This is a genomic window from Herbaspirillum sp. SJZ106, assembly GCF_006715495.1.
GTDB lineage: Bacteria > Pseudomonadota > Gammaproteobacteria > Burkholderiales > Burkholderiaceae_D > Herbaspirillum.
Genome location: NZ_VFNI01000005.1, coordinates 1 through 115,343, shown reverse-complemented (window position 1 = coordinate 115,343; position 115,343 = coordinate 1). Strand labels below are relative to the sequence as shown.

The window sequence follows — 115,343 nt, the reverse complement described above, 5'->3', positions numbered from 1 at the left end:
CTACGACATGTTCGGCGACGTTTCCAAGGCGCGGCGTTTCGGCTTCCATGAGTATGTGGAGAGCGAACGGATGTTTTACCGGCTGTTCGAGGAGTTCAGGCGGAACAAGGTCATCCCTTGAGCGCGCCCTGTCGCCCCTGTATGTGTACACGCAAAAAAAAGAGCTTGCCGCGGCAAGCTCTTTTTTTTGCGACCAGGTGGATCGGCAAAACACCAACGGCTCAGGCGTCGCCCTTCTTGATCCAGGCCGCCAGCTGGTGCGGGCCCAGGCTGTCGTAGTCTTCGAAAGGCTGGTGGATCCAGGGATTGGTCGGCAGGTAGTCGATATGGTAATCGGGCTCCACCACCGAGCATCCCTTCCACCACAGGACCGCGGACTTGATCTCGGTGACGGCGGGATAGTGCTCCTTCAGGTGCACCAGCACCTTTTGCAGCGTCACGCCGGAATCGACCAGGTCGTCCACCAGCAGGATGCGGCCGCCCAGGGTGCCCTTGGTGATGGTGATGTACTTGGCGATGTCCAGCGAGCTGCGGATGGTGCCGGCCGCCTCGCGATAGGAGCTGGTCGAGAGGATAGCCAGCGGCACGTCGAAAATGCGCGACATCACGTCGCCCGGCCGCAGGCCGCCACGCGCCAGGCACAAGACCTGGTCGAATTGCCAGCCGGACTCGTAGACTTTCAACGCCAGCCGTTCGATCAGGCGGTTGTAGTCGTCCCAGGTGACCCACAGGTCTTTGTCGTCGGAGATCTTCATCTTGTTTATTGCTTGTTGCGAATTGCTTATTGCTGTTATGTGGCAGAGCCTGTGCTTACTTGAACGGATGGCGCAGGACGATGGTTTCTTCGCGGTCGGGACCGGTGGAGATCATGTCGATGGGCACGCCGACCAGTTCTTCGATGCGCTTGATGTAGGCGCGGGCGTTGGCCGGCAGCGCATCCAGCGACTTGGCGCCGACGGTGGACTCGCTCCAGCCCGGCATTTCTTCGTAGATCGGTTCGCAAGCCGCGGCCTCTTCAGCGCCGACCGGGAAAATGTCGACCTGCTTGCCGTTGAGCTTGTAGCCGGTGCACAGCTTGAGCGAGTCGATGCCGTCGAGCACGTCGAGCTTGGTCAGGCACATGCCGGACACGCCGTTGATCTGCACCGAGCGCTTGAGCAGCGCGGCGTCGAACCAGCCGCAACGGCGCGCACGGCCGGTGACGGTGCCGAACTCATGGCCGACGGAGGCCAGGTGCTTGCCGACGCCGGCATCGGTGGGCAGTTCGGCCGGGAACGGGCCGGAACCGACGCGGGTCGTGTAGGCCTTGGTGATGCCCATGATGTAGTGCAGCATGCCCGGGCCGACGCCGGTACCGGCGGCGGCATTGCCGGCCACGCAGTTGCTCGAGGTGACGAACGGGTAGGTGCCATGATCGACGTCCAGCAGGCTGCCCTGCGCGCCTTCGAACAGCAGCTTGCCGCCGGCGTTGTGCGCAGCGTACAGGTCGCTGGAGACGTCGGTGACCATGGGCCTGATGCGCGGCACGTTGGCCAGCGCGTCGTCCAGGGTCTTCTGGTAGTCGACCGGCTGGGTCTTGAGGTAATGGGTCAGGACGAAGTTGTGGTAGTCCAGGTTGGCCAGCAGCTTCTCGGCGAAACGCTTTTCGTTGAGCAGGTCGGCCACGCGGATGGCGCGGCGCGCCACCTTGTCTTCATAGGCCGGGCCGATGCCCTTGCCGGTGGTGCCGATCTTGTCGGCGCCGCGGGCGGTTTCGCGCGCCACGTCCAGGGCGACGTGGTAAGGCAGGATCAGCGGACAAGCTTCCGACACCTTCAGGCGCGAGCATACTTCCACGCCGGCTGCTTCCAGCTTGTCGATCTCGCGCAGCAGGTCGGGCACCGACAGCACCACGCCGTTGCCGATGTAGCATGCCACGCCGGGGCGCATGATGCCGGACGGAATCAGTTGCAGTGCAGTCTTCTGACCGCCGATGACCAGCGTATGGCCGGCATTGTGGCCGCCCTGGAAACGCACCACGCCTTGCGCGTGGTCGGTCAGCCAATCGACGATCTTGCCCTTACCTTCGTCGCCCCATTGCGTACCGATGACGACGACATTCTTTGCATTGCTATTCTGTAACATGACTCAGCCCAAGTTTTTGATAATCCAGTTTCCATTGCTGAATTCGACGACGCGGTCGCAGTCGAATTCGTCCTGATCGTTTTCGTGACCCGGCAGGCTCTGGATCACGATTTCCCCCGCCTGCCGCAATTGCGCTATTTTCTCACGCAGGCCAGCTTCAGTACCCCACGGCGCGCGAATTGCGCGCTTTCTTTCCGCGCCCGGCATCAGGCGCGCCAGTTCGCGCAAATCCATCGAAAAGCCGGTGGCCGGGCGGGCGCGGCCGAAGGCCTCGCCGACATGGTCGTAACGGCCGCCGCGCACCACCGCATTGGGCAGGCCCGGCACATAGGCGGCGAACATCACGCCGCTGTGGTAATGATACCCGCGCAGGTCGGCCAGATCGATGGTCACGACCGCGCCCTTGTGGCTGCCGGCCAGTTCGACCAGCGCCTGCAGCTCGTCGAGCGCTTGCGCGATGCCCGGCAAGGCCGGCAGCGTGATGCGCGCGCGCGCGATGACGGAGATGTCGCCGTACAAGCCCGGCAGCGCCAGCAGCGCCTGGCGGGTGCTGTCCTGGTAGGCGGCGGTGATTTCCTGCAGGCCCGGCACATCCTTGGCTTCCAGCAGGCCGAACAACTGGGCCTCCTGGCGTTTGGCGGCCGGGTCGTTGGCGATGATGGCGCGCAGCACGCCGACATGGCACAGGTCCAGGCGGATCTGCTGCATGCCGGCCAGCGCCAGCGAATTGAGCGCCAGTTCCTGGATTTCGGCGTCGGCTTCGATGCCGGCATGGCCGTAGATCTCGGCGCCGATCTGGATCGGCTCGCGCGTGGCGTGCAGGCCCGACGGACGGGTATGCAGCACGCTGCCGGCGTAGCACAGGCGGGTCACCGAGGCGCGGTTGAGCAGGTGGGCATCGATGCGCGCGACCTGGGTGGTCATGTCGGCGCGCACGCCCAGCGTACGGCCGGACAACTGATCGACCAGCTTGAAGGTGCGCAGGTCGGTGTCGGCGCCGGCGCCGGTCAGCAGCGACTCCAGGTATTCCAGCAGCGGCGGCATGACCATTTCGTAGCCGTACAGGCGGAAATTGTCGAGCAGGCGCCGACGCAACTCTTCGATCTTGCGCGCTTCGGACGGCAAGACGTCGGCAATGTTTTCAGGAAGAAGCCAGTTAGGCATAGACGAAAAATAACTCAGGAAAAAAAACAGGCGGGCGGCCCGGCGGTCTGCATCGGCAAACCATCAACGCTTCAAGTCTGGGGCGGGGCTGGGCTGGACGAAAAACCGGGGCGTTTCGGAATAGTAGAACATCCTGACGCCCCACTCCCGCCATCCGGGAAACTTGCCTGCCCGGAACAATCCGCCACAAAAAAGGAAAGATGCCCTCAACCAGCGGCATCCATCCTCTTGCCCGTTGCGCCCTTATGCAGCGCGGGCCTTGTCCACGTTGTCGGTTTATTTCTTGGAAACGCTGTTGCTGTTGCCGATACCCTTGAAATATTTAAAGAATTCCGAACTCGGATCCACCACCATCACGTCATGGCGGTTCTTGAAGCTCGCGCGATAGGCCTCGAGGCTGCGGTAGAACTTGTAGAAGTCGGGGTTCTGGCCGAATGCCTGTGCATAGATCTGCGAGGCCTTGGCATCGCCCGCGCCGCGGATCTTCTCGGAGGCGCGGTAGGCTTCTGCCAGGATCACCACACGCTGGCGGTCGGCATCGGCGCGGATCTTCTCGGACTCGGCGGCGCCGGTGGAACGCAGCTCATTGGCCACGCGCACCCGCTCGGACTTCATGCGCTCGAAAACGGAGTTGCTGATCTGGTCGACATAGTCCACGCGGCGCAGGCGCACATCGATGATTTCGACGCCGATCTGCTTGGCCTCGTTGGCCACGCGCGCCTGCAACGCATCCATGACGCTGTTGCGCTGGCTGGAAATGACTTCGCGCACGGTACGCTTGGTGATTTCGTCGTTCAGCGCCGCCTTGACGATCTGCGACAGGCGATCCTGGGTGCGGCGTTCGTCGGCGCCGAAGCTGACGAAGTACAGGCGCGGATCGACGATGCGCCACTTGACGTAGGCGTCAACCAGCACGTTCATCTTCTCCGCGGTGATGAAGCGGTCGGCATCTGGCGTATCCAGGGTCTGGATGCGCTTGTCCAGATACATCACGTTCTGGAACGGCGGCGGCAACTTGAAGTGCAGGCCCGGTTCGCTGATCACCTGCTTGACTTCGCCCAGCGCGAACACGATGGCCGAGGAACGCTGGTTCACCACGAAGATAGTGGAGGAAGCCAGCCAGATCGCCACCACGGCGACGATGACGGAGGTAATGAGGCGGCCCATCAGCGCACCTCCCTTTCGCGCGCTTCGCGCGGATCCCGGTTTCTTATGTCGCGCATCAGCTCGGACGAATACACTGTGTCATTTCCCGAAGTCGGATTGGAAGAAGCTGCCGCGCCGGCGGCCTGCCCCGCAGGCGCAGCCTGCGGCTTGCCCGATGCCGCGGCCGGCTGCTCGCCCGCGGTCTGCTGGATCAGCTTGTCCAGCGGCAGGTAGAGCAGGTTGCTGCCGCTCTTGGCGTCGACCATCACCTTGGTGGTGTTGGCGAAGATCTGCTGCATCGTTTCGAGATACATGCGCTCGCGCGTGACGGCCGGCGCCTTCTGGTACTCATCCAGCACCTGCTTGAAGCGCGAGGCATCGCCCTCGGAATTCGCAATGACGCGGGAGCGGTAGGCCTCGGCTTCTTCCAGCAGGCGCGAAGCGGCGCCGGAAGCGCGCGGAATCACGTCGTTGGCATAGGCCTGGCCTTCGTTTTTCAGGCGCTCGCGATCCTGGCCGGCCTTGACCGCATCATCGAAAGCCGCCTGCACCTGCTCCGGCGGCTGCACGCCCTGCATGGTCACGTTGGTAATCTGCACGCCGGTCTTGTAGCGATCGAGGATTTGCTGCATGCGCTGGCTCACATCCAAGGCGACTTTTTCCCGGCCTTCATAGAGCACGAAGTCCATCTTGCTGCGGCCGACGATCTCGCGCATCGCGGTCTCGGCCACCTGGCGCACGGAGTCGTCCTGGTCGCGGTTGTTGAACAGCCATTCGGCGGCATTCTTGAGCTTGTATTGCACCGCGAACTGGATGTCGATGATGTTCTCATCGTCGGTCAGCATCAGCGATTCTTTCAGTTGCTTGTTGCGCACATTGCCGCGGTAGCCGATCTCGGCGGTACGCACTTGCGACATGTTCACGATTTCGTGGCCCTGGATGGGATACGGCCAACGCCAGTTAAAGCCTGGCAAGGTGGTATGGCTGTAACGGCCGAAAGTGGTCACCACGGCGGTCTGGCCTTCCTGGACGATGAAGAAGCCGCTGGCCAGCCACAGGAACGCGACGATGATGGCGATCACGCCCGCGCCGATGCCGGCGCCCTTGACGTCGCCGCGGTTGAAGCCGCCGCCGCCCTCGGATGAACCGCCGCCACCGCCCTTGCGGCCGAACATGCCGGACAGGCGCTGGTTGAAATCGCGCCAGAGCTGGTCGAGATCCGGCGGCCCGCCGTTGCCGGATGGCTTCTCGGGTCGTTTTTCGCCGTTACTTCCGTTATTCTGATTGTCGCGGTTGTCGTCTTGCGAACCACGTCCCCATTGGGGATCGTTCAACGAAAACTTCACACCGATTTTCTTGAATAAAGACACAAGCATGCGTTTGCGATCCGGCTGTAGTTATTGATAAGTGAATCAAGGAGGAATGTGCGCTCAGAGTCACTGACAAAACGCCGCTGGCGGCGTCGCGCCTCCTTGCCGTACCTTCGTACTGCCTGCGTCGGCGCGCCTTGCCAACGACTTTTGTTAGTGACTCTCAGGGAATTGCTCAGACGTGCACACCTTCGGAATCGACAGGCTGTGATCGGCTGCGGCCCCTGGCCTCCAATGCGGCCTTCAGCGAAGCGGCCACCGCTTCGCGCAGCAGATCCAAGCCAGCACCAGACTTCGCACTGACGAAAACCCGCTGGATTTTACCATACTCGTCATACTCGACCGCCGGCTCCAGGCCGGCCGCATCGATCTTGTTCCAGACCAGGATCTGCGGCACATGGTCGGCGCCGATCTCCCTCAAGACCTCGTTGACCTGCTCGATCTGTTCCATGCGCACCGGGCTGGCGGCGTCCACCACATGCAGCAGCAGGTCGGCATGGATGGTCTCTTCCAGCGTCGCGCGGAAAGCCTCCACCAATTGGTGCGGCAATTCGCGGATGAAGCCGACGGTATCCGAAATGACGACATGCCCGACCTCGCCCAGATAAACGCGGCGGGAAGTCGTATCCAACGTGGCGAAAAGCTGGTTGGCGGCATAAACGCCGGCCTTGGCCAGCGCATTGAAAATGGTCGATTTGCCGGCGTTGGTATATCCCACCAGCGACACCGAAAAGGTCTCGTTGCGTCCCCGCGCCCGTCGTTGCGTCGCATGCTGCCGCCGCAACTTGGCCAGCACCGCGCGCAATGCCTTGACCCGCTCGCCCAGCAGCCGGCGGTCGGTTTCCAGCTGGGTTTCGCCGGGGCCGCGCAGGCCGATGCCGCCCTTTTGCCGTTCCAGGTGGGTCCAGCCGCGAATCAGGCGGGTCGCCAGATGCTGCAATTGCGCCAGCTCGACCTGAACCTTGCCTTCGTGGCTTTTGGCCCGTTGGGCAAAAATATCCAGGATCAGGCTGGTGCGGTCGAGCACACGCACCTTCAGCACGCGTTCAAGATTGCGCTGTTGGGCGGGTGACAATGCATGGTTGAAGATGACGAGCTCAAGTTCCAGATCGGCAACTGCGTCGGCGACTTCCTGCGCCTTGCCGGAACCGACGAAGAGAGCCGCATCCGGGCTGGCACGACGTCCGGTGATGGTAATCACCGGCTCCGCGCCGGCGGACTTCGCTAACAGGAACAACTCATCCAGACTTGCGGCGAAATCATTCTTGCCGAAATCCAGGCCGACTAACGCGGCACGCATATCAAGCTGCACACGGCGTTACGCCGGCTCGGTAGACCATTATTCGGCGTCGGACGAGTCGAGACTCAGGTTGACCGCGCGCGCAGGCACGACGGTGGAAATGGCGTGTTTGTAAACCATCTGCGTAACGGTGTTGCGCAGCAAGACCACGTATTGATCGAAAGACTCCACATGGCCTTGCAGCTTGATGCCGTTGACCAAATAGATAGAGACGGGAACGTGCTCTTTTCTCAATGCGTTCAGAAATGGGTCTTGTAACAATTGCCCTTTGTTGCTCATGGCAGCTCCACGGTGTTGTTGTGATTAGGACTTGGAGGCACTTTAGTGAAAAACAAGTGCTTTACCAATTTATGCTTCATCAATGTAAACGATTTTGCCTGCAACGCCAAAATCATTAACTAAATTACAGCATCTCTACGGATTATTTGTCCTGACGGACAAACGGATTCTTTCCGGAACGGAACTCGATACGCAGTGGAGTGCCAACCAGGGAGAAAGTTTCCCGGAAGTGCTTCTCCAGATAGCGTTTGTAGTTGTCGTCGATGGCTTCCAGCGCATTGCCATGGATAACGACCACCGGCGGATTCTGCCCCCCCTGGTGCGCATAGCGCAGCTTTGGGCGAATCGATCCCTTGCGGCGCGGCTGCTGGTGTTCCAGCGCCTCTTCCAGAGCCCGCGTGAGCCTGGGCGTGCTGAGCTTGGCCATCGCCGCGGCGTAGGCGGAATCGATGGATTTCATCAGGGGGCCGATGCCGGTCGACTTCAGGGCCGAGATGAAATGGAACTTGGCGAACGAGAGGAAATTGAGCTTGCGCTCCAGATCCATCTTGATCTGGTCGCGCTGGTCGCTTTGCATGCCGTCCCACTTGTTGACGCCGACCACCAGCGCCCGGCCGGACTCCAGCACGAAGCCGGCAATATGCGCGTCCTGCTCGGAAATATCTTGCTGGGCATCAAGCAGCAACAAGACCACGTTGGCGTCCGAAATCGACTTGAGCGTCTTGACCACCGAGAACTTCTCGATGGCTTCGAACACCTTGCCGCGGCGGCGGATGCCGGCCGTATCGATCAGGGTGTAATGACGGCCATCGCGTTCGAACGGGATCTCGATCGAGTCGCGGGTGGTGCCGGGCATATCGAAAGCGATCACCCGTTCCTCGCCCAGCAGCGTGTTGACCAGCGTCGACTTGCCCACGTTGGGACGGCCGACGATGGCGATCTTGATGCCGCGGATGGCAGCCTCTTCCAGCTCCGGTTCAGGCGTGCGCTGTGCCTCGGCGACGTTCAACGCCTCCTCCACCAGGTCCGCCACGCCGTCGCCGTGGGCGGCGGAAATCACATACGGATCGCCCATGCCCAGCTCGTAGAAGTCGGCCGTGACCGAGGTGTACTTCATGCCCTCGGATTTGTTGACCACCAGCAGCACCGGGCGGCCGCACTTGCGCAGGAAGTCGGTGATGGTCTTGTCATGCGGCGTCAGGCCCTGGCGGCCGTCGACGATGAACACCACCGCGTCGGCCTCGACCACCGCCTGCTTGGTCTGCTTGGCCATCTCGTGCATGATGCCGTCCTTGGCGACGGGCTCGAAACCACCGGTATCGATCACCAAAAACGGGCGTTCGCCGACCCGGCCTTCGCCGTAGTGACGATCGCGCGTGAGGCCGGGCAAATCCGCAACCAATGCATCACGGCTGCGGGTGAGCCTGTTGAACAACGTCGATTTGCCGACGTTGGGACGGCCTACTAGTGCAATTACCGGTTTCATTTCAATATTATTCGGTCACGACAGCGACCACAGTTCCTGATTTGGTTTGGAAAACGGCAGACTGGCCGGCATTGACCGGAGGAGCCTGGATGGGACTGCCATCACTGGGCAGACGGGCCACGAAGGAACCATCTTCGCGCGACAAGAAGTGAATATACCCCTGGTAATCGCCCACAGCCACGGCACGGCCGACGCTGATCGGCGTGGACAGTTGGCGGTTCTTCAACTTGTCGTTGCGCCATATGCCCGCGCCGGTGTCGCGCGCGAATTCGGTGACAGTACCGCCGACATCGGCGGCATAGACATAGTTATCGTCGAGCGACACGCCCACATCGCTGGAGAACTCCTTGATCCAGCGGACATTGCCGTTGATCAGGTCGAAGCAGCCAATGCGGCCCTGATAGGCCACCGCGCAGATGTCGCGTGCGCCCAGCGCGGGCACGCCGGACACGTCGGAGATACGCTCAAGCTCGGTGGTGCCGCGCGGGTCGCCGACCGGGATTTCCCAGCGCGGGCCGCCATTGTTCAATGCCAGCGCCGACAGGCGTCCGCCCGGCAGCGCCACGAAGGCGGTCTGCGAACCGATCACGATGCCCGGCGCATTGCGCAGGGTCAGCGACGGCACGGTGCGCTGCGCCATCCAGCGGCGATTGCCGTTGTCGGCATCATAGGCGGTCACACGGTTGTCGATGCTGCGCACCACGACCAGGCCCTCGCCCACCGCCGGGGCCGACAGCACCTCGCTGGAGGCTTGCGCCTTCCAGGTCGGCTTGCCGGAAGCGTCGAATGCCTGGATCCGGCCCTTTTCGCCCACCACGACCACCGTGCTGCCATCGGTGCCGACGCCCGCGGTCAGCGGCATATCGGCACGCACGCGCCAGAGGGTCTGGCCGTTCTCGGCATTGATGCGCACCACGGTGCCGTCAGCGGCTGCCGCGAACACGCTGCCGGCGGCATAGGCCGGCGTGAAGGTGAAGTTGCCGGCCTTGCCGACCGAAACCGACCAGGCCGTCTGCACGCGCAACTTCTGGGTGAATTCGACCAGCGGCGCCGGCGGGTTCGGGTCTTTCTTGCCGGAAAACCAGGCACAGCCCGAGAGGGCCACGACCGCCGCAGCGGCGGCCAGCCTCAACGCCAGCTTGCCGGCGGACTGGGATCGAGCAAAAGATGTTGCCTTGGCAGCAGTCGCTGTCGCACTACGCATATTGTTTTCCTCTGAGCGATGGATGGATTCGCGGTGGGATTGCGGTTGACTCTTCGGCCGGAGGCCCCGGCCATGGCTGGCTGCGCGCAGCCCCGCAACGGCCGGGCGCGCGCATGCCATATTCCGGTCAGGCCTTGGGCGCTTCGCCGCCGATGGCGTCCAGCTTGATCTGGATCAACTGGCGGCTGGGATCCTTGGCTTCGGTCTTTTCCAGCGCCAGCTTGTAGGCGGCGCGGGCATCGTCGCGCTTGCCCTGGGCCAGCAGCACATCGCCCTTGCGGTCGGCAATGGCGCCGGCGAACTGCGCCGGGAAGTCCCCCGACAATACCTTCAGGGCATCGTCATAGGCCTTGGCGTCGAGCATCACGCCGGCCAGGCGCACCGCTGCGATCGCCTTGTATTCAGGGCCGCGGCCATGGTCGAGCACCCACTGCAACTGCTTGCGGGCGGCGTCCGTATCATTGGCGTCAAAGGCCGACTTGGCGGCCACCAACGCGCTCATTTCGGCATAGGCGGTGCCGCTGAACTTATCCTGGATGTCGGCCGCGGTGCGCTGCACCTTGGCATTGTCCTTGGCCGCCAGCGACTTCTGCTGTTCTTCATACAGGACCGAGGCTTGCCCCGCCTGCCGGGACTGGTAGGTGTTCCAACCGGTCCAGGCGGCATAGGCCGCCAGCGCAACGATCACCAGCCAGGTAACCAGATTGCCGTATTTCGCCCACCATGCCTTGATGGAGTCGAGCTGTTCTTGTTCTTCGAGATCGTATGCCATGTAACTCTGCAAAAAGTCTTATCGATTAGGGATGGTAGTGCACGTGCTCGTGATCATGTCCATGATCGTGGCCATCGACGATCTGGTCGACGATGTAGTCGACCACCGCATCGAACGCCATGCTGTCCTGGTTGGCCCGGCCGTCGCCGGCGTCGCCCTCGCGCAGGTGCTTGACGGTCGCCGTGCCGGATTTCACTTCGTCTTCGCCGATGATCACGGCGAAGGCGGCGCCGCTGCCGTCGGCGCGCTTCATCTGCGCCTTGAAGCTGCCGCCGCCGTTCGACGATGCGCAATGTAGCACAACATCGAGGCCGGCAGTCCGCAAACGCTCGGCCAATACGAAAGATTGCATCTGCGCATCTTCGCCTTGATGCACCAGGTAGACATCGCACTGGTTGGGGGCGTATTGCTCGCCGCTGGCTTTCATCAGCTCCAGCAGGCGCTCAACGCCCATGGCGAAGCCGCAGGCCGGCGTCGGCTTGCCGCCGAACATCTCGACCAGCGGATCGTAGCGGCCGCCGCCGCAGACCGTGCCTTGCGAGCCGAGCTGGTCGGTGACCCATTCGAACACGGTGCGGTTGTAGTAGTCCATGCCGCGCACCAGGCGCGGGTTGATGGTGAACGGAATATTGTTGTGGCGCAGGATCTTCTGCACGCCCTCGAAGTGTGCCTTCGATTCCTCGCCCAGGTAATCCAGCAGTTGGGGCGCGCCATTGACCATTGCCTGCATGGCCGGATTCTTGGTGTCCAGGATGCGCAGCGGATTGGAATGCAGGCGACGCTGGGCGTCGGTATCCAGCAATTCCTTGTGCTGCTCGAAATAGGCGATCAGGTCGGCGCGGTGCTTGTTGCGCTCCTGCGCATCGCCGATGGAATTCAGCTCAAGGCGGATGTCGGACAGGCCCAGGTCGTCCCACAGGCGCTGGCACATCATGATCAGTTCGGCATCGATGTCCGGGCCGGTAAAGCCGACCGCTTCCGCGCCGACCTGGTGGAACTGGCGATAGCGGCCACGCTGCGGACGCTCATGGCGGAACATGGGGCCGACGTACCACAGGCGCTTGGGGCCGTCGTAGGTCAGGTTGTGCTCCAGCGCGGCGCGCACCACGCCGGCGGTGTTTTCCGGACGCAGGGTCAGGTTGTCGCCGTTCATGGAATCGGTGAAGGAATACATTTCCTTCTCGACGATGTCGGTCACCTCGCCCAGGCCGCGCGCGAACAGCGCGGTCGGCTCGACGATGGGCGTGCGGATCTGCTGGAAGCCGTAGCTCTTGAGCACCGAATGCACAGTGTTCTCGAACAGCTCCCACAACGGCGCGTCGGCGGGCAGGATGTCATTCATCCCTTTGACGCCAACGATCTTCTCGACTTTCTTTTGCTCTGACATACCGATACCGGATAGTGTTGTCTTCAATTCAAACTGGATTGCCTGCCATCGCCCGTGATGCACGGCGCATGGCAAGCGCAAGTGTACTGTATCGCTACGGCCGCGCTTTCCCTCCCGCGACCTAAAACGTGGTCAGGCCTGGCCGTTCTGGCCCGCCTGGCCATAGCGGGTCTGGACATACTCCAGCACCACGCTCTGGAATTCCTCGGCAATGCGTTCGCCGCGCAGCGTCATCCGCTTTTCGCCATCGATAAAGACCGGCGCGGCCGGCGACTCGCCGGTGCCGGGCAGGCTGATGCCGATGTTGGCATGCTTGGATTCGCCGGGGCCGTTGACGATGCATCCCATCACCGCCACGTTCATGCTCTCGACGCCGGGGTACTTGCCCTTCCACACCGGCATCTGGTCGCGCAGGTAGGTCTGGATCTTGTCGGCCAGGTCCTGGAACACGGTCGAGGTGGTGCGTCCGCAGCCGGGGCAGGCGATCACCATCGGGGTGAACTTGCGCAGGCCCATGGTCTGCAGGATTTCCTGGCCGACCACCACTTCCCTGGTGCGATCGCCGCCCGGCTCGGGCGTGAGCGAAATACGGATGGTGTCGCCGATGCCTTCTTGCAACAACACCGACAGCGCCGCCGTGGATGCGACGATGCCCTTGCTGCCCATGCCGGCCTCGGTCAGCCCCAAATGCAGCGGATAGTCGCAACGGCGCGCCAGTTCACGATATACCGCGATCAGGTCCTGCACGCCGGAGACCTTGCACGAGAGGATGATCTTGTCGCCCGCCAGCCCCAGCTCTTCGGCGCGCTGGGCATTCTCAATGGCGGAAGTCACCAGCGCCTCGTACATCACCGCCTGTGCCGGCCAAGGTTCGGCGCGGCCGGCGTTCTCGTCCATGATGCGCGCCAGCAGCGCCTGGTCCAGGCTGCCCCAGTTGACGCCGATGCGCACCGGCTTGTCATACTGGCAAGCTACTTCGATCATCTGGGCGAACTGGGTGTCGCGCTTGGCGCCCTTGCCGACGTTGCCGGGGTTGATGCGGTACTTCGACAAGGCCTTGGCGCAGTCCGGGTATTCGGTCAGCAGCGTATGGCCGTTGTAATGAAAATCCCCCACCAGCGGCACGTCCACGCCCATGCGGTCGAGCTGCTCGCGGATGGCCGGCACGGCGGCGGCGGCTTCCGGCGTATTGACCGTCAGGCGCACCACTTCCGAGCCGGCGCGCGCCAGATCCTTGATCTGGATCGCGGTCCCGATGGCGTCCGCGGTATCGGTATTGGTCATCGACTGCACCATCACCGGGGCGCCGCCGCCGACGGCGATCTGGCGCGCGCCGTGGCTGATCAGCACGCGGCGGCTCTGGCGGCGGGCCCAGGGCCCGGAAGCGATCGGGGAAGAAGACATGGCGTCAATTCAAATTCAAACGTGCGACATTGCTGCCGTTTGCAGGTTTCAGGTCCAGCGGCTGGCCGCGCAACGTGGCGTCGACACCGGCGGCGTTGCCGACCACCAGCATTGCAGCATCCGATATGTCGAATGCTTCAGTGGTTCCCGCCTTGAGCAGGCGCGAAATCAGCGTGGTCTTGTCCGCGCGGCGGATCTCCACCCACGAATCCTCGCGGAAGGTCAGCCGCAACAGATCCTTGCTGTTGACGATATGCAATCCAAGCGGCTCTGCTGCGGCAGTTGCCTGCGCCGACGCCGGCTGGCCAGTTGCCGCGGCTGCGGCTGCGGCTGCAGCCGCCGGCGCCCCCGTTCCAGGCGGCGTACTTGCCGGCACCGATGCCGAGGGCGTTGACGGCACGACCGGCGCAGCCTTGGCCGGCTCCACCGGCACCGCATTGGCCGTCTTGTCGGCGCTATCGCCGGACGCGGGCGCGATCGTTTCCACGCGGGCATTGACCGGGGTCTCCGAACCCGAGCCATCCGCGGCATTCGCATCCGGAGCGGATGCGGCCTCCGGCACGGCCGAGGAATCCGCCGGGTGCGCCTTGAGCCACGCCAATTGCGGCACATTGTCGGCCACATCGGTCCAGCGCACGGCGGCCGCGCCGGCCGCCACGGCCACCACCAGCGCGCCGATGATCACCGCCGCCGCGGAAGTGTTGCCCCGGCCGCCCATCATCGCCGGCAAAGGCGCCTCGGAAAACGGCGTCGACAGCGAATACTGCGGCACGATGTGGTCGCGCTGCGCCACCGGCGACTCCTGCGGCATGCCGGCGATCACTTCATTGGCATCCAGCCCCAATGCCTTGGCATAGCTGCGCACAAAACCGCGCGCCACGGCCAGGCCCGGCAAGACCGAATAGTTGTCCGCCTCGATCGCCTGGATCTGGCGCGGCGCCAGCTTGACCAGACTGGCGACCTGCTCCACCGACCACCCCTTCTTCTGCCGCTGCGCAGCCAGCACGGCGCCCGGCAAGGGCAACGCGGGAGCGGGCGAAGGCTGAACGCCTTCCTGCGGCAAAGGCACTTCGTTCATTTGTTGATCACTCATCAAATGCTCCACATGGAAAAACTTTTTTTAAACCGGCCCATGCCGGATTCTTCTGGAGCGTCCCGGCGCAATGCTCGCTGCGCCCCTCCCGGGAATTCGACAATTGCAGCGTGCGCCGCATGAAGCATGCGGCGCACGTAAAAACCTTGAACAACAAATACAAAAGGACGCCCGGCAACGGCCAAAAAGCGCGCCGCCGGCGTCCTTGCGGAGACAACGGCAAACCACATCCCCAAGCGCGTCGATGACACTGTCGCGCCTGTAGCGGCGGATCGGATGGGACGGCTGAGCGAAACATTCAGCAAACCTGCCGTCACCCGGTGATCTCCACGATGCGGCCGAAATCCTTGCCGAACTTGCCCTGGTACTCCGCCATCTTCTGCATGCGCTCCTGCACGCGGGTGCGATCCTTGACCTCGCCCGCCAGTTGCCCGCAGGCGGCATCGATATCGTCGCCGCGCGTCTTGCGGATGGTGGTGACGATGCCCGCATCCATCAGGATCTGCGCGAACGCCTTGATGCGCGGGTTGTGCGAACGCTTCAATCCCGACTCGGGGAAGGGATTGAAGGGAATCAGGTTGAATTTGCATGGGATGGCGGTATCGCCCTGCGTCACCAGCTCCACCAGCTCGCGGGCATTGGTATCGCTGTCGTTGACGCCGTCCAGCATGCAGTATTCGAAAGTAATGAAGTCGCGCGGGGCGAATTCGAGGTAGCGCTGGCACGCCGCCATCAGTTCGCGCAGCGGATGCTTGCGGTTCAGGGGAATGAGCCCATCGCGCAGCGCATCGTTGGAAGCGTGCAGCGACACCGCCAACGCCACCGGGCATTCCTGCGCCAGCTTGTCGATCATCGGCACCACGCCGGAAGTCGACAGCGTCACGCGGCGGCGCGACAAGCCGTAGGCATTGTCGTCCAGCATCAGCCGCAGCGCGGTGACGGTCGGTTCGAAGTTGAGCAGGGGCTCGCCCATGCCCATCATCACCACGTTGGTGATCTGGCGCTCGCCCTTGGGGCCGCCTTCGATGCCCTTGGTCTTGCGCAGCTCGAATTCCGCCATCCACAGCTGGCCGATGATTTCGGCCACGCTGAGATTGCGGTTGAAGCCCTGCTTGCCGGTCGAGCAGAACCGGCAATTGACTGCGCAGCCCGCCTGCGTGGAAATGCATAGCGTGCCGCGGTTTTCTTCGGGGATGAACACGGTTTCCACCGCATTGCCCTGGCCCACGTCCACCAGCCACTTGCGGGTGCCGTCGGTGGAAGTGTGGTCGCTGATGATGGCCGGCGCACGCACTTCGGCGCGGGTCTTCAGCTTGTCGCGCAACGATTTGGCCAGATCGGTCATCTGATCGAAATCAGCGACGCCGAACTGGTGTATCCATCGTTGCAATTGCTTGGCGCGAAACGGCTTCTCACCCAACTCGCCGCAATAAGCGACGAGTTGCGCGGGATCCATATCCAGCAGGTTGGTGAGAGCTGTAGTCATGATGCCTTCGGCTGGGAGCTGAACGGAAAGGCGCGGCAAGAACCGCTGCGCCGGTTTCCGCCCAAATCCGGAAAACCGATCAAAAACAGGAACAGATTAACGCGAATAGACGTTCAGTGCCGGGAAGAAATAAGCGATTTCGACCTTGGCGGTTTCTTCGGCGTCCGAACCGTGCACGGCGTTGGCGTCGATGGAGTCGGCGAAGTCGGCGCGGATGGTGCCCTTCTCGGCCTTCTTCGGATCGGTCGCGCCCATCAGGTCGCGGTTCTTCAGGATGGCGCCTTCGCCTTCCAGCACCTGGATCACGACCGGGCCGGACACCATGAAGTCCACCAGGTCCTTGAAGAAAGGACGCTCGCGGTGCACGGCGTAGAAGCCTTCGGCTTCAGCGCGCGACAGTTGGGCCATGCGCGCGGCGATGATCTTCAGGCCGGCGTTTTCGAAACGGGTGTAGATCTGGCCGATCACGTTCTTAGCCACAGCGTCCGGCTTGATGATCGACAGGGTGCGTTGAATTGCCATGAGAAAAAACTCCAATAAAAATAATGGCTTAAAGCCAATAATTGATAATCCAATGAACCTTGTATTTTAGCATGAAACCATCAACTGACATGGCAATTCGAGGCCTGCAGACGGCCTTTACGCTTGATTTTCTGCCATATATCCAGCGCCGGCTCGAACTTCAACGTCCGGCCGCCTGTCTTAAGCAGGACGCGCCGTGCTATGCTGTCACTCGCATTTCAACGCAATCGGAGGACAAATGAACCAACATCTGGATACGACTTTCGGCCATTCGACCGTGGGCCTGGCCACTCGCAACCGCGTGCTGCGCAACACCTACTGGCTGCTGGCGCTGTCGATGATCCCAACCGTGCTGGGCGCCTGGCTGGGCGTGCAGCTGCATTTCAGCCTGTTCGCCGGCAGCCCGATGATCGGCTTCGTGCTGTTTCTGGCAATCGCCTTCGGTTTCTTCTATGCCATTGAAAAGACCAAGAATTCCGGCCTGGGCGTAGTCGTGCTGCTGGGCTTCACCTTCTTCATGGGGCTGATGCTGTCGCGCCTGATCGAGTTCACGCTGGGCTTTTCCAACGGCGGCGCGCTGATCATGACGGCCTTCGGCGGCACCGCGGTCATCTTCGGCGGCATGGCGACCATCGCCACCGTTTCTAAGCGCGACTTCTCCGGCATGGGCAAATTCCTGTTCGCCGGCGTGCTGGTGATCCTGGTGGCGTCGGTGGCCAATATCTTCCTGCACATGCCCGCGCTGCAACTGGCCATTTCGGCCATTGCCATCGCCATCTTCTCGGCCTACATCCTGTTCGATGTGCAACGCGTGGTCAACGGCGGCGAGACCAACTACATCTCGGCGACGCTGGCGATTTACCTGGACGTCTACAACGTCTTCGTGAACTTGCTGTCGATCCTGGGCATCCTGGGCGGCAACCGCGACTGAAGCCCCTGCCCAATACGGAAAAGCCGGCGCAAGCCGGCTTTTTTTATTGGATCGACAACAACTTACGCCGGCAGATCGAATACCGCGATCGATTCGACGTGGGCCGTATGCGGGAACATGTTGACCACCCCGGCATACTTCAATGCATAGCCCCCCAGATGCACCAGCACCCCCGCGTCGCGCGCCAGCGTAGCCGGGTTGCACGAAACGTAGACGATGCGCCTGGGCTTGAGGTGCTGCTGCTCCGGCGGCAGCTCGACCAGCGCCTTGCACACCTCCATCGCGCCTTCCCGCGGCGGGTCGACCAGCATGCGGTCGAACTTGCCCAGCGCCACGAAATCCTCGGGCTTGGCCTCGAACAGGTTGCGGCAGTAGAACGTCGTCTTGCCATCCACGCCGTTGACCTTGGCGTTGTCCAGCGCGCGCTCGGTCAGCGCGGTGCTGCCTTCGATCCCTACCACCTCGCGCGCCTGCGTGGCCAGCGGCAGCGTGAAATTGCCCAGGCCGCAGAACAGGTCGGCCACGCGGTCTTGCGGCTGCACATCCAGCAGGCGCAATGCCCGCGCCACCAGGACGCGGTTGATCTGGTGATTGACCTGGGTGAAATCGGTCGGCTTGAACGGCATGCGGATGCCGAATTCCGGCAGCGTGTATTGCAGCTTCGATTGCGCCGGATAGTAAGGCGCGGCCGTATCCGGCCCCTTGGTCTGCAGCCACCATTCGATCTTATGCAGGTCGGCAAACGCCTTCAGGCTGACCTCATCGGCCGCACTCAGCGCCTCCATGATGCGCAACACCAGTACCGTGACCTTGGCGCCGTCATCGCCCTCGCCCACCGCCAGCTCGATTTGCGGCAAGCGGTCGCGGATCGACAGGCCGGCAATCAGTTCGCGCAGCGGCACCAGCAACGCCGAGACATTGGGCGGCAGGATCTCGCAAGTCTTCATGTCGGCGATGAAGGACGAACGCTTTTCATGGAAACCCACCAGCATGCCGCCTTTCTTGGCCACATGGCGCACCGAGATGCGGGCGCGGTAACGATAACCCCAGGTCGGCCCGTAGATCGGGCGCAGCATGGTTTCGGCCTTGGTCTTGCCAAGATGCCAAAGATTGTCTTCCAGTACCCGCTGCTTCATCGCCACCTGCGCAGACGGCTCCAGGTGCTGCATGGCGCAGCCGCCGCACGTGCCGAAATAATCGCAGCGCGGTTTGACCCGCAGCGAAGATTCGCGATGCAGCGCCGTCATGGTGGCTGCTTCCCACTTGGGTTTTCTGCGGAAGGATTCGAAGCTGACCAGTTCGCCGGGCAAGGCGCCCTCGACGAAGATCACCTTGCCTTGGGTGCCGTCCTCGTTTTGAAGATGGCCGACGCCGCGCCCATCCATATCGAGCGACTTGATTTCAATGATGATGTCTTGTTGCATGAAGGAAACCGCAGGGTGGGACCGGAGCGCCATGCGCCCCAATTGTCCGCTGCCAGAAAACAAAAGCGATATTGTCCGCGATCCGGCAGCCGGAGGGAAGCACGATGCGCGCCCGGCGCAAGGAATCAGGATGGCGCGCCGCCGGCGGGCGCATAGAGTGACCTGGAATGCGGCTCAGAACAAGGCGTCGCGGTTGACCCCGCGCGACGCCAGCAGCCGTTTCAGCTTGACCAGCGCCTCCTGCTGCACCTGACGCACCCGCTCGCGGGTGATGCCCATTTCGCCCGCAAGCTGCTCCAACGTGGAAGGATCGTCGTTATCCAGGCCGAAGCGGCGCGCCACGATCACGCGCTGTTTTTCTGACAGGCTCTTGAGCCACTCCCGGATCAGGATCGCCATTTCATGGCTCTCGGCGCGACTGTCGGGATGCTCCTCCACCGCGCTGGGCAGCAGGTCCATCAAGCTGGCTTGCGGATCGTTGTCCAACGGCGTATCCAGGGATGCCGCATGCTCGGACAAGGCCAGCACGTCCTGCACCTCCTCCACCGGCCGCTCGACCAGGTGGGCGATATCTTCGACGCTGGCGTCACGGCCGTTGTGCTGCTGGGCCTCCAGGTGGTACTTGGCGCGCAGGATTTGGTTCAGCTCGCGCACCATATGCACCGGCAGGCGCACGGTGCGCGCCTGGTTCATGATGGCGCGTTCGATGCTCTGGCGTATCCACCAGGTCGCATAGGTCGAAAAACGGAAGCCGCGCTCGGGTTCGAACTTGTCGATGGCGCGCATGAGACCGAGATTGCCCTCCTCGATCAGGTCCAGCAAGGCCACGCCACGGTTGATGTAATGCTTGGCGATGGATACCACCAGCCGCAGGTTGTGCTCGATCATCTTCTGCCGCGCGATGAACTCGCCCTGCTTGGCCAGGGTGGCGTAGTGCAGCTCCTCGGCCGCGCTCAGCAACGGCTTGGCGCCGATCTTGTTGAGGTAGTGCTGGGTGGTGTCAGTGGACAGTTCGGCGGCGAGCACCTTCTTGAGCTCGTCCACACCTTCGGCCACCGCCGGCTCCTGCTGCTGTTCCACGGCGGCAGCGGGGTCGCCATCGGTCACTTCCGGCTCATCGACCTCCTCGATGGGGTCGTCAATATCCTCGCTGGGAGGGTCCTGGTCTGGCAAGTGATCGCGGCGATTGCTTGTCATGTGCTAGAGCGTGTGATGAACCGTTTCAGTTCCCGCGCCGCCCCGGAACGGGGCCGCATGCAAGGCGCGGACGTACCGTGGCCGCGGGAGCAAGGCCACCGGCGCCCCGTCCCGGGACTGCCCTGAACGTTCCGGCGCGCCTTGTACTGCATCCATTCCGATCCGGATGCGGGAGCCGAGATCGTTCATGACACGCCCTAACGCGGCGGCAAATATTTCGCAGGATCGACAGGCTTGCCCTGTTGGCGGATTTCAAAGTGCAACTTCACGCTGTCGCTGTCGGAGTTGCCCATCTCGGCGATCCTCTGCCCCTTGGTGACGCTTTGTCCTTCCTTGACCAGGATGGCCTTGTTGTGCGCATAGGCCGACAACAGGTTGTTCGTATGCTTGATGATCACCAGGTTGCCATAGCCGCGGATGCCGCTGCCGGCATACATGACCTTGCCCGCGCCGGCAGCCAGCACCGGCTGGCCGGATTTGCCTGCAATGTCCAGGCCCTTCTTGCCACCGTCGAAAGTGCCGACCACCTTGCCTTCGGCCGGCCACATCCAGGACACTCCTTCGTCATCGGTCGCCACCGGCGCCGGCTTCTCCGCGGGGTGCGCAGGCTCGGCCTTGGCCGGCGCCGCAGGCGCCGTTGCGGCCGGCGCGGCCGCCGTGTCCGGCTTCTCCAGCTCCGCCAATGCGCTTTCCGAATAAGCCCGCTTGTCGCCGTGCGGGCCGGTCTTGTTCGACACCCCGGCCGCAGTCGCGGCCGGCGTCGCCGCACCGGGCGCGCCCAGCGGCTTGACTTCGATCCCCGAGGCCGGCACCGGCGCCACCGCCGCAGTCTGGGCCTGGCCGCCTGCGCCGTCGGGCGGCGCCACGCGCAGCACCTGGTCGACCTTGATGTCGTTCGGGTTGCTCAGGTTGTTCCAGGCGACGATGTCGCGATAGCTTTGGCCAGCCTCAAGCGCGATGCGATAAAGGGTGTCGCCCTTCTTCACCGTGTAGTAGCCGCGCCCGGCCGGCGCCGCTGCAGGCGCTGCTGCCGACGCGGCTTCAGCCGGTTTGCCGCTGCTGGTGCGCTCGACAACCGGCGCCTGCTGATTGGGCGTCGAGCTGCAAGCAGCCAAAATCCCGACGACACTCCCCAGCACAGCCAAACGAATTTTCTTCATGCTCTTACATTAAATTTTTGTACAACGCTGGTTGACCTACGGCCAGCGTGAGAAGTTCATCCAGGGGAAACGCAAGCCGCGACCGCCCGTTTGCCGGCCGCCTTGCCACTTCGCCATCATTGCCAGACTGCACCATGCCTTTGCTCCATGATACTTGCCGCCTCCTGCCTCATGCCTGTTTCGGCAATCCGTTGCAGATCTTGATACCGGCGCCAATCCATCCTATAACGAGCCAACAGGGGTGGCGATGCGCCTGCCCCGCCCTATACCGTTCCCGGCCGCAACGGCACGAAATGGCATTGCTCCATGGTCGTGCGGCGCCATTCGTAGCGGTCTACGCGTTCGATCAGCTCCAGCACTTGCTGGCGCGCGCCTACCGGCGCCACCAGGCGGCCGCCCACGGCCAGTTGTTCCAGCAAAGCTTGCGGCACCTCAAGGCCTGCGGCCGCCAGAATGATGCCGTCGAACGGCGCCACTTGAGGCAAGCCAAGCATACCATCTCCGTAATGCAAGCGGATATTTGCAATCCTCAGCGGCCGCAGGTTGTTCTTGGCCAGTTCATGCAGCGGCTTGATGCGTTCGATCGAATACACCTCCCCCGCCACCCGCGACAACACCGCCGCCTGGTAGCCGCAGCCGGTGCCGATTTCCAGCACGCGGTCAAGCCTGCCGCCGTGGCGGTTCTGGCGCATGATCTCTATCATGCGCGCCACGATGTAAGGCTGGGAAATGGTCTGGTGGTGGCCAATCGGCAAGGAGGCATCGATATATGCCTGGCTGGCCAGCCCCGGTTCGACGAACATATGGCGCGGCACCGCCTCCAGCGCCGCCAGCACCTTGGCGTCGGCCACGCCTTGCTTGGCCACGCGCGCCACCATCGCACGGCGCACGGCTTCCGACGCCAGCGGCGATGCATGGCTGGAATTGTTGGTCTGGGTGACCGTCATCACATTCCCGACCGCCGTCCTGGGCGCCGGAGCGGCGCTCAACAGCGGCTGTGCCGGCGTCTGCGGCCTGGAGGCTGCCGGCAGCGGCGACGGCTGTGAACGCAACGCCTGCGACAGCCCTTGCTGCACCGGATTGAGCGGCTTGGGCGCGCCACGTTCGGCCCGCTGCGAAGACAGCGCCGCATTCTTGGCTGCAGTCTGCGTGGTGGCTTGCGCGCGCGCGCCATTGGCCACCGTCTTGGCGGAAGCGGCGCCATTCTTTTTCTTGTCCACCACCGAAGACAGGCTCAGCGGAAAGCGGCTCTGCTTGTCGTTCATGCAAGCGCTTTCTTCAGGTTGTCCAGTTGGGCGCGGTGGGTCAGGTCGATCTGCAACGGGGTGATCGAGACATAGCCGTTCGATGTCGCATGGAAATCGGTGCCCTCGCCGGCATCCTTGGCCGCGCCCGCCGGACCGATCCAATACAGGTCGCGCCCATGCGGATCGACCAGCTTGTGCACCGGCTCGGACATGTGGCGCTTGCCCAGGCGCGTGGCCACGCAACCCTTCAATTCTTCATAGGGAAGATTGGGGATATTCACGTTCAGCAGGTAAGGCTTGGGCAACGCGTCGAACTGGCGCTCGACCACTTCGCGCGCAATGCGCGCGGCCGCCTTCAGCTCGGCCCACCCCTTGTGCAACTGCGAAAAGGCGATCGAAGGGATGCCGAACAGGAAACCCTCGGTCGCCGCAGCGACCGTTCCCGAGTACAACGTATCGTCACCCATGTTCTGGCCCTGGTTGATGCCGGAGACGATCAGGTCGGGCCGTTCCTTGAGCAATCCGGTCAGCGCCACATGGACGCAATCGGAGGGTGTGCCGTTGAGGTAGTAGAAACCGTTGGCGGCTTGTTCCACCCAGAGCGGGCGATCCAGGGTGAGCGAATTGGAGCTGCCGGAACGGTTGCTGTCCGGCGCCACGACAGTGATATCGGCGATGGGCGCAAGCACTTCGGCCAAGGCGTTGATGCCTGGCGCAAGGTAGCCATCGTCGTTGCTGATGAGGATTTTCATTGGCTGCATTTTAACCGAAGGCCGGAGATAAGAATCGGCGATACGGCAGACAACATCGCGCGTGCCGGCTCAAGCCAGGTCGGGCTCGGGCTGTGACGCCGCAGCCTGTTCCTCGGCGCGGGAAGCCGCCTGCTGGCGGAAGAATTCCTGCACGACAGCAGCCTCGCGGGTCCGCTTGAACGGGGGCAGGCTCTGCCAGATGCGGCGGCCGTAGTTTTTGCTGATGATGCGGGGATCGCAGATCATCAGCACGCCGCGATCGCCTTCATCGCGGATCAGGCGTCCCGCTCCCTGCTTGAGGTTGATGATGGCGGCCGGCAACTGGTGGTGCACGAAACCGTTCAAGCCCTGCTTTTCCATTTCGGCAATGCGCGCGGCCAGCACCGGATCGTCCGGCGGCGAGAATGGCAGCTTGTCGATGATCACCAGCGAAAGCGCATCGCCGCGCACGTCCACGCCCTCCCAGAAACTCTGGCTGCCGATCAGCACGCCATTACCGGCGGCCCGGAAACGATCCAGCAATTCGGTGCGCCCGGCCTCGCCCTGCACGAACAGCGGGTAAGGCAGCTGGCGCGCCTCGAACTCGGCCCGCAGGCGCTCGGCGGCGCGGTTGACCGCGCGCAGCGTGGTGCACAGGAAGAAACAGCGACCGCCGGCGGCTTCGATGATGGGCAAAGCGGCATCGATGACGGCGTCGGTGTACTCGAAAGAATTGGGCTGCGGCAGATGTTGCGGCACATACAAGATGCCCTGCTGCTCGTAGTCGAACGGGCTGGGCCAGGACTCGGCCGGCTCATTCCACAAGCCCATCTGGGAGGCATAGTGGTTGAAGTCGCGCTTCACCGCCAGCGTGGCTGACGTGAAAATCCAGGAACGCGGCGTGCTTTCGCGCTGCTTGTTGAAGATCGGCGCGATCGACAGCGGCGTACGATGCAACTGCAGCGAAGACGAATACGCCTCCACCCATTGCACATAGAACTGCTTCTCCTGAGGCGCCTCCGTCCCGGCCTCCTCCTTGCCCGGCTTGTCCGCTGCCGGCTTGGTCGGCGCCGCCCCCGGCAAGACGTTCCAGTTTTCCAGCTGGCGCAGGATCTCGTTGGCGCGGTCGCGGCATTGCTGGATGGTTTCGGCGCGTTCGGCCTGCTTTTCCAGCACGGCGATCATGTCGCCCATACAGTCCTTGAGCGTATCCAGGGCGGGGAAGAACACGCTGGATGCGGCGATCTGGTTGAGCGCCAGGCGCACCGAGTCTTCCGGGAAAGCCAGTCGCAGGTCGCGCGCGGCACGTTCCACCGCCGCCACCAGGCGCGCCCAGTCGGCGCCGTCCCGTGCGTGCGACAAGCCTTCGGCCAGCACGTCGCGGCACAGCTCCAGCACCTGCGAGGTCGACACGGTATCGCCGAAGAACAGCGTGGCCGTTTCGGGCAACTGGTGCGCCTCGTCGAAAATCACCGTATTGGCCGCCGGCAGCAGCTCGGCGATGCCGGTGTCCTTCAAGGCCACGTCGGCGAAGAACAAATGGTGGTTGACCACCACCACATCGGCCTGCTGGGCCTCCTTGCGCGCCTTCATCACGAAACAATCCTGGTAATACTGGCATTCGGAGCCGAAGCAGGTATCGCGGGTGGAGGTGACCAGGTTCCAGACCGACGCCGTCTCGGGCACCTTGGTCAGTTCGGCTTTGTCGCCTGAAGACGTGGTTTTCATGAAGCGCGAGATCTCGCGCAGATAGCCGACATCCTCGCGCGCGGTCAGGCGGCCGTTTTGCAGCGTGCGCTCAAGGTGGAAATGGCAGACGTAATTGGAGCGCCCCTTCAGCAGCGCGACCGAAACCGGCGCCTGCAGGGCTTTGCGCACGGTCGGGATGTCGCGCGTGTAGAGCTGGTCCTGCAGCGTCTTGGTGCCGGTGGAGACGATCACCTTGCCGCCCCATAGCAAGGCCGGAACCAGGTAGGCGAAGGTCTTGCCGGTGCCGGTGCCGGCCTCGGCGATCAAGGTTCCCCGGTTGGCAATGGCCGAGGCGATCGCCTTGGCCATTGCCGTTTGCGAATGGCGCGGCCGGTAGCTGCCGACGGCGCCGCCCAGCGCCCCTCCGGCGCCGAACAGCTGTTCGATCTCGGCATCATGGATACCTGGTGTTTCCGATACGGCGGTATCTTCTTGAGCGCTCACTGCAGCAAACCTGTAGGGATGAAAAAACGGAATCGCGGATTGGCCGGACCAAGGATGCCAAACAAGGCAAACCGCGATAAGCCACTATAACCCGCTATTTTACGCGGAGTCGGCGCGGCAAGCCGTATCGGTATGCCGGCCTGATGTCCGGATCAAAATATGGCGGAGCCGGCGCGCCGAAGGCAACGGGATTACGCCGGAATATCGGGAACCAGCTGCATCTTCAGCAGGGAAATATGATCCTTCAGTTGCAGCTTGCGCTTCTTCAGGCGGCGCAACTGGAGGTCTTCCGCACGCGGATCGCGCATGAGCAAGTCGATCACACTGTCGAGGTCGCGGTGTTCGACCTCGAGTTCGATGATACGGCGCTGGATGTCTTCGCGATGCGTGCTGGTCATAATGAATGGCTGAATGCGTATCTGGCTTCAGGCCGGAAGCGGCGGCCGATACGCTGTCAACGCGCGGCCCGACCTTGCTTCCGGGGAAATGAGTGCTGGGGCCTGTTAACAATGCCTGTAAATGCTGACAGGCCCTAGTGTAATCCAGCCCTGTCGCGCCAACAATCGCCCGTGGGGGCGCCGCCCTTACTTGGCAGCAGGCGGCGTCCCGGATTGCGCCTCGCGCTTTTTGCGTTCGGCGCGCTCGCGCTCGTTCTCGGCCTTCTTGCGCTCCACCTCCAGGCGATGGGCTTCCGCCTCCTTGATGCGCTGCTCGCGGGCGGCCGCATTGGCTGCGCGTTCGGGCGCGCGGGCCGCTTCTTCCGCCTGTTGCTGCCGCATCCTGGCCTCATGCTCCCGGATACGGTAGTCCGCCGGCTGCCCCTGGCTTTGGTCGATGCGCTGTTGCACCTGCTGGCGCTTGGCGTCGCTATCCTGCACCTTGCGCGCGGAATCCGCTTCTTTCTGCTTCTGTTCCTGCAGGCGGCGCGCGGAGTCCTCTTGGTCCTTCTTGCGCTGTTCGGCCAGGGCCTCGTCGCGCTCGTCCACATTCGCCTGGCGCTGGTAGGTGTTGGCTTCGATCTCCACCTGCTTGATGCGGCTTTCAGCCATCCGCTTGCGCTCCTTGGCATCTTCCAGGCAGGACGTCACCAGGAACTTTTGATAGCAGGCGCGCTGGTCGACGATGTAGCGCACGCCGAGCGCATCCCGGTCCTGAGCCGCCTCGGCCAATGCCTTTTCCGCGACCTCGCGGGATTTGATCGAGCCGGCCGGATAGCGCTCGGTAATCGGCGCGCGCGCCTCCAGCGCCTCCAATGCCGACCTGGACATGGGCGCCTGGCCCGCGGCAGGAGCCTGGCGATCCGTGGGCGCGGCAGTCTGCGCCGAACTCCATCCGGCGCCCAGCATCAGCGCCAGGCCGCAAAGAAAACGGGAAACGCCATTGGCATCAGCGAAGAAACCTTGCATGTAATTCTTGCCCATCTTGGTATGGTTCATGACAGCCGGTCGGCCACAATGCGGCGATCCGCCTCCAAATACTCTTTCGACTGCATCTCAATGATACGTGAAACGGTACGGTGAAACTCATTGGACAGGGTACCGACGGTGTAAAGCTCGTCCGGCTCCACCGCCGCCGACATGATCAGCTTGACCTTGTGGTCGTAGAACACGTCGATCAACCAGGTGAAACGGCGCGCCTCCGACGACATCGCCGCCGACATGCGCGGGATGCCGGACAGGATCACCGTCTGGAACTGGCTGGCCAGCTCCAGGTAGTCGTTCTGCGAGCGCGGGCCGCCGCACAAGGTCGCGAAATCGAACCAGATGGCGCTGCCGGCGCGGCGCAGCGCACGGATTTCGCGCGCCTCGATATGCACGCGCGGATCTTCGTCGGCGGTCTCGGCCACGGCGGCGAAGGCCTGGCGCAGCTCTTCATCGGTCTGCGCGCCGAGCGGCGTGTGATAGACCTTGACTTGCTCCAGCACGCGCTTGCGGTAGTCGATGCCGGCATCGATGTTCATGACATCCAGTTTTTCCTTGAGCAGCGCAATGGTCGGCAGCATGCGGTCGCGGTGCAAGCCGTCCGGGTACAGCGTTCCCGGCTCGTAGTTGGACGTCATCACGAAGGACACGCCGTTGTCGAACAGGCCCTTGAGCAGGTTGTAGAGGATCATCGCATCGGCGATGTCGGAGACGTGGAATTCGTCGAAGCAGATCAGGCGGTACTTCTTGGCGATGCGTTTGGCGACCTCATCCAGCGGATCGGCAATGCCCTTCAATTCGTCCAGCTGGCGGTGCACGTCGCGCATGAATTCATGGAAATGCAGGCGCGTCTTGCGCACCACCGGCACCACCGAATAGAAGCTGTCCATCAGGAACGACTTGCCGCGCCCCACCCCGCCCCACATGTACACGCCGCGCGGCACCGCCGGCCGGCTGATCAGGCGCTTGAAGGCCGACGCGCGCTGCGCCTTGTAGGCCACCCATTCCTCATACGCCTGCTGCAAGCGGGCGATCGCGCGCAATTGCGCTTCATCCGAGCCATAGCCGCGCTCGGCCAGCGAGTGTTCGTAGAATTGACGGACATCCATAGGAAATTCTCTTAAAACAAAAATGGGCGAGCCAGGCTCGCCCATTGCAGCAACAAATCAATGCTCAGCAATACGCGTGGGGCGTATTGTCGCATTGATCGCGCATCAGAAGTTCAGCGCGCGCTTGTCGACCGCCAGCGCCGCCTCCTTGGTCGCCTCGGACAGCGACGGGTGGGCGTGGCAGATACGGGCGATGTCTTCCGAAGAAGCGCGGAACTCCATGGCGACCACGGCTTCGGCAATCAGCTCCGACGCCATCGGGCCGACGATGTGCACGCCCAGGATTTCATCGGTCTTGGCATCGGCCAGGAACTTGACCATGCCCGAGGTATCGCCCAGCGCGCGTGCGCGGCCGTTGGCCAGGAACGGGAAGGTGCCTGCCTTGTACTGCACGCCTTCGGCCTTCAGTTGTTGCTCGGTCTTGCCGACCCAGGCGATTTCCGGCGAGGTGTAGATGACCCAGGGGATGGTGTTGAAGTTGACGTGGCCGTGCTGGCCGGCGATTCGCTCGGCCACCGCAACGCCTTCTTCCTCCGCCTTGTGCGCCAGCATCGGGCCGCGCACCACGTCGCCCACCGCCCACACGTTGGGCAGGTTGGTCTTGCAGTCGCCGTCGACGGCGATGAAGCCGCGTTCATCGAGCTTCAGGCCGACGCCTTCGGCGTTCAGGCCGATGGTGTTGGGGGTGCGGCCGATGGAGACGATCAGCTTGTCGAACTCGCCCTTTTGCGCGTCGCCCTTGCTGTCGGTGTACTCGACGGTGACGCCCTTCTTGCCCGCCTTGATCTCGCCGATCTTCACGCCCAGGCTCACGTTCAGGCCTTGCTTGGTCAGCAGCTTCTGTGCTTCCTTGGCGATCTGCTCATCGACTGCGCCCAGGAATGCCGGCAGCGCTTCCAGCACGGTCACTTCCGCGCCCAGGCGGCGCCATACCGAGCCCATTTCCAGGCCGATCACGCCGGCGCCGATCACGCCCAGTTTCTTCGGCACTTCGGTAATGGCCAGCGCGCCGGTGTTGGACAGGATCAGTTGTTCGTCGAACGGCACGCCCGGCAGTGCGCGGGCGTTGGAACCGGTAGCGACGATCACGTGCTTGGCGGTGACGGTTTCTTCGGCCGCGCCCGCAACCTTGATCTCATAGCCGTTGGCGTCGCCCTTGACGAAGGAGCCGCGGCCGTGGAAGAAGGCGACCTTGTTCTTCTTGAACAGGTACAGGATGCCGTCGTTGTTCTGCTTGACCACGGTGTTCTTGCGGCCCAGCATCTTATCCAGGTTCAGGCCCAGGCCCTTGACCTCGATGCCGTGCTCCGCGAAACCGTGGCTGGCATGCTCATAGTGCTCGGACGATTGCAGCAGCGCCTTGGACGGGATGCAACCGACGTTGGTGCAGGTGCCGCCCGGCGCCGGGCCGCCCTTGTCGTTCTTCCACTCGTCGATGCAAGCGGTGTTGAAACCCAGCTGGGCTGCGCGGATGGCGGCGATGTAACCGCCAGGGCCGCCACCGATGACGACCACGTCAAAATTCTTGCTCATGTTTTTTCCAATCTTGTCTATCGCGGACATGTATTCCGCGGATACAAAAAAGGCGCTGAAAAGAAAAGGTTTTCAGCGCCGATCCGGCTCTGTGGGCTGTCGGGCAGGCGTAGCGAGCGAGCCGAGGTCGTCGAGAGAAGCGCAGCCGTACTGAAGTACGGCGAGCATCGCATCGGCGAGATCGGTTCGCGCAGTAGCCTGCCCGGCAGTCATTAGAGATCGAGCAGGAGGCGTGCGGGATCTTCCAGCGCTTCCTTGATCGCCACCAGCGACAGGACGGCTTCACGGCCGTCGATGATGCGGTGGTCGTAGGACAGCGCGAAGTAGTTCATCGGACGGATCACGATCTGGCCGTTCTCAACCACGGCGCGATCCTTGGTGGCGTGGATGCCCAGGATCGCCGACTGCGGCGGGTTGATGATCGGGGTCGACAGCATCGAGCCGAAGGTGCCGCCGTTGGAGACGGTGAAGGTGCCGCCCGACAGTTCTTCGATCGACAGCTTGCCGTCCTTGGCCTTCTGGCCGAATTCGCCGATCTTCTTCTCGATGTCGGCGATCGACATCTGGTCGGCGTCGCGCAGGACAGGAACCACCAGGCCGCGCGGCGAGCCGACGGCCACGCCGATGTCGAAGTAGCCGTGGTAGACGATGTCGTTGCCGTCAACCGAAGCGTTGACGATCGGGTACTTCTTCAGCGCGTGCACCACCGCCTTGACGAAGAAGGACATGAAGCCCAGCTTGACGCCGTGTTCCTTCTCGAACTTGTCCTTGTACTTGTTGCGCAGGTCGATGACCGGCTGCATGTTGATTTCGTTGAAGGTGGTCAGGATGGCGTTGGTCGCTTGCGATTGCAGCAGGCGCTCGGCCACGCGAGCGCGCAGGCGGCTCATCGGCACGCGCTGTTCCGGACGGTTTTCCAGGCCGGCTGCCACCGGTGCGGCAACTGCTGCCAGCGCCGGTTTGGCGGCTGCGGCAGGCGCTGCCGACGGTGCGGACAGGGCGCCCAGCACATCGCCCTTGGTCACGCGGCCATCCTTGCCGGTGCCGGTGACTTGCGAAGTCGACAGGTTGTTGTCGGCCAGCAGCTTGGCGGCGGCCGGCATGGCGACGCTGCCCTTGTTGGCAGGTTCGGCGGCAGCGGCGGCGGGCGCTGCGGCTTGCGGCGCCACAGCGGCGGCGGCGGCAGGAGCGCCGGCTTGGGCCGACGCTTCGGTATCGAGGATGGCGATGACTTCGCCGGCGACGACGGTAGCGCCGTCAGCCTTGATGATCTGGGTGATCACGCCTGCGTCCGGGGCCGGCAGTTCCAGCACGACCTTGTCGGTTTCGATGTCGATCAGGTTTTCGTCGCGTGCAACTTGTTCGCCCACTTTCTTATGCCACTGCAGCAGGGTAGCTTCAGCGACGGATTCTGATAATTGCGGGACTTTTACTTCGATTTGAGCCATTTAGTTCTCCGATTCGGGTAATTCGTTTTAATGAAACGCAGGCGCGCTACCCTCGCAGCGCACCTGGTTTGCAACAATGATTATTTGGTCAGGACAAAGCCCTTGAGCTTCGAGAATGCAGTTTCGATCAGCGCCTTCTGCTGTGCGTAGTGCTTGTCGTAGTAACCCACGGCAGGCGACGCGCTGGCCGGACGGCCTGCATAAGCCAGCTTTTGACCTTCGGACAGGTTCTCGAAGATGTTGTGCTGGATCTGCAGCCATGCGCCCTGGTTCTGCGGCTCGTCCTGGGTCCACACCAGTTCGTTGAAGTTCGGGAACTGCTTGAGGGCAGCGGCGAACGCCTTGTGCGGGAACGGGTACAACTGCTCGACGCGGATGATGGCGGTGTCGGTCTGGCCGCGTTCCTTACGGGCGTTGACCAGGTCGTAGTAGACCTTGCCCGAGCAGGCGATCACGCGCTTGACCTTCTTGGCATCGATGGATTCGTCGACTTCCGGGATCACGGTCTGGAACGAACCCTTGGCCAGGTCGGACAGCGGCGAACCGGCATCCTTGTTACGCAGCAGCGACTTGGGCGTCATGATGATCAGCGGCTTGCGGAACAGGCGGATCATCTGGCGGCGCAGCAGGTGGAAGATCTGCGCGGCGGTGGTGGGCTGCACCACTTGCATGTTGTTGTCTGCGCACAGCTGCAGGTAACGCTCCAGGCGCGCCGAGGAGTGCTCGGGGCCCTGGCCTTCATAGCCGTGCGGCAGCATCTGCACCAGGCCCGAAGCGCGGCCCCACTTCACTTCGCCGGAGCTGATGAACTGGTCCATCACGACCTGGGCGCCGTTGGCGAAGTCGCCGAACTGGGCTTCCCAGATGGTCAGGGTGTTGGGTTCGGCGGTGGAATAACCGTATTCGAAGCCCAGCACCGCTTCTTCCGACAGCACGGAGTCGATGACGGTGAAGGTCGACTGGTTTTCGGCGACGTTTTGCAGCGGCACATAGGTGCCGGCATCCCAACGCTCGCGGTTCTGGTCGTGCAGCACGGCGTGGCGGTGCACGAAAGTGCCGCGGCCGGCATCCTGGCCGGTCAGGCGCACGGCATAGCCGGACGACACCAGCGACGCGTAGGCCAGGTGTTCGCCCATGCCCCAGTCCAGGTTCATTTCGCCGCGGGCCATGGCGGCGCGGTCGTTGATGACCTTCTCGACCAGCGAGTGGGCCTTGAAGCCTTCGGGGATGGTGGTGATCTTGGCGCCCAGGCGCTTCAGTTCAGCCAGCGGCACGGCGGTTTCGGCCGCGTCGGTCCACTTGCGGTTCAGGAACGGCAGCCAGTCGACCGCGTACTTGCTCTTGAAGTTGGTCAGCACCGGATCGATGGTGTGCTTGCCGGCGTCCATCGCGGCGCGGAAGGCCTTGACCAGCTCCTCGCCGCCGTTGGCGGCGATGGTGCCCTGGGCTGCCAGCTTGTCGGCGTACAGCTTGCGGGTACCCGGATGCTGGGCGATCTTCTTGTACATCAGCGGCTGGGTCAGCGCCGGGGTGTCTTGCTCGTTGTGGCCCAGTTTGCGGAAGCAGATGATGTCGACCACGATGTCCTTCTTGAACTTCATGCGGTAGTCGACGGCGATCTGGGTCGCGAACACGACGGCTTCCGGGTCGTCGCCGTTGACGTGCAGCACCGGGGCCTCGATCATCTTGACCACGTCCGAGCAGTACAGCGTCGAACGGGAGTCGCGCGGATCGGAGGTGGTGAAGCCGATCTGGTTGTTGATCACGATGTGCACGGTACCGCCGGTACCGTAGCCGCGGGTCTGCGCCAGGTTCAGGGTTTCCATCACGACGCCCTGGCCGGCGAAGGCGGCGTCGCCGTGCACCAGGATCGGCAGCACTTGCGAGCCGTCCTTGTCGCCGCGGCGATCCATGCGCGCCTTGACCGAGCCTTCCACCACCGGGTTGACGATTTCCAGGTGCGACGGGTTGAACGCCAGCGACAGGTGGACCGGGCCGCCAGGAGTCGAGACGTCGGACGAGAAGCCCTGGTGGTACTTGACGTCGCCGGCCGGCAGGTCATCAGCGTGATGGCCTTCGAATTCGGAGAACAGTTCCTGCGGGGTCTTGCCCAGGATGTTGACCAGCACGTTCAGGCGGCCGCGGTGGGCCATGCCGATCACGATTTCCTGCACGCCGTTTTCGCCGGCGCGCTGGATGGTCTCATCCAGGGAGGCGATGAAGCTTTCGCCGCCTTCCAGCGAGAAGCGCTTCTGGCCGACGTACTTGGTGTGGAGATAGCGCTCCAGGCCTTCGGCCGCGGTCAGGCGTTCCAGGATGTGCTTTTTCTTCTCGGCCGAGAAGCTGGGCGCGGCGCGGGTCGGCTCCAGGCGCTCTTCCAGCCAGCGCACTTCGGCCATGTCCGAGATGTAGGTGAATTCGGCGCCGATGGAGCGCGTGTAGGTGTCGCGCAGCATCTGCAGCAAGTCGCGCAGCGATGCGGTCTCAGGGCCGAAGTAGGTGTTGTTGATGTTGAACACGATATCCATGTCGGCATCGGTGAAGCCGTAGAAGGATGGATCGAGTTCGGGGATATTGGGGCGTTCCTGGCGCTGCAGCGGATCCAGGTTGGCGAAGCGGGAACCGAGGTCGCGGTAGCCGGCGATCAGCTGGGTGGCAGCGACGCGCTTGCGGCCCATGTCGGAGTCGGCGGAGGCGATGACGGTGCGGATCGGACCTTGCTTGGCGCGCTCGGCGAACGAGGCGATGACGGGTGCGTGGGCGACGTCGGGACGGTTCGAGCCATCGGTGGCGGGAACGTGCTGGACGGCGTCGAAGTAGGCGCGCCAGTTGTCGGGGACGGATCCGGGATTGTCGAGATAGGCTTCGTACAGTTCTTCCAGGTACGGAGCATTCCCACCGAAGAGGTAGGAGTTGATGTTGTATTGCTCGTAGAGCTTTGTCATTTGCTCACCTTTCTTCGCGTTTCGCGAGATTAGCGGGTTTCTACACCTTCCGCGACACGGCCTGACCGGTTAGCGGATTGCATCAAGTTGTGGGGAAGGACCTTGTTGCCTATATGAACTTCTGTATCAGAACCCATTGCATCGGCAGGCGCCAGCGCCTGCCGATGCAATGAGCTCTACTAGGGTCGTCCAGTCAGGGCTACGGAATTATATATCCTTCTCCCCAATAAAAAAGCGAATCCCTCAGGATTCGCTTTTTTATTTGCTGCGGCTTGCGCGGGGCGTTTCAAACCGCCAACAGCGGCCTGAAGCGCCGCGCCGGCCCCTACCGCCCCGATCGCGGGACAAACAGGAACCCGACGCACGCTCGTCCGTTGTTGCCAGCCGGCCAACTCCGCCCCGGCTAGCTCCCGGCGTTCGTTCAGCGCTTGTCGATCGGCGCCACATCGCGGCGCGGCGAACCGACGAACAACTGGCGCGGACGGCCGATCTTTTGCTCCGGATCCGAGATCATTTCGTTCCACTGCGCGATCCAGCCGACGGTACGGGCCATGGCGAAGATGCAGGTGAACATCGAAGTCGGGATGCCCAGCGCGCGTTGCACGATGCCCGAGTAGAAGTCGACGTTCGGGTACAGCTTGCGCGACACGAAGTAGTCGTCTTCCAGCGCGATCTTTTCCAGCTCCATGGCCAGCTTGAACAGCGGGTCGTCGTGCAGGCCCAGCTCGTTCAGGACTTCGTAGCAGGTTTCACGCATCAGCTTGGCGCGCGGATCGTAATTCTTGTAGACGCGGTGGCCGAAGCCCATCAGCTTGACGCCGGAGTTCTTGTCCTTGACCTGCTTGATGAACTCGGGGATCTTGTCGACCGAACCGATGCTCTCCAGCATGGTCAGCGCGGCTTCGTTGGCGCCGCCGTGCGCCGGGCCCCACAGGCAGGCGATGCCGGCGGCGATACATGCGAACGGGTTGGCGCCCGACGAGCCCGACAGGCGCACGGTCGAGGTCGATGCGTTCTGCTCGTGATCGGCGTGCAGGATCAGGATGCGGTCCAGCGCGCGCACCAGCACGTCGTTGACCTTGTATTCCTCGCACGGGTTGGCGAACATCATGCGCATGAAGTTGGCGCTATACGACAGGTCGTTGCGCGGATACACGAACGGCTGGCCGATGTTGTACTTGTATGCCATCGCCACCAGGGTCGGCAGCTTGGCGATCATGCGGATGGCCGACACGTCACGGTGGACCGGATTGCTGATGTCCAGCGAATCATGGTAGAAGGCCGACAGCGCGCCCACGGAGCCGGTCAGCACCGCCATCGGGTGCGCGTCGCGGCGGAAACCGCGGAAGAAGAAGTTCATCTGCTCGTGGACCATGGTGTGCTGGGTCACGGTATTGACGAATTCGGTCTTCTGGGCGGCATTGGGCAGCTCGCCGTGCAGCAGCAGGTAGCAGGTTTCCAGGAAATCGCAATTCACTGCCAGTTGTTCGATCGGATAACCGCGATACAGCAGCTCGCCCTTGTCGCCGTCGATGTAGGTGATCGAGGAGTTGCAGGCTGCGGTCGACATGAAACCCGGATCGTAGGTGAACTTGCCGGTGCCGGCGTACAGCTTGCGGATATCAATCACGTCAGGGCCGATGGTGCCCTTGTAGACAGGAAAATCTACGGATGGAGACCCGTCGGAGAACGACAGGGTAGCTTTGATATCGGTATTAGACATAGCTTTTCCTTTTGCTGGGATGGTGAAACCGTTAATCAAAACCGCGACCGCGTTGCCTGGCGGCATCCGTGATCCGATGCGCTGGGTGGCGTGAAAAAAGCAGGCCGCGTTCGAGCAAAATCCGTCTGGCTTGTGGCCAGGCGCAAAATCAGGCCGTACGCAGTTTTTGCAACAACGTGTGCACGTGCGGCAGGTCAACTGCCGCCTCCGGCTCCTTGCGAGCCAGCAGCAAGTCCATCAGGTCGTTGTCGGACAGGTCCATCAGCCGCGAAAACGCATCGACCTCTTCGTCGCTCATCCCGGCCTCGTTGGCATCGAGATAGCGCGTCAAGATCAGATCGTTCTCCAGCAAGCCTCGGCGTGCTCGCCAGCGCAGTCGTGCGCGCTTTGCCGGATCATCCTGGTGACGGGTAGTCATGAACTCGCTCACTTCTATACTTTTCATCTTTAATACTACCGAATCCCGGCGTTCCGTGTTCGGCAGCGGGAAGCCCCTGTACCCTGCTTCCCGTTTCGAACCGTCCGCGGCCCGGCTGGGCAGCGCCGCGGGCGGCTCGTACTGCTTCCTTGCCGCTTAAACCGCGCGGCGCACCATCAGTTCCTTGATCTTGCCGATGGCCGCGTTGGGGTTCAATCCCTTCGGGCAGACATCGACGCAGTTCATGATGGAACGGCAACGGAACAGGCGGTACGGGTCTTCCAGGTTGTCCAGGCGGGCGCCGGTGGCTTCGTCGCGGCTGTCGGCGATGAAGCGGTAGGCTTGCAGCAGGCCGGCCGGGCCGACGAACTTGTCCGGATTCCACCAGAACGACGGGCACGACGTCGAGCAGCAGGCGCACAGGATGCACTCGTACACGCCGTCGAGCTCCTCACGCTGCTCGGGCGACTGCAGGCGCTCCTTCTCGGGCGGGATGCTGTCGTTGATCAGGTAAGGCTTGATCGAATCGTACTGCTTGAAGAAGTTGGTCATGTCGACGATCAGGTCGCGGATGACCGGCAGGCCCGGCAACGGCTTGAGAACGATGGGTTCGGTCAGCTCGTTCAGGTTGGTGATGCAGGCCAGGCCGTTCTTGCCGTTGATGTTCATCGCGTCCGAACCGCACACGCCTTCGCGGCAGGAGCGGCGCAGCGCCAGCGAGTCGTCCACATCGGCCTTGATGCGCTGCAAGGCGTCGAGCAGCATCTTGTCGGTGGGCTTCAACTCGACCGTCAGGTCCTGCATGTACGGCTTCTCGTCCTTGTCCGGATCGTAACGGTAGATTTTGAATTTCAAAGTGCGAGTCATGTTGCGACCTCTTAGAAAGTACGTGCTTTAGGTTTAAATGTCTCGACGGTCAGCGGCTGCATGTTGACCGGCTTGTAGTCGAGACGATTCCCCTCGGAGAACCACAGCGTGTGCTTGAGCCAGTTCACGTCGTCGCGTTGCTCGTAGTCGCTGTGCGCATGGGCGCCGCGCGATTCCTTGCGGGCGGCGGCCGATGTGATGGTGGCCTTGGCGGTTTCGATCAGGTTGTCCAGCTCCAGCGCTTCCTGGCGGGCGGTGTTGAACACCTTGGACTTGTCCTTGAACGAGACATGCTTGCGGCGCTCGTCGAGCTCCATGATCTTCTTGACGCCTTCCTGCAGCAGCGCATCGGTACGGAACACGCCGCAATACTTCTGCATGGTGGCGCGGATGTCGTTGGCGACGTCCTGCACGCGCTCCGAACCGGTGCTGTTTTCCATGCGCGCGATGCGTTCGAGCGAACGGTCCAGCGCGCCGGCCGGGATCGGCTTGTGGCTCTGGTTTTGCAGATTGCTGCCGACGATGTGGTTGCCCGCTGCGCGGCCGAACACCACCAGGTCCAGCAGCGAGTTGGTGCCCAGGCGGTTGGCGCCGTGCACCGAGACGCAAGCGCATTCGCCGATGGCGTACATGCCCTGCACCACTTCCTTTTGCGAGCCGCCCTTGGGCACGACCACCTGGCCGTACACGTTGGTCGGGATACCGCCCATCTGGTAGTGGATGGTCGGCACGACAGGGATCGGTTCCTTGGTCGCGTCGACGTTGGCGAACTTGTGCGCGATTTCCAGGATCGACGGCAGGCGCTTCTTGATGGTGTCGGCGCCGATGTGGCGCAGATCCAGCAAGACGTGGTCCTTGTGCGGACCGACGCCGCGGCCTTCCTTGATTTCCTGGTCCATCGAGCGCGAGACGAAGTCGCGCGGCGCCAGGTCCTTCAAGGTCGGCGCATAGCGCTCCATGAAGCGTTCGCCGTTGCTGTTGATCAGGATGCCGCCTTCGCCGCGCACGCCTTCGGTGATCAGCACGCCGGCGCCGGCCACGCCGGTCGGGTGGAATTGCCAGAACTCCATGTCCTGCAGCGGCAGGCCGGCGCGTGCCGCCATGCCCATGCCGTCGCCGGTGTTGATGAAGGCGTTGGTCGATGCCGCCCAGATACGGCCGGCGCCGCCGGTGGCGAACAGGGTCGCCTTGGCGTGCAGCATCATGATTTCGCCGGTTTCCATTTCCAGCGCGACCACGCCGAGGACGTCACCCTCTTCGTTGCGGATGATGTCCAGCGCCATCCACTCGACGAAGAAGTGGGTCTTGGCGCGCACGTTACGCTGGTACAACGTGTGCAGCAGCGCGTGACCGGTACGGTCGGCGGCGGCACAGGCGCGCTGCACCGGCTTTTCGCCGAAGTTGGCGGTATGGCCGCCGAACGGACGCTGATAGATGGTGCCGTCGGGATTGCGGTCGAACGGCATGCCGAAGTGTTCCAGCTCGTACACCGCCTTGGGCGCTTCGCGGCACATGAATTCGATGGCGTCCTGGTCGCCCAGGTAGTCCGACCCCTTGACGGTGTCGAACATGTGCCAGTACCAGTTGTCTTCCGACATGTTGCCCAGCGAAGCGCCGATGCCGCCCTGGGCGGCCACGGTGTGCGAGCGGGTCGGGAAGACCTTGGACAGCACGGCCACGTTCAGGCCGGCCTCGGCCAGTTGCAGGGAGGCGCGCATGCCGGAACCGCCGGCGCCGACGATGACCGCGTCAAAGCGGCGGGTAGTGATTGTGGATTTGATAGCAGCCACGATTTACATTCTCCACAGAATCTGCGCGGCATAGCCGGCGCAACCGATCAGCCACAGGATCGTGGCAACTTGCAAGACCAGGCGCAGGGCGACCGGCTTGACGTAATCCATCCAGATATCGCGCACGCCGATCCAGGCGTGGAAGAACAGCGCCATGAGCGTGACGAAGGTGGCGATCTTGAACCATTGGTGCGAGAACAGCGCGCCCCAGCCTTCATAGCTGAAATGCACGGAGGTGAAGAAGCACACCAGCAAGATCACGGTGTAGACAGCCATCACGACTGCGGTGGCGCGCTGCGCGAGCCAGTCGCGCAGGCCATAGTGGGCGCCGACGACGAGGCGCTTGGAACCGATATTGTTATCCATGTTTAGAATGCTCCGAACAGTTTCAATGCAACCAGGATCATCAGCGCGATGCTGACGACCAGAACGCCGGCCGACGACTTGCGCGCGCTGTCCTTGTCCAGGCCGATATGGTTGTCCATGATCAGGTGGCGGATGCCGGCGCAGAAGTGGTGAAGATAAGCCCAGGACAGGGCGAGGATGACCAGCTTGACGCACCAGTTGGAGGCGATGCCCTTGAGATGCTCGAAAGTGCCCTCGGAGAGCAGGCTGTTATCCAGCAGATACAGGATAAAAGGCAGCATCAGGAACAGGAACAGCCCGCTGACGCGGTGCATGATCGACACCAGCGCAGCCAGCGGCATACGGTAACCAGCAATTTGGGTAAGGTGTATGTTACGAAATTGCGGCCGTTGTGGTTTAGCGGCTTCAGACATACAAGGTTCTCCTCAGATTAAAACAATCTTGCAATTTTCGCCTATTTTACAAATCGTCACCAACATTATTCCGCTTCGCAGCACAGCCAAATGGGGAGCCACTGCCCCCTTCCGCCCAGGGGACGCGCCCCGCAGGACGTCAGCTCAGTTCGCTCTGGTAATGATGATTTGTCGTCAAATACAGGCCGCGCCGCATTTCCACCGGCTTGTCGCCGTAGGTAAATGAAGCGCGCTCCACACTCAACAACGGCGTGTCGGGCGGAACCCCCAGGATTTCCGCAGATTCAGGATCCGCCGCCACGGCACGGATGCGCTCCTCGGCGCGGATCATGCGGGTCCCGAATTCCGACTCGAACAGGCCATACAACGGCCCTTTGTATTCCACCAGGCGTTCAGCCGTCAGCCCCTTGAAGATCACGCCAGGGAGCCAGATTTCTTCGAGGATGATGGGAACGCCATTGAAGTACTTGACCCGCCGGATAAAGATGACCGAGTCGCCGGATTTCACATCCAGCTGCCTCGCCACTTCGGCGGATGCGCGCACGCGCTTGACTTCGATAATCTTGTTTTCCGGACGCTGCGGCTCGTCGCTGTCGGCCATCAGGCGGAGGAAGCGGAATTGGGCCTGCGTTTCATGATGGGTGGCAACGAACGTCCCCTTGCCCTGGCGCCGCACCACGAGGTTTTCCGCCGCCAGCTCATCGATGGCCTTGCGCACCGTTCCCTGGCTGACCTTGAAACGGTTGCCCAGCTCGACTTCGCTGGGGATCAATTCGCCCGGCTTCCACTCGCCGGCCTCGAGGCGCTGCATGATGAGCGCCTTGATCTGCTGGTACAGCGGACTGAAGGTCGGCGCGGGGCCGGCAACACCCGATCCCACGCCTTGCGCGTCACCGTTGTTCGAATTGGGCAGGATCGAGCTCATAACCCCGAATTTCACCACAAAACCACATCCGGCGTCCAGCAAAAATGATGCAATAATATGTCTTATATAAGACATAAGATATTGATTGACACGCGTCCTCCGCAGGCCTACACTCGCGAGCAACCTGAAAAGCCGCAACGCAGACGCGACGCGCGCTTCCGGCCAATCAACGATAACGAGAATCGATTGCATTTAGACCCTCTGGATTCCGCATTTTTATGCGAGCCGGACATGAGTGCGACGGTTTTTTGCGTGGCCGGCGGCGCTGCCCGCGAAAGCGACTGACTGCCTTCGTTTTCGACGGTATCATGGCGGTCTAACAAGAATTTGAGGAACACGCGCAAGACATCTTGCGCAAACAAGAAGCAACCGCAGACGGCCCTGCCGCGCCTTACGCGACGCGACCGCAACGTGCGCTTCGATGCAGTCCGGAATGCTTTTTTTCATCACCTCTTTGGAGATTCAACATGGCTAAAGCCCCCAAGCGTGTTGCCGTCACCGGCGCCGCCGGTCAAATCGGTTACTCCCTGCTGTTCCGCATCGCCAACGGCGACCTGCTCGGCAAAGACCAGCCGGTCATCCTGCAATTGCTGGAAATCCCTGATGAAAAAGCGCAGAAGGCGCTCAAGGGCGTCATCATGGAAATCGACGACTGCGCCTTCCCGCTGCTGGCCGGCGTGACCGCCCACAGCGATCCGCTGACCGCGTTCAAGGATGCCGACATCGCCCTGCTGGTCGGCGCCCGTCCCCGCGGCCCCGGCATGGAGCGCAAGGACCTGCTGGAAGCCAACGCCCAGATCTTCACCGTGCAGGGCAAGGCGCTGGACGCCGTGGCTTCGCGCGACGTCAAGGTGCTGGTGGTCGGCAACCCGGCCAACACCAACGCCTACATCGCCATGAAGTCGGCTCCCAACCTGCCGGCCAAGAACTTCACCGCCATGCTGCGCCTGGACCACAACCGCGCGCTGTCGCAAGTGGCCGCCAAGATCGGCAAGCCGGTCTCCGCCATCGAAAAGCTGTGCGTGTGGGGTAACCACTCGCCGACCATGTACGCCGACTACCGCTTCGCCACCGCTGACGGCAAGTCCGTGAAGGACACCATCAACGACCAGGAATGGAACGCCAACGTGTTCCTGCCGACCGTCGGCAAGCGCGGCGCGGCCATTATCGAAGCGCGCGGCCTGTCCTCGGCGGCATCGGCTGCCAACGCGGCGATCGACCACGTGCGCGACTGGGTGCTGGGCACCAACGGCAAGTGGACCACCATGGGCATCCCGTCCGACGGTTCCTACGGCATCCCCGAAGGCACCATGTTCGGCTTCCCGGTGACCACCGAAAACGGCGAGTACAAGATCGTCCAGGGCCTGGAAATCGACGCATTCTCGCAAGAGCGCATCAACATCACTCTCAAAGAGTTGCTGGAAGAGCGCGAAGGCGTCAAGCACCTGGTCGGCTAATTAAGCGACTGCAGCGCGGCGTGCGGCTTGCCGCCGCCGCGCAGTTCTCACTGAATACACAACCATTCATTCCGCAGCAATGCATCCCTCCCAGGTCTTGTTCCCAGGTGCGCAGCAACCGGTTTCGCTTCCGGTTTGCGATCACTACGCCGGCTCCGAAAAGCTGATGCGCAAGTCGATCGCCCTGCAGCAGGAACTCGGCCCGGTATTCGACATCACGCTCGACTGCGAGGATGGCGCGGCCGCCGGCAACGAGGCCGCACATGCGCAACTGGTCGCCTCGCTGATCAAGGGTCCCGACAACCGCTACCGCCGCATCGGCGCGCGCGTGCATGACGTCGGCAGCCCGCACTTCGCGCAAGACGTTGCCATCATCTGCTCGGCCGCGGCGCACGAGCTGGCGTTCGTGATGCTGCCCAAGGCCGAGGGCGTCGACGATGTACTGCATGCGCTGGAAACCATCAACCACACCTGCCTTGCGGCCGGGCGCCATGCGCTGCCGCTGCATGTGCTGATCGAGACCCACGGCGCGCTGGCCGATGCATGGAAGATCGCGGCATTGCCGCAGGTCGAATCGCTCTCTTTTGGCGTGATGGATTTCGTCTCCGCACATTACGGCGCGATTCCCAGCGCCGCGATGCGCTCTCCCGGGCAGTTCGACCATCCGCTGGTGCGCCGCGTCAAGCTGGAAATCGCCGCCGCCTGCCATGCCCATGGCAAGACGCCGTCGCACAACGTGACGACCGACATCAGGAATCCCGCCGCCGTCGCCGACGATGCGCGACGCGCGGCGCAAGAGTTCGGCTATACCCGGATGTGGAGCATTCATCCGGACCAGATCAGGCCGATCGTGCATGCCATGTCGCCTTCCGTCGAGGAAGCCGATCAAGCGGCACAAATTTTGCTCAAGGCCCAGGCAGTGCAATGGGGGCCGATCCAGCACGATGGAAATCTGCACGACCGGGCAAGCTATCGTTATTTCTGGTGCATCCTGCAACGCGCCCATGCCGCCGGCGTGGCGCTGCCGCCGCAAGCGGCGCCCTGGTTTGCCGCTGGCAACGCCCCATCAACCTCTCAGCAACCGAATCACCGTCCATGAAAAAACAACTGACCGCAATCGCCCTGCTCGGCGCCCTGTTCGCCGCCGCCGGCCTGCCCGCCGCCCAGGCGCAAACCGCATCGACGCAAACCGCCGCCAAGAAGAAGGTCGTCAAGAAGGCGCCGGCCAAGAAAGCTGCCGCCGCCGCAGCAGCGGCTGTGCCCGCCGCCAAGATGCCGTTCTCGTCGGACGCCGAAGATGACGACAGCGAACCCGAACTGGGCGGCACCCTTTCCGCAGACTTCAACTGCGAGCTGGGCCACAAACTGACCATCTGGAAGAACGCCGACGACGACAAGCATATCGCCCTGCGCTGGAACAAGCGGATCCACCGCCTGACCCGCGTCGCCACCACCACCGGCGCCAACCGCTTCGAGAACCGCAAGGTCGGCCTGGTCTGGATCGGCATCCCCGCCAAGGGCCTGCTGCTTGACTCCAAGAAGGGGCAGCAGTTGGCCAACGAATGCAAGAACGTCGAGCAGCAGGCCGCCACGGCTGCCGCCCCCAACAGCTGACGCAAAACAGGAAGCATCAGGAACCTGGCATTCCTGCCGTAATACAGAGTCAACAGAATCAGGCAGCACCCAGCAGTTTGAACATTGCAGCGCAAACCGGATTCGACTAGCTAACATCACTAATTGCCATCTAAGGAGAAGAGGCCATGTCTCGCAACACATTGAACACCCTAAAGGAATTCAAGATTTCCGGTTCCAAGAAAGGCAAGTTCTACTCGCTGCCAGCGCTGGAAAAATCGCTGGGCGTGAAGATCTCCCGCCTGCCGGTTTCCATCCGCATCGTGCTGGAATCGGTCTTGCGTAACGTCGATGGCCAGAAGGTCACCGAACAGCACGTCAAGGAACTGGCCAATTGGGGCGCCAAGGCTGCGCGCGTGGACGAGATCCCGTTCGTGGTCGCCCGCGTGGTGCTGCAGGACTTCACCGGCGTGCCCCTGCTGGCCGACCTGGCCGCGATGCGCAACGTCGCCAGCAAGCTGGGCAAGAACCCCAAGAACATCGAGCCGCTGGTGCCGGTCGACCTGGTGGTCGACCACTCGGTGCAGATCGACCACTTCCGCGAGAAGAAGGCGCTGGACCTGAACATGAAACTGGAATTCCAGCGCAACAACGAGCGCTACCAGTTCATGAAGTGGGGCATGCAGGCATTCGACACCTTCGGCGTGGTGCCCCCGGGCTTCGGCATCGTGCACCAGGTCAACCTGGAATACCTGGCGCGCGGCGTGCACAACAAGTCCGGCGTGTACTACCCCGACACCCTGGTGGGCACTGACTCCCACACCACCATGATCAACGGCATCGGCGTGGTCGGCTGGGGCGTGGGCGGCATCGAGGCGGAAGCCGGCATGCTGGGCCAGCCGGTCTACTTCCTGACCCCGGACGTGGTCGGCGTGAACCTGACCGGCGCGCTGCGCGAAGGCGTCACCGCCACCGACCTGGTGCTGACCATCACCGAACTGCTGCGCAAGACCAAGGTCGTGGGCAAGTTCGTCGAATTCTTCGGCGAAGGCACCGAGTCGCTGTCGCTGACCGACCGCGCCACCATCGCCAACATGGCCCCGGAATACGGCGCCACCATGGGTTTCTTCCCGGTCGACGACGCCACCATCGAGTACTTCAAGGGCACCGGCCGCACCAAGGCCGAGATCGACGCCTTCGAAGCCTACTTCAAGGCGCAGGGCCTGTATGGCGTGCCCAAGGCAGGCCAGATCGACTACACCCAGGAAGTGTCGCTGGACCTGGGCACCGTCGCCCCGTCGCTGGCCGGCCCGAAGCGTCCGCAAGACCGCATCGAAATCGGCAACGTCAAGTCCACCTTCGCCGACCTGTTCACCAAGCCGGTGGCCGAGAACGGCTTCAACAAGAAGGCTGAAGACCTGGGCGCGACCTACAAGAACGCCGACGGCGTCGACCTGCACAACGGCGACGTGCTGATCGCCGCGATCACCTCCTGCACCAACACCTCCAACCCGAGCGTGCTGCTGGCAGCAGGCCTGTTGGCCAAGAAGGCCGTCGAAGCCGGCCTGAAGGTCGCACCGCACATCAAGACGTCGCTGGCGCCGGGATCGCGCGTGGTGACCAAGTACCTGGAAGCGGCAGGCCTGCTGCCCTACCTGGAAAAGCTGGGCTTCGGCGTGACCGCCTACGGTTGCACCACCTGCATCGGCAACGCCGGCGACCTGACCGCGGCCATGAACGAAGCGATCGTCAAGAACGACGTGGTGGCCGCGGCCGTGCTGTCGGGCAACCGCAACTTCGAAGCGCGCATCCACCCGAACATCCGCGCCAACTTCCTGGCATCGCCGCCGCTGGTGGTGGCCTACGCCATCGCCGGCAATGTCAACGTCGACCTGATGACGCAACCGGTCGGCAAGGGTAAGGGCGGCAAGGACATCTTCCTGGGCGACATCTGGCCGACTTCGCAAGAGATCGAGAAGCTGTTGAAGTTCGCGATGAACGCCAAGACCTTCAAGGACAACTACGCCGACGTCAAGGGCGCGCCGGGCAAGCTGTGGGAAGCCATCAAGGGCGTCGCCAAGGGCGAGGTCTACAACTGGCCGAAATCGACCTACATCGCCGAACCGCCGTTCTTCGAGGCCTTCACCGAAGCGCCCAAGGCCGCGGCAACCGGCATCACCGGCGCGCGCGCCCTGGGCGTGTTCGGCGATTCGATCACTACCGACCACATCTCCCCGGCCGGTTCGATCAAGGAAAGCAGCCCGGCCGGCAAGTGGCTGCAGGCCAACGGCGTGCTCAAGGCCGACTTCAACTCCTACGGCTCGCGCCGCGGCAACCATGAAATCATGATGCGCGGCACCTTCGCCAACGTGCGCATCAAGAACCTGATGGTGCCGGGCGTGGAAGGCGGCGTGACGGTCCACCAGCCGAGCGGCGAACAAATGGCGATCTACGATGCGGCCATGAAGTACATCAAGGACGGCGTGCCGACCATGGTGTTCGGCGGCGAAGAGTACGGTACCGGCTCCTCGCGCGACTGGGCCGCCAAGGGCACCCAGCTGCTGGGCGTGAAGGCGGTGATCACCCGTTCGTTCGAGCGTATCCACCGCTCCAACCTGGTCGGCATGGGCGTGCTGCCGCTGCAGTTCATCGGCAACGACAGCGTCCAGACCCTGGGCATCACCGGCGAGGAAACCTTCGACCTGAAGGGCCTGGACGGCGATATCAAGCCGCAACAGGAAGCCACCCTGGTGATCCACCGCAAGAACGGCGAAACCAAGGAAGTCAAACTGCTGCTGCGCATCGATACCCCGATCGAAGTGGACTACTACAAGCATGGCGGCATCCTGCCGTTCGTGCTGCGTCAACTGCTGGCAGCTTAAGCAAGCGGACGTCGCAAAGGGCCATGCCGCCTGCAGACGGGCGGCATGGCCAAACAAAAACGCCGGACACTCTTGTCCGGCGTTTTTTATTGCCCCCACGCATGAGATCTCGCGGCACCACGCCAAGGCCGGAATTCGAGCCCAAATCATCTACAATACAAAGTTTCCCCTACCTCCCCCAGAAACACACCCATGCGTCGTCCCGCCAAACGTTCTTCCTCCAAGCTTTCTTCCGACAGCCAGCACCTGGTGACCTTCGCGCAAGCCATTGCGCAAGCCTCCAGCCGGCTGGAGGAAAAGGCCTGGCTCAAACCGCTGGACGCCTTGCTGCACAAGCTCTTGCGTACCGGCCACCAGACGCTCATCGACGCCGCCCTGGATCATCTCTTCAAGGCCGACCTGGATGCCTACGACGTGCTGATCGAAGCCGTCGAGGCCGGCAGCGAATCGACTGCCATTGAATTCGAAGGGAAAGAATACGACGTGCAGCTGCTGGTGCTGCCGGTGCTGGCCTGGACGCGCTTTTCGATCGCCTCCGGCGCCATCTCCGCCGACATGCAAAATGCGCTGGCCGCCCACCTGCACGCCCATGTGCTGGCCAACGATGCCAAGCTGGCGCTGGCGCCCACGCTCTTTGCGATCGAGCAGTTGCCGCGCCATCACAGCGAGGTCTTCGCCCTCACCCAGCAGCTCGGCCAGGCCGCGCTCAAGCATGCGCCGGTACAGTTGCGCGGCGAGCAGCAGCCGTCGGCCGCCTTCCTGGCCGATACCCGTTACGTGATCGCCGCCGTCGCCGTGCCGAGCGGCAGCGCCCTGTTCCACTGGCAGGAAAGCGAGCAGCAAAGCCATTTCTCGGCCGGCAAGAGCGCCGCCATCGACGCCTGGAAGCAGCAAGTCACGCCCCTGCTTAACCGCATGCTGCCCGGCTGCAATGTCGAACTGCTGCTGCCGCAAGCCTATTACTTCGGTTGCCGCGAGGCCGACAAGCGCATCCGCCCGGCCTCGATCCGTGCCGCGGACTACTTCCTGACCCAGACCCTGGATATTTCCTCGGTCGAACTGCATGCCAGCATTGGCGGCTTTTCCGAAGACATCAACGGCCAGGTCGACGAATACCGCATCGGCTTTGCCATCGGCGGCGACCCGACCGTGGTCTACGGCACCGTATGGCCATTGTATGAACAGGAAAGCGGCGAAGACATGACGCCGCTGATGCCGGCCGGCGTCACCTTGCCGGAGCCGCTGGCCCCCAGCCCGTTGCAGGAGATCCTGACCGTGCTGCGCGAATGCGGCATCGTCCACATCAAGCACCATACGGAACGCTTCACGATGGAATTCTGCGATGACTGCGGCGCCCCGCTGTTCCCGGATCGCGAGGGGGAATTGGTGCATGCCGAGATGCCGGAAGACACGCCGCCGCCGGCCGAGCATTTCCACTGATCGCCGATCCGGACCGGCAATAAAAAAGGCATCTGCCGCATGACGGCAGATGCCTTTTCCTTTTCTCTATCGGGCTTTGCCGCCCGCTTTTTCCGAATGCGCGCGACGCGCCATCCGGCCTTGGTCTCCTCCGATTCCGGAGAACTGCGGCCGGGTTCCGTCAGGCGGCCAGCTTTTCGATCAGCCCCATTTCGGTGCTCGACATCAGCTTGTCGATGTCGACCAAAATCAGCATGCGCTGTTCCAGCGTGCCCAGGCCGATCAGGTAATCGGAGTCGAAGGTGGTGCCCATTTCCGGCGCCGGCTTGATCTGCTCCTGGGTCAGGGTGATCACGTCAGACACGCTGTCGACCACCATGCCGACCACGCGGCCGGAGATATTGAGGATGATCACGACCGTAAACTGGTCGTAAGTCGGCTCGCCCAGCTGGAACTTGATGCGCATGTCGACGATGGGCACGATGATGCCGCGCAGGTTCACCACGCCCTTGATGAAATCGGGCGAATTGGCGATGCGGGTCACGGCCTCGTAGCCGCGGATTTCCTGAACCTTCAGAATATCGATGCCGTATTCTTCCTTGCCCAAGGTAAAGGCAAGAAACTCATTTCCGTTGCTGTCGGTTTTTTCGCCGAAGCCGGAAAGATTCTTGGATGCAGTGTCAGACATATTGAGGCCCTTTAAAAATCAGGAAAATACAGATTCGTCATTCAGTTGGCGGCTGGATCGCAGCAACGCTGCCACATCGACAATCAGGGCGACGCCGCCGTCACCCAGAATGGTAGCACCGGAAATGCCCGCCACCTTTCGATAATTCGATTCGAGATTTTTTACGACAATTTGTTGCTGCCCGATCAAGTCGTCCACAAACAGCGCCGCTTTCTTGCCGTCGGACTCCAGGATCACCACCAGTCCTTGCGACGGATCGGTAAACGAAGGCGCAATGTTGAAAATCTGATAAAGCGGTATCAATGGCAGGTATTCGCCGCGAACGCGCAGCACTTTCCCTTGTCCGCTGATTTCCTTGATATCTTGCGCCATCGGCTGCAAAGATTCAACCACATACCCCAACGGCAAGATATACACCTCTTCGCCGATGCGAATCGACATGCCATCCAGGATCGCCAGCGTCAACGGCAGCGAGATCGAGATGGTGGTGCCGAAGCCCTTGCTGGAACGGATATCCACCGCGCCGCCCATGGCCAGGATGTTGCGCTTGACCACGTCCATGCCGACCCCGCGGCCGGACACGTCGGTCACCTGCTCGGCGGTCGAGAAACCCGGTTCGAAGATCAATTGCCAGACGTCGGCGTCGCTGATGTTGTCCGACACCGGCATGCCCTGCGACTTGGCCTTGGCCAGGATCTTGTCGCGGTTCAGGCCGCCGCCGTCGTCGGAGACTTCGATAATGATGTTGCCGCCCTGGTGCTCGGCCGACAGGGACAAGGTGCCGGCGTCGCTCTTGCCGGCTGCGCGGCGCGCGTCGGGCAACTCGATGCCGTGGTCGATGCTGTTGCGCACCAGGTGGGTCAGCGGGTCGACGATACGCTCGATCAAGCCCTTGTCCAGTTCGGTCGCCGCGCCGTGGGTGACGAACTCGACCCGCTTGCCCAACTTGGCCGCCAGGTCGCGCACCATGCGCGGGAAGCGCGAAAACACATAATCCATCGGCATCATGCGGATCGACATCACCGATTCCTGCAGGTCGCGCGTGTTGCGGCTCAACTGGCTGACGCTGTTGAGCAGATGCTCGTGCGTCATCGGGTCGAGCTTGCCGACGCGCTGTTCGATCATGGCCTGGGTGATCACCAGTTCGCCGACCAGGTTGATGAGCTGGTCGACCTTTTCCACGCTGACGCGAATCGACGACGATTCATGGCCTGCCGCCGCGCCGCCGGCCTTGGCGGCCTTCTTCTCGTGCGCGCCGCCTTCTGTGATCGACAACGGCGCCTCATCCGGGTGCTGGTGCGGTTCCGGCTCCGGCACGGCCTTCCTGGCGGAAAGATCCAATGGCACGAAGGGCGGGAAGAAGCCGTAGCCCTGCGTACGTTCCCGGTCTTCGATGGCAGTATGGTTGTCGAGGAAACCATAGCCCCGGATGCGCTCCCGGTCTTCCTGCGTTGTGAAGTTATCGAAGAAACCGTAGCCCTGTTCCTCTTCCTTGGCGCTGGCCGTGGCCGGGCCAAGCGCCTGTGAAATCTTCAGGTCCGCAACATTGACGATGAAGGCGCAGATGGCCACCACGTCATCGATGGGCTCGGCGGTATCCAGGATGAAAACCCAGCGTCCTTGCGGCGACTTCGATTTCGCGATCTTGCCCAGCATCGCCAGTTCGTCGGCCAATGCTTCTGCATCCTTGTCGACGATGTCCGGCATCTCGATGCGATAGCTGCGCATGCCGCCCGCCCCTGCCGGTGCGCCGGGGGCCGCGCCGGCCGGCGCGGAACGCTTGCCCTGCGACAGCGCCTCAAGCAGCATGCGCACGTCGCCGGCGGCATCCAGGTCGACCTCGGCGCCGTGCTTGTGGCCGTCCAGCATGGACTTGAGCACGTCCTTGGCAGCCAGGAAGGCATCCACATGCTCGCCGGTCAGGGCCATCTGGCCCTGGCGGATACGGTCCAGGAGCGACTCCAGCACATGCGTGACCTCGGCGATATCGGTCAGGCCGAAGGTCGATGAACCGCCTTTGATGGAATGGGCGGCACGAAAAATCGCGTTCAGATCCTCCGGATCCGGCGACGCGACATTGACGGCCAACAAAAGCTTTTCCATTTCGGCGAGACCTTCTTCGGCCTCGTCGAAAAACACCTGGAAAAACTGGCTCATATCAATGCTCATGCCTGGGCTCCGTCACGAATGCGGTACGTGTTGTTCTTCTTCTGAAAATTCAGCCGATCACTTTCTTGACGACCTCGGTCAAGCGCTGCGGGTCGAACGGCTTGACCAGCCAGCCGTTGGCGCCGGCCGCCTTGCCCTTGGACTTCATCTCATCGCTGAACTCGGTGGTCAGCATCAGGATGGGGACGCGCTGGTAGCTGGTCAGTTCGCGCAAGGAGCGAATCAGCGTCAAGCCATCCATGCGCGGCATGTTCTGGTCGGTCAGCACCAGGTCAAAGGTCTGCGCCTTGGCTTTTTCCAGCGCATCCACGCCATCGACCGCCTCGGTGACGCTGTAACCCGCAGCCTTCAGACTGAATACCACCATCTGGCGCAGAGATCCGGAATCGTCTACTGCGAGAATCGTTTTGGACATTGTTACTCCCTGTTTCTTCAATTACGGACATCGATCACGATATCGGATTATGCCGCACCATTGCTGCCAACCGTACTGCCGGCGGCGTCGCGCTTGCTCGCTTGCCTTCCCCCGCGCTATCCGCAACCCCGGCGCGCCTTGCCTGCCATCGGCACTCTGCCAGCGATCCTAGAACAACTCGATATCGCCGCTTTCCATGCGGGTCTGCCGCACCGCCTTCCACAGCCCGTGCTCCAGCATGGTCAACCGTTCTTCCATGGAGTTGACGGTATTGGCCAGCAAGTTCTCCAGCTCCTGGTCGGTCTGCCCCTGTTCGGGCAATATCTCGAAACTGTTGGCGCTCAATACGCCCAATGCTTCGCGCAGGCCGATCACACGCCGCACGATACGCTCCAGCAATTGGCTGGTCATATCCTGGAATTGCAGCCCCGTTACCGCGGCATTGACATGCTGGCTCACCGCATTCTGCGTTTCCTTGAGCTTCTCGATGCTCTCTGCGTCGAGCGCCTGGCCGCCATTCATCAGGCCTTCGAGGATCTGCTGCTGCGCCTGCACCGAACGGTGCAGATCCATGAAGCTTCCGCCCAGCTTGCCGATGGCTTCGCCCAGCAGAATGTTGGTCTGGACCAGATCCGACTCCACTTCCGTCAATTGGCGGCTGCCTCCGCTGGCTGTGTCGAGCAGCAGGCGCTTCAACTCCTGCAGCATTGTCTGTGTCGGCATTTCCAGCCCTCTTCCCCGTGGTCAGTTAAACATCCCGTCAATTCTTGGCAGGGCCGGTCAAGCCTTCCTGTACGTCCTCGTCGGTGGAGACGTTGAGCGAGCCGCTGTCTTTTTCCACCATCTCTTCTGCTTTCTTGTTCATCACGATGATGCTGATGCGGCGGTTGATTGGGTTAAACGGATCTTCCTTGTCCAGCAAGACCGCCGACGACAGCCCCACCACGCGCAGCACCTTGGATTCATCCATGCCGCCCAGGATCAGTTCGCGCCGCGAAGCGTTGGCGCGGTCGGCCGACAGTTCCCAGTTGCTGTAGCCCTTCTCGCCGCTGGAATAGGGCGTGGCATCGGTGTGGCCGGACAGGCTGATCTTGTTGGGCACGTCGTTGAGCGTCTTGCCGATCTCGTGCAGGATCTCCTTGGTGTATGGCTGCAACTGGGCGCTGGCCAAGGCAAACATCGGACGGTTCTTTTCGTCGACGATCTGGATGCGCAGGCCTTCGGACGTGATATCGATCAACAGCTGGTTCTTGAACTGTTTCAGGGTGGGATTGGAATCGATCGCCTTTTCGATGCGCTGCTTGAGCTGCTCCAGGCGGACGCGCTCGGCGCGCTCCAGCTCCTGCTGCGCCTCCTTCAAGGTCTGGCGGCGCGTGACGACGTCGTTCTCGCCCTTGCGCAACTGGCCGTCCTGGCGGGTCAGATCCTTGCCGCCGCCGGGCAGCACGGTATTGGCGTCGCCGCTGCCGGAGCCGCCGGCCATGGCCACCTTGAGCGGGGTCTTGAAGTATTCGGCAATACCGTTGAGATCGCCCTTGGCGGTCGAACCCAGCAGCCACATCAGCAGGAAGAACGCCATCATCGCGGTCACGAAGTCGGCGTATGCGATCTTCCAGGCGCCGCCATGGTGGCCGCCGCCCCCCTTCTTGATCCGTTTTACGATAATGGGACGTAGCCCTTCGTCGGCCATGTCTCTACTCCTGCTCGGTGCTGGTGGTTGCTGTCAAAATCGATGGTCGCCGGTTCGGTTCGCCTTACTTGCTGCGCGCCTGCTTCACGTGCTCTTCCAGCTCGAGGAAGGTCGGGCGTTCGGTCGAGAACAGCACCTTGCGGCCGAATTCGATCGAAAGCGCCGGCGCATACCCGTTCAGGCTGGCCAGCAAGGTGACCTTGACGCATTGGAAGATCTTGGTCGACTCGTGCAGCTTTTGTTCCAGCAGGCTCGCCAACGGCCCCACGAAACCGTATGCCAGCAAAATACCGAGGAAGGTGCCGACCAGCGCGTGCGCAATCAGCATACCCAGCTCGGAAGGCGGGATGCCCACCGATTCCATGGTGTGCACCACGCCCATCACCGCCGCCACGATACCGAAAGCCGGCATGCCGTCGCCCAGCTTGGCGATGCAATGCACCGGGATTTCGCCTTCGTGGTGGTGCGTTTCGATTTCGTTGTCCATCAGGTTTTCGATCTGGAACGCGTCCATGTTGCCCGACACCATCAGGCGCAGGTAGTCGGTCATGAATTCGATCAGGTGATGGTCGGCCAGTACGCCCGGGTACTTGCTGAAGATCGGGCTGTTCTCGGGCTCTTCGATGTCGCCTTCGATCGACATCAGGCCTTCCTTGCGCGACTTGGTCAGGATTTCGAACAGCAGCGCCATCAATTCCATGTACAGCGCCTTGGTGTACTTCGATCCCTTCAGGACCGACGGCAACGCCTTGAGCGTGGCCTTGATGGCCTTGCTGCTGTTGCCGACCAGGAACGCGCCGCCGGCCGCGCCGCCGATCATGAGCAGTTCGACTGGCTGAAACAGCGCCCCCAAGTGGCCGCCAGCAAGGGCAAATCCGCCGAAGACGGACGCCATGACCACGACATATCCAATGATGACTAGCAAGTGCCTACTCCCGTCCCGGTGGCGTTGAGTGTATTTTCACGTTCGTCAGATTACATGTATTCCATTCAAGCAAATGGGGGAATACATATCCGAAAAACGTCCTTCCTTTTCGATTACGGCTGAAAACGGGGAAACTTAATACGTTTCGTCTCGCCTTATTTCGGAAGCCGCCCTCTTTCCGCTAGCGCGCGGCCGGCGATATGCGCCATCCATGCAGCGCCGGCCCGCCTCCGGCCGGTTGCACCACGATGTCCGGCGGCGCTCCCGGGATATGGAACTCATAACTGAGCAACAAGGATCCGGGACGCATTTCCGCCGACGCCTTCTGCCACAGCGCGACCATGGCGGCCGGCGACAGATAGGCGAACACGACGTCGTAGTCGGCAAAATCGAGCAGCAGGTAGTCGCCCCTGATAAAACGACAATGGTTGCCCGCCAGGGCGGCGCGTACACGGCTGACCAGCCATGGCAAGGGAGCGATTTCGATACCGGTGAATTCGCTGTCCGGCCGGCGCCGCGAGAGATTGAGCACGGCGCCGCCCAACCCGCTGCCGATATCCATGAAGCGGATCGGGCGTCCGGCCGGCAACAGCCCGGCCACCGCATCCCATGCCGCAAGGCCGGAAGGATAGAACGGCACCTGGCTGCGGAAGGTCGACCAGAACAACACCAGCATGAACAGGAAGATGGCCAGGAACAGCCAGGAAGGAAGATGCAAGTGCGCCACGCCCTGTGCGGCTGCAGGGAACACCAGCAGGATGAACCACCACCAGGCCGCCATGCGCCGCAGCCGCGCCAGCAGCGCACCAATCAAGCCATGCAGCAATGATGTCTGGAAAGGGGAAAATGGCGCAAGGCCGGCGCGCTGGGCAATCACGTCCAGCACATTGGCGCTGACCAAGCCAATGCAAAAGAAGAACAACGCCTGGATAGCCGGAGTCTGCAGCAAAGGCTTGCGGCGCGCTCCGGAATCATTCTGGTCTGCGGGCATCTATGCAAACGGGCTCATGGAGGTGTACGCGTACTGCCGATTGCCAGACCGGAAAGCGCTCAGGCGACAGCCGCCAGCGGCGCCGCTGCTGCAACCGGCAGCAGCGCGGGCTCGACCAGCGCCACCACGGCGTCCTTGGCCTTCTTGGTCTTGCCGGCGCGCGACGGCATATGGCATAGCCCGCACAGGTAATCCTGGTGCAGATCCAGGCGGTGCACCACGAAATGGCCGCTGCACTTGCAGCAAGGCGTGGTCATCAGCATCTTGCTTTCGAAAAAACGCACCAGCGTCCAGGCGCGGGTCAGCGACAGCACCGGTTCCCCCGAATCGGTCTGGCCGACCTGCTCCAGATAGAGCTTGTAAGCCTTCATGACTGCCTCGATACCCAAGATGCGCGCATGCTGCACCAGGTATTTATGGATGTTGATGAAGAGAGAAGAATGGATATTGGGCTGCCAGGTAATGAACCAGTCCGTGGAAAACGGCAACATGCCCTTGGGCGGCGAAACGCCCTTCAATTCCTTGTACAGCTTGAGCAACCGCTCGCGCGAGAGTGAAGTTTCAGACTCCAGCAACTGGAGCCTTGCCCCCAGATTGATCAGCTCTATGGCCAACTGAATTTCCTGCGCCTCCGTGACAACGCTTTTCTTAGCCATGCTACCCCCGATGATTTCGTATCGACCCTGCCTTGCCATCCGCCTGTAGGCAAGACATCAGACTGCAAACTTCCAAGACCAACTTATGTCCTGCTCAACGTCTTCCCCTCCGGTGCGTTGACTGCGTGCAGCCGCACCGGCTCTTCTTGTCTTGTTGTTTTACGAAATTTGTTCGCTGGGCTGACAAGCCATCAGAATGGCCGCATGCGACTGGGCCAGGCTTTTATCTTTGTTGTAGTTCGTCAGCATGCCGAGAATGGCGCTGTCGTCGAAACGAAAGCGCGTCAGCATCATGTTTGTGGCGGCCAGCTTCATGATCTGGGCATTGCTCAGGCCTTCGATCAGATCGGCGATGTCCGCGCTGATGCCGAGCCGGAAGATCGCGGTCGGCTTGTCGGAACGGATCATCTGCTGTGCCAGCATGAGATAGCTCAAGTTGGCGTCGCGAATCTCCGCCATCATGTCGTTAGTATTCATTTGCACCCCCCGCCTCAAAAGGAAACTACTTACAGTCAGTTACATATCTTGACTGCAAGCCAATTCTGAGGGGGGGGAGACAGGCAGGAAATTAGACTTGGTCGGTATTTTTCGTCAGATACAACCTAGTATATTTTGTAGGTGTTTATCCTACAATTTTCCATAGTAGTTTCAAATAAATCAAGTAATGCTTATTTGAATACAGGCAGTAGAAGACTTCTGGAGATGTTTCCAATTTTTTAACAGAAAAAATTTCCGCAGCGAAATCCCACGAAAAAATGGTCATCCCGACAATGAAACCATATGTAAATTATTTGCATGCGAGGAGCTTATGTTGCTTGGCAGCGACTAGCTCATCAACAAAGCGGACATCTCGTTGCTGCCAGCAATGTAATTTTGTTCTCCCCCGCAGAGGATAAAACTTGCATCTATTTACAAGACATTACACCGTTTGCGCAACATGGCAACTCCGGGAAAGATTGTAAAACCTCCATGCTGCGGATAAAGGGATGAAAAGAGGCAACATTTGCTGCATTTCAATGACCAGCCGAAAAACAGCCGGCAATGCTGCCGCCGGAGAGACAGTTCGTCTCGACATGCCACGCGGGCAACTACATCCTGGCAAGCGCCTGCTCGATATCGCCGATGAGATCTTCGGGAGTTTCCAGCCCGATATTGAAACGGACCAATTGGCCTTCCCGCGCCCACTGGTTCCGCATACCCCGCATCCGGTAGGGCACGCACAAACTGTGCGCCCCGCCCCAGCTATAGCCGATCCGGAACAGGCGCAGGCTATCGACGAAGCGGTCGGTCTGCTCTTCGCTAAAGCGCGGATCGAAGATCACCGAAAACAGGCCGCCCGCACCGGTGAAATCGCGTTTCCAGAATGCATGCCCCGGGCAATCCTCGAAGGCGGGATGCAATACGGCGGCAATCTCCGGCCGCCGCTTGAGCCAGGCGGCGACCTTGCGCGCGCCCGCGTCATGCGCCTCGAACCGCAAGCGCATCGATGACAGGCTGCGCAGCACCAGGTAGACATCGTCCATGCCCACGCCGAAACCGAGGCGCATGTGCGCCAGTTCCAGCTTCTCATTGAGCGCCTGGTCGCGCACGATGACCGCGCCCATCAAGACATCGGAACCGCCGGACTGGTACTTGGTCAGGGCTTGCATGACGATGTCGACGCCATGCTCGAAGGCCTTGAACGCCAGGCCCGCCGCCCAGGTATTGTCGATGGCCACCAGCACGCCTTTTTCATGGGCGGCGCGGCAAATGGCCGGGATATCCGGCACTTCCATCGAGACCGAGCCGGGCGCCTCGGTCCACACCAGGCGCGTATTGGGCTCGATCAGGTCGGCAATGCCGGCGCCAATCATCGGATCGTAAAAGCGCGCCGTGATGTTGAAGTCGCGCTGCAGCCATTGCCCGAGATCCTTGCTGGGTCCATAGGCATTGTCCGGCAGCAGCACATCGTCGCCTGTTTTCAGCAAGGCAAAATTGACCATCGCGATCGCCGCCAGGCCGCTGGGGGTGACGCGGCAATACTTGCCGCCTTCGATCTCCGCCAGGCGGGCCTCCAGTACGAAGCTGGTCGGGGTGCCATGCAAGCCATAGGTATAGCCCAGCTTTTCGCGCCAGTCGCGCGAGCGCATGGCGGCGACATTGGGAAACAGCACGGTGGAGGCATGGTGGATGCCGACCGGAAAAGCCTCGAAGCCATCCGGGGCACGATAGCTGCTATGGATCAGGGAAGTCTGCGGGGTATGCTTTTGTTCTGACACGAATCGGCCTCTGACGACGAAATGGCGGCAGCGATACCGTGCCGCCGCGGAAAAGTCTCACTATACGCGGACAGCAAGTTGCGCGCAGCGTTCAGCCGCGGGGAAAGCGGGAACATCAGTGCCCTTAGCCCCTAGCCTCCAAGGCAGGCGCATCGCGGCGATGCGCCCGGAAAACGCTCAGGGAAGCTGCAGCGAAAACGGCTTGGTGACGGATCCGTCGGCGTTGGACCAGGTGCCGCTGATGGCATTGCCCTGGCGATGCCCTTCCCATTGGCCGGATACATCCTTGCCGTTGACCGACTCCTCCATTACCAGGTCGTCGCCTTCCACTTCGCCCGCGACCAGGATCTCCGGCGAACCGCCGAAAAAAAAGTAACGGCCTTCCAGCCCATCCTCGTTTTTCTTCGGCTGCAGCGACAACTGGATCTGGCGGCCATCGATGTCGCCGCGCAAAACGACGGCACGCGCCATCAGGCTTTGCTGCAAAGAAGCGGCCGGGGCAACGGCGGCGTCGCCGGCCGCAGCAGGCACGCCAGTCAAACCGGACAGCAACGCCGCCGCGCAGGTCAGGCTGCGCCATCCTGCAAACGACGCCATCACTCAGCCGCGCCCCAAAGGTCATGGGCATCGGCGGCGGTAACGCGTACATCGACGAACTGGCCCACGGCCAACTTGCGGTGCGGTTCGAACGGCGGCTTCACATAGATCACGCCATCGATTTCCGGGGCATCCGAATAGGTGCGGCCAATGCCGCCATTGCGGTCGACTTCATCGATCAACACGCGCAGGGTCTTGCCGACCTTGGCCTGCAGGCGCTTCTTGGAGATCTCTTCCTGCAACTGCATGACACGGGCGCGGCGCTCCTCGCGCAGCTCTTCCGGCACCGGATTGTCCAGCGCGTTGGCGGTCGCGCCTTCCACCGGCGAATAGGCAAAGCATCCCAGGCGGTCGATCTCGGCTTCCTTGAGGAAGTCCAGCAGGTATTCGAATTCGGCCTCGGTCTCGCCCGGGAAACCGGCGATGAATGTGGAGCGGATCGTGATGTCCGGGCACATGGTGCGCCAGGCCTGGATGCGCTCGATGTTCTTCTCGCCATTGGCGGGGCGCTTCATGCGCTTGAGGACGTCCGGGTGCGCATGCTGCAGCGGCACGTCCAGGTACGGCAGGATCTTGCCCTCGGCCATCAGCGGGATGATCTGGTCCACGTGCGGATATGGATAAACATAATGCAGGCGCACCCAGGCGCCATACTGCGCGGCCAGTTCGCCCAGCGCACCCACCAGTTGCGTCATGTGGGTCTTGATCGGCTTGCCGTTCCAGAAGCCGGTGCGGAACTTCACGTCCACGCCGTAGGCGCTGGTGTCCTGCGAAATCACCAGCAGTTCCTTGACGCCTGCCTTGAACAGGTTTTCCGCCTCCAGCATGACATCGGCAATCGGACGCGAGACCAGATCGCCGCGCATGGACGGGATGATGCAAAAGCTGCAGCGGTGGTTGCAGCCTTCTGAAATCTTCAGGTAAGCGAAATGCTTGGGAGTGAGCTTGACGCCCTGCGGCGGCACCAGGTCGATGAAGGGTTCGTGCGGCTTGGGCAAATGCCTGTGCACCGCCTGCATGACTTCGCCGACCGCATGCGGGCCGGTCACTTCCAGCACCTTGGGGTGGATCTTCTGGATGATGTCGTCGCCGTCGGCATCTTTCTTCGCGCCCAGGCAACCGGTGACGATCACCTTGCCGTTTTCATTGAGCGCCTCGCCGATGGCATCCAGCGACTCCTGCACCGCGGCGTCGATGAAACCGCAGGTATTGACGATCACCAGATCGGCGCCGTCGTAGGACTTGGCGGTGTCGTAGCCTTCGGCGCGCAACTGGGTCAGGATCTGCTCGGAATCGACCAGCGCCTTGGGGCAGCCGAGGGAGACGAAACCGACCTTGGGCTGCGCCGGGGGATTGGAAGAGGATGCGTTGGACATGATGGACTGGCTGGAGAAACTGGCTGGAAGGGAAAACGGGGAAACGCTTTAGGAAATGCTTTTAAAATCAGGGCCGTATTGTACCTTGTCCACCGCGCCCCACTCTCTTCTGCGCTTTTTTCGCGCATATTTCCTTCGGCGCCGCCACAACACTTGCCAAAATGCAAAACGGCCCGATGGGCCGTCTGGGAGGTCGACCTGTGACGTTTTTCAGGCTGCCGCCGCAAGCCTGTCCAACGCCGCGCTGGCCTTACTTCTTCTGGTCCGGCGGATTGCCGAACGGGAAAGTGCCGAACATGTTCTTGGTCTGGCTCTGCATCTGCTCCTGCATCTGGATGAACAGGTTCTTGCTCTGCTCGATATAGTTGCTCATCATGCCCTGCATCATCGGCCCCTGCACATTCATGAACTGGGTCCACATCTCGGGGCTGAACGGCTTGCCTTCATAGAAGCCCTTGGAGTTCTCGGCCAGCTTGTTCTGGATGTCGATGAAGGTCTGGATATTCTTTTCCAGATAGGAGCCCATCATGCCCTGCATCGCATGGCCGTAGTAGCGGATGATCTGCGACAGTGCGCCGCTGGAGAACATCGGCGCGCCGTGCGACTCCTCTTCCAGGATGATCTGCAACAAAATGCTGCGGGTCAGGTCGTCGCCGTTCTTGGCATCGACCACGGTGAATTCTTCATTGTCCAGCACCAACTGCTTGACGTCGGTCAAGGTAATGTAGGAACTGGTCTGGGTATCGTAAAGACGGCGGTTGGGATACTTCTTGATCAAGCGATCGGCCGATTTTTTTGCAGTAGTCATCTGAAGTCCAGTCTCTCTTTTCAGCCGCTGTTGCGGCTATTGTTTGCAGCGATTGCGGGCCGCTTCAGTTGCCTCCCAGCCCGCAGACGTCTGGGACATTCTTATCTGTCCTCTCTCTTACTCTTACTTCTTTTGCCCTGCCCGTTCGGGCATCGTGCAACCCACGGTTTTGCAGGGCAGCATGCCGGAACATTATAGGGGGGAAAGAGTGCGAATGGGCAAACCAATATTGCAATGCGAAGAATAACCCTTCGCAACAATCCCGCAGCCGGCGCGGGCGGCGCCGGCCGCGGCAAGTGGCATCAGCCCATGTAGAGGCCGCCATTGAGCGAGAAGTCGGAACCGGTAGCGTAACCGCCTTCGGCCGAAGCGATCCAGGCGACGATGGAGGCAATTTCCTCCGGTTCGCCCAGGCGCTTGACCGGGATGCCGGAGACGATCTTCTCCAGCACTTCCGGACGGATCGAACGCACCATATCGGTACCGATGTAGCCCGGCGAGACGGTATTGACGGTCACGCCCTTGGTCGCCACCTCCTGCGCCAGCGCCATGGTGAAGCCGTGGATGCCCGCCTTGGCGGTGGAATAGTTGGTCTGGCCGAACTGGCCCTTCTGGCCGTTGACGGATGAAATGTTGATGATCCGTCCGAAGCCGCGCTCGACCATGCCGTCGATGACCTGCTTGGTGACGTTGAAGAGCGAATTGAGGTTGGTATTGATGACGGCGTCCCAGTCGTCCTTGCTCATCTTGCGGAACTGGCCGTCGCGGGTGATGCCGGCATTGTTGACCAGCACATCGACTTCACCGATTTCGGCGCGGACCTTCTCGAACGCCGCCTTGGTCGAATCCCAATCGGAGACGTTGCCTTCGGAGGCGTGAATATCGAAGCCTTGTTCGCGCATCGTCGCCAACCATTTGTCCTTGCGCGAGGAATTCGGGCCGCAACCTGCCACGACGGTATATCCGTCCTTGCAAAGACGTGCGCAGATGGAGGTTCCGATACCGCCCATGCCGCCGGTCACATATGCAATACGCTTGTTCATTGTGCTGCCTCCTAGTGTGGATTGATTACCGGGGATATCAACATCTCCCCTCTCTCGCGTCTGCTCTGCGTCCGCATTTCCCAGGGCGCCGGTTGCCTCCGGCCGCCCTGAATCCTTACTTCATCCGGTTCTTCGCTGCATGATGATGCAGGCCTGTCGCACAGCCGCGCAAGCTCCGATGCATTTTCCATGCCGGCTTTCCCGCACGGCCCCACCGGGAACCGCTGGCAGATGCCGCTGAAAACGTTACCGGCCTCGCCGCGCTTGCCCGCAGATTCAGATGATCTGGTCGGCCTTGACCTTCACGTAGCGCCCGGGAGCCGGTTCGATCTTCTTGTACCTTACCGAGCCAGCGGCCTTGGGCGCGGCCACCTTGCGTCCCGCATGCTTGCCCAGGAAGGCCGCCCATTCGCTCCACCAGCTGCCGGGATGCTCCCTGGCCTTGGCCAGCCACGCATCGGGATCGGCCTCCAGCTTGTCGTTGGTCCAGTAATTGCGCTTGTTCCTGGAGGCCGGATTGATCACGCCGGCGATATGGCCGGATGCGCCCAGCACGAAACGGTTATTGGCGCGCTTCGATGCATTGAGCAGCGCTACCGACGCATAGGCCGATTTCCACGGCACGATATGGTCCTCGCGCGAGGCGTAGATGAACGCCGGCGCGGTGATCTTGCGCAGGTCGATCTTCTCGCCGGCCACCGTCAGTCGCCCCGGATCCTTCAGCGCGTTCTCCAGATACATGTGGCGCAGGTAATAGCAGAACATCGGTCCCGGCAGGTTGGTGCTGTCGGCATTCCAGTACAGGAGATCGAACGCGGTCGGCGTCTCGCCTTTCAGGTAATTGGATTCGACATAGTTCCACAGCAGGTCGTTCGGGCGCAGGCTGGAAAAGGCGCTGGAAAAATCGCGCCCGGCCATCAGGCCGCGCTTGCCGATCATCTGCTCGCGCATGGCCAGCTGCATCTCATCGATATAGACATCGATGGCGCCGGTATCGGCGAAATCGAGGAAGGTCGTCAGCAGCGTCAGGCTGGACACCGGATCTTCGCCGCGCGCGGCCAGCAGCGCCAACGCGCACGACAAGATGGTGCCGCCGACGCAAAAGCCCAGCGCGTTGATCTGCGGCTGCTTGCTGACCTCCTGGACGATATGGATGGCGTTGACCACGGCGCCGTCGACATATTGCTCCCAGGTGGCGCCATCGATCGAGGCATCGGCATTGCGCCACGAAATCAGGAATACCGTATGCCCCTGCTCGACCGTATAGCGCACCAGCGAATTCTGCGGCTGCAAGTCGAGGATGTAGAACTTGTTGATGCAAGGCGGCACGATCAGCAGCGGCACGGCATGCACGGTCTTGGTCAGCGGCTTGTACTGGATCAGCTGGAACAGCTCATTCTCGTAAATGACCGAACCTTCGCTGGCGCCGACATCCTTGCCGACTTCGAAGGCCGTCTCATCGGTCTGCGAGATATGGCCCTTCTGCAAGTCCGCCAGCAACTGCGCAATGCCCTTGGTCAGGCTTTCGCCACGGGTCTCGATAATCTTTTGCTGGGCAACCGGATTGGTCGCCAGGAAATTGGCCGGCGACATCGCATCGATCATTTGCTGCACCGCAAAACGCAGTTTGTGGCGCACCTTGTCGGGGCCCTTGACCGCATCGGCCAAGGCCAGCAGGAAGCGCGAATTAAGCTCGTAGGCGGCGGCCTGAAATGCGAAGTACGGGCTCTCTTGCCAGGCTGGCGCGCTAAGGCGGCGGTCGGTGATGGCAGGCGTTTTGGCTGACGCCGCCGATTGCCAGAGTTCGGCAAACTGCTGCGCATAATCCTGCTGCAGGCGGAGCATGTCGGCCGCATCCAGCGAGGCGCCCAGTTCGCCCAGCTGCTTCATCAGCGAAGACGGGTCGAACTGCCCTGCCCCCGCCGCTCCGAAGGGGAAACCCGTATTGGGAAAAGGCGGCAATGGAGGCTGGAGTTGCTGTAAATGCTGAAATTGCGATTGGAATTGAGATGGCAGGGAAGCCCAGAATTTCGGATCGGACATCTGCGCCAGCCATGCGGATACATCAGGAGAGGGTTGCTGCGGATTCTGCTTGTTCATGCTCGGATCTGCAATTTTCGCGTATCTTTACGGTTTATCCTGAAGCTCCAGTCACCATGTATATCGTTGCTATCGCATGGCTCTATGTCGTCTTCATGATGTCGATCACCGAACTGAGTGCGGTCGCCGGAGTGACCACCTTCCTGCTGTACGGCGTATTTCCCTTGTCCGTTGTTTTATACCTGATGGGTACACCGCAACGCAAGCGGAATCGACAAAAGAGGAAGAAAATGAAAGCCGCGCGCAAGGAAGCGTCGGCAAATGACGAGCATGCCGAATGCGAGCCGAAAAGAACGGAAGACAACGCCAACCATCCGGCCGGATGAATAACGGCTTTGGCTCCTTTTGCCCGTGCCGGGACATCAAGAAAGATCCGAGGATGCGACACGATCCCGGCGCCACCCGCACGAGGCGCCGCTTGCGCATCGCGTCATTTCCCCATCGCACCATGGCGCCGCGGGCGCGACACGGCCACCTGCCGGTAATGCCTCCTCAGCGCGGCCAGCATATCGCGCAGCACCGCGCTTCCGCGCCAGGGCGGCGACACGTAGGCCATGCGCAACTGCACGCCGCCTCCATATAACCGGCAATCGAGCATGCCGATCATCCGGCCGCCAAGATAAGCATAGACATGCACCTCGTCTTGCGGGCGCATGCGCGGCCCTTCGATCTTCCAGTTGCAAGACATGCCGTTAGCCGCCATCGTCGTTCACTGCGCCACATGCGAGGCCAGATGCAGGCCCAGCAGCAACAGGCCGGCGAAAAAACAGCGCCGGAACGTCTGCGCCTTCACCTTGCCGCGCACCCAGGTGCCGATGCCCATGCCCAGCAGCGCCGGCAGCAATACCACCGCCGATGCGCCGGCCACGCTGCCGCCAAAGGCTCCGCCCTGCCCCAGATTGATCGCCAGCGCGACCGTGGAGACGGTAAACGACAAACCCAGCGCCTGGATCAATTGGTCGCGCTCCAGGTTCAGCGCCTGCAGGTACGGCACGGCCGGGATCACGAATACGCCGGTCGCCGCAGTGATCAGGCCGGTCGCCAGGCCGATGACCGGCGACCACCATTTCTCCGCGCCCGCCGACACCGAAAACCTGAACGATGCCAGGCCCGCTATCGCATACAGCGCCAGCGCCACGCCCAGCGCGACAATGGCGCGGCGACCGCCGTCGGCGTCCATGAAACCGCTGCCGGCCAAGGTGCCGAGCACAATCCCGGCCAGCATGGCCCACAGCCGCCGGGCCAGCGCCATGAAGGCGCCGCCGGCCAGCAGTTGCCAGACATTGGTCACCATCGAAGGCACAATCAGCAGCGCCGCGGCCTGCACCGGCGGCATCGCAAGACTCAGCAGCCCGACCGCGACGGTCGGCAACCCCAGGCCGATCACGCCCTTGATGAAGCCGGCCAACAGGAACACGCCCAGGCAAGCCGCCAGCACAGTGGAATTCATACCCATGAAGGAAAGCAGCGATTGCATGATGCGGACCAGGAAGATGATGGAAAAAGAAGTCAGGCAAGGCGCAGTCTGCCAGCCCTCGCGCCATCTGGAAATGTGGAATACACTTAGCCAGCCTTCGCCATGGACGAAGGCAGACCAACACCCCTCCTGCCGATGAGCAACCGATTCGACCTCTCCGACCTGCGCCTTTTCCTGCACATCGTGGAAAGCGGCAGCATCACCGCCGGCGCGGCCCGTGCGCACATGGCGCTGGCCTCGGCCAGCGCACGCATCCGCAACATGGAGGATGCGCTCGGCGCCGCGCTGCTGGAACGCGGGCGACGCGGTGTCCGGACGACCGATGCCGGCCGCGCGCTGGCGCACCATGCGCGCATGATGGGCCGGCAAATGGAACAGCTGCGCGACGAACTGGGCCAGTACGCGCAAGGCTTGAAAGGCCACATCCGGCTGCTGTGCAATACCTCTGCCATGACCGAGTTCCTGCCGGAAGTCCTGGCCACTTTCCTGGCGCGCCATCCGCACACCGATATCGAACTGGAAGAAAAGCTGAGTTATGAAGTGGTGCAGGCCGTGGTAGACGGCGTGGCCGACGTGGGCATCATCGCCGACTCGACCGACAGCGGCCCCTTGCAAACCTTCCCCTTCCGCCAGGATCACCTGGTCGCCGTGCTGGCCAGGAAACATCCGCTGGCCAGGCGCAAATCGGTGGCCTTCGGCGAACTGCTGGGCGAGGATTTCGTCGGCTTGTCCGGCGACAGCGCCTTGCAACAGCATCTGGCCGGCCATGCCGCGCGCGCCGGCAAACGCCTGCAATACCGGGTGCGGCTGCGCAGTTTCGACGGCATCTGCCGCATGGTCGAGCAACAGGTCGGGGTGGCGGTCATCCCTGAAACCGCAGCCCACGCCTGCGCCGACCATATGGATATCCGCGTGCTGCCCCTGGCCGATGCCTGGGCCAGGCGACAATTGCTGATCTGCGTGCGCGGCCTCGACGGCCTGCCCGGCCATACGCGCGAATTGATCCAGGCCCTGCAGGCGCATTCGCATCGGCCGCCCAAGGGGCCGCCTCAGCCTTCTTCCAGCAACAACGGCAAACGCCAATAAAAAATAAAAATGGCAGCCCTCGCGGACTAATGCCGTTCAGTTAAGCACTGAACGGCATTTGTGTTTGCGGAGGTTTATGGAGACCAGACTCCGTTCGCCCTGAGTAGCTGCGCAGCAGCGTATCGAAGGGCAGGCAAGAGCGCTAACGCTGATACGCTGGCTTCGATACGGCCCTGGCGGGCCTACTCAGCCCGAACGGGCCAGGTGATGAATGCTTCAGAATTAGCCTTGACTGAACGGTATTAGCCCTCGCGGGCTGTCATTTCCAGGCGGTGATCCGATCGGCTATTGCAGGCTATTTAAGCCAGATCAGCGAAGCCATGCGGCCAGTGGTTTTATCGCGCCGGTAAGAATAAAAACGGGTATCGCTGACCGTGCACAGCCCGCCGCCGGCAATATCGGCCACCCCGGCCGCCTGCAAGCGCAAGCGCGCCAGCTGGTAGATGTCGGCCAGATATTTGCCCGGCTTGCCTGCACAACTGCGAAAGGCGGCATCGGCCGCGGCGTCATGCTGCATGAAGGCCTGGCGCACTTCGGCGCCGACTTCGAACTGCGCCGGACCGATCGCCGGCCCCAGCCAGGCCATCAGGTCTTGTCCGCCGCGCGCACGCATCGCCGCCACGGTATTTTCCAATACGCCGGCCGCCAGCCCACGCCAGCCGGCATGGGCTGCGCCCACCACCGTCCCGGCGCGGTCGCACAACAGGACCGGCAGGCAATCGGCCGTCATCATCACGCACACGGCACCGGCCACGGCGCTGACGCAGCCATCGGCCTGGACGGCGGGCGACGCGCTGGCGGCATCCACCACCGTGGTGCCGTGCACCTGCGACAGCCAGGCCGGCTCCTGCGGCAACAGGCGGCGCAACAAGGCGCGATTTTTCGCCACCAGCGCGGAATCGTCTTCGACATGGGCGCCCAGGTTCAATCCCAAGCCGCCCTTGCCGTCGCCATACGGATGCGCGCTATAGCCGCCGGCGCGCAAAGTGGCCAGTGCGCCGATATTGGCGGGGGCATCCCATTCCGGGATCAGCAACTCCATGCAGGCTTCCTCAATAATCGTCGTCGTCCGGATCGCCCATCACCGGGTCCGGTTCGCTCGACATTTCCGGGATCGTCGCCAGCGCCGGATCGATGCCGGCCCGCACCAGCAGCTCGACCATGTCCTGCGGCAGCGGCGCCGCCCATTGCCTGAACTTGCCGGAAGTCGGATGCGTCAGGCCCAGGCGGGCTGCCTGCAGCGCCTGGCGCGGGAACACCGAAGCCAGGTGCTGCTTGCCGTACAGCGTATCGCCCACCAGCGGGAACCCCAGCGACTGCAGGTGCACCCGGATCTGGTGCGTGCGCCCGGTCTCCAGCCGGCAGTGCACCAGGCTGACCGGCTTGCTGTCGATCAGGCCGGTGGCCAGGCGACGATAGTGCGTCACCGCCGGCTTGGCCGTCGTGCTTTGCGACACCGCCATCTTGATGCGGTCGCGCGGATGGCGCGCCATCGGCGCATCGACGGTGCCGGACAGTTGCGGCAATCCCCATACCAGCGCCAGATACTGGCGCTTCATGCTGCGCGCCTGCAACTGGCGTACCAGGTCGGTCTGCGCCGACAGCGTCTTGGCCACCACCATCAGGCCGCTGGTTTCCTTGTCCAGGCGGTGCACGATCCCCGCGCGCGGCACGTTGGCCAGCCCCGGGCAATGGTGCAGCAGGCCGTTGAGCAAGGTACCGCTCCAGTTGCCGGCGGCAGGGTGCACCACCAGCCCGGCCGGCTTGTCGAGCACGATGATGGACTTGTCCTCGTGCAGGATATCCAGCGCCATCGGCTCCGGGCCGTAGGCATGGTCCTGCGGCGACGATTGCGGCGCCACTTCCACCTGCTCGTCGCCCAGCATGGTCATCTTGCCCTTGGCCGGGACGCCGTCGACGGTCACGTAACCGTCTTCGATCCACTGCTGGATACGGCTGCGCGAGAATTCCGGGATCAGGCCGGAGAGCACCTTATCCAGACGCTGGCCGATGGCATCGTCGGTCAGGCGCAGGGAAATGGGCGCAAGTTCGGATAACTGCGCGGACGACGATGCATCGGAGGCATCGTCGCCTTCGTCGAATTCATCGTCGGGAAGGTCGATCTTTACAGGCTGTTCGCCATTTGTAATCTGAGGGGGTTTCTTACGTGACATCAGCTATAATCGCCGGATCGGGTGGATTGTATTTGGGTTAACCATGCAGCCGACTCGGCAAGGCGTTCGCGCCTGACATGCAAAAACGGTAAGCATTCAGACAAGCACACAAGAGTCATGCACAAAATCTTATTGAAGTTAATCACCGTCGGCTTTGCCCTGTCTCTCACGGCTTGCGGTCTGTTGCCTGAGCAAAAGGACGAAACTACCGGCTGGTCTGCCTCGAAATTATACTCGGAAGCCAAGGACGAACTGAACGCCGGCGGTTACGACAAGGCAATCAAGTATTTCGAGAAGCTGGAATCGCGCTATCCGTTCGGCACTTATGCCCAGCAGGCGCAGATGGATATCGCCTACGCCTACTACCGCCAGAATGACCAGGCGCAAGGCCTGGCGGCGGTGGATCGCTTCATCAAGCTGCATCCGAACCATCCCAACGTCGACTACATGTACTACCTGCGCGGCCTGATCAACTTCAACGACCGCACCAGCATCTTCGACACCTTCACCGACCAGGACAACACCGAGCGCGACCCCAAGGCGATGCGCGACGCGTTCGACTCGTTCAAGCTGCTGGCCGAACGTTTTCCCGACAGCAAGTACACGCCGGATGCCGTCGCCCGCATGAAGTACCTGGTCAACGCCATGTCGCAATACGACGTGCACGTAGCCAACTACTACTACCGCCGCGGCGCCTATATTTCAGCCGCCAACCGCGCCCAGGCCGCGATCAAGCAATACCCCGACGCGCCGGCCAACGAAGAGGCGCTGTTCATCCTGATGCGCTCCTACGATGCGCTGGGCCAGACCAAGCTGCGCGACGATACCGAACGCGTCATCAAGGCCAACTATCCGAACAGCCCCTACTACACCGGCGGCCCGAAGAAGGCGACCAAGCCCTGGTGGAAGATCTGGTAACGATATATCCGGCCCCGGCCTGAGCCGCCCAACGAAAAGCCTCGCAATGCAATTCGCATTGCGAGGCTTTTTCATGTCCAGCGGGTACGGCACGCATCGCCGCCGTTGCGCCTCACGCCTCCAGCTTGCGGCGGAACACCCAGCTGCTGTCGGTCGATGCCTCTTCGGCAAACGCATATCCCTCCAGGTCGAAACCCTTGAGCTTTTCCGGCTGGCTGATGTTCTTGAGCGCCGCATAGCGCGCCATCAGGCCGCGTGCGCGCTTGGCATAGAACGAGATGATCTTGTACTTGCCGCCCTTCCAGTCCTCGAACACCGGCGCAATCACCTTGGCCTTGAGCAGCTTGGGCTTGACCGCCTTGAAATACTCTTCCGACGCCAGGTTCACCAGCACCGGCGCCTTCTGCGTCGCCAGTTCGCCGTTGAGGGCCTCGGTGATCTCGCTGCCCCAGAAAGCGTACAGGTCCTTGCCATGCGGATTGGCCAGCTTGGTGCCCATTTCCAGGCGGTAAGGCTGCATCAGGTCCAGCGGGCGCAGCATGCCGTACAAGCCGGACAAGATGCGCACATGGTTCTGCACATAATCGAGTTGCCGGGCATTGAGCGAATTCGCATCCAGGCCTTCATACACATCGCCGTTGAAGGCCAGCACCGCTTGCTTGGAATTCTTGGCGGTGAACTTGCGCGACCACGAGGCATACCGGTTCGCGTTGAGCACCGCCAATTGATCGGAGATGCCCATGAGGCTGCCGACCTGGGCCGGAGAAAGCTGCTTGAGCACCTCGATCAGTGCGGCCGAGCGTGCGATGAAAGCAGGCGTGGTATGGACGTCGGTAATAGGGGGCGTATCGTAATCAAGCGACTTGGCGGGCGATAAAACAATCAGCATGGGATTTCATCCAATCAACAGGTTGGCGCAATGATACCCAAAGCGCGTCCGTTGCGCGCGTCGCCATCATCCGCCATGCGCCCCAGCGGACAAGAGTCCGCCGCGATACGCGAATTTGCCGCGCAAATACAGCGCTTTTAAGGCTTTTGCACGGTAATCTGCTCTTTACACTGCACAGTAGGACTATCCATGCAAAACAGGGGGCGCGCCTGCCCACTTTGTGTTTTGCGACAAAATATCCAACAGGGGGGGAAACGACCATGACCTGGTTCTATGATCTGCGCATCGCGCGCAAGCTGCTCATCACTTTTTCTGTGATCCTGGTGTTGACCGCCATCCAGGGCGTGTTTTCCATCGTGCAACTCTCCAAAGTCAACCAGGCCTCGACCGATATCGCCCTCAACTCGCTGCCCAGCGTGCGCCATCCGCTGGAAGCCAAGGTCGCATTGGCACGCATACGCACGATCCAGCTCCAGCATTTGCTGCCCGGCAATGAAAACAACGTCGAGAACAACGAGAAACTGATCACTGGCCTGTTCAGCGCGTTGAACACGGCACTGGAAAAATACGCGGCAGTGGTCGACTCCGAGGCGGAGGAACGCAGCTTCGCCGCCATCAAGACCGATATGGCAACCTTTGCCGGCATCCATCAGACCCTCGCCGGGGACGTCAGGGAACACAAGATAGACGAAGCGCGCGATGTCCTGCTCAACCAGCTCACGCCGGTTTACCTGCGCCTGTTCGACACGCTGGACAAGTTGGTGAACCTGAATGTCGAGACCGCCGCCGCCACCGACAACGAGGCCTTGCTCCGCTACAACAGCGCGCGCACGATGATCGCCATCCTGCTGGCCTGCTGCATCGGCCTGGGCCTGCTGCTGGCGACCTGGGTGGCGCGCATCGTGTCGCGCCCGCTGCAAGACGCCATGCATGTCGCCGAGCGCGTCGCCGAAGGCGACCTGACCGTCGACATACAACCCGCCAGCCGCGACGAAACCGGCCGCCTGATGCAATCGCTCAAGGCCATGAACGACAGCCTGCTGCGCATCGTCGGCCAGGTACGCCAGGGCACCGATACCATCAGCACCGCCTCGCGCGAAATCGCCAGCGGCAACCTCGACCTGTCCTCGCGCACCGAACAGCAGGCCGGTTCGCTGGAAGAGACCGCCTCGGCCATGGAAGAACTGACCTCCACCGTCAAGCAAAACGCCGACAACGCGCGCCAGGCCAACCAGTTGGCCAATTCGGCCTCCGACGTGGCGGTCCAGGGCGGCAGCGTGGTCGGCCAGGTGGTGCAGACCATGGAAGGCATCACCGAGAGTTCGCGCAAGATCGCCGACATCATCAGCGTGATCGACGGCATCGCCTTCCAGACCAACATCCTGGCATTGAATGCGGCGGTGGAAGCGGCGCGCGCCGGCGAGCAGGGCCGCGGCTTCGCGGTAGTGGCGTCCGAAGTGCGCTCGCTGGCGCAGCGTTCGGCATCGGCCGCCAAGGAGATCAAGACCCTCATCGACGACTCGGTGGCCAAGGTCGATACCGGCAGCAAGCTGGTAGAACAAGCCGGCACCACCATGACCGAGGTGGTCGCCAGCGTCAGGCGCGTGACCGACATCGTCGGCGAGATCAGCGCGGCCAGCCAGGAACAGAGCGATGGCATCCAGCAGGTCAACCTCGCCATCACCCAGATGGACGAAGTCACCCAGCAAAACGCCGCACTGGTCGAGCAAGCCGCTGCGGCCGCCGGCTCCCTGCAGGATCAGGCCGGAAAACTCGCGGAACTGGTCAGCGTATTCAAGCTGGATCGTTTGCACACCATCGCAGACACCGCACCGGCGGCAGAATCGACTGCCAAACCGATGCCCCAAACAACCGCTGCCAGACCTGCCCTCAAACCGACCATCAAACCGGCCCTCAAACCAGCTATCAAGCCGGCGGCGGCGCCCGCCCTCCAATCTCCTGCGGACAAGCCGGCGCTGCCCGCCAAAAAAGCCGAACCCAAATTCACCCCTCCCGCCGATGACGGAGCATGGGAACAGTTTTGAAGACAGGCCGCGCCCGGCATTGCCGGGGCGGCTCATAACCATCAACCTCGCAGGCAACGCCGCCTGGCGAAGCTGTTTTCGCCGGCACGGCACTCAAATCCGCCACGCACATTGCCGTTAACCAATGCATCGGATCCGATGCAAACCGCCGGCAAGCCCGACAGGCACTTGCGCCCGCTTTTGCGGTCAATATACGGAACGGCTACATTGAAGTGGTTACATTGCATTGAAGTGCGCATCGGCAAAAGCACAATCATCCCGATTGCGGCAGCCATGCCAAGCGGCAAGGAGCAAACCATGAAACGCGACAAGGCCCTGATGGGCGACATCCTCAAGACCCTGGCTTCCTTCGGCACCACCTACGGCGACGTGGAAAAGATCCAGGGGGAACTGTCGGTCAAGCACCTGGCGCCGGAACTGATCCTGCACCATCTGCGCCTGCTGCACGACCGCGGCTTGGTGGCGGTGGACATGCACAATTTCTGGCGCGTCACCGACCAGGGGTATGATGTGCTCGAAGCCGGCGGCAACCTGCGCCAAGCGCATGGCATGCCGCCGGAAGCCAACCACGGCATCGACAACTAGATTGATGATTGAATGAGCACTCCGGCAATCCCCCTCGCTACCGCCCCCACCGTACCTATCGCCCCCACCGCATCCGCCACGCCTGCCGCCTCCCCCGTCATCGGATCCGCGCCGGCCGCCGGCGAACGCCAACGGCTGGTGCTCGACACCAACGTCTGCCTGGACTTGTTCGTCTTTCGCGATCCGCGCTGGAATGCCCTGCTGCAAGCCTTGCAGGACGGCAGCGTACAAGCCTATACCCGCGAAGACTGCCGCAACGAATGGCTGGCCGTGCTGGATTACCCGCACCTGCCGCTCACGCCCGCCGACAAGCCGGCCATCTGCGCCGAATTCGACCGCCTGCTGCACTGCCTGCCGCTGGCTGAGGTCAACACCTTCGGCCTGCCGCTATGCACCGACAAGGATGACCAGAAATTCCTGGAACTGGCCCTGCAATGCCGGGCCCATGTCCTGGTCAGCAAAGACAAGGCCGTGTTGAAGCTGGCCAGGAAGACCTTGCGCAAAGGCATGTTTTCCATCGTCCCGCCGCAGCACTGGCGGCTCTACGCCTTTCCTCCGCCCGCCCAGGATTGACTCCTGATGCAGCGCAATCCTGATGCAGCGCAAAAATGCCGGGCAAGAATTCCGGCTAAAATAGCCGGCTTGTAAAAAACACTTCAGGATCAGGCCCCGCAGCAATGAGCACGCCCGCCAATATCGTCACCAAACTGCCCAACGTCGGCACCACCATTTTCACCGTCATGTCCGCGCTCGCCAGCGAAAAGGGCGCGGTCAACCTGGGCCAGGGCTTCCCCGATTTCAATTGCGATCCGGTGCTGGTGCAGGCTGTCGCCAGCGCCATGCAGGACGGCCTGAACCAATACCCGCCGATGGCCGGCGTGCAGCTCCTGCGCGAAGCCATCGCCGACAAGGTCGAGCAGCTCCATGGCCGCCGCTACGATCCGGTCGGCGAAATCACCGTCACCGCCGGCGCCACCCAGGGCATCCTGACCTCGGTGCTGTGCGCGGTGCATGCCGGCGACGAAGTGATCGTCATCGAGCCGGCGTACGACTGCTACGTGCCCGCCATCGAACTGGCCGGCGGCATCCCGGTCTTCGTGCAGATGAACGTGGACGAACGCGGCTACAGCATTCCCTGGGACAAAGTGGCGGCCGCCGTCACGCCCAAGACCCGCATGATCATGGTCAACACGCCGCACAACCCGACCGGCAGCATCATGAAGGCGGCCGACGTGCAGGCGCTGGCCGACATCGTGCGCGGCACCGATATCCTGATCCTGTCCGACGAAGTGTACGAACACATGGTCTACGACGGCAGCCAGCACGAATCGCTGGCGCGCCATCCGGAACTGTCGCAACGCACCTTCATCAATTCCAGCTTCGGCAAGACTTATCACGTCACCGGCTGGAAGGTCGGCTTCGTGGCCGCGCCGGCCGCCATGACCGCGGAATTCCGCAAGGTGCACCAGTTCAACGTATTCACCGTCAATACCCCGGTACAGTACGGCCTGGCTGCCTACATGAAGGATCCGGCGCCCTACCTCGAGCTGCCGGCCTTCTACCAGAAGAAACGCGACCTGTTCCGCGACGGCCTCAAGAACACCCGCTTCGAACTGCTGCCCTCCGAAGGCACCTACTTCCAATGCGTGAAGTACGGCGCCATCTCCGATCTCTCCGAAGCCGAATTCTGCAAATGGCTGACCACCGAAATCGGCGTGGCGGCCATTCCCGTCTCGGCCTTCTATAACACGCCGAAGGAATCGGGTATCGTGCGTTTTTGCTTCGCCAAGAAGGATGAAACGCTGCGCCTGGCGCTGGACCGGCTGGCCAAGTTATAACTCCATCGCTGCAGCACGGCCCCGCCCGCCATCCCCCGGCGGGGTTCCCCCTCCGCCTTCCTTCCCGCACCGCTCCCGGCTCCTGCAGCCGCATCCGCCTTCCGCTACACTAATGCACCGCGCCCCTGACGACAGTCATCGCCGGTGCGCCACCATCGGATCAACCGGATAACGACAAGGACACCCATGATCGACGTCTATAGCTGGGCTACGCCCAACGGCCACAAGGTTCACATCATGCTGGAAGAATGCGGCCTGCCCTACACCGCGCACGCCATCGATATCGGCGCCGGCGACCAGTTCGCGCCGGACTTCCTGAAGATTTCCCCGAACAACAAGATCCCCGCCATCACCGATCCGGACGGCCCGGACGGCAAGCCCATCTCGCTGTTCGAATCAGGCGCGATCCTGATTTACCTGGCGGGCAAGACCGGCCGCTTCCTCGGCAAGACCGACCGCGAGAAATATGAAGTGCTGCAATGGGTGATGTTCCAGATGGGCGGCCTGGGGCCGATGCTGGGCCAGGCGCACCACTTCCGCCTGTATGCCCCGGAGCAGATCGAATACGCGATCAACCGCTACAGCAACGAAGCCAAGCGCCTGTACCAGGTGATGGACAAGCAGCTCGGCAAGCACGCCTACCTGGCCGGCGACGAGTACACCATTGCCGATATCGCCAGTTTCCCCTGGACCCGTTCGCACAAGAACCAGGGCATCGACCTGGCCGACTATCCCAACGTCAAGCGCTGGTTCGACGCCATCAGCGCGCGCCCGGCCGTGCAGCGCGGCGTGGCCGTGCTGGCCGACCAGCGCAAGCCCTTGACCGATGACAAGGCCAGGGAGCTGCTGTTCGGCAAAGGCCAGTACCAGAAACGCTGAACCGCGGCCGGCATCAATAGCGGCGCACCAGGAATTGCGCCACGCAGACCGGCTTGTCCGAACCCTCGCATTCGACGGTGATCTCCCAGGTCAGCTGGGCGCCGCCGGGGACGTCCTCGACCGACTCCAGCACGATGATGCCGCGAACCCTCCGTCCCACCGGCAAGGGAGCCGGAAAACGCACGCGGTTCAGGCCGTAGTTGAGCAGCATCCTGACGTCCGGTCCCAGGCTGATCGCATTGCCGAGCATCTGCGGCAACAACGCCAGGGTAAGGAAACCGTGCGCCACGGTGCCGCCGAACGGCAGTTCGCGCGCCGCGCGCTCGACATCGACGTGTATCCATTGGTGGTCGCCGGTGGCATCGGCGAACCGGTTCACCTGTTCCTGCGTCACGTCGATCCAGTCGCTGGTCGCCACTTCCTGGCCGGCCAGCGATTTCAATTCTTCCAGTGTGGCGATTTCACGCATCTTGCTGTCGCATCCTTTTTTTCGTCTTGGGGCATGTCGCTTTTGCGGCGCCACATTGGCGGCGCGATCAAACAGGCATGGGCTTGTTGTCGTTGAGGTCGAGGAATCCCTTGATCAGCCGGTAGGCTTTCCAGATCCACGCCAGCGTCCAGATCAGGATCGCCAGGGGAATGCCCACCACCGTGATCCATACCAGGCCGCCCGCGAACATCCAGAACAGATACCACCAGAATGAGCGGATCTGCCAGCGGTGGTGGCTGTAGACGAAAGTATCGAGCGTATCCTCGCGCTTGACGTAGTTGGCGATCAGCGGCAGCCACGACAGCATGCCCAGCGAAAACGCCAGGCACAGGCCGTGGAAGATATACAGCCACCAGGCCAGGCTCTTGGCCGATTGGGTCTTGTTGTCGAACACCAGTTCCTGCGTCATCGGGTCTCCCGTTTGCGATGGTTGCGGCAAAAAGCCGATTATCCGCGCCGGCGCGCAGCGCTCAGCCAAGCAGGTTCAAGATGCCATCCAGGCCGACAAAATTCAAGCCCACATCCGCCTGCGCGCGCACCACCGGCTTGGCGCGGAACGCCACCGACAGGCCGGCGATGCCCATCATCTTCAAATCGTTGGCGCCATCGCCCATGACGATGGCCTGCGACGGGTCGGCGCCGATCTCGCGGCACACGCGCTCCACCGTCAGCCGCTTCTCGTCGGCATTGACGATGCCGCCGACCACCTTGCCGGTCAGCTTGCCGTCCGCCACTTCCAGCGTGTTCGAATGGGTGTAGTCCAGGCCCAGGCGGGTCTTCATGCGGTCGGTAAAGAAGGTGAAGCCGCCGGAGACCAGCAGCGTCTTCAGACCGGCCGCCTGGATCGCCTTCAACATATTGTCCGCGCCCGGCGACAGTTGCAGGCGCTCGTCGTAGACGCGCTGCAGGGCGGCGGCATCCAGCCCCTTGAGCAACGCCACGCGGCGCGTCAGGCTTTCATTGAACTCGATCTCGCCGCGCATGGCGGCTTCGGTGATTTCCGCCACTTGCGGTTTCAGGCCCTGCATGTCGGCGATCTCATCGATGCATTCGATGGTGATCAGGGTCGAATCCATGTCCATCGCCACCAGCCGGAAGTCGGCCAGCCTGAGCGCCGGGTCGACGAAGGCATAGTCCACTTGCGCCGCCAGGCAGGCGGCATCGACCGCGGCCCTGGTCTGATCGGCACGATCCACCTCGACGCAGCGCCAGGCCTGCACCCCGGGCACGCGCCCGTCGACAGGCTCGACGCGCTGCGCCCTGGCCAGCGCCGCGATGACGTTGATATCGGTGGCATTGCTCTTGAATGCTTGCAGGATCAGGTTCATGTCTGGTTATTGGTCTGGTTATTGGTCTGGTTATTGGTTCAGTAGGTCAAATAAAGGATTCATTGGATTGCGGGGCAGGTTCCGCCCTGCCCGCTCACCCGGCCAGCGCCTTCATGGTCGCCTTGACCTGCTGCACGCGCGCATTGAGGTCCGGCATGGCGGCGGCAATGCGCAGCTTGTCCTGGCCGTTGAGCTTGACCTGGCGGTTCTTCTGCACCAGTTCGATGATGCGCATGGCGTCGATCGGCGGATTGGGCATGAACTGCAGCAGCGCGGCCTCGGAATGGGCGTCGATCTTGACGATGCCCAGCGGCTTGGCGGCGATGCGCAGGCGGTGCGTTTCCACCAGCGCGCGCGCCGGCTCGGGCAGCTTGCCGAAGCGGTCGATCAGTTCTTCCTGCAGGTCGTCGATGGCGTCCTGCTTGACGCAATTGGCGAAACGCTTGTACAGCGACAGGCGCTCGTGCACGTCGCCGCAATAATCGTTGGGCAGCAAGGCCGGCACGTGCAGGTTGATTTCGGTGGTGGATGACAGCGGCGCGGCCAGGTCGGGTTCCTTGCCGTTCTTCAGCGAGCGCACCGCTTCGTTGAGCATGTCGGAATACATCTGGAAACCGATCTCGTGGATCTCGCCCGACTGGTTGTCGCCCAGCACCTCGCCGGCGCCGCGGATTTCCAGGTCATGCATGGCCAGGTAGAAGCCGCTGCCCAGTTCCTCCATCTGCTGGATCGCCTCCAGCCGGCGCTGCGCCTGCTTGGTCAGGCCATGCACATCCTGCACCAGCAGGTAGGCATAGGCCTGGTGGTGCGAGCGGCCGACGCGGCCGCGCAACTGGTGCAACTGCGCCAGGCCGAACTTGTCGGCGCGGTGCATGATGATGGTGTTGGCGGTCGGCACGTCGATGCCGGTTTCGATGATGGTGGTACACAGCAGGATGTTGAAGCGCTGGGCCACGAAATCGCGCATCACCTTTTCCAGGTCGCGCTCGTGCATCTGGCCGTGGGCCACACCGATGCGCGCTTCCGGCAACAGCGCTTCGAGCATGGCGCGGCGGTTGCCGATGGTTTCCACCTCGTTGTGCAGGAAGTACACCTGGCCGCCGCGCTTTAGTTCGCGCAGGCAGGCTTCGCGGATGGTCGATTCGCCCTCCCCGCGCACGAAGGTCTTGATGGCCAGCCGCTTTTGCGGCGCGGTGGCGATCACCGAGAAGTCGCGCAGCCCTTCCAGCGCCATGCCCAGCGTGCGCGGGATCGGCGTGGCCGTCAGCGTGAGCACGTCGACCTCGGCGCGCAGCGACTTGAGCGCCTCCTTCTGACGCACGCCGAAGCGGTGCTCCTCGTCGATGATGACCAGGCCCAGGCGCGAGAACTTCACCTCCTCCGACAGCAGCTTGTGGGTGCCGATGACGATGTCGATGGTGCCGTCGGCCAGTCCCTTGATCGCCTGCGTGACTTCCTTGCCGGTACGGAAACGCGACAGCTCGGCGATGCGCACCGGCCAGTTGGCGAAACGGTCGGCGAAGGTTTGCGCATGCTGCTCGGCCAACAGCGTGGTGGGCGCAAGAATGGCCACCTGCTTGCCGCCCATCACGGCGACGAACGCCGCGCGCAGGGCCACCTCGGTCTTGCCGAAACCGACATCGCCGCAGATCAGGCGGTCCATTGGCTTGCCGCCGGTCATGTCCTTGATCACGGCGTCGATGGCGGCGGCCTGGTCGGCGGTTTCTTCAAACCCGAAGCTGTCGGCGAAGGCTTCGTAATCGTGCGCGGAATATTCGAAGGCATGGCCCTGGCGCAGCGCGCGGCGCGCGTACAGGTTGAGCAGCTCGGCGGCGGTATCGCGCACCTGTTGCGCTGCACGGCGCTTGGCCTTTTCCCACTGGCCGGAACCCAGCGCGTGCAATGGCGCGTCTTCCGGCGAGGCGCCGGAATAGCGCGAAATCACGTGCAGTTGCGATACCGGCACGTAGAGCTTGGTTTCCTTGGCGTATTCAAGATGCAGGAACTCGGTCTCGCCCTCGCCCAGGTCCATGCTGATCAGACCCATGTAGCGACCGATGCCGTGATTGGAGTGCACTACCGGATCGCCGACCTTGAGCTCCGACAGGTCGCGCACCATGTGCTCGACTTCGGTGGCGGCCTGCTGCTTGCGGCGGCCGGCGCGGCGACCGCTGCCGGCGTACAGTTCGGCTTCGGTGACAAAGGCCAGCGCCTCATCCTGCAAGGCGAAGCCGGCATACAGCGGCGCCACGCCCAGCATCAGCCTTTCGTCGCTGCCAAGGAAACCCTGCCAGTCGTCGCACAGCGCGGGATGCAAATCGTATTCGGCGAAATATTGCTGCAGCGTCTCGCGGCGGCCGTTGCTGTCGGCGCAGATCAGCACGCGCTTGTCGCTCTGCAGCAAGAAAGAACGCAGGTTGGTCAGCGGATCGTCGACGCGGCGATTGACGGCAATGTTAGGCAGCGGCGTCGACAGCTCGGAAGGCGCGTCATCGGTCTTGACGATCCAGCGCGCATGGGGCTTGAGCAGCGTGAAGAAATCCTCGTCATCGAGGTAGATCGCTTTCGGCTCCAGCACCGGACGTTCGCGGTCGGCGTGCAGGAACTGCCAGCGCGAGCGGGTATCGCTCCAGAAGCGCTTGATGGCCTGTTCGATATCGCCCACCGTGGCGAACATGGCATCGGCCGGCAGGTATTGGAACAATGTTGCGGTCTGCTCGAAAAACAGCGGCAGGTAGTACTCGATGCCGGCCGAGGCGATGCCGTTGCCGATGTCCTTGTAGATGGCCGAACGCGACGGGTCGCCCTCGAACACCTCGCGCCAGCGGTTGCGGAAGGCCAGGCGCGCCGCTTCATCCATCGGGAATTCGCGGCCGGGCAACAGGCGCACTTCCGGCACCGGGTACAGCGAGCGCTGGGTATCGGCATCGAAGGTGCGGATGGTGTCCACCGTGTCGCCGAACAGGTCGAGGCGGTACGGCAGCACCGAACCCATCGGGAAGATGTCGATCAGGCCGCCGCGCACCGAATATTCGCCCGGCGACATCACCTGCCCGACATGGCTGTAGCCGGCCAGCGTCAGCTGCGACTTGAGCCTGGCCTCATCCAGCTTCTCGCCTTGCTTGAAGAAGAAGGTATAAGCCGCCAGGAACTCGGGCGGCGCCATGCGCAGCAAGGCGGTGGTCGCCGGCACGATCAGCAGGTCGCACTGGCCCGACTGCACTTCGTACAGCGTCGCCAGGCGCTCGGACACCAGGTCCTGGTGCGGCGAGAAGGCATCGTAGGGCAGGGTTTCCCAGTCCGGCAGCAGGTGGCAGCGCAGCTTGTCGGCCGCGCCGGCCGGCTGGAACCAGGGGATCTCGGCCAGGAGGCGCTGGGCGTCGGTGGCGCCGGCCACCACCACGGCCAGCATGCGGCCCTCGGCCTTCAGCGCCAGCGCCGCTTGCGCCAGCAGGTAGGCATCGGCGGAACCATGCGCTGCGGGCGGGACAAAACGTACGCCGGGCTTGGGAAGGTTTTTTTTCAGGTCGAAAGGCATCGGCGGGTTCGGGAGCAGCAGATTCGGCGGATTCAACGGTTTGAGGCGATCAAAATGCCGGCCGCTTGCGAAGGATTGGCATTAAAATTCAGCCTCCGATTATAAACGATGGCCCTTGCCGCAGGCTGCCGCGCGGCCCGTCCAGGCACCCCGCATCACATGAACCGACCGGCCTCCCCCACCGCCTCCTTGGCGCAACCGCAACATTTCGCGCTGATCCCCGCCGCCGGCGTCGGCGCCCGCATGGGCGCGGATATCCCCAAGCAATACATGGCGCTGGCCGGCAAGCCGATGCTGCGCCATGCGCTGGACACCTTCGCCGCGCATGCGCGCATCGCCCATACCTTCGTAGTGGTCAGCGCCGCCGACGGCTGGATTGACGATCTGCTCCCCCCCGAACTGGCGCCGCGCGCCACGGTGCTGCGCGTGGGCGGCGCCACCCGGCAGGAAAGCGTGTTCAATGGCTTGAACGAAATGCGCAACGTGGCCGGCGAGGCCGACTGGGTGCTGGTGCACGACGCCGCGCGCCCGGGTCTGGACGCCGGGCTGATCGACCGCCTGCTCGACGCGCTGTCCAACGATGAGGTGGGCGGCCTGCTGGCGCTGCCGGTGGTCGACACCCTCAAGCGCGAGGACGCCGGCGGCCGTTCGCAGCAAACCGTCCCGCGCGCCGGCCTGTGGGCCGCGCAAACCCCGCAGATGTTCCGCTATGCGCTGCTGCAGCGGGCCTTGCGGCAAGCCGCCGAACAGGGCCGTATCGGCGCCATCACCGACGACGCCAGCGCCATCGAGATGCTGGGCCTGCGCCCGCGCCTGGTGGAGGGCAGTCCCCGCAACCTCAAGGTCACGCTGGCGCAGGACGCCGCGCTGGCCGAATTCTTTTTGAAAGGCTGACCGCCATGAGCGCCACCGCATTGCCATTCCCGTTTCGTATCGGCCAGGGCTATGATTGCCATGCCTTGGTCGAAGGCCGCCCGCTGATCCTGGGCGGCGTCAATATCCCCCACCAGAAAGGCCTGCTCGGCCACTCCGACGCCGACGCCCTGCTGCATGCCATCACCGATGCCCTGTTCGGCGCCGCCGCGCTGGGCGACATCGGCCGCCATTTCCCCGACACCGATGCCCGATTCAAGGGCGCCGACTCGCGCGCCCTGCTGCGCGAAGCCGCCAAACGCCTGGACGAGGCCGGTTATACGATCGGCAACCTGGACGCCACCATCATCGCCCAGGCGCCGAAGATGGCGCCGCATATCCCCGCCATGGTGAAAAACCTTGCCGACGACCTGGGAATTTCTGTCCAGCAAATCAATATCAAGGCAAAAACCAACGAAAAATTGGGTTATTTAGGCCGTGAAGAAGGAATCGCAACCGAAGCTGTTGTGCTGATCCATCAGAAAAATGATTGAATTGTGCGAATCCGGAAATTCGCGTAGGACAATGACGGACACGCCAAAAGCCGCACCAGGAAAGGGATTCCGGGCGATTTCCCGCACCGTTTTTCGGCATGAATAGAAAACTAAAGTACAAGCAAAAATAATTAAATATTTAAATTGAACTTTGCTACCGAAAATAGCTTGCATTCCCTATTTAATGAGTATAATCAGCGCGTCGTTAGGATTCGAGCTGGTAGTGCGGTCTTCGCTGTCATTCCTCCCGAGTAACGATAAAGAGCCGGGCATAGCAGCCCCAATCAATTAATTTAGGAGTCCGTAATGGCAACTGGTACCGTCAAGTGGTTCAATGATGCAAAAGGTTTTGGTTTTATCACCCCCGATGAAGGCGGTGAAGATTTGTTCGCGCACTTCTCGGCTATTCAGTCGAATGGTTTCAAGTCGCTGAAGGAAAACCAACGCGTTTCCTTCGAAGTGACCACTGGCCCGAAGGGCAAGCAAGCTTCGAACATCCAGCCTGTTGCTTAAGCTTCAGCTGAGATAAAAAATCCCCGACTTGTCGGGGATTTTTTTCGTCTGTACTACTCGTCTGCACCACTTGCAACGCAGCAAACCGCCCTCGGCAGTTCATTGTCTTCATTGCCCTCATTTCCTTTGATCGGCCTGCTCCCGTAAATATCGTTCGATCCGCGCATCAGGAACGAACCACAGCGCCGCCATCGCCGTCAGGATGACAAACGCCGCGATGCTGCTGCAGAAGCTGACGCCGACGGCCAGCACGTAGACCGGGAGGGACAACTTTCCTTTCAAATCCCGGCCGAGGGTATGGGCCAGCACGGAACCGTTCCCCTCCTGCGCAATGATGGTGCGCCCCAATGCCCAATAAGAAGCCGCGCACATGAACAGCACCAACGCATACAAGGCAGTCGGCAAGGCCAGCAGGTCCGACTTCCCGGCCCATGTGGTGGCGATCGGGATCATCGTCAGCCAGAACAGCAGGTTCAGGTTGGCCCACATGATCTTGCCGTTGATGCCGCCGACCACCTGGAACAGGTGGTGGTGATTGTTCCAGTAGATGCCGACGTAGATGAAGCTGAGCACATAGCCCAGGAAATGAGGGGCCTCCATCCGCAACCCGTGCCAGGTGAATTCGGCCGGGAGCTGGATCTGGTAGAGCATCAGCGTCAGGCTCACTGAAATGACGCCATCGCTAAAGGATTCGAGCCTGCCCTTGTTCATGGCCATCGACCCCGTCAGATGAACAGCTTGCGAAAGGAAAGACTCGCCAGGTACAAGACGGCCAGCAAGAAAGGCAGCACGCTCCAGAACCCCATGTGCACGTAAAGCACCGCGCCCAGCAATGCCCCCAGGATGAAACCCGCCACGATGCTGCCGCTTTTCAGCAAGGCCAGCCCGTTCTCGCGGCTGGGCATCCGGACATAGTGGGAAAGGTCGATGCCGAACTGGGTGGTATTGCCGGTCATCATGGTGCTGGGACTGATGTGCTTGATCAGCGTCTTGCTTGCCGTATTGCGGATGGCCAGGGCGATCAGGCCCAAGCCGCCCGTCACCGCCAGCGCTATGCCATCGGGATCGGAAAACGGTTCAAAGTACAGGCCCGCCAGCATGAACCCCGCCAGGAAGAGCGCCTCCCCCACCAGCAGCCAGCCCAAGGTGGCGCCGGACTGGCTGCAACGGTCGATCCATATCTTGGTCAACATGACCGCGACGATGAACAGCGGGATGGCCCCGAGCTTGATCCATACGCCCGCCCCACCCTTGGCGAATACCGCGCCGGCCACCACCAGGTTGCCGGTCACGTGGGCTGTGAAAAAACCCAGCAAGGCAACGAAGCCGATGGTATCGATGGCGCCGGCGACGATCGTCAGGATCATGGGCGCCCGGCATTGCTCCCAAAAACCTTGCGGGCGCGCCACGGCCGGTTGCGCGTTGTCGATGGCGCTCATGCGGCCTCCTTCGCCTGGAGATCGAGCCAGGCCACCAGGAGGAAACCGCCGGCCAAACCCAGGTGCTCGAAAAAGGAATTGGCCGCCATGAAGCGCTCCTGGCCCGCCGGCAGCATCCAGAAACGCAGCGCAATGAACGTGGCCAGCAAGGTGAAGCCGCCCAGCGCCAGCGCCCCCAGCCAGCGCAGCCGACCGACCAGGATCAGCGCCGATGCGCCCAGCTCCAGCACAATCACCAGCACCGCGAACACGGGTGCAGGCGCAAGGCCGAAATGATGTATCTCGCCGATGGCCCCGGAAAAGTCGGTCAGCTTGGCCAGCCCGCCCTGCAAATAGGCCGCGCACAAGCCGAGACAGGCCAGCCATTGCAGCGCGCGGCTGCCGAAAACCGGCCGTGCCAGCGCCGCGAGGCGGCCTTCGATACCGGCATGCATAGTGTTGTTCATCTTGTTGTTCATCTCGGTTCCCCTGTCTCAAGCCATCCAGCACGAACAGCCCAATGCACCGAAAAATCCCTGCAGATCGGAAGCGGGAACGCTCGACGCCCAGGCCTTGGCGTGGCCGTGCCCATGCAGGCCGCAACTGGTGCCGCAGCCGCAAGCGCTGATGTTGCGATGATGCGCAGGTTGCAGCGAGTTCCGGCCCGCGCCATCGGGTTCGCCCCAGGCCGCATACCCCTTGAAAGTGCGGGCAGGCGACCAGTCCGGCATGGCCGGCGGCAGCGGGTTGTCGTCCAACGGGCCGAACTCGCCCGCCCCGTACACCACGCGCCCGCCCACCACCGTAAGATCGGAAGTGAGGAAAGCGATCTCATCCTCGGGAACGCTGAAGTAGTCCTGGCTGGGCACGATGAAATCCGCCAACTGGCCGGCTTCGATGCGCCCGCGGCGGCCTTCTTCGTTGGAAAACCAGGCCACGTTTTCGGTCCACATGCGCAGCGCGGTTTCGCGGTCGAGCAAATTGCGCTGCGGGTACAGGCTCATGCCGCCCACGGTTTTTCCGGTGACCATCCACGACAGCGAGACCCACGGGTTGTACGAGGCGACGCGCGTGGCATCGGTGCCGGCCGAGACCTTGACCCCGCGCTCCAGCATGCGCTTGATGGGCGGCGTGGCTTCGGCCGCCCGCGCGCCGTAGCGTTCGACGAAGTATTCGCCCTGGTAAGCCATCCGGTGCTGCACGGCGATGCCGCCGCCCAGCGCGGCGATGCGGTCGATGGATTGATCGGAAATGGTCTCGGCATGGTCGAAGAACCAGTTCAGGCCCGTCAGCGGCGTGTCGCGGTGGACCTTCTCGAACACGTCGAGCGCGCGCGAAATGGTTTCATCGTAGGTGGCATGCAAACGCCACGGCCACCGGTTCTGCGCCAGGATGCGCACCACCTCTTCCAGCTCGCCTTCCATCTCGGGCGGCATCTCCGGACGCGGCTGGCGGAAGTCCTCGAAGTCGGCCGCCGAGAACACCAGCATCTCGCCGGCGCCGTTATGGCGGAAATAATCGTTGCCCTGCTTGTATTTCACGCTTGAGGTCCAGTTGAGGAAATCCTGCTTTTCCTCCTTCGGCTTTTGCGTGAACAGGTTGTAGGCCAGGCGCACGGTCATCTGGCCCGCATCGGCCAGTTGCTGGATCACCTGATAGTCTTGCGGATAATTCTGGAAGCCGCCGCCCGCGTCGATCACGCCGGTCACGCCCAGGCGGTTGAGTTCGCGCATGAAGTGGCGCGTGGAATTGACCTGGTACTCCAGCGGCAGCTTGGGGCCCTTGGCCAGCGTCGCGTAGAGGATCGATGCATTGGGCTTGGCCAGCAGCAGGCCGGTGGGGTTGCCCGACGCATCCCGCATGATCTCGCCGCCGGGCGGCGCGGCCGTGTCCTTGGTGTAGCCCACGGCGCGCAGCGCGGCGCCGTTGAGCAATGCGCGGTCATACAGGTGCAGCAGGAACACCGGCGTATCGGGCGCGATGGCATTGATCTCTTCCAGCGTGGGCAGGCGCTTTTCGACGAACTGGTGCTCGGTGAAGCCGCCCACCACGCGCACCCATTGCGGCGCCGGGGTGACGGCCACTTGCCGGCGCAGCATCTCCATCGCGTCGGCCAAAGAGCGCACGCCGTCCCAGCGCAGCTCCATGTTGTAGTTCAGGCCGCCGCGCACCACGTGGGTATGGTTGTCGAACAGGCCCGGCAGCACGTGCCGCCGCTTCAGGTTGACGACCCGCGTGCCGGCGCCGGCCAGCGCCAGCACTTCCTCGTCGGAGCCCACGGCCGTGAAGCGGCCGGCCTGGATGGCCAGCGCCGTGGCGACGGGCCGGCTGCGATCCAGCGTGGTGATCCGGGCATTGTGAAAAATGATATCGGGTTGGGATTGGGACATGGCGAATCCTTCTGCGCAATACCCGCCATGCCCTGCATGGACTGGGGTATCACGGCGGTTGGTGATTGATCTGGGGCTGGCTCAACGTCTGAAACCATTTCCGCTCACGCGGATTCTTTCCCGTCGCCGGGCGGCTGCTCCTTGCGCCCGGGCAGTTGGCCCAGCACATGCTCGGTGGCCTTGGTCTGTGCGCAGGCGGTATCGAAGGCCGTGCCGCGCAGCAGTTGCTTGCCGACCGGGATGACCTGCTCGCCCAGCAAGATCCCCAACAGGCCGACCAGCGCCACCAGCGGCGGCGCCGGAGAACGCACGTTGAGCAGGCTGTAGACGATGCCGACCAACAGGCCGGCGCCGAGTGACATCGCGTAGAGTTTCATGGCGGCTCTTTCTGTTCCGAGGTGATGGCGCCCGTGGCCGGCCATATGCACGGCAAGCCACGGGCCAACATTATTTGGCCGGGTTGGGGCCGATGCGCTGGCCGTGCTGCACGCGTTCCTCCGCCTTGTGCACCATGGTGTAAGCATAGTCCACGCCCATGCCATAGGCGCCGGAATGTTCGCGCACGATGTTCATCACCGCGTCGTAGGTGCCGCGGCGTGCCCAGTCGCGCTGCCACTCCAGCAGCACCTGCTGCCAGGTCACGGGCACGGCGCCAGCCTGCACCATGCGATCCATCGCATAGTTGTGCGCATCCAGCGAGGTGCCGCCCGAGGCATCGGCCACCATATAGATCTCGTAGTCGGTGTCATGCATTGCCGACAGCGCGAACGTGGTGTTGCATACCTCTGTCCACAGGCCCGAGACGATGATCTTCTTGCGGCCCTGGGCGGCATTCGCGGCCAGCGAATCGCGCACGTTCTGGTCGTCCCAGGAATTCATCGAGGTACGTTCGAGGATCTTGTGTTCCGGGAACACGGCCAGCAGTTCCGGATAGGTGTGTCCCGAGAAGCTCTCGGTCTCGACCGTGGTGATCGTGGTCGGGATATTGAATGCCTTGGCCGCCTTGGCCAGGCCCACTACATTGTTTTTCAGCACCTGGCGGTCGATGGACTGCACGCCAAAGGCCATCTGCGGCTGCTGGTCGATGAAGATGATCTGGCTGTTCTGCGGTGTCAGAACTTCGAGGTATTTGCTGGACATGGTCTCTTCCTTTACTGGATGAAGGGGATAAAACGGGATAAAAGCGGCGGGCATGCGTTGGGCAAGGGGCTGCCGCATAAAGCCCCCGCCTTCGATCGGGTGAAGCGTTGAAAATCGGTTAAATCCGTTGCCGGCCGGTCATGCCAGTCCGGCGGCATCGACCAGCACCAGCTCGGCATCCTCGCTGGCGGTGACGGCAATCTCCGGCTCGCCGTGGATGGCCGCGCCATCCTGGGCTTCCAGCGGCACGCCGTTGATGTCGGCGCGCCCCTTGGCCAGCACCAGATAACCGTAGCGGCCGGTATCGGCAAAGCGGTATGACACGGTTTCGCCGGCCTTGACCACGGTGCCCAGCACCCGGGCATCGGCGCGGATCGGCAAGGCATCCTCGTCGTCATTGGCGCCGCTGGCCAGCGGTACGAAGCGGCACACGCGCTCATCCTTGGGAAACGGCTTGGTTCCCCACGACGGCAACGCGCCTTGCTGGCTGGGCAGAATCCAGATCTGGAAGATGCGCGCGGCCCCAGGCTCCAGGTTGTATTCGGAATGGCTGATGCCCCTGCCCGCGCTCATCACCTGCACATCGCCGGCCGCCGTGCGGCCCATGTTGCCCAGGCTGTCCTTGTGGGTGATGGCGCCTTCGTGCACATAGGTAATGATTTCCATGTCGGCCTGCGACTGGGGGAGGAAACCGGAACCGGACGCAATCGTGTCGTCGTTCCAGGCCCGCAGCACGCCCCAGTGCATGCGCCGGGGATCGTGGTGCCGGGCGAAGGAAAAGTGCCGCTTCGACTCAAGCCAGTCATGGCGGGCGGTACCCAGGCTGCCGAAGGGGCGACGTTCGATCATGGTTTGCTCCACTGCTTGGTGAGTAACGATGGACGCAGTGTAGGAGCCGGCGACCACGCTGAGAAGATAAGAAATGGAATTCCATTCTTTCCTTTTTTGACGTACATTCGCGGCTGGCTACCTGCCCCGACGTCCCCTGCAATGGTGTTTTCCCAAAGGCCGATATGAACAAACTGCCAGACCTTGAAGCATGGGCAATCTTTGCCAAGGTCGCTGAAACCGGCTCGTTTGCGCGCACCGCGGATGAGTTTTCGCTGTCCCAGGCCACCGTGTCCAAAGCCATTTCACGGCTGGAAACGCGCATGAAGACCACGCTGTTCCACCGCACTTCGCGCCGCATCTCGTTGACTGCGAACGGCTATGCCGCGCTGGAGCACGCCACGCGCATCCTCGAAGAAGGCCTGGCCGTGGAAGCCGAGGTGGCCGAGCAATCCACCAGCCTGCGCGGAGTAATACGGCTATCCGCCCCGATGTCGTTCGGCATCGCCAGGCTGGCGCCGGCACTGCCCGGCTTTTTGCAAGCCCACCCCGACGTGGAGCTGGACGTGCAGTTCAACGACAAACAGGTGGATCTGGTGGGGGACCGTTTCGATCTGGCCTTGCGGATCGCCAACCTGGTCGACTCCAGCCTGTTGGCTCGCCAGCTGTGCAAGGTGCGCATTCTGCTCGTCGGTTCGCCGGCCTACTTCGAACGCCACGGCCGGCCCCATCATCCGCGCGACCTTGCCCAACACAAGGCGCTGCAATACAGCTATGCGCGCAACGGCACGCATTGGCGTTTCAAGCATCCGCGGCATGGCGAATTCACCCAGTCAATGGCCGTGCAGATGCAAGCCAACAATGCCGAAGCCTTGACGCCCGCGTTGCTGGCCGGCCTGGGCGTGGCGCTGCAGCCGGCCTTCCTGGTCTGGCAGGAGCTGCAGTCGAAACAATTGGAAGTGGTAATGGAAGATTGGCAGGTGGAACCGATCGCGCTGCATATCGTGACGCCGCCGGGACGCAACCGCCCCGCGCGCGTGCAGGCGCTGATTGAACACTTGATGGAATCGTTTTCCAACGAGCCCTGGGCTGGCGTGGCGGAACTGATCGACCGTCCCTGATCGAGCGCCCCTGACCGGCTACGCAGGAGATGGCTTTCAGCTTGCCATGCGCCAAACGAAAAGGGCTGGACCCTGTGCAATACAGGATCCAGCCCAACCGGCATCACATAACGTGTTCTCCGGGAGTTTTCCTTCAAATGCGGCAACCGGCCGCAGCCGGCACCGCATCACAACGCTCAGATTTCCTCGTACAGCGGCAGCGTCAGGAATTCGGCGAAGGTCGCCGAGGTCGACATCTCTTCGAAGATCTTGGCGGCGCGGTCGTAGGTCGGGCCGTTGCCGGCGACTTCCTTCACCTTGGCCAGTTCTTCCGGGATCATCGCGCGCACCATGTCGGCGGTGACCTTGCGGCCGTCTTCCAGGTTGCCCTTGGCGCTGCGAATCCACTGCCACACCTGCGCGCGGCTGATTTCTGCGGTGGCCGCGTCTTCCATCAGGTTGTGGATCGGCACGCAGCCGTTGCCGGCCAGCCAGGCGCCCAGGTAGTGGATGCCGACGTTGATGTTGTAACGCAGGCCGGCTTCGGTGATCGGGGTCTCCGGCTGGAAGTTCAGCAGGTCGGCCGCCTTGACGTCGACGTCCGGACGCTGCTTCTCGAACTGGTTGGGCTTGTCGCCCAGCACCGCCACGAACTCCTTCATCGAGGCTTCGACCAGGCCCGGGTGCGCCACCCAGCCGCCGTCGTAGCCGTCGGTGGCGTCGCGGCGCTTGTCGTTGATGATGCCCTGCATGGCGATGGCGTTCTTTTCCGGATCGTTCTTGATCGGGATCAGCGCGCTCATGCCGCCGATGGCCGGAGCGCCGCGCTTGTGGCAGGTCTTCAGCAGCAGCAGCGCATAGGCGCGCATGAACGGCGAGGTCATGGTGACCTTGGCGCGATCGGCCAGGCAGAAGTCCTTGTCGTTCTTGAACTTCTTGATGCAGGAGAAGATATAGTCCCAGCGGCCGGCGTTGAGGCCCGCGCTGTGTTCGCGCAGTTCGTACAGGATCTCGTCCATCTCGAAGGCGGCGGTGATGGTCTCGATCAGCACGGTGGCCTTGATGGTGCCTTGCGGCAGGCCGATCTCGTTTTGCGCCATCACGAAGATGTCGTTCCACAGGCGCGCTTCCAGGTGCGACTCCATCTTCGGCAGGTAGAAGTACGGGCCGGCGCCGCGCGCCAGTTGTTCCTTGGCGTTGTGGAACAGGAACAGCGCGAAGTCGAAGATGCCGCCGGAGATGCGCTTGCCGTCGATGGTGACGTGCTTCTCGTCCAGGTGCCAGCCGCGCGGACGCACCACCAGCGTGGCGATCTTGTCGTTGAGTTTGTAGCTCTTGCCGTTGGACTCCAGCGAGATGGTGCGGCGGATGGCGTCGAACAGGTTGATCTGGCCGCTGATCTGGTTGTCCCACACCGGCGAGTTGGAATCCTCGAAGTCGGTCATGTAGCTGTCGGCGCCCGAGTTGAAGGCGTTGATGACCATCTTGCGCTCGACCGGGCCGGTGATTTCCACGCGGCGGCACTTCAGCGCTTCGGGAATCGGGGCGATCTTCCAGTCGCCGTTGCGGACGGATTCGGTTTCCTTCAGGAAGTCCGGACGCTCGCCGGCGTCCAGGCGCTTGACGCGCTCCACGCGCGCGGCCAGCAGCTCCTGGCGGCGGCCTTCGAAGGCGCGCGACAGCTTGGCGACCAGCGACAGGGCTTCGAAGGTCAGGATGTTCTCGTAACCCGGCTTGATTGCACCGGAAATTTCCATGCCGGCGGGCAGCTTCAATTGCGTCATGCTGGACTCCTCAAAAAGAAAAGAAAAACGTTCGAATCGTGTTTGATTGTGCCTGATGGGCAGCCCTTTAGCTGCATTGCATCAGGAATATTATGTACGCAGTATATTTAAACCAAATCGATATGAGTGGAACGTTTTATCAATTTATCTTTGCGTTTTAGTCACAAGTGAACCGATAATCGCGGTACCCCGTTTTGAGGCCCCGCCATGGACCAGTTCAAGCAGATCTCCACCTTCGTCGACGTCATCGCCAAGGGCAGCCTGTCGGCGGCGGCCCGCGCCGAAGGCATCGCCCCCGCCATGATCGGCCGCCGGCTCGACGCGCTGGAAGAACGGCTGGGCGTCAAGCTGCTGCAACGCACGACGCGCAAGATCGTGCTGACCAACGAAGGCGCCGCCTTCCTGGAAGATTGCCAGCGCATCCTGGCCGACCTGGAAGACGCCGAATCGGCGGTCTCCGAACGCAGCGCGCGCGCCAGCGGCGACCTGCTGATCTCGGCCCCGGCCGGCTTCGGCCGCCAGCACGTAGCACCGCTGGTGCCGTCCTTCCTGGCCGAGCACCGCGATGTCACGCTCACCTTGAACCTCAACGACCGCATTGCCGACGTCATCGGCGAAGGCATCGACGTGGCCATCCGCATCGCCACCCTGACCGACTCCAACCTGGTCAGCGTCAAGCTGGCCGACAACCACCGCGTGATCGTCGCCGCCCCTTCCTACCTGCGCCGCCACGGCACGCCGCAAACGCCGGACGAGCTGGCGCGCCACAATTGCCTGGCCATCAGCAGCGAAGGCAGCCAGCGCGGCTGGACGCTCAAGCAATCCGGCAAGGTCAGCGTGTTCAAGGTAGGCGGCAACATGGTCTGCAACGACGGCGAGGTGCTGCACAACTGGGCGCTCAACGGCAAAGGCCTGGCCTGGCGCTCGATGTGGGAAGTCGGCGCCGCCATCGAGGCCGGCGAACTGGTCACGGTGCTCGACAAGTTTGCCGCCCCCGCCCCGTCCATCTACGCCGTGTTCGCCCAGCGCCGCCACCTGCCGCTGCGCATCCGCGCCTTTGTCGACTTTTTGCGGCATGCCTATGCGCAGCCGGACTACTGGAAACGGTCCGGCTGACAAGACCGGGCGGCCATGCCACCAATGCTGCAATGCAAGTAAGTATCCGGTAAGACTCCCTGGAACATGATCCGCTGTCATTTCCCCCCATTCCGAAACGGAGTCTTCACCATGCCAGCCCTGCCTTTCCGCCTTTCCCTGCTGAGCGGCGTCCTCGCCGCCCTGATGCTGCAAGCCGCCCATGCCCAGGAAAGCGCCCCTTCGCCCGCCCCCCCATCCGCTTCATCGCAGCAGGATCCGCAAGCCACCCAGTGGGCGCTGGGCGCGGCCGTCGGCACCGAGCAAAGCCCTTATCGCGGCTACGGCAACAAGACGCGGGCACTGCCCCTGGTTATGTACAATAGCCGCTATTTCCAGTTCATCGGCACCACCGCCGACTTCAAGCTGGGTGCGCTCGGGCCGGTCGGTTTCGCCTTGCGCGCCAAGTACGCCGACGATGGCTATGACGGCAGCGACGCGCCCATCCTCAACGGCATGGAAAAGCGCAAGGGCAGCTTCTGGCTCGGCGCCCATGCGGCCTGGCGCAACCCGTACGCCGATCTCTCGCTGGAATGGCTGGCCGACGCCTCCGGCAACAGCGGCGGCCAAACCCTCAAACTGCGTGCCGAACACCAATTCAAGGCCGGCAGCTTCACGCTGGCACCCTATCTCGGGATCAACTGGATGAGCAGCGACTACGTGGACTATTACTTCGGCGTGCGGCAAAACGAGGCCACCGCCCAGCGCGCGGCCTACCAGGGCAGCTCGACCGCCAACCTGGTGGGCGGCCTGCGCACCGGCTACAACCTGACGCCGTCGCAGTCGCTGTTCCTCGACGTGCATGTGACCCGCTACGGCAGCGGCATCACCGACAGCCCGCTGGTCGACCGCTCCAGCGCGGCCGGCGTGCGCGCCGGCTACCTGTACCGTTTCTGACATGATGAACCGCATCGCCTTGCTGGAAGACCACGAGCGCATGGCTGCGCTGGTGGTCAAGGCGCTTGCGGCGGCAGGCATCGAGACCGACGTCTACGCGTCGATCTCGCAAGCCTCGCTGGGGCTCTCGCACATCAGCTACCCGGCGCTGGTGGTGGACCGCAACCTGCCCGACGGCGACGGCCTGGAACTGGTGCGTCGCCTGCGCGCGCGCCAGGTCGACACGCCCTGCCTGATGCTGACCGCGCGCGATGCCCTGCACGACCGTATCGCCGGACTGGAGGCCGGCGCCGACGACTACCTGCCCAAACCCTTTTCGATGGAAGAACTGGTAGCGCGCGTGCGCGCCCTGATGCGCCGCCCGCCGCGCCAGCAAGCCCTGGCACCCGCACATGGCGATATACGCCTCGATCCGGTGGAAAGCCGCATGGCCTGCGGCGAAGAATCGATCTCGCTATCGGGGGCCGAACTGCAACTGATGCTCATGCTGGTGCGCGCGGCCGGCGCCACGGTAAGGCGCACGGCGCTGGAAGCGGCCGCCTGGGGCATCGCCGAACCGGTCACGCCCAATGCGCTCGATGTGGCGCTGCACCGCCTGCGACGCAAACTCAACGGCATCGACTCGCAGTTGCAGATCGCCAACCAGCGCGGGTTGGGCTACGCCTTGAAGCACACCCATGGCAGCGCCTGAAGCCCGTTGCGCCTGCCCGCCGCGCGCGCGCAGCCTGTCGCTGCGCCTGCTGGGCGTGACCGCCATCGTGCTGGCGCTGGCCGGCGCCGCCGTGGTCGGCACCATTGCCGCCGTGCTGCGCTGGGGTCCTGAACTGGTGATGAACCGCGCCCTGGAAACCAACGTCAAGCGCGTCATCGACGGCCTGCGTTTCGATGCCGACGGCCGGCCCTACAAGGTCATCCTCGGCAACCGAATGGAAACCGCCTACGAAGTGCTGCGGAAGGATTGCGTCTATCGCGTGCTGGACGAGCACGGCGCGGTGCTGCTGGCGTCCGACGGCGCCCCATCGGCCTATACGCTGCCGGGCGGCGTCTTCGAGCCCGGACGCCAGCGCCTGAACCTGGCGCAGGACGGCGAGAAGCTGCAGGTCATCACCCAGGCCTTCGAACACCAGGGCCGCCCGATGTATGTGCAGGTCATGCGCAGCGAGCGGCTGCAGCGCATCGCGCTGGACAACAACACCCAGCGCGTGCGCTCGCTCACCGTCATTGCCGCCATCGTCGGCATGGCGCTGTTCTCGCTGGTCGTGGTGATCACCCTGCACTACCTGCTCAAGCCGCTGCGCCAAGCCGCCGCGGCTGCCGCCGACATCCATCCCGACAACCTCTCGACCCGACTGTCGCTGGAGGGCGTGCCGCGCGAACTGGCGCCGCTGTTCGGCGCCTTCAACCTGGCGCTGGACCGGGTCGAAGAAGGCTACCGCCGCCAGCGCGAATTCCTCGCCACCGCCGCCCACGAACTGAAGACGCCGCTGGCGCTGATGCGCGGCCAGATCGAGCTGGGCGACCTTGGCGACCGCCGCATGCTGCTGCAGGACATCGACCAGATGGCGCGCCATGTGCATCAGCTGCTGCACCTGGCCGAAGCCTGCGAACCGCACAACTATGCGATGGTCGACACCCATCCCGCCGACGTGCTGGCGCAAGCCTGCGCGCAACTGGCAAGGCTGGCGCAGCAACGGCAGGTACACATCGTCTCCGCCGCGGCCGGCTCCGGCGAGCCCATCCGCGCCGATGCCGGCGCCCTGTCGGTGCTGGTGAAGAACCTGCTGGAAAACGCGATCTGCCACTCCGAGCCCGGCGGCATCGTCAGCGTCCATGCCGACCGTTCCAGCCTCTCGGTGCGCGACGAAGGCCCCGGGATTGCGCCCGAAGCCATGCCGCACCTGTTCGAACGTTTCTGGCGCGGGCCGCACCGGCGCGACGAAGGCGCCGGCCTGGGCCTGTCGATCTGCGCCGAAATCGCCAAGACGCATGGCTGGCGCCTGGAAGCCGGCAATGCCCATCCGGGCGCAATATTCGAATTGCGCTTCCAGCCGGAGGCGACAACGACGATGACAATAACGGCCACAACGCCATCCGCAGCGCCATCCATGAGCGATGCCGGCGCCGCGCCGCATCCGGCCCTTGGCCGCACAGGCGGTCCCCTTCCGCCCTGAAGCAAGCCGAGTCGATGACATCGCCTGGCATTTTCAGGCAAGAAAAAATGGCGCCCGCAGCGGGTAATGCCGTTCAGTTAAGCGCTGAACGGCATTTTTGTTTGTGCAGCCCTGACCCCGTTCGCCCTGAGTAGCTGCGCAGCAGCGTATCGAAGGGCAGGCAAGACCGCTGACGCTGGCACGCTGATACGCTGGCTTCGATACGGCCCTGGCGGGACTACTCAGCCCGAACGGGCCAGGTGATGAGTGCTTCAGAATTAGCCTTAACTGAACCGCCTCAGCCCGCAGCGGGCGCCATTTTTACATCCGGCGCCAATGTCAGACGTTTGTCAGCCGGCCTTGCCATTATCTGCAATCAGCCAATCATAAAAAGAAGGGGGCATCGTTGAACGGGAAGAAAAGCAAACAGACCCGGCGCAGGATTGTGCTGCTGGGATACGTCCTGCCTGCGCTATTGGCAGCGGCTGCCGCCAGCGCCGCGCCGGATGAAGAGGCGCTGGGCCGCGATGCCGGCTATCCGGTCGGCGCCAACCTGGCGCAGGCTTATCAGCAACGTTACATGGTCGGCTCCTTCAGCGGGATGGACAGTATCGGCCCCTCATGCGAGCAGGCGCCGTCGGATAACCCGCTGCCATTGGAAACGGCCGCGAACCAGACCAAGTTCTATTACCGTTTCCGCGGCGGCTTTTACACGCTGGACGATTACATGCAGCACCAGCGCGCCACAGCTGTGGTCGTGATCAAGGATGGGCGCATCGTCGCCGAACGCTACAACTACGGACGCACCGCGCAAATGCGCATGCTCTCCAATTCCATGGCCAAGACCATCGTTGCGCTGGGCATCATGAAAGCGCTGGAAGAGGGGCGCATCCGTTCGCTCGACGACCGTGCGCAGGATTACGTGCCGGCGCTGGCCGGCACGCTGTATGGCGGCACACGCATCGTCAACCTGATGCGGATGGCTTCCGGCGCGCGCTTTGTGGAGGACTATTCTGGTCATGACGACCAGGCGCGCTTCGGCACGGTGATGCGCAAGCAGGGCACGCTGCAGGCGGCGCAAGGCATCACCGAGCGCGCCTATCCCGAGGGCGAGCATTTCAACTACGAGGGCGCGCAGACTTCCGTGCTGGGGCTGGTCTTGGAGGCCGCGACCGGGCAAACGCTGTGCGCCTGGATCGGCGACAAGATATGGAAACCGATCGGCGCACAGGCGGCATCGTCCTGGCTGCTCAATCCGGTCGATTCGGTCGCGCGCGCCGCCGGCGGTTTCAATGCGACAGTCCACGACTATGCCCGCCTGGGCATGATGCTGGCCGCCGACGGCATGGTGCGCGGACAGGCGGTGCTCAGCCGCGAGCACCTGCTGGACATGACCGACGCCTCGCGCCAGCCGCAGGCTTTCCGCCCCGGCTACATGGCCGACAGCCATGGCAGCACCTACTTCGGCTACGGCCTGCAAACCTGGATCATGCCGGGCAGCCATCGCCGTTTCGCCTTGCTGGGCATTTACGGCCAGGCCATCTTCGTCGATCCCGACCTGAAGCTGGTGGTGGTGCATACCGGCGTCGGCAAGGATGCCTCCGGCGATGCCAGCGGCAATCACTTCGGTTTGGAGCGCGATGCCTTGCTGCGTGGAATCGTGGGGACTTATGGCAATTGGTGACGCCGGCGCCGGCGCACCATAACGCTCGCGCTTGTTACGCCAGGCCAGCCTGGCTGGCCTGGCTCAATGCCGGGCCTCCAGTTGCGTCGCCGTCGGCGTGATATCGATCTCGCGCCGCGCCGGCTGTTCGCCCGGATGCAGCGTAAACACGCTGACCAGCCGCGCCAGCGTATCGGCCTGGTTCTGCATCGAAGCTGCCGCCGCCGCGGCCTGTTCCACCAGCGCCGCGTTCTGTTGCGTGACCTGGTCCATCTGCGTGATGGCGTGGTTGACCTGCTCGATGCCGTTGGTCTGCTCGGCGCTGGCGGCGCTGATCTCGGACACGATATCGGTCACCCGCCGCACGCTGTTGACGACCTCGTGCATGGTGGCGCCGGCCTGCTCGACCAGGCGGCTGCCGTTGCCGACCTTTTCTACCGAGTCGTTGATCAGTTCCTTGATTTCCTTGGCCGCGGCGGCCGAACGTTGCGCCAGCGAACGCACTTCCGACGCCACCACTGCGAAGCCACGCCCCTGCTCGCCGGCGCGCGCCGCCTCCACCGCCGCGTTCAACGCCAGGATGTTGGTCTGGAAGGCGATGCCATCGATCACGCCGATGATGTCGACGATCTTCTTCGAGGATTCGTTGATCGCGCCCATGGTATCGACCACCTGGCTCACCACGCCGCCGCCCTGCTCCGCCACGGCCGAGGCGGACACCGCCAACTGGCTGGCCTGGCGCGCATTGTCGGCGTTCTGGCGCACGGTGGAGATCAGTTCTTCCATGGCCGAGGCGGTTTCTTCCAGCGAGCTGGCCTGCTCTTCGGTGCGCGAGGACAGGTCGAGGTTGCCCGCCGCTATTTCGGCCGACGCGGTGGTGATCGTATCGGTGCCGCTACGTACGTTGCTGACGATACCGCGCAGGCTGTGGTTCATGTCCTTGAGCGACTGCAGCAGCTGGCCGGTTTCGTCCCTGGACTGCACCGAGACGTCGCCGGAGAGGTCGCCTTCGGCCACGCGGCGCGAGATGTTGACGGCCGTATTCAGCGGACGGGTGATGCCCAGCGTCAGGAAACGGGCGCAGATGATGCCCAGCAGCAGGATCAGGCCTTCCAGCGCCATGATCAGGATACGGCTCTTGTCGGCAATGGCATCGATCTCCTTGGCGCTATCGTCGATTGCCTGGCGCTGCAATTCCACCAGCTGGCGCATGGTGTCCTGGTAGGCCGTCGAGGCCGGCACGAACACCTTGTCGAGGATGCGCGTCGCCTCATCCACGTCGCCGGCGGCCTTGGCCTTGTTGATCTCGTCGCGCGATGACAGGTACTCCTTGCGGTATTGGCCGATCTTCCGGAACAGTTCCTGTTCCTGGGGCGAACTGAGCAGCGCCTCGACCTTCTTCTGGTACTCGCCAGAACTCTTGGACGATGCCGCCGCCTCCTCGGCGAAATACGGCCCCAGGGCGGGATCGTTGCTCTTGGCGATGGCGATAGTGCGGCGGATGCCGCTGGCGAGGTTGGCATACCAGTCGGCGATCATCCGCTCCTTCATCAGCGGCACGTTCATCATCTCGCGCGTGGCGGCCGATACGTTCTGGAGACGCCAGACGCCGATGCCGGCGATGACGATGGAGAAAACGAGGATAAGGGAAAAACCTGCCATGAGGCGCTTCCCGATTTTCATGTTACCGAGGATATTCATGTCTTCCGTCCCACATGCCGGCGCTGATGCCTGCGTTATTTTCAGTTATCTGGATGCTGTTGTTTTTTCTATTGTTTGCCGCAGGCAAAGATCCTTGCGGCAACGTTGCACTATGGCATGCCGCCTGCGCAGGAACAAGAAGGCTAAGCGAAGAACAAGCGCGGATTGCACCGCCACTTCGCAAACAGGTCGCCCCGGCGGCGACAATATGTTCATGCGGCGGGATTGATTGAAATTTTGCCAAGCTCCCGGCCTTCGTATTGGCCCAGCAATTCAGGCATCGCGCGCAGGAAGCGCTCATCCCCGAGCAAGCCCACATTAAAGCGCGACCAGGCCACCGTTTCCTCGGTATCGAGACGGAAGATGCTGCCCGGCGCCAGCACGATATTGCGCGCCATCAGCCCTTTCGCCAATTGCTTGGCATCGTCGAACTGCGCAAAGCGCGCCCACAGGTACATCGATTGCTGCGGCGTGCAGAACAGTTCCGCGCCGAGCTGTTGCAGCAGGTGGATGGCATGCTCGGTGGCCTGCGTGAGACGGTCGCGCAGGCGCGCGGTGTGGCGGCTGAAGTGGCCGTCGGAGAGGATCACATCCAGCGTGCGCTCGCAGTATTCGGAACTGGAAACATGCACCAGCATCTTGATGTCGGCCAGGTCGCTGGCGAGATCGCGGTGGCAGGCGATGAAGCCCACCCGCAACGCCGCCGATACCGATTTGGAGAAGCTGCCGATATAGATCGTGCGGCGCAACTGGTCCAGCGTCGAGATGCGCGCGGCAGTGGCCGGCTTGAAGTCGGCGAAGGCATCGTTTTCGACGATGATGGCGTTGTAGCGGTCGGCCAGTTGCAGGATCGTGTGCGCCTTGTGCGGCGAGGTGTCGGAGGCGGTCGGATTGTGCGCCAGCGATTGCGTGAAGAACAGCGGCGGCTTGCCCGGCTGCTTCAGTTCGCGCGCCAGCGCCTCCACATCCGGCCCATCGGCCAGGCGCGGAATGCCGACGATGCGCGCGCCGGACAATTTCAGTTTGCCGTACAACATGTAGTAGCCCGGCTCATCGACCAGCACGCGGTCGCCGGGACGGATGAAATTGCGGATCACGATATCCAGCGCCTGGTTGGCGCCGTGGGTCAGCACGATCTGCCCGGCGGCAGCCTCGATGCCATGCTGCGCCAGCTTGTGCGACAGGTGCTGGCGCAGCGGCAGGTAGCCGAAGCGGCTGCCGTAGCCGAACAGCGCGCCGATGCCGGTGCGCACCACTTTCTGGTGGAACTTGTCCAGGCGCACATCGTTCAGCCAATCCACCGGCGGGAACCCGTCGCCCAGGCGCAGGTGGCCTGGATCGCTCTTCAGCTGCTCGCGCATGAGCCACACCACATCCATCGCCCGGCTCAGCGAACCCTCGTCATCCTCCTTGACCGGCGGCGGCGCCGCGCAAACGAAGAAGCCGGAACCGCGGCGCGGTTCGGCCACGCCCAGCGCGGTAAGTTCGTCGAAGACATTGACGATGGTGTTCTTGGCGCAGTCGTGCCGTGCCGCCATCTCGCGGATCGACGGCAGGCGGCTGCCGGGCGGATAGATTCCCTCCACGATCTGCTGGCGGATCAGTTGCACCAGCTTGCCGGTCAAGGTGCGGGCGCTGCGGTTTTCTGTGACCATGGTCTGTTCCGGTGGTTTTTCTTGTTGCGCCGCAAAGCGATTGTCCTGGGTACAGTTGCAACACTGTTGGCCCTGACTGTACCCATGAAAATTGGTACACACTGGTATTCTGCTCCAAATCCGGCCGCCCCGCGACCTTCCCGCTCCAGCGAAAAACATCAAGAGAGACGCACACCCATGAGTACCGCCACCGATTCCCGCCTGCCCGGCTTCCGTTCCCTTGCGCCTGAACAGCGCCTGGCCGAAGTAGCCCGCCTGGCCGGCCTCGACGCCGCCGACCAGGCGCTGCTGTCCGACGCCGGCGCGCTGCCGCTGGCCACCGCCGACGGCATGATCGAGAACGTGGTCGGCACCTTCCAGCTGCCGCTGGGCGTGGCCGGTTATTTCCAGTTGAACGGGCGCGATGTGCTGGTGCCGATGGCGGTGGAAGAGCCTTCGGTGGTGGCCGCCGCCTCCTTCATGGCCAAGCTGATCCGCGAATGCGGCGGCTTCCAGACCTCCAGCAGCGCGCCGCTGATGCGCGCCCAGATCCAGCTGATCGGCATCAGCGATCCGCACGGCGCGCGCCTGGCCATCCTCAAGGAACGCCAGGCCATCATCGACATCGCCAACAGCCGCGACCAGTTGTTGAACAAGCTCGGCGGCGGCTGCCGCGACATCGAGGTGCATGTCTTCCCGAACACCCGGCGCGGCGCCATGGTGGTCACCCACCTGATCGTCGACGTGCGCGACGCGATGGGCGCCAATACCGTCAACACCATGGCCGAGGCAGTGGCCCCGCATATCGAGAAAGTGACCGGCGGCAAGGTGCGCCTGCGCATCCTCTCCAACCTGGCCGACCTGCGCCTGGCGCGGGCGCACGTGAAAGTCTCGGCCAAGGTGCTGGGCACGGAACGGTACAGCGGCGAGGAAGTGATCAACGGCATCGTCGACGCCTATGAGTTCGCCGCCGTCGATCCCTATCGCGCGGCCACACACAACAAGGGCATCATGAACGGCATCGATCCGGTGATCGTCGCCACCGGCAACGACTGGCGCGCGGTGGAAGCCGGCGCCCATGCCTACGCCAGCCGCAACGGCCACTACACGTCGCTGACGCACTGGGAAATCGCCGCCGACGGCGACCTGGTCGGCACGCTGGAAATCCCGATGCCGGTGGGCCTGGTGGGCGGCGCCACCAAGACCCATCCGGCCGCGCGCGCGGCGCTGAAGATCCTCAAGGTGCAAAGCGCGCAAGAGCTGGCCGAGGTGGCCGTGGCCGTGGGCCTGGCGCAGAACATGGCGGCGCTGCGCGCGCTGGCCACCGAAGGCATCCAGCGCGGCCACATGGCGCTGCATGCGCGCAATATCGCGCTGGCGGCCGGCGCCAGGCCGGAAGAGATGGATTGGCTGGTACAGCAGATGGTGGCCAGGCACGATGTGCGCGTCGACTATGCGGCGCAACTGCTGGCGCAAAAGCGCGGGCCATAAGCCTGCCAATGAAGCCAGCCAACCAGGCAAGCCAACACGAGGCATCACCCACGAGCCGCCCCAAGGCGGCCGATAAAAACCCAAGGAGACAGCACCATGAACCAGTCCATCCCACGCGCCAAATCGCTGCGCCTGCTGGCTTGCACGCTCGCCGCGGCCGCGGCCTGTAGCGCCGCTCAGGCGCAGGTATCCAACGATGCGGTGCGCATCGGCTTCATCACAGACATGTCCGGCCCCTATGCCGACACCGACGGCGCCGGCGGCCTGGAAGCGATCCGCATGGCGGTCGCCGACTACGGCGGCAAGGTGCTGGGCAAGCCGATCGAAATCATGTCGGCCGACCACCAGAACAAGGCCGATATCGCCGCCACCCGCGCGCGCGAATGGGCCGACGAGCGCGGCCTGGACATGCTGGTCGGCGGCGTCAACTCGGCCACCGCGCTGTCGATGAACAAGGTGATGGCGGAGAAAAAGCGCGTCTACATCAACATCGGCGCCGGCACCGCGCGCCTGACCAACGAAGAATGCACGCCCTACACCGTGCACTACGAATACGACACCGTGGCGCTGGCCAAGGGCACCGGCCAGGCCGTGATCAAGCAAGGCGGCAAGAGCTGGTTCTTCCTGGTGGCCGACTACGCCTTCGGCCACTCGCTGGCCAACGACACCAGCGCCGTGGTCAAGGCCAACGGCGGCACGGTGGTGGGTTCGGTCAAGCATCCGCCGTTCTCCTCCGACCTGTCGTCCTTCATGTTGCAGGCCCAGGCTTCCAAGGCGCAGATCCTGGGGCTGGCCAACGCCGGCGAAGACACCGTCAACTCGATCAAGGCCGCCAAGGAATTCGGCGTCACCAAGAATATGAAACTGGTCGGCCTGCTGATGGTGATCAACGACATCCACGCGCTGGGCCTGGCCAATGCCGAAGGCCTGATGATGACCGACAGCTGGTACTGGGACAAGGACGAGCCCTCGCGCAAGTTCGCCGAGCGCTTCTACCAGAAGATGAAGAAGATGCCGAGCACGCACCAGGCCGCGGCCTATTCTGCGACCACCACCTACCTGAAGGCCGTGGCCGCCACCGGCACCGACGACTCGACCAAGGTCATGGCCGAGCTCAAGAAAATGAAGATCGACGATTTCTACAACAAGGGCTACATCCGCGCCGACGGCCGCAACATCCACGATATGTACCTGTACCAGGTGAAGTCGCCGTCCGAATCGAAAAAGCCGTGGGATTACCTGAAGCTGCTGGAAACCATCCCCGGCGAACAGGCATTCACCAGCGCGGCGGAGTCGAAGTGCAGTTTGCTCAAGCAGTAAGCCGAACCTGAACCGGCGTTCTTCGGCGCACGAGGAACGCCTCCGCGTCCCGGCCTGCGCCGGGACGGCCGCATCTTGCGAACGCCCCCTCCCCCGGCGCGTACACAGGTCTCCACACGTCAGCCTGTCGTCAGCTTCGCTTCATCTTCTCTTCAGCATCTGGAGCTTGCGCAACGCGCCACTTAGGCATAATCTTGCTGTCCGCCGCACCGCTGCCGCTCGTCCGCCGTCCCTCCAACGACCCCGGCACAATATTCCCGGCCCTGCTTCGTCTTCATTGCTGCCGCCTCCGGCATGCAAACGCGCACGCAATATCCTTGCCGCCCACGCCATCCGCATGGGCGCGCACGCGCGGCCATCGCCAATAGCCAATAAAAAGCCAAGGAACTGATTTGCATAACAAAGACAACCCCAGCGCCGTCGCATCCACGCCCGGCAAATTCACGCCTTACCAGAAAATCGTAGTCGGCCTGCTGGCCTTCCTGCAGTTCGCCGTGATCCTCGACTTCATGCTGATGTCGCCGCTGGGCGCGATGATCATGCCCGACATGAAGATCAGCGCCCAGCAGTTCGGCCTGGTGGTATCGGCCTATGCCTTTTCGGCCGGCATCTCCGGCTTGCTGACGGCCGGTTTCGCCGACCGCTTCGACCGCAAGCGCCTGCTGCTGTTCTTCTACGCCGGCTTCGTGCTCGGCACGCTGTGGTGCGGGCTGGCGCAAAGCTTCGAAAGCCTGTTGGCCGCGCGCATCGTCACCGGCCTGTTCGGCGGCGTGATCGGCTCCATCGTGCTGGCCATCGCCACCGACCTGTTCCCGCTGCAGCTGCGCGGCCGCGTGATGGGCCTGATCCAGACCGCCTTCGCCGCCAGCCAGGTGCTGGGCATCCCGATCGGCCTGTACCTGTCCAACAGCTGGAACTGGCATGTGCCCTTCATCGCCATGGCGGCGCTGGGCCTGCTCGGCGGCATCGCCGTGATGTGGAAGATGCAGCCGGTGGCCGAGCACCTGAAGCTCAAGCAGGAACACAGCGCCTCGATGCACCTGTTCCACACCGTGACGGAACCGCGCTACCTGGTCGCCTTCGCCACCACTGCGCTGCTGATGACCGGCGGCTTCATGCTGATGCCATTCTCCAGCGCCTACCTGGTCGGCAACCTTGGCATCGACCTGCACCACCTGCCGACGGTGTACATGGTCACCGGCATCTGCACCATCGGCTTCGGCCCGCTGATCGGCCGCGCCGCCGACCGCGTCGGCAAGTTCCGCGTGTTCCTGTTCGGCTCCAGCCTGTCGATCGTCATGGTGCTGGTCTATACCCACCTCGGCCCGGTCACGGTGCCGGTGATCATCGTGGTCAACGCGGTGCTGTTCCTGGGGATCTTCTCGCGCATGATCCCCTTCCAGGCGCTGGTGTCGACGGTGCCCACGCCCAACCAGCGCGGCTCGTTCAACGCCATCAGCGCGTCGATCCAGCAACTGTCGGGCGGCATCGCCTCGATCGTGGCCGGCCACATCGTCACGCTCGGCGCCGACGGCCGCCTGGCCAACTTCGATGTGGTGGGTTATGTGATCGTCGGCACCACGCTGGCGGCGTCGGCGCTGGTGTGGCGGCTGAACCGGGAGGTGCAGGCGCGCGCTGCTGCTGCGAGCAAGGCCTGAGCCTCTCCATCGCCAACGAAAAAGGCGGGCATGAAGCCCGCCTTTTTCGTTGCGCCTGTTTCATTTTTCTGGAAAATGCCGACTCAGGAAATCCATGACGGTTTGAAGCACCAGTTCCGGCTTCTCCCGATGCGGCACATGTCCGCAGCCTTCGAACATCACGTATTCGCCCTGCCCCGCGAACGCCGACGGCAGGCCTGCGATCATCTTCGGGTGCCGCTCGGAACCGAACTCGTCCAGGTCGCCGTGCATGGCCAGCACCGGGCACTGCAGCTGGCGCAAATCCTCTTCCAATGACCAGCCGGCGAACGCCGGCGCCAGCCAGGTTTCGGTCCAGGCATCGAGCACCCACTGGGCTTTCTTCAAATCGTTGCCGTGGTACTTTGCCAGCCGCGCCAGTTGCGCCGGATCGGCAAAGCTCTTCTTGGCGGTGCGGATGCCATCCAGCGTGCGCTCTTCGACGAAGGCCTGGGCCGATTCGGTGATCACCGCGGCGATGCGCTCGGGGAATTGCGCGGCGGCGGCGATGGCCATCCCGCCGCCGACACTGTGGCCGAAGAGGATGGCTTTCTCTGCGCCCAGATGCGCCATCAACGGCAGCAGCGCCGCACCGGCTTCATCGCGAATGAAGCCGTGGCCGAGCGTGCCCGGGTTCGGAGCGGAGCGGCCGAATCCAAGCCGGTCGTAAGCCATGGCGGAATGCCCCGCATGCGCGGCCAGCTGTGCCGGGAAATCGCGCCACAGATCGATTGCGCCAAGAGAGTCGTGGAAAAAGACGATGGGGATGCCGCCCTTGCCGGCCGCGTCGCCCCAGGTCGAGACTGCGATCCGATGACCGCCGATAACCACATGCCGATCGTGCCTCGACGGGATGGTTGCGCCCGACCGGTTTGCCTCCGCCCTGCCTTGAATTGCCATTTGCGGCTCCTGCGCATGATGTGAATCCGGATTGTGCCCTTGAACGCGCTTCGTCGCTGTCATTGAAATGACAACGCCATTGGGCCATTACGCCGGGATCGGGAGTCGAGAGTCGGAATCAAGGTGGCCGCCCATTCCGGGCGCGCAAAGAAAAGGCGCACCCGAAGGTGCGCCTTAATCAGCATTCAAGAGGTATGTCTCCCCCTTAATATACCCGACACGCTATCCGCTTAAGCGACGTGCGAGCCGGCGTATCCTGAAAAGCGCATCGGCCGATGCTCAATGGCATTGAGCCGTCAGTGATGCGCGCCGCCGCCCAGGTAGGCGGCTTGCACCGCCGGGTCGTTCTGCAGCTTGTCGGCGGGCCCGTGTACGGATATCTTGCCATTCTCCAATACATAGCCGTAATCCGCAACATTGAGCGCCGCGGCGGCGAATTGCTCGACCAGCAACATGGTCACGCCCTCTTCCTTCAGGCGCGAAATGATGCGGAAGACTTCTTCCACCAGGATCGGCGCCAGGCCCATCGACGGTTCATCGAGCAAAATCACTTCGGGGTTGAGCATCACCGCGCGCGCCATGGCCAGCATCTGCTGCTCGCCGCCGGAGAGCGTGCCGGCCAGTTGCGTCTGGCGTTCCTTGAGACGCGGGAACAGTTCCAGCGCGCGCTCCAGGTCGCGGGCGATGTCGCCCTTGGGACGCGCGCGGGTGAAGCGCGGGAAGGCGCCCAACAGCAGGTTGTCGGTCACGCTCATGGTGGCGAACACGCGCCGGCCTTCGGGCGAGTGCGCCAGGCCGAAGCGGGCGATCTTGTGCGAGTCCAGGCCGGTGATGTTCTTGCCGCCGAGCGTGACCTCGCCGGCCTTCGGTTTGATCATGCCGGAGATGGCGCGCATGGTGGTGGTCTTGCCGGCGCCGTTGGAACCGATCAGGGTCACCACCTTGCCCTTGGGAACGTCGAGCGAAATGCCGTGCAGCACTTCGACCTTGCCGTAGGCGGCGTGCAGGTTGGAAATGGTCAGCATGTTCAGGCTCCTGCGGGTGTCGGTTTGTGGTCGGGGCCGTCGGACGCATCGCCCGCGCCGCCGCCGAGATAGGCTTCGATCACCTTCGGGTCGGCCTGCACTTGCGCCGGCTTGCCTTCGGCGATCTTCTGGCCGAAGTCGAGCACGGTGACGATGTCGCAAATCGACATGACCACATCCATATGGTGTTCGATCAGGATGATGGTGATGCCGGCTTCGCGGATCTTGCGGATGATGGCGATCAGGTCCTTGATGTCGGGCGCGGTCAGGCCGGCGGCCGGTTCGTCCAGCAGCAAGAGACTGGGGTTGAGCCCCAGCGCGCGACCGATTTCCAGCAGGCGCTGCTTGCCGTAAGGCAGGTTGCGCGCTTCCTCGTTGGCGAGGTCGGCCAGGCCGACGAACTCCAGGATGGCGGCGGCGCGTTCGCGCGCCTGGCGTTCCTCGCGCGCATAGCGCGGGGTGTTGACCATGACGTCGACCACGTTGCTGTTGAAGGTGTGGTGCAGGCCCACCAGCACGTTTTCGGTGGCGGTCATTTCACCGAACAGCTGCACGTTCTGGAAGGTGCGCGCCACGCCGCCCAGGGCGATGGTCGAGGGCGTGTTGCCGGAGATCTGGCGGCCGTCGTATTCGACGCCGCCATCGGTGGGGCGATAGATGCCGGTGAGCACGTTCATCATGGTGCTCTTGCCTGAACCGTTGGGGCCGATCAGGCCGTGCACGGTGCCCTTCTTCACATCCAGGTCGACCCGGTTGAGAGCCTTCAGGCCGCCGAACTGCATCAGGATCTGGTTGACCTTCAACAGCGTGGCGCCGTCGTCCTTGACCGAGTCGGTGGTGATGACGGCATGTTCCTTGTCGCCGCTGATCTGCTGCGCCAGCGGCACGCTCTTGGTCAGCATGCGGCCGAACAGGCTGCGGCAGAAGCCGACGATGCCGTCTTGCAGGTAGTAGACGACGAACAGCGTCATCAGGCCGAAGATGGTCAGGCGCCAGTCGGTGATGTTCTCCAGCTTGTAGGAAAAGGCGGCCATGATCACCGTGGCGATGACCGGCACGGACACCGCGCGCAGCGACTTGACCTTCTTCGCGACCGACGCGGCCGAGCCGACCGCCACCACCACGGCCAGTACCGTGGCGATCTTGCGGAACAGCTCGATGTCCGACAGCAGGCTGGGCAGCATGACCACGATCAGCGCGCCGATGAGCGAACCGATGCGCGACTTGCGCCCGCCCATGATGACCGCCAGCAGGAACAGGATGGTCAGCTCGAAGTTGTAGGTATTGGGCGAGATGTACTCTTCCGAATACGCGTACAGCGCCCCCGACAGGCCGGCCAGCGCGGCGCTGATGATGAAGGCATAGACCTTGTAGCGGTACACCGACACGCCCATGCAGTCCGATGCGATGGGACTGTCGCGCAGCGCCTGGAAGGCGCGCCCGAGGTTGGACTTGAGGATGCGGTGCACCACGCCCATGGCGATGACGGTGAGGATGGCGACCAGGTAGAAGAATTGCACTTCGCTCATCTTCTCGCCGCCGATGAAGGGCTTGGCGACCTTGATGCCGAGCGGGCCTTCGGTGAGGAAGGTCATCTCATTGATCAGGATCTGGATGATGGTGCCGAACGCCAGCGTGACCATCGCCAGGTACGGCCCCGTCACGCGCAGCGCGGGCAGCGCGAGGATGGCGCCGAACACGGCGGTGACCGCGATGGCGGCCGGAACCGTCAGCACGATCGGCAGGCCGAGCTTGAAGAACAGCACGCCGGCGGTGTACGAGCCGATGCCGAACAGGCCGGCGTGGCCCAGCGAAACCTGGCCGGTGTAGCCGACCACGATGTCCAGCCCGAACAGCAGGATGGCGTAGATAAGGATGGTTTCGATCAGGTGCAGGTAATACGGGTTGTGCACCACCAGGGGAATGCCGGCGAGGGCGACGATACCGAGTATCGAGAGCAGCAGGATTTTCTTGTTCATCGCTTCAGACCTTCTTGATCGCAGTTTTGCCGAACAGGCCTGCAGGTTTGACGGCCAGCACCAGGAGCAGCAGCAGCAGCCCCGGCACTTCCTTGTAGCCGGTGGAGATGTAGAAACCGGTGACGGTCTCGGCGATGCCCAGGATCAGGCCGCCGACGATGGCGCCCATGCCTGAGGTCAGGCCGCCGATGATGGCCACCGCAAAGGCCTTCAGCCCCAGCGCCGCGCCCATGGTGGCGCCGGTGAGCGTGAGCGGCGCCACCAGCACGCCGGCAAATGCCGCCGTGGCCGACGACAGCGCGTACGAGAAGGTGATCACCATGCGGGTGTTGATGCCCATGAGGCCGGCGGCGTCGCGGTCGTTGGAGGTGGCGACCACGGCCTTGCCGTAGATGGACTTGCGGTTGAACAGTTCGACCGCGGCCATGATCAGCAGCGCGCCGATCACCACCAGCACTTGCATCGGCTGCACATTGGCGCCGAACACCTGGAACGGCGTGCCGGAAATCGGCGACGGGAACGGCAGGTCGTCCTTGCCCCAGATGTTTTCGGCAACGTTCTTGAAGATGATGGCCAGCGCGATGGTGGACATGATCCAGCCGAATTCGGACTTGATCTTGATGGCCGGGCGCACCCCTATCCATTCGACGAACATGCCTTGCAGGGCGCCGAAGATGAGGACGATGGGGATCATCATCCAGTAGTTGAGGTAAGGCCCGCCGTGGATGTTGCCGACCACGGAGAGGCCGACCAGCGCGCCCAGCATCAGGGCTTCGCCCTGGCCGAAGTTAAGCGTGCCGGAGGTGGCGAAGGTCAGTTGGTAACCGAATGCGATCACCGCGTAGATCATGCCTAATGCGATGCCGGAAAAAACCAGCTGTAGCAGGATATCCATTGTGTTTCCCAAGAAGCGGCTGCCGCCGGATGGCGGCGTTGAACTGCGTGGATCGTGCGGGTAGCGCTGACGGTGCGGCCGGCACGGCTGGAATGGCGCGTGCGCCGCCGCACTATTGCCAATCCACTGGCAGATCGTGTGAAAAAGGCCAGTCCCCGGATCGCAAGGACTGGCCCTCAAACTTAAAACGCTGCAGGCAAAACGTCAGTCGCGTCTTATTTGCCGAGGACGACGCGGCCGTTCTTGACCTCGCCCATCACGACGGTAGCCGGCTTGATGGCTTCGTGGTCGTCATGGGTGAACGGCTTGTCATAGGTGGTGACCACGCCTTCAACCTTGGTGTTGAGGTTTTCCAGCGCGGCGCGAACCTTCTCGCCGTCGGTGCTGTTGGCTTGCTTGATGGCGGCGGCCAGCAGCAGGATGGAGTCGTAACCCTGGGCAGCCGACACGGCCGAAGGCATGCGGTCAACCTTGTAGGCCTTTTGGTAAGCCTCGATGAACGCCTTGCGCTTGGGCGTGTTGCCGTCCTGGATGAAGGTCTGCGGCATGCGCGCGCCGTTGCCGTTCTTGCCGGAGTTGTCGATGAAGTTGCCCATCGACAGCGGCCAGCTGCCGATGATAGGCACGTGCCAGTTCAGCTTTTCCATGCCGTTGGCGATCTGCGCCAGTTCCGGACCGATGCCGTAGGTCAGCACGACTTGCGCGCCGCCCTGCTTCGACTTCAGCAGCTGGGCGGTCATGTCGACGTCCTTGATGTTGTACTTCTCGACGGCCACCGGGGTGATCTTCTTGGCAGCCAGCACCTTTTCCAGGTCTTCGCGGCCGAGCTGGCCGTAGTTGGTGGAGTCGGCCAGGATCGCGACCTTGGTGTACTTCTGCTTGTCGACCGCTTCATCGGCGATCATCTTGGCCTGGATCTGGTCGGAGGCCGAGGTGCGGAAGACGTAGTTGTCCTTGTCCTTCTCGAACTGCTTGGTGATCACGCTGCCGGTGGCGACGTTGTTGATGACGGGGATCTTGGCTTCCTGGTAGAAGCGCTGCGACGCCAGCGCCACGCCGGTGTTGATGAAGCCGACGGTGGCGACCACCTTTTCCTTGTTGATCAGTTCCTGCGCGATCTGCACGCCGCGTTCGTTCTTGGCTTCATCGTCGCGCTCGACCAGTTGCACCTGGCGTCCCAACAGGCCGCCCTGAGCGTTGATTTCGGCCACGGCCAGCTTGACGCCGTCGCGCATGGAAGCGCCCATGGGGGCGGAACCGCCGGTGTACGGACCGGATACGCCGATCTTGATGGGATCGGCGGCCTGCGACGACATTGCCAATGTCATCAATGCGGCAGCTACCAAGGCTTGAGTCTTGTATGTCATGTCTTCCTCCAGGTATTTAATTGTCGGCTAGCACATCTTTTGGCGGGCTAAGCGCTTTGGAACCTCACCACTCCCCCGCTCTTCTGGCGGCTCGCTCGGGAGTGTCCGGGCCGATTCTGTCGCAGTTTCCTTTCTCGAAGCTTACAACCCTGTCAGGAGCTGTCGCAGCGCGTCGGGAAGCGCGGTTGATTTTTCTTTTCCGAAATCGACCCAAACTATTTTTGCAGCGCCATCAGCATAAATGATCTCGGGCTTGCCGGCGTCGCGGATGACATACGTAGTTTCCACACTCGTGCGCCCCATCTGCCCCGCATGCATCTCCACCGCGATGCTGGCCGGGTATTTCATCTGGCGCCGGAAGTTGCAGTGCGCATTGACGATCACCGGCCCCTGGCCGGCGACCGTCATGGCGCCGCAGACCGCATCCAGCCACTCGATGCGGCACTGCTCCATGAAGCGGAAATAGACGGTGTTGTTGACGTGGCCGAGGGCATCCATGTCGCCCCAGCGGATGTCCTGTTTCGAGGTATACAACAGCTTTCCGGATTCCTGTCCGGCCGAAGCGGGGGTGGCGTGACTGCTCATGCATGGTCCTTTCTGTTATTCGATTCATCGATCAGTGAAATTCTTTTCATCCTGCGCATGCCATCCTGCGCATGCCGGACAGGGCGCGATATTGCATTGCGGCATCATTGCGAACCATCTTGCGGATCACTCATGCCGCCGCTGTTTCGCGCACGGGCGGCATTGCATAACATTCTGTTATCAACTCACGCCATATCTGTATGAGTGACGGATACAAAATCCAATAAAATACGCGGCATTGCCGAAAAACACATCCGGCGCAGCTTCCGAAGCCGCTGCCGACGCCAGGAATTTCATTCGCGGAACGCATAAAACCCCAGTTACCACTAGCGTTCCGGCGAAAAATACTTAACAATAGCACGATCGTTCGAAAATAAGCGGTTCATAAAACTACGGGACACTCATGACTTCATCTCAAGACTTGCTTGAACAATACGGCCCACGCGAAGCGATGGAATACGACGTGGTGATCGTCGGCGGCGGTCCGGCCGGGCTGTCGGCGGCGATCCGCCTGAAACAGCTGGCCGCGCAACAGGGCCGCGAGGTGTCGGTGTGCGTGCTGGAAAAAGGCAGCGAGGTCGGCGCCCATATCCTGTCCGGCGCGGTGATGGATCCGCGCGCATTGACCGAGCTGATCCCCGACTGGAAAGAGCAAGGCGCGCCGCTCAATACCCCGGTCACCGAAGACCGTTTCCTTTTCCTCTCCGCCAGCAAAGCCTACAAGACACCGTCCTGGCTGCTGCCAGCCTGTTTCCAGAACCACGGCAACTACGTCGTCTCGCTGTCCAACGTCACCCGCTGGCTGGGCCAGCAGGCCGAAGCCCTGGGGGTGGAAGTGTTCGCCGGCTTCCCGGCAGCCGAAGTGCTCTACCACGAGGACGGCTCGGTCAAGGGCGTGGCCACCGGCAACCTGGGCATCAACAAGGAAGGCGAACCGACCGCCGAATTCCAGCTGGGCATGGAACTGCATGCGAAGTACACCTTCTTCGCCGAAGGCGCGCGCGGCCACCTGGGCAAGCAGCTGATTGCCAAGTACCGGCTCGATGCCGGCCGCGATCCGCAAACCTATGCCATCGGCATCAAGGAACTGTGGGAGATCAAGCCCGAGCTGCACCAGCCGGGCTTGGTGGTGCACACCGCCGGCTGGCCGCTGGCCAACGATACCTATGGCGGCTCCTTCCTGTACCACCTGGAAAACAACCAGGTGGCGGTGGGCTATGTGGTGGGCCTGGCGTACCAGAACCCGTACCTGTCGCCGTTCGAGGAATTCCAGCGCTATAAAACCCATCCGGAAATCCGCAAGTTCTTCGAAGGCGGCAAGCGCATCTCGTATGGCGCGCGCGCCATCACGGCCGGCGGCCTCCAGTCGCTGCCCAAGCTGGTGTTCCCGGGCGGCGCCCTGATCGGCTGCGAGGCCGGTTTCCTCAACGCCTCGCGCATCAAGGGCAGCCATGCCGCGATCAAGAGCGGCATGCTGGCGGCCGAGGCCGCGTTCAATGCCCTCAACGAAAATCGCCAGGGCGACGAGCTGGCCGCCTATCCGGCCGCCTTCGAGCAATCGTGGCTGAAGGAGGAATTGCACAAAGCGCGCAACTTCAAGCCGTCAATGAGCAAGGGATTGGTGACCGGAACGCTGCTGGTGGGCATCGACCAGGTGCTGTTCGGCGGCAAGGCGCCATGGACCATGCATCATGCGCATGCCGACCACGAATGCCTGAAACCGGCCGCCAACTACGCCCCGATCGCCTATCCGAAACCGGACGGCAAGCTGACCTTCGACCGCCTGTCGTCGGTGTTCATTTCCAACACCAACCACGGCGAAGACCAGCCGGCGCATTTGACCTTGAAGGACAAGAACGTGCCGGTGCAGATCAACCTGGCGCAGTATGCCGGCCCCGAGTCGCGCTATTGCCCGGCCGGGGTGTACGAGTTCGTGAAGAATGAGGACAACAGCGACCGCCTGCAGATCAATGCGCAGAACTGCGTGCACTGCAAGACCTGCGATATCAAGGACCCGACCCAGAACATCGTGTGGGTGACGCCGGAGGGCGGCGGCGGGCCGAATTATTCGGGAATGTAATCGGTCGCTTCCACACGGACAAAAACCGTACCTCCGATGTTAATGCCGTTCAGTTAAGCGTGGTGGAAGCCTTCCATTTCTGTAGATGCTTATCGATGATTTCAAAGCATAAACATGCGTCATGCCCCCGGCCCTCATACGAGCCACGTTGTGCCATGCCAGCGACTCGATATTCGAGGTCCGTAAAGGGGCCACCACTATTTCCTGGTCTGATAGAGCCAGCACCGGTAATGGTGAAGCTGCTCATACCGGCCGCTGGTAGGAATCGGTTAAGAACCGATTGTCGATTGAAATCCGGAAGATTCCATTGTTTATATGCTGGGTAGCCCATCAAAATACCATTTGTATTCCGCGTGATAGGAGCGGACATTGGATTGAAGTATTTGTGTGGAGGTGGCTCACCCTCGAAGCACAGTATGGCGATATCGTCGTAAGCATTCCGATAGAGAATCCTCACAGGCCACGTTTTTTTGGGGATGTCAGGAAGAATAGCGAAGAGCGCTAAATTCTTTATCTCCGGAGCATTAATGTCTGCGGGGTAGGATTTATCTTTGATAGTGGCAGTTGCTTCAAATAGATGATCGCAAGTTATCAAAAGATTGGATTCGCGGTAAGCGAATGCGGTACCCTGACCTGAAACTACATCTGCAGCGGTCGCGCTAAGCTCGAAATCGCCAAACCACTCCACAACAAATACTGCTTTGCGTGCACCACGCTCATCCCGAACAACGGGGTCAACTGGAAGCCTGGGGGCGACGAATGTGCCTAGGCTTTTCTCTATTTCTACAACTGCGTTGTACCGCTCCGCCAGATGGTTGTATAACGGGTCAGTCCCACCGCGAACCATCTTTAGATATAGTAATTTCCCCCAAATGGAGTTCCGAAGTTGCGGCGTGCTGCCTGTTCTTGTTTGTCGCTTCCAGATTTTATTTTCATGAGGAGCGAGTATGGATTTCGCAACTTTGGCTTGCCATACACTCTGCGCGGCGTTGTACCCATGCGTCTCCCACGCGCGCAATGCGCCGCGAATTCTGTCAATGAATATGCGTCGAACGTTTGGATTTTCATTAATGGTCAAGCCTGTCACTTCCATTCGGCGAGCACGATTGGATAGCCGAGTTTTATCGGCGTTAATCGCGAAGCTGTGCTTAACGGTAATGAGGTCGTTTAATTCTGCGCCAATGACTACGCGACCGTCGGGCGCTTCCATGCAGATGTTCTTAGGAAGACTTAAGGAATTACGAGTAGTGAACGAAAATGTAATGTCATCTGCGTAACGGGTGTACGCGGCCTTATGTCGTCTTGACCTGACCTGAAAAAACTGGTCCGACTTGAAATTTCATATGCTATTGAAAAGGAGAGTCAGACCATGCCGAAAAAGCGATTCACATCCGAA

At 62.5% G+C, this 115,343-nt stretch carries 104 protein-coding genes (1 of these 104 running past the window's edge); 28 read left to right on the top strand and 76 right to left on the bottom strand.

The genetic code is table 11. The annotated features are described in order from the left end of the window. Positions 1–121: the final stretch of an SDR family oxidoreductase gene (locus FB598_RS15990; RefSeq protein WP_141916309.1), read on the top strand. 959 nt of this gene lie to the left of the window's left edge; 121 of the gene's 1,080 nt are visible here — the last part of the coding sequence; its start codon lies off the left edge, out of view; the stop codon is at positions 119–121. A gap of 100 nt (positions 122–221) precedes the next feature. Here FB598_RS15990 and FB598_RS15985 read toward each other — a convergent pair whose 3' ends face one another. The 16 genes from FB598_RS15985 to ndk all read right to left on the bottom strand — a co-directional run bounded on the left by FB598_RS15985 (position 222) and on the right by ndk (position 16,737). Next, entirely contained in the window at positions 222–755 is a 534-nt protein-coding gene (locus tag FB598_RS15985) for a phosphoribosyltransferase (protein WP_141916308.1), read from the bottom strand. Between the two features lie 55 nt (positions 756–810). Next, positions 811–2,124: an adenylosuccinate synthase gene (locus FB598_RS15980; protein ID WP_141916306.1), complete on the bottom strand. Its 1,314-nt coding sequence runs from the start codon at positions 2,122–2,124 to the stop codon at positions 811–813. A 3-nt stretch (positions 2,125–2,127) separates the two neighbouring features. Beyond that, the gene (locus FB598_RS15975) at positions 2,128–3,288 is read right to left on the bottom strand and encodes an ATP phosphoribosyltransferase regulatory subunit (RefSeq protein ID WP_141916304.1); all 1,161 of its coding nucleotides are present in this window, start codon (positions 3,286–3,288) and stop codon (positions 2,128–2,130) included. Between the two features lie 276 nt (positions 3,289–3,564). Further along, positions 3,565–4,455, bottom strand: a complete 891-nt coding sequence (gene hflC / locus FB598_RS15970) for a protease modulator HflC (RefSeq protein ID WP_141916302.1) — start codon at positions 4,453–4,455, stop codon at positions 3,565–3,567. After that, a complete protein-coding gene (hflK, locus tag FB598_RS15965) occupies positions 4,455–5,810 on the bottom strand; it encodes an FtsH protease activity modulator HflK (RefSeq protein ID WP_141916300.1) in 1,356 nt (451 codons plus the stop codon). Before hflK ends, hflC begins: the two co-directional genes overlap by 1 nt. A 169-nt stretch (positions 5,811–5,979) precedes the next feature. Continuing rightward, the gene (hflX, locus tag FB598_RS15960; RefSeq protein WP_141916298.1) at positions 5,980–7,104 is read right to left on the bottom strand and encodes a GTPase HflX; all 1,125 of its coding nucleotides are present in this window, start codon (positions 7,102–7,104) and stop codon (positions 5,980–5,982) included. 39 nt (positions 7,105–7,143) lie between these two features. Next, positions 7,144–7,383, bottom strand: a complete 240-nt coding sequence (gene hfq / locus FB598_RS15955) for an RNA chaperone Hfq (RefSeq protein WP_050467890.1) — start codon at positions 7,381–7,383, stop codon at positions 7,144–7,146. A gap of 142 nt (positions 7,384–7,525) precedes the next feature. Further along, the gene (gene der, locus FB598_RS15950) at positions 7,526–8,869 is read right to left on the bottom strand and encodes a ribosome biogenesis GTPase Der (protein WP_141916296.1); all 1,344 of its coding nucleotides are present in this window, start codon (positions 8,867–8,869) and stop codon (positions 7,526–7,528) included. A 7-nt stretch (positions 8,870–8,876) separates the two neighbouring features. After that, positions 8,877–10,073: an outer membrane protein assembly factor BamB gene (gene bamB, locus FB598_RS15945; RefSeq protein ID WP_141916294.1), complete on the bottom strand. Its 1,197-nt coding sequence runs from the start codon at positions 10,071–10,073 to the stop codon at positions 8,877–8,879. 127 nt (positions 10,074–10,200) lie between these two features. Continuing rightward, the gene (locus FB598_RS15940) at positions 10,201–10,845 is read right to left on the bottom strand and encodes a tetratricopeptide repeat protein (RefSeq protein ID WP_141916292.1); all 645 of its coding nucleotides are present in this window, start codon (positions 10,843–10,845) and stop codon (positions 10,201–10,203) included. 25 nt (positions 10,846–10,870) lie between these two features. Next, positions 10,871–12,232 carry a histidine--tRNA ligase gene (gene hisS, locus FB598_RS15935; RefSeq protein WP_141916290.1) on the bottom strand — a complete coding sequence of 454 codons (1,362 nt, stop codon included), beginning with the start codon at positions 12,230–12,232 and terminating at the stop codon, positions 10,871–10,873. Positions 12,233–12,364: 132 nt separating this feature from the next. Continuing rightward, positions 12,365–13,636 (bottom strand): flavodoxin-dependent (E)-4-hydroxy-3-methylbut-2-enyl-diphosphate synthase, encoded by a 1,272-nt coding sequence (gene ispG / locus FB598_RS15930; protein WP_141916288.1) that lies wholly within the window; start codon positions 13,634–13,636, stop codon positions 12,365–12,367. A gap of 4 nt (positions 13,637–13,640) precedes the next feature. Further along, positions 13,641–14,729 carry a helix-turn-helix domain-containing protein gene (locus FB598_RS15925; RefSeq protein WP_141916286.1) on the bottom strand — a complete coding sequence of 363 codons (1,089 nt, stop codon included), beginning with the start codon at positions 14,727–14,729 and terminating at the stop codon, positions 13,641–13,643. Beyond that, positions 14,729–14,959, bottom strand: coding sequence for a hypothetical protein (locus tag FB598_RS15920; protein WP_141916284.1), 231 nt, complete (start codon positions 14,957–14,959; stop codon positions 14,729–14,731). Before FB598_RS15920 ends, FB598_RS15925 begins: the two co-directional genes overlap by 1 nt. Positions 14,960–15,042: 83 nt before the next feature. After that, positions 15,043–16,215, bottom strand: a complete 1,173-nt coding sequence (gene rlmN, locus FB598_RS15915) for a 23S rRNA (adenine(2503)-C(2))-methyltransferase RlmN (RefSeq protein ID WP_141916282.1) — start codon at positions 16,213–16,215, stop codon at positions 15,043–15,045. Between the two features lie 96 nt (positions 16,216–16,311). After that, entirely contained in the window at positions 16,312–16,737 is a 426-nt protein-coding gene (ndk, locus tag FB598_RS15910) for a nucleoside-diphosphate kinase (protein ID WP_141916280.1), read from the bottom strand. 238 nt (positions 16,738–16,975) lie between these two features. Between ndk and FB598_RS15905 the strand changes: the two genes are divergently transcribed. Further along, positions 16,976–17,668, top strand: a complete 693-nt coding sequence (locus tag FB598_RS15905; RefSeq protein WP_141916278.1) for a Bax inhibitor-1/YccA family protein — start codon at positions 16,976–16,978, stop codon at positions 17,666–17,668. A gap of 62 nt (positions 17,669–17,730) precedes the next feature. Here FB598_RS15905 and rlmD read toward each other — a convergent pair whose 3' ends face one another. The 19 genes from rlmD to FB598_RS15810 form a co-directional block, all read right to left on the bottom strand. Then, positions 17,731–19,092: a 23S rRNA (uracil(1939)-C(5))-methyltransferase RlmD gene (rlmD, locus tag FB598_RS15900; RefSeq protein ID WP_141916276.1), complete on the bottom strand. Its 1,362-nt coding sequence runs from the start codon at positions 19,090–19,092 to the stop codon at positions 17,731–17,733. Positions 19,093–19,266: 174 nt separating this feature from the next. Further along, the gene (rpoS, locus tag FB598_RS15895) at positions 19,267–20,289 is read right to left on the bottom strand and encodes an RNA polymerase sigma factor RpoS (protein ID WP_141916274.1); all 1,023 of its coding nucleotides are present in this window, start codon (positions 20,287–20,289) and stop codon (positions 19,267–19,269) included. Positions 20,290–20,486: 197 nt separating this feature from the next. Continuing rightward, positions 20,487–21,449 (bottom strand): peptidoglycan DD-metalloendopeptidase family protein, encoded by a 963-nt coding sequence (locus FB598_RS15890; protein ID WP_141916272.1) that lies wholly within the window; start codon positions 21,447–21,449, stop codon positions 20,487–20,489. A 263-nt stretch (positions 21,450–21,712) separates the two neighbouring features. Then, complete coding sequence (locus FB598_RS15885; protein ID WP_141916270.1) at positions 21,713–22,714, bottom strand: protein-L-isoaspartate(D-aspartate) O-methyltransferase; 1,002 nt, start codon at positions 22,712–22,714, stop codon at positions 21,713–21,715. Continuing rightward, positions 22,711–23,448, bottom strand: coding sequence for a 5'/3'-nucleotidase SurE (gene surE / locus FB598_RS15880; protein WP_141916268.1), 738 nt, complete (start codon positions 23,446–23,448; stop codon positions 22,711–22,713). The genes FB598_RS15885 and surE overlap by 4 nt, the downstream gene beginning before the upstream one ends. Positions 23,449–23,517: 69 nt before the next feature. Next, positions 23,518–25,620 carry an ATP-dependent DNA helicase gene (locus FB598_RS15875; protein WP_141916266.1) on the bottom strand — a complete coding sequence of 701 codons (2,103 nt, stop codon included), beginning with the start codon at positions 25,618–25,620 and terminating at the stop codon, positions 23,518–23,520. A 191-nt stretch (positions 25,621–25,811) separates the two neighbouring features. Then, the gene (locus FB598_RS15870) at positions 25,812–26,018 is read right to left on the bottom strand and encodes a YdcH family protein (RefSeq protein WP_141916264.1); all 207 of its coding nucleotides are present in this window, start codon (positions 26,016–26,018) and stop codon (positions 25,812–25,814) included. Between the two features lie 186 nt (positions 26,019–26,204). Then, positions 26,205–27,056, bottom strand: coding sequence for a hypothetical protein (locus FB598_RS15865; RefSeq protein ID WP_370455030.1), 852 nt, complete (start codon positions 27,054–27,056; stop codon positions 26,205–26,207). Next, positions 27,053–28,150: a cell division protein ZapE gene (gene zapE, locus FB598_RS15860; protein ID WP_141916262.1), complete on the bottom strand. Its 1,098-nt coding sequence runs from the start codon at positions 28,148–28,150 to the stop codon at positions 27,053–27,055. Before zapE ends, FB598_RS15865 begins: the two co-directional genes overlap by 4 nt. Positions 28,151–28,255: 105 nt before the next feature. Further along, positions 28,256–29,683, bottom strand: coding sequence for a dihydrolipoyl dehydrogenase (gene lpdA / locus FB598_RS15855; protein WP_141916260.1), 1,428 nt, complete (start codon positions 29,681–29,683; stop codon positions 28,256–28,258). A gap of 212 nt (positions 29,684–29,895) precedes the next feature. Beyond that, positions 29,896–31,131 carry a 2-oxoglutarate dehydrogenase complex dihydrolipoyllysine-residue succinyltransferase gene (gene odhB / locus FB598_RS15850; RefSeq protein ID WP_141916259.1) on the bottom strand — a complete coding sequence of 412 codons (1,236 nt, stop codon included), beginning with the start codon at positions 31,129–31,131 and terminating at the stop codon, positions 29,896–29,898. An 80-nt stretch (positions 31,132–31,211) separates the two neighbouring features. After that, positions 31,212–34,076 carry a 2-oxoglutarate dehydrogenase E1 component gene (locus tag FB598_RS15845; RefSeq protein WP_141916256.1) on the bottom strand — a complete coding sequence of 955 codons (2,865 nt, stop codon included), beginning with the start codon at positions 34,074–34,076 and terminating at the stop codon, positions 31,212–31,214. A 421-nt stretch (positions 34,077–34,497) separates the two neighbouring features. Next, positions 34,498–35,799, bottom strand: a complete 1,302-nt coding sequence (gene gltA, locus FB598_RS15840) for a citrate synthase (RefSeq protein ID WP_141916254.1) — start codon at positions 35,797–35,799, stop codon at positions 34,498–34,500. A gap of 148 nt (positions 35,800–35,947) precedes the next feature. Next, positions 35,948–36,217: a succinate dehydrogenase assembly factor 2 gene (locus tag FB598_RS15835; protein WP_050467912.1), complete on the bottom strand. Its 270-nt coding sequence runs from the start codon at positions 36,215–36,217 to the stop codon at positions 35,948–35,950. A 156-nt stretch (positions 36,218–36,373) separates the two neighbouring features. Continuing rightward, on the bottom strand, positions 36,374–37,084 hold the full coding sequence (locus FB598_RS15830; protein ID WP_141916252.1) for a succinate dehydrogenase iron-sulfur subunit: 711 nt from the start codon (positions 37,082–37,084) through the stop codon (positions 36,374–36,376). 11 nt (positions 37,085–37,095) lie between these two features. Continuing rightward, positions 37,096–38,874, bottom strand: a complete 1,779-nt coding sequence (gene sdhA, locus FB598_RS15825; protein WP_141916250.1) for a succinate dehydrogenase flavoprotein subunit — start codon at positions 38,872–38,874, stop codon at positions 37,096–37,098. A gap of 3 nt (positions 38,875–38,877) precedes the next feature. Further along, complete coding sequence (gene sdhD, locus FB598_RS15820; RefSeq protein ID WP_141916248.1) at positions 38,878–39,240, bottom strand: succinate dehydrogenase, hydrophobic membrane anchor protein; 363 nt, start codon at positions 39,238–39,240, stop codon at positions 38,878–38,880. A gap of 2 nt (positions 39,241–39,242) precedes the next feature. Then, a complete protein-coding gene (sdhC, locus tag FB598_RS15815; RefSeq protein ID WP_141916246.1) occupies positions 39,243–39,653 on the bottom strand; it encodes a succinate dehydrogenase, cytochrome b556 subunit in 411 nt (136 codons plus the stop codon). A gap of 139 nt (positions 39,654–39,792) precedes the next feature. Next, positions 39,793–40,578 (bottom strand): GntR family transcriptional regulator, encoded by a 786-nt coding sequence (locus FB598_RS15810; protein WP_141917026.1) that lies wholly within the window; start codon positions 40,576–40,578, stop codon positions 39,793–39,795. Positions 40,579–41,045: 467 nt separating this feature from the next. On the opposite strand from FB598_RS15810, the gene FB598_RS15805 reads away from it, so the two are divergent. The 5 genes from FB598_RS15805 to FB598_RS15785 all read left to right on the top strand — a co-directional run bounded on the left by FB598_RS15805 (position 41,046) and on the right by FB598_RS15785 (position 47,929). After that, the gene (locus tag FB598_RS15805; RefSeq protein WP_141916244.1) at positions 41,046–42,035 is read left to right on the top strand and encodes a malate dehydrogenase; all 990 of its coding nucleotides are present in this window, start codon (positions 41,046–41,048) and stop codon (positions 42,033–42,035) included. Positions 42,036–42,114: 79 nt separating this feature from the next. Then, the gene (locus tag FB598_RS15800; RefSeq protein WP_141916242.1) at positions 42,115–43,134 is read left to right on the top strand and encodes a CoA ester lyase; all 1,020 of its coding nucleotides are present in this window, start codon (positions 42,115–42,117) and stop codon (positions 43,132–43,134) included. Then, positions 43,131–43,649: a hypothetical protein gene (locus FB598_RS15795; protein WP_141916240.1), complete on the top strand. Its 519-nt coding sequence runs from the start codon at positions 43,131–43,133 to the stop codon at positions 43,647–43,649. Before FB598_RS15800 ends, FB598_RS15795 begins: the two co-directional genes overlap by 4 nt. Positions 43,650–43,795: 146 nt before the next feature. Beyond that, positions 43,796–46,489 carry an aconitate hydratase AcnA gene (gene acnA / locus FB598_RS15790; protein ID WP_141916238.1) on the top strand — a complete coding sequence of 898 codons (2,694 nt, stop codon included), beginning with the start codon at positions 43,796–43,798 and terminating at the stop codon, positions 46,487–46,489. Between the two features lie 192 nt (positions 46,490–46,681). Continuing rightward, positions 46,682–47,929 (top strand): DUF2863 family protein, encoded by a 1,248-nt coding sequence (locus tag FB598_RS15785; protein ID WP_141916236.1) that lies wholly within the window; start codon positions 46,682–46,684, stop codon positions 47,927–47,929. A gap of 160 nt (positions 47,930–48,089) precedes the next feature. Here FB598_RS15785 and FB598_RS15780 read toward each other — a convergent pair whose 3' ends face one another. The 15 genes from FB598_RS15780 to FB598_RS15710 form a co-directional block, all read right to left on the bottom strand. Continuing rightward, positions 48,090–48,596: a chemotaxis protein CheW gene (locus tag FB598_RS15780; RefSeq protein ID WP_050467922.1), complete on the bottom strand. Its 507-nt coding sequence runs from the start codon at positions 48,594–48,596 to the stop codon at positions 48,090–48,092. A gap of 18 nt (positions 48,597–48,614) precedes the next feature. Continuing rightward, positions 48,615–50,765, bottom strand: a complete 2,151-nt coding sequence (cheA, locus tag FB598_RS15775; RefSeq protein WP_141916234.1) for a chemotaxis protein CheA — start codon at positions 50,763–50,765, stop codon at positions 48,615–48,617. A gap of 49 nt (positions 50,766–50,814) precedes the next feature. Further along, positions 50,815–51,180, bottom strand: a complete 366-nt coding sequence (locus FB598_RS15770) for a response regulator (RefSeq protein WP_141916232.1) — start codon at positions 51,178–51,180, stop codon at positions 50,815–50,817. 168 nt (positions 51,181–51,348) lie between these two features. Then, positions 51,349–51,903: a chemotaxis protein gene (locus FB598_RS15765; RefSeq protein ID WP_141916230.1), complete on the bottom strand. Its 555-nt coding sequence runs from the start codon at positions 51,901–51,903 to the stop codon at positions 51,349–51,351. 37 nt (positions 51,904–51,940) lie between these two features. Beyond that, entirely contained in the window at positions 51,941–52,870 is a 930-nt protein-coding gene (gene motB / locus FB598_RS15760; RefSeq protein WP_141916228.1) for a flagellar motor protein MotB, read from the bottom strand. 64 nt (positions 52,871–52,934) lie between these two features. Continuing rightward, positions 52,935–53,795 carry a flagellar motor stator protein MotA gene (gene motA / locus FB598_RS15755; RefSeq protein ID WP_141916226.1) on the bottom strand — a complete coding sequence of 287 codons (861 nt, stop codon included), beginning with the start codon at positions 53,793–53,795 and terminating at the stop codon, positions 52,935–52,937. A 181-nt stretch (positions 53,796–53,976) separates the two neighbouring features. Further along, positions 53,977–54,786 carry a class I SAM-dependent methyltransferase gene (locus FB598_RS15750; protein ID WP_141916224.1) on the bottom strand — a complete coding sequence of 270 codons (810 nt, stop codon included), beginning with the start codon at positions 54,784–54,786 and terminating at the stop codon, positions 53,977–53,979. 59 nt (positions 54,787–54,845) lie between these two features. Beyond that, complete coding sequence (flhC, locus tag FB598_RS15745) at positions 54,846–55,442, bottom strand: flagellar transcriptional regulator FlhC (protein WP_141916221.1); 597 nt, start codon at positions 55,440–55,442, stop codon at positions 54,846–54,848. Between the two features lie 159 nt (positions 55,443–55,601). Beyond that, entirely contained in the window at positions 55,602–55,919 is a 318-nt protein-coding gene (flhD, locus tag FB598_RS15740; protein WP_141916220.1) for a flagellar transcriptional regulator FlhD, read from the bottom strand. A 611-nt stretch (positions 55,920–56,530) separates the two neighbouring features. Beyond that, entirely contained in the window at positions 56,531–57,700 is a 1,170-nt protein-coding gene (locus FB598_RS15735; RefSeq protein ID WP_141916218.1) for a cystathionine beta-lyase, read from the bottom strand. Positions 57,701–57,877: 177 nt separating this feature from the next. Beyond that, the gene (locus tag FB598_RS15730; RefSeq protein ID WP_255464069.1) at positions 57,878–58,297 is read right to left on the bottom strand and encodes a hypothetical protein; all 420 of its coding nucleotides are present in this window, start codon (positions 58,295–58,297) and stop codon (positions 57,878–57,880) included. Continuing rightward, positions 58,297–59,673, bottom strand: coding sequence for a 30S ribosomal protein S12 methylthiotransferase RimO (rimO, locus tag FB598_RS15725; protein ID WP_141916216.1), 1,377 nt, complete (start codon positions 59,671–59,673; stop codon positions 58,297–58,299). Before rimO ends, FB598_RS15730 begins: the two co-directional genes overlap by 1 nt. Before the next feature lie 250 nt (positions 59,674–59,923). After that, positions 59,924–60,481, bottom strand: a complete 558-nt coding sequence (phaR, locus tag FB598_RS15720) for a polyhydroxyalkanoate synthesis repressor PhaR (protein ID WP_141916213.1) — start codon at positions 60,479–60,481, stop codon at positions 59,924–59,926. 302 nt (positions 60,482–60,783) lie between these two features. After that, positions 60,784–61,524, bottom strand: a complete 741-nt coding sequence (locus FB598_RS15715; protein WP_141916211.1) for a 3-ketoacyl-ACP reductase — start codon at positions 61,522–61,524, stop codon at positions 60,784–60,786. Positions 61,525–61,800: 276 nt separating this feature from the next. Continuing rightward, complete coding sequence (locus FB598_RS15710) at positions 61,801–63,624, bottom strand: alpha/beta hydrolase (protein WP_141916209.1); 1,824 nt, start codon at positions 63,622–63,624, stop codon at positions 61,801–61,803. A gap of 56 nt (positions 63,625–63,680) precedes the next feature. Between FB598_RS15710 and FB598_RS15705 the strand changes: the two genes are divergently transcribed. Then, entirely contained in the window at positions 63,681–63,950 is a 270-nt protein-coding gene (locus FB598_RS15705; RefSeq protein WP_141916207.1) for a hypothetical protein, read from the top strand. A 104-nt stretch (positions 63,951–64,054) separates the two neighbouring features. Here the strand turns inward: FB598_RS15705 and FB598_RS15700 are convergent, their stop codons facing one another. Together FB598_RS15700 and FB598_RS15695 are read right to left on the bottom strand one after the other, a co-directional pair. Further along, on the bottom strand, positions 64,055–64,279 hold the full coding sequence (locus FB598_RS15700) for a hypothetical protein (protein WP_255464070.1): 225 nt from the start codon (positions 64,277–64,279) through the stop codon (positions 64,055–64,057). A gap of 54 nt (positions 64,280–64,333) precedes the next feature. Beyond that, a complete protein-coding gene (locus tag FB598_RS15695) occupies positions 64,334–65,101 on the bottom strand; it encodes a sulfite exporter TauE/SafE family protein (protein ID WP_141916204.1) in 768 nt (255 codons plus the stop codon). A 135-nt stretch (positions 65,102–65,236) separates the two neighbouring features. Between FB598_RS15695 and FB598_RS15690 the strand changes: the two genes are divergently transcribed. Further along, complete coding sequence (locus tag FB598_RS15690; protein WP_141916202.1) at positions 65,237–66,187, top strand: LysR substrate-binding domain-containing protein; 951 nt, start codon at positions 65,237–65,239, stop codon at positions 66,185–66,187. A 295-nt stretch (positions 66,188–66,482) separates the two neighbouring features. On the opposite strand, the gene pgeF is transcribed toward FB598_RS15690, so the two are convergent. Together pgeF and FB598_RS15680 are read right to left on the bottom strand one after the other, a co-directional pair. Then, positions 66,483–67,229 carry a peptidoglycan editing factor PgeF gene (pgeF, locus tag FB598_RS15685; RefSeq protein WP_141916200.1) on the bottom strand — a complete coding sequence of 249 codons (747 nt, stop codon included), beginning with the start codon at positions 67,227–67,229 and terminating at the stop codon, positions 66,483–66,485. Positions 67,230–67,239: 10 nt separating this feature from the next. Next, positions 67,240–68,361, bottom strand: coding sequence for an RluA family pseudouridine synthase (locus tag FB598_RS15680; protein ID WP_141916198.1), 1,122 nt, complete (start codon positions 68,359–68,361; stop codon positions 67,240–67,242). A 117-nt stretch (positions 68,362–68,478) separates the two neighbouring features. On the opposite strand from FB598_RS15680, the gene FB598_RS15675 reads away from it, so the two are divergent. Further along, positions 68,479–69,279 carry an outer membrane protein assembly factor BamD gene (locus FB598_RS15675; protein ID WP_141916196.1) on the top strand — a complete coding sequence of 267 codons (801 nt, stop codon included), beginning with the start codon at positions 68,479–68,481 and terminating at the stop codon, positions 69,277–69,279. Positions 69,280–69,391: 112 nt separating this feature from the next. Here the strand turns inward: FB598_RS15675 and yaaA are convergent, their stop codons facing one another. Then, entirely contained in the window at positions 69,392–70,168 is a 777-nt protein-coding gene (yaaA, locus tag FB598_RS15670; protein WP_141916194.1) for a peroxide stress protein YaaA, read from the bottom strand. Between the two features lie 260 nt (positions 70,169–70,428). Here yaaA and FB598_RS15665 point away from each other — a divergent pair, with 260 nt between their 5' ends. From FB598_RS15665 to FB598_RS15645, 5 genes are all read left to right on the top strand, one after another. Next, on the top strand, positions 70,429–72,213 hold the full coding sequence (locus FB598_RS15665; protein ID WP_141916192.1) for a methyl-accepting chemotaxis protein: 1,785 nt from the start codon (positions 70,429–70,431) through the stop codon (positions 72,211–72,213). A gap of 297 nt (positions 72,214–72,510) precedes the next feature. Continuing rightward, positions 72,511–72,798 (top strand): hypothetical protein, encoded by a 288-nt coding sequence (locus FB598_RS15660; protein ID WP_141916189.1) that lies wholly within the window; start codon positions 72,511–72,513, stop codon positions 72,796–72,798. A 12-nt stretch (positions 72,799–72,810) separates the two neighbouring features. Further along, entirely contained in the window at positions 72,811–73,371 is a 561-nt protein-coding gene (locus tag FB598_RS15655) for a putative toxin-antitoxin system toxin component, PIN family (protein WP_141916187.1), read from the top strand. A gap of 104 nt (positions 73,372–73,475) precedes the next feature. Next, the gene (locus tag FB598_RS15650; protein ID WP_141916185.1) at positions 73,476–74,636 is read left to right on the top strand and encodes a pyridoxal phosphate-dependent aminotransferase; all 1,161 of its coding nucleotides are present in this window, start codon (positions 73,476–73,478) and stop codon (positions 74,634–74,636) included. Between the two features lie 186 nt (positions 74,637–74,822). After that, positions 74,823–75,515, top strand: coding sequence for a glutathione binding-like protein (locus FB598_RS15645; protein WP_141916182.1), 693 nt, complete (start codon positions 74,823–74,825; stop codon positions 75,513–75,515). Positions 75,516–75,528: 13 nt separating this feature from the next. Here the strand turns inward: FB598_RS15645 and FB598_RS15640 are convergent, their stop codons facing one another. From FB598_RS15640 to mfd, 4 genes are all read right to left on the bottom strand, one after another. Beyond that, positions 75,529–75,984 (bottom strand): MaoC family dehydratase, encoded by a 456-nt coding sequence (locus FB598_RS15640; protein ID WP_141916180.1) that lies wholly within the window; start codon positions 75,982–75,984, stop codon positions 75,529–75,531. Between the two features lie 67 nt (positions 75,985–76,051). Continuing rightward, positions 76,052–76,414, bottom strand: a complete 363-nt coding sequence (locus tag FB598_RS15635; RefSeq protein ID WP_141916177.1) for a hypothetical protein — start codon at positions 76,412–76,414, stop codon at positions 76,052–76,054. A 61-nt stretch (positions 76,415–76,475) separates the two neighbouring features. Further along, positions 76,476–77,333 (bottom strand): phosphoserine phosphatase SerB, encoded by an 858-nt coding sequence (gene serB / locus FB598_RS15630; RefSeq protein ID WP_141916175.1) that lies wholly within the window; start codon positions 77,331–77,333, stop codon positions 76,476–76,478. A gap of 94 nt (positions 77,334–77,427) precedes the next feature. Further along, complete coding sequence (gene mfd / locus FB598_RS15625) at positions 77,428–80,871, bottom strand: transcription-repair coupling factor (RefSeq protein WP_141916172.1); 3,444 nt, start codon at positions 80,869–80,871, stop codon at positions 77,428–77,430. A gap of 159 nt (positions 80,872–81,030) precedes the next feature. Here mfd and ispD point away from each other — a divergent pair, with 159 nt between their 5' ends. From ispD to FB598_RS15610, 3 genes are all read left to right on the top strand, one after another. Continuing rightward, on the top strand, positions 81,031–81,765 hold the full coding sequence (ispD, locus tag FB598_RS15620) for a 2-C-methyl-D-erythritol 4-phosphate cytidylyltransferase (RefSeq protein WP_141916170.1): 735 nt from the start codon (positions 81,031–81,033) through the stop codon (positions 81,763–81,765). A gap of 5 nt (positions 81,766–81,770) precedes the next feature. After that, entirely contained in the window at positions 81,771–82,277 is a 507-nt protein-coding gene (ispF, locus tag FB598_RS15615; RefSeq protein WP_141916168.1) for a 2-C-methyl-D-erythritol 2,4-cyclodiphosphate synthase, read from the top strand. Positions 82,278–82,583: 306 nt separating this feature from the next. Beyond that, positions 82,584–82,790 (top strand): cold-shock protein, encoded by a 207-nt coding sequence (locus FB598_RS15610; protein WP_050468323.1) that lies wholly within the window; start codon positions 82,584–82,586, stop codon positions 82,788–82,790. A 117-nt stretch (positions 82,791–82,907) separates the two neighbouring features. Here the strand turns inward: FB598_RS15610 and FB598_RS15605 are convergent, their stop codons facing one another. From FB598_RS15605 to FB598_RS15575, 7 genes are all read right to left on the bottom strand, one after another. Next, positions 82,908–83,507, bottom strand: coding sequence for a TMEM175 family protein (locus FB598_RS15605; protein WP_141916165.1), 600 nt, complete (start codon positions 83,505–83,507; stop codon positions 82,908–82,910). Positions 83,508–83,515: 8 nt separating this feature from the next. Further along, positions 83,516–84,229 carry a YoaK family protein gene (locus FB598_RS15600; protein WP_141916162.1) on the bottom strand — a complete coding sequence of 238 codons (714 nt, stop codon included), beginning with the start codon at positions 84,227–84,229 and terminating at the stop codon, positions 83,516–83,518. Beyond that, entirely contained in the window at positions 84,226–84,663 is a 438-nt protein-coding gene (locus tag FB598_RS15595; RefSeq protein WP_141917024.1) for a DoxX family protein, read from the bottom strand. The genes FB598_RS15600 and FB598_RS15595 overlap by 4 nt, the downstream gene beginning before the upstream one ends. A 39-nt stretch (positions 84,664–84,702) precedes the next feature. Then, entirely contained in the window at positions 84,703–86,598 is a 1,896-nt protein-coding gene (locus FB598_RS15590) for an amidohydrolase (RefSeq protein WP_141916160.1), read from the bottom strand. 104 nt (positions 86,599–86,702) lie between these two features. Next, positions 86,703–86,975: a XapX domain-containing protein gene (locus FB598_RS15585; RefSeq protein WP_141916158.1), complete on the bottom strand. Its 273-nt coding sequence runs from the start codon at positions 86,973–86,975 to the stop codon at positions 86,703–86,705. Positions 86,976–87,045: 70 nt separating this feature from the next. After that, positions 87,046–87,738 (bottom strand): hydrolase, encoded by a 693-nt coding sequence (locus tag FB598_RS15580; RefSeq protein WP_141916155.1) that lies wholly within the window; start codon positions 87,736–87,738, stop codon positions 87,046–87,048. A gap of 138 nt (positions 87,739–87,876) precedes the next feature. Then, positions 87,877–88,587, bottom strand: a complete 711-nt coding sequence (locus FB598_RS15575) for a pirin family protein (protein ID WP_141916152.1) — start codon at positions 88,585–88,587, stop codon at positions 87,877–87,879. Between the two features lie 164 nt (positions 88,588–88,751). Here FB598_RS15575 and FB598_RS15570 point away from each other — a divergent pair, with 164 nt between their 5' ends. Then, positions 88,752–89,687 carry a LysR family transcriptional regulator gene (locus FB598_RS15570; RefSeq protein WP_141916149.1) on the top strand — a complete coding sequence of 312 codons (936 nt, stop codon included), beginning with the start codon at positions 88,752–88,754 and terminating at the stop codon, positions 89,685–89,687. A 176-nt stretch (positions 89,688–89,863) separates the two neighbouring features. On the opposite strand, the gene aceB is transcribed toward FB598_RS15570, so the two are convergent. Next, positions 89,864–91,450 carry a malate synthase A gene (aceB, locus tag FB598_RS15565; RefSeq protein WP_141916146.1) on the bottom strand — a complete coding sequence of 529 codons (1,587 nt, stop codon included), beginning with the start codon at positions 91,448–91,450 and terminating at the stop codon, positions 89,864–89,866. 207 nt (positions 91,451–91,657) lie between these two features. Here aceB and FB598_RS15560 point away from each other — a divergent pair, with 207 nt between their 5' ends. The 5 genes from FB598_RS15560 (at position 91,658) to FB598_RS15540 (ending at position 97,315) form a co-directional block, all read left to right on the top strand. Then, positions 91,658–92,566, top strand: a complete 909-nt coding sequence (locus FB598_RS15560; protein ID WP_141916143.1) for a LysR family transcriptional regulator — start codon at positions 91,658–91,660, stop codon at positions 92,564–92,566. 111 nt (positions 92,567–92,677) lie between these two features. After that, positions 92,678–93,481, top strand: coding sequence for a MipA/OmpV family protein (locus tag FB598_RS15555; protein ID WP_255464072.1), 804 nt, complete (start codon positions 92,678–92,680; stop codon positions 93,479–93,481). 4 nt (positions 93,482–93,485) lie between these two features. Then, positions 93,486–94,172 carry a response regulator transcription factor gene (locus FB598_RS15550; RefSeq protein ID WP_141917019.1) on the top strand — a complete coding sequence of 229 codons (687 nt, stop codon included), beginning with the start codon at positions 93,486–93,488 and terminating at the stop codon, positions 94,170–94,172. Then, entirely contained in the window at positions 94,159–95,652 is a 1,494-nt protein-coding gene (locus tag FB598_RS15545) for an ATP-binding protein (protein ID WP_141916140.1), read from the top strand. Before FB598_RS15550 ends, FB598_RS15545 begins: the two co-directional genes overlap by 14 nt. 385 nt (positions 95,653–96,037) lie before the next feature. Next, a complete protein-coding gene (locus FB598_RS15540; protein WP_255464073.1) occupies positions 96,038–97,315 on the top strand; it encodes a serine hydrolase in 1,278 nt (425 codons plus the stop codon). A gap of 63 nt (positions 97,316–97,378) precedes the next feature. On the opposite strand, the gene FB598_RS15535 is transcribed toward FB598_RS15540, so the two are convergent. After that, positions 97,379–98,995 (bottom strand): methyl-accepting chemotaxis protein, encoded by a 1,617-nt coding sequence (locus FB598_RS15535; protein WP_141916138.1) that lies wholly within the window; start codon positions 98,993–98,995, stop codon positions 97,379–97,381. A gap of 212 nt (positions 98,996–99,207) precedes the next feature. Further along, positions 99,208–100,650, bottom strand: coding sequence for a PLP-dependent aminotransferase family protein (locus FB598_RS15530; RefSeq protein ID WP_141916136.1), 1,443 nt, complete (start codon positions 100,648–100,650; stop codon positions 99,208–99,210). 177 nt (positions 100,651–100,827) lie between these two features. Here FB598_RS15530 and FB598_RS15525 point away from each other — a divergent pair, with 177 nt between their 5' ends. The 3 genes from FB598_RS15525 to FB598_RS15515 all read left to right on the top strand — a co-directional run bounded on the left by FB598_RS15525 (position 100,828) and on the right by FB598_RS15515 (position 105,098). Then, the gene (locus tag FB598_RS15525) at positions 100,828–102,120 is read left to right on the top strand and encodes a hydroxymethylglutaryl-CoA reductase, degradative (RefSeq protein ID WP_141916134.1); all 1,293 of its coding nucleotides are present in this window, start codon (positions 100,828–100,830) and stop codon (positions 102,118–102,120) included. Between the two features lie 96 nt (positions 102,121–102,216). Beyond that, complete coding sequence (locus FB598_RS15520) at positions 102,217–103,440, top strand: ABC transporter substrate-binding protein (RefSeq protein ID WP_141916132.1); 1,224 nt, start codon at positions 102,217–102,219, stop codon at positions 103,438–103,440. A gap of 392 nt (positions 103,441–103,832) precedes the next feature. Beyond that, entirely contained in the window at positions 103,833–105,098 is a 1,266-nt protein-coding gene (locus FB598_RS15515) for an MFS transporter (RefSeq protein WP_141916129.1), read from the top strand. A gap of 60 nt (positions 105,099–105,158) precedes the next feature. Here the strand turns inward: FB598_RS15515 and FB598_RS15510 are convergent, their stop codons facing one another. The 6 genes from FB598_RS15510 to FB598_RS15485 form a co-directional block, all read right to left on the bottom strand. Further along, the gene (locus FB598_RS15510) at positions 105,159–106,016 is read right to left on the bottom strand and encodes an alpha/beta fold hydrolase (RefSeq protein ID WP_141916126.1); all 858 of its coding nucleotides are present in this window, start codon (positions 106,014–106,016) and stop codon (positions 105,159–105,161) included. Between the two features lie 296 nt (positions 106,017–106,312). Further along, on the bottom strand, positions 106,313–107,041 hold the full coding sequence (locus tag FB598_RS15505) for an ABC transporter ATP-binding protein (RefSeq protein WP_141916123.1): 729 nt from the start codon (positions 107,039–107,041) through the stop codon (positions 106,313–106,315). 2 nt (positions 107,042–107,043) lie between these two features. Then, positions 107,044–109,020 carry an ATP-binding cassette domain-containing protein gene (locus FB598_RS15500; RefSeq protein WP_141916121.1) on the bottom strand — a complete coding sequence of 659 codons (1,977 nt, stop codon included), beginning with the start codon at positions 109,018–109,020 and terminating at the stop codon, positions 107,044–107,046. 4 nt (positions 109,021–109,024) lie between these two features. Next, the gene (locus FB598_RS15495; RefSeq protein WP_141916118.1) at positions 109,025–109,915 is read right to left on the bottom strand and encodes a branched-chain amino acid ABC transporter permease; all 891 of its coding nucleotides are present in this window, start codon (positions 109,913–109,915) and stop codon (positions 109,025–109,027) included. A gap of 215 nt (positions 109,916–110,130) precedes the next feature. Next, positions 110,131–111,282 carry an ABC transporter substrate-binding protein gene (locus FB598_RS15490; protein ID WP_141916116.1) on the bottom strand — a complete coding sequence of 384 codons (1,152 nt, stop codon included), beginning with the start codon at positions 111,280–111,282 and terminating at the stop codon, positions 110,131–110,133. A 141-nt stretch (positions 111,283–111,423) separates the two neighbouring features. Further along, positions 111,424–111,867: a thioesterase family protein gene (locus tag FB598_RS15485; protein WP_141916113.1), complete on the bottom strand. Its 444-nt coding sequence runs from the start codon at positions 111,865–111,867 to the stop codon at positions 111,424–111,426. Positions 111,868–112,270: 403 nt separating this feature from the next. Here FB598_RS15485 and FB598_RS15480 point away from each other — a divergent pair, with 403 nt between their 5' ends. Then, complete coding sequence (locus FB598_RS15480; protein ID WP_141916111.1) at positions 112,271–113,947, top strand: electron transfer flavoprotein-ubiquinone oxidoreductase; 1,677 nt, start codon at positions 112,271–112,273, stop codon at positions 113,945–113,947. A gap of 49 nt (positions 113,948–113,996) precedes the next feature. Here the strand turns inward: FB598_RS15480 and FB598_RS15475 are convergent, their stop codons facing one another. Further along, positions 113,997–115,157, bottom strand: coding sequence for a serine protease (locus FB598_RS15475; RefSeq protein WP_141916109.1), 1,161 nt, complete (start codon positions 115,155–115,157; stop codon positions 113,997–113,999). Positions 115,158–115,343 lie beyond the last annotated feature (186 nt).

Excerpts from the sequence above, each read along its gene's own strand:
- FB598_RS15985 (WP_141916308.1), bottom strand. The coding sequence starts at position 755 with ATGAAGATCTCCGACGACAAAGACCTGTGGGTCACCTGGGACGACTAC.
- FB598_RS15980 (WP_141916306.1), bottom strand. The coding sequence starts at position 2,124 with ATGTTACAGAATAGCAATGCAAAGAATGTCGTCGTCATCGGTACGCAA.
- FB598_RS15975 (WP_141916304.1), bottom strand. The coding sequence starts at position 3,288 with ATGCCTAACTGGCTTCTTCCTGAAAACATTGCCGACGTCTTGCCGTCC.
- hflC (WP_141916302.1), bottom strand. The coding sequence starts at position 4,455 with ATGGGCCGCCTCATTACCTCCGTCATCGTCGCCGTGGTGGCGATCTGG.
- hflK (WP_141916300.1), bottom strand. The coding sequence starts at position 5,810 with ATGCTTGTGTCTTTATTCAAGAAAATCGGTGTGAAGTTTTCGTTGAAC.
- hflX (WP_141916298.1), bottom strand. The coding sequence starts at position 7,104 with ATGCGTGCCGCGTTAGTCGGCCTGGATTTCGGCAAGAATGATTTCGCC.
- hfq (WP_050467890.1), bottom strand. The coding sequence starts at position 7,383 with ATGAGCAACAAAGGGCAATTGTTACAAGACCCATTTCTGAACGCATTG.
- der (WP_141916296.1), bottom strand. The coding sequence starts at position 8,869 with ATGAAACCGGTAATTGCACTAGTAGGCCGTCCCAACGTCGGCAAATCG.
- bamB (WP_141916294.1), bottom strand. The coding sequence starts at position 10,073 with ATGCGTAGTGCGACAGCGACTGCTGCCAAGGCAACATCTTTTGCTCGA.
- FB598_RS15940 (WP_141916292.1), bottom strand. The coding sequence starts at position 10,845 with ATGGCATACGATCTCGAAGAACAAGAACAGCTCGACTCCATCAAGGCA.
- hisS (WP_141916290.1), bottom strand. The coding sequence starts at position 12,232 with ATGTCAGAGCAAAAGAAAGTCGAGAAGATCGTTGGCGTCAAAGGGATG.
- ispG (WP_141916288.1), bottom strand. The coding sequence starts at position 13,636 with ATGTCTTCTTCCCCGATCGCTTCCGGGCCCTGGGCCCGCCGCCAGAGC.
- FB598_RS15925 (WP_141916286.1), bottom strand. The coding sequence starts at position 14,729 with ATGAGTGATCAACAAATGAACGAAGTGCCTTTGCCGCAGGAAGGCGTT.
- FB598_RS15920 (WP_141916284.1), bottom strand. The coding sequence starts at position 14,959 with ATGTGGTTTGCCGTTGTCTCCGCAAGGACGCCGGCGGCGCGCTTTTTG.
- rlmN (WP_141916282.1), bottom strand. The coding sequence starts at position 16,215 with ATGACTACAGCTCTCACCAACCTGCTGGATATGGATCCCGCGCAACTC.
- ndk (WP_141916280.1), bottom strand. The coding sequence starts at position 16,737 with ATGGCAATTCAACGCACCCTGTCGATCATCAAGCCGGACGCTGTGGCT.
- FB598_RS15905 (WP_141916278.1), top strand. The coding sequence starts at position 16,976 with ATGAACCAACATCTGGATACGACTTTCGGCCATTCGACCGTGGGCCTG.
- rlmD (WP_141916276.1), bottom strand. The coding sequence starts at position 19,092 with ATGCAACAAGACATCATCATTGAAATCAAGTCGCTCGATATGGATGGG.
- rpoS (WP_141916274.1), bottom strand. The coding sequence starts at position 20,289 with ATGACAAGCAATCGCCGCGATCACTTGCCAGACCAGGACCCTCCCAGC.
- FB598_RS15890 (WP_141916272.1), bottom strand. The coding sequence starts at position 21,449 with ATGAAGAAAATTCGTTTGGCTGTGCTGGGGAGTGTCGTCGGGATTTTG.
- FB598_RS15885 (WP_141916270.1), bottom strand. The coding sequence starts at position 22,714 with ATGAACGACAAGCAGAGCCGCTTTCCGCTGAGCCTGTCTTCGGTGGTG.
- surE (WP_141916268.1), bottom strand. The coding sequence starts at position 23,448 with ATGAAAATCCTCATCAGCAACGACGATGGCTACCTTGCGCCAGGCATC.
- FB598_RS15870 (WP_141916264.1), bottom strand. The coding sequence starts at position 26,018 with ATGACCAGCACGCATCGCGAAGACATCCAGCGCCGTATCATCGAACTC.
- FB598_RS15865 (WP_370455030.1), bottom strand. The coding sequence starts at position 27,056 with ATGAACCATACCAAGATGGGCAAGAATTACATGCAAGGTTTCTTCGCT.
- zapE (WP_141916262.1), bottom strand. The coding sequence starts at position 28,150 with ATGGATGTCCGTCAATTCTACGAACACTCGCTGGCCGAGCGCGGCTAT.
- lpdA (WP_141916260.1), bottom strand. The coding sequence starts at position 29,683 with ATGAGCAAGAATTTTGACGTGGTCGTCATCGGTGGCGGCCCTGGCGGT.
- odhB (WP_141916259.1), bottom strand. The coding sequence starts at position 31,131 with ATGGCTCAAATCGAAGTAAAAGTCCCGCAATTATCAGAATCCGTCGCT.
- FB598_RS15845 (WP_141916256.1), bottom strand. The coding sequence starts at position 34,076 with ATGACAAAGCTCTACGAGCAATACAACATCAACTCCTACCTCTTCGGT.
- gltA (WP_141916254.1), bottom strand. The coding sequence starts at position 35,799 with ATGTCTAATACCGATATCAAAGCTACCCTGTCGTTCTCCGACGGGTCT.
- FB598_RS15835 (WP_050467912.1), bottom strand. The coding sequence starts at position 36,217 with ATGACTACCCGTCACCAGGATGATCCGGCAAAGCGCGCACGACTGCGC.
- FB598_RS15830 (WP_141916252.1), bottom strand. The coding sequence starts at position 37,084 with ATGACTCGCACTTTGAAATTCAAAATCTACCGTTACGATCCGGACAAG.
- sdhD (WP_141916248.1), bottom strand. The coding sequence starts at position 39,240 with ATGGATAACAATATCGGTTCCAAGCGCCTCGTCGTCGGCGCCCACTAT.
- sdhC (WP_141916246.1), bottom strand. The coding sequence starts at position 39,653 with ATGTCTGAAGCCGCTAAACCACAACGGCCGCAATTTCGTAACATACAC.
- FB598_RS15810 (WP_141917026.1), bottom strand. The coding sequence starts at position 40,578 with ATGAGCTCGATCCTGCCCAATTCGAACAACGGTGACGCGCAAGGCGTG.
- FB598_RS15805 (WP_141916244.1), top strand. The coding sequence starts at position 41,046 with ATGGCTAAAGCCCCCAAGCGTGTTGCCGTCACCGGCGCCGCCGGTCAA.
- FB598_RS15800 (WP_141916242.1), top strand. The coding sequence starts at position 42,115 with ATGCATCCCTCCCAGGTCTTGTTCCCAGGTGCGCAGCAACCGGTTTCG.
- FB598_RS15795 (WP_141916240.1), top strand. The coding sequence starts at position 43,131 with ATGAAAAAACAACTGACCGCAATCGCCCTGCTCGGCGCCCTGTTCGCC.
- acnA (WP_141916238.1), top strand. The coding sequence starts at position 43,796 with ATGTCTCGCAACACATTGAACACCCTAAAGGAATTCAAGATTTCCGGT.
- FB598_RS15785 (WP_141916236.1), top strand. The coding sequence starts at position 46,682 with ATGCGTCGTCCCGCCAAACGTTCTTCCTCCAAGCTTTCTTCCGACAGC.
- FB598_RS15780 (WP_050467922.1), bottom strand. The coding sequence starts at position 48,596 with ATGTCTGACACTGCATCCAAGAATCTTTCCGGCTTCGGCGAAAAAACC.
- cheA (WP_141916234.1), bottom strand. The coding sequence starts at position 50,765 with ATGAGCATTGATATGAGCCAGTTTTTCCAGGTGTTTTTCGACGAGGCC.
- FB598_RS15770 (WP_141916232.1), bottom strand. The coding sequence starts at position 51,180 with ATGTCCAAAACGATTCTCGCAGTAGACGATTCCGGATCTCTGCGCCAG.
- FB598_RS15765 (WP_141916230.1), bottom strand. The coding sequence starts at position 51,903 with ATGCCGACACAGACAATGCTGCAGGAGTTGAAGCGCCTGCTGCTCGAC.
- motB (WP_141916228.1), bottom strand. The coding sequence starts at position 52,870 with ATGGCCGACGAAGGGCTACGTCCCATTATCGTAAAACGGATCAAGAAG.
- FB598_RS15750 (WP_141916224.1), bottom strand. The coding sequence starts at position 54,786 with ATGCCCGCAGACCAGAATGATTCCGGAGCGCGCCGCAAGCCTTTGCTG.
- flhC (WP_141916221.1), bottom strand. The coding sequence starts at position 55,442 with ATGGCTAAGAAAAGCGTTGTCACGGAGGCGCAGGAAATTCAGTTGGCC.
- flhD (WP_141916220.1), bottom strand. The coding sequence starts at position 55,919 with ATGAATACTAACGACATGATGGCGGAGATTCGCGACGCCAACTTGAGC.
- FB598_RS15730 (WP_255464069.1), bottom strand. The coding sequence starts at position 58,297 with ATGGCGTCGTTTGCAGGATGGCGCAGCCTGACCTGCGCGGCGGCGTTG.
- rimO (WP_141916216.1), bottom strand. The coding sequence starts at position 59,673 with ATGTCCAACGCATCCTCTTCCAATCCCCCGGCGCAGCCCAAGGTCGGT.
- phaR (WP_141916213.1), bottom strand. The coding sequence starts at position 60,481 with ATGACTACTGCAAAAAAATCGGCCGATCGCTTGATCAAGAAGTATCCC.
- FB598_RS15715 (WP_141916211.1), bottom strand. The coding sequence starts at position 61,524 with ATGAACAAGCGTATTGCATATGTGACCGGCGGCATGGGCGGTATCGGA.
- FB598_RS15710 (WP_141916209.1), bottom strand. The coding sequence starts at position 63,624 with ATGAACAAGCAGAATCCGCAGCAACCCTCTCCTGATGTATCCGCATGG.
- FB598_RS15705 (WP_141916207.1), top strand. The coding sequence starts at position 63,681 with ATGTATATCGTTGCTATCGCATGGCTCTATGTCGTCTTCATGATGTCG.
- FB598_RS15700 (WP_255464070.1), bottom strand. The coding sequence starts at position 64,279 with ATGCGCCCGCAAGACGAGGTGCATGTCTATGCTTATCTTGGCGGCCGG.
- FB598_RS15695 (WP_141916204.1), bottom strand. The coding sequence starts at position 65,101 with ATGCAATCGCTGCTTTCCTTCATGGGTATGAATTCCACTGTGCTGGCG.
- FB598_RS15690 (WP_141916202.1), top strand. The coding sequence starts at position 65,237 with ATGAGCAACCGATTCGACCTCTCCGACCTGCGCCTTTTCCTGCACATC.
- pgeF (WP_141916200.1), bottom strand. The coding sequence starts at position 67,229 with ATGGAGTTGCTGATCCCGGAATGGGATGCCCCCGCCAATATCGGCGCA.
- FB598_RS15680 (WP_141916198.1), bottom strand. The coding sequence starts at position 68,361 with ATGTCACGTAAGAAACCCCCTCAGATTACAAATGGCGAACAGCCTGTA.
- FB598_RS15675 (WP_141916196.1), top strand. The coding sequence starts at position 68,479 with ATGCACAAAATCTTATTGAAGTTAATCACCGTCGGCTTTGCCCTGTCT.
- yaaA (WP_141916194.1), bottom strand. The coding sequence starts at position 70,168 with ATGCTGATTGTTTTATCGCCCGCCAAGTCGCTTGATTACGATACGCCC.
- FB598_RS15665 (WP_141916192.1), top strand. The coding sequence starts at position 70,429 with ATGACCTGGTTCTATGATCTGCGCATCGCGCGCAAGCTGCTCATCACT.
- FB598_RS15660 (WP_141916189.1), top strand. The coding sequence starts at position 72,511 with ATGAAACGCGACAAGGCCCTGATGGGCGACATCCTCAAGACCCTGGCT.
- FB598_RS15655 (WP_141916187.1), top strand. The coding sequence starts at position 72,811 with ATGAGCACTCCGGCAATCCCCCTCGCTACCGCCCCCACCGTACCTATC.
- FB598_RS15650 (WP_141916185.1), top strand. The coding sequence starts at position 73,476 with ATGAGCACGCCCGCCAATATCGTCACCAAACTGCCCAACGTCGGCACC.
- FB598_RS15645 (WP_141916182.1), top strand. The coding sequence starts at position 74,823 with ATGATCGACGTCTATAGCTGGGCTACGCCCAACGGCCACAAGGTTCAC.
- FB598_RS15640 (WP_141916180.1), bottom strand. The coding sequence starts at position 75,984 with ATGCGTGAAATCGCCACACTGGAAGAATTGAAATCGCTGGCCGGCCAG.
- FB598_RS15635 (WP_141916177.1), bottom strand. The coding sequence starts at position 76,414 with ATGACGCAGGAACTGGTGTTCGACAACAAGACCCAATCGGCCAAGAGC.
- serB (WP_141916175.1), bottom strand. The coding sequence starts at position 77,333 with ATGAACCTGATCCTGCAAGCATTCAAGAGCAATGCCACCGATATCAAC.
- mfd (WP_141916172.1), bottom strand. The coding sequence starts at position 80,871 with ATGCCTTTCGACCTGAAAAAAAACCTTCCCAAGCCCGGCGTACGTTTT.
- ispD (WP_141916170.1), top strand. The coding sequence starts at position 81,031 with ATGAACCGACCGGCCTCCCCCACCGCCTCCTTGGCGCAACCGCAACAT.
- ispF (WP_141916168.1), top strand. The coding sequence starts at position 81,771 with ATGAGCGCCACCGCATTGCCATTCCCGTTTCGTATCGGCCAGGGCTAT.
- FB598_RS15610 (WP_050468323.1), top strand. The coding sequence starts at position 82,584 with ATGGCAACTGGTACCGTCAAGTGGTTCAATGATGCAAAAGGTTTTGGT.
- FB598_RS15605 (WP_141916165.1), bottom strand. The coding sequence starts at position 83,507 with ATGGCCATGAACAAGGGCAGGCTCGAATCCTTTAGCGATGGCGTCATT.
- FB598_RS15600 (WP_141916162.1), bottom strand. The coding sequence starts at position 84,229 with ATGAGCGCCATCGACAACGCGCAACCGGCCGTGGCGCGCCCGCAAGGT.
- FB598_RS15595 (WP_141917024.1), bottom strand. The coding sequence starts at position 84,663 with ATGCATGCCGGTATCGAAGGCCGCCTCGCGGCGCTGGCACGGCCGGTT.
- FB598_RS15590 (WP_141916160.1), bottom strand. The coding sequence starts at position 86,598 with ATGTCCCAATCCCAACCCGATATCATTTTTCACAATGCCCGGATCACC.
- FB598_RS15585 (WP_141916158.1), bottom strand. The coding sequence starts at position 86,975 with ATGAAACTCTACGCGATGTCACTCGGCGCCGGCCTGTTGGTCGGCATC.
- FB598_RS15580 (WP_141916155.1), bottom strand. The coding sequence starts at position 87,738 with ATGTCCAGCAAATACCTCGAAGTTCTGACACCGCAGAACAGCCAGATC.
- FB598_RS15575 (WP_141916152.1), bottom strand. The coding sequence starts at position 88,587 with ATGATCGAACGTCGCCCCTTCGGCAGCCTGGGTACCGCCCGCCATGAC.
- FB598_RS15570 (WP_141916149.1), top strand. The coding sequence starts at position 88,752 with ATGAACAAACTGCCAGACCTTGAAGCATGGGCAATCTTTGCCAAGGTC.
- aceB (WP_141916146.1), bottom strand. The coding sequence starts at position 91,450 with ATGACGCAATTGAAGCTGCCCGCCGGCATGGAAATTTCCGGTGCAATC.
- FB598_RS15560 (WP_141916143.1), top strand. The coding sequence starts at position 91,658 with ATGGACCAGTTCAAGCAGATCTCCACCTTCGTCGACGTCATCGCCAAG.
- FB598_RS15555 (WP_255464072.1), top strand. The coding sequence starts at position 92,678 with ATGCCAGCCCTGCCTTTCCGCCTTTCCCTGCTGAGCGGCGTCCTCGCC.
- FB598_RS15550 (WP_141917019.1), top strand. The coding sequence starts at position 93,486 with ATGAACCGCATCGCCTTGCTGGAAGACCACGAGCGCATGGCTGCGCTG.
- FB598_RS15545 (WP_141916140.1), top strand. The coding sequence starts at position 94,159 with ATGGCAGCGCCTGAAGCCCGTTGCGCCTGCCCGCCGCGCGCGCGCAGC.
- FB598_RS15535 (WP_141916138.1), bottom strand. The coding sequence starts at position 98,995 with ATGAATATCCTCGGTAACATGAAAATCGGGAAGCGCCTCATGGCAGGT.
- FB598_RS15530 (WP_141916136.1), bottom strand. The coding sequence starts at position 100,650 with ATGGTCACAGAAAACCGCAGCGCCCGCACCTTGACCGGCAAGCTGGTG.
- FB598_RS15525 (WP_141916134.1), top strand. The coding sequence starts at position 100,828 with ATGAGTACCGCCACCGATTCCCGCCTGCCCGGCTTCCGTTCCCTTGCG.
- FB598_RS15520 (WP_141916132.1), top strand. The coding sequence starts at position 102,217 with ATGAACCAGTCCATCCCACGCGCCAAATCGCTGCGCCTGCTGGCTTGC.
- FB598_RS15510 (WP_141916126.1), bottom strand. The coding sequence starts at position 106,016 with ATGGCAATTCAAGGCAGGGCGGAGGCAAACCGGTCGGGCGCAACCATC.
- FB598_RS15505 (WP_141916123.1), bottom strand. The coding sequence starts at position 107,041 with ATGCTGACCATTTCCAACCTGCACGCCGCCTACGGCAAGGTCGAAGTG.
- FB598_RS15500 (WP_141916121.1), bottom strand. The coding sequence starts at position 109,020 with ATGAACAAGAAAATCCTGCTGCTCTCGATACTCGGTATCGTCGCCCTC.
- FB598_RS15495 (WP_141916118.1), bottom strand. The coding sequence starts at position 109,915 with ATGGATATCCTGCTACAGCTGGTTTTTTCCGGCATCGCATTAGGCATG.
- FB598_RS15490 (WP_141916116.1), bottom strand. The coding sequence starts at position 111,282 with ATGACATACAAGACTCAAGCCTTGGTAGCTGCCGCATTGATGACATTG.
- FB598_RS15485 (WP_141916113.1), bottom strand. The coding sequence starts at position 111,867 with ATGAGCAGTCACGCCACCCCCGCTTCGGCCGGACAGGAATCCGGAAAG.
- FB598_RS15480 (WP_141916111.1), top strand. The coding sequence starts at position 112,271 with ATGACTTCATCTCAAGACTTGCTTGAACAATACGGCCCACGCGAAGCG.
- FB598_RS15475 (WP_141916109.1), bottom strand. The coding sequence starts at position 115,157 with ATGGAAGCGCCCGACGGTCGCGTAGTCATTGGCGCAGAATTAAACGAC.